General features: G+C 64.1%; 120 protein-coding genes and 1 tRNA gene (2 of these 121 running past the window's edge). 66 read left to right on the forward strand and 55 right to left on the reverse strand.

From position 1 onward, the window contains the following. The 6 genes from N5A92_RS13925 to mbfA all read left to right on the forward strand — a co-directional run. Nucleotides 1–335, forward strand: partial view of a CerR family C-terminal domain-containing protein gene (locus N5A92_RS13925; RefSeq protein ID WP_260903738.1) — the final stretch only. It extends 364 nt beyond the left edge of the window; the window shows 335 of its 699 coding nt (coding positions 365–699); its start codon lies off the left edge, out of view; the stop codon is at nt 333–335. Next, the gene (locus tag N5A92_RS13930) at nt 332–1,291 is read left to right on the forward strand and encodes an HlyD family secretion protein (protein ID WP_260903741.1); all 960 of its coding nucleotides are present in this window, start codon (nt 332–334) and stop codon (nt 1,289–1,291) included. The genes N5A92_RS13925 and N5A92_RS13930 overlap by 4 nt, the downstream gene beginning before the upstream one ends. 97 nt (nt 1,292–1,388) lie before the next feature. Then, on the forward strand, nt 1,389–2,306 hold the full coding sequence (locus N5A92_RS13935; protein ID WP_260903743.1) for an ABC transporter ATP-binding protein: 918 nt from the start codon (nt 1,389–1,391) through the stop codon (nt 2,304–2,306). Then, on the forward strand, nt 2,303–3,439 hold the full coding sequence (locus N5A92_RS13940; protein ID WP_260903744.1) for an ABC transporter permease: 1,137 nt from the start codon (nt 2,303–2,305) through the stop codon (nt 3,437–3,439). The genes N5A92_RS13935 and N5A92_RS13940 overlap by 4 nt, the downstream gene beginning before the upstream one ends. Beyond that, nucleotides 3,439–3,660, forward strand: coding sequence for a DUF2283 domain-containing protein (locus tag N5A92_RS13945; RefSeq protein WP_260903745.1), 222 nt, complete (start codon nt 3,439–3,441; stop codon nt 3,658–3,660). Before N5A92_RS13940 ends, N5A92_RS13945 begins: the two co-directional genes overlap by 1 nt. Nucleotides 3,661–3,721: 61 nt before the next feature. Then, complete coding sequence (gene mbfA / locus N5A92_RS13950; RefSeq protein ID WP_260903746.1) at nt 3,722–4,705, forward strand: iron exporter MbfA; 984 nt, start codon at nt 3,722–3,724, stop codon at nt 4,703–4,705. Nucleotides 4,706–4,736: 31 nt separating this feature from the next. On the opposite strand, the gene gyrB is transcribed toward mbfA, so the two are convergent. Then, nucleotides 4,737–7,184 carry a DNA topoisomerase (ATP-hydrolyzing) subunit B gene (gene gyrB / locus N5A92_RS13955; RefSeq protein WP_260903747.1) on the reverse strand — a complete coding sequence of 816 codons (2,448 nt, stop codon included), beginning with the start codon at nt 7,182–7,184 and terminating at the stop codon, nt 4,737–4,739. Between the two features lie 216 nt (nt 7,185–7,400). On the opposite strand from gyrB, the gene N5A92_RS13960 reads away from it, so the two are divergent. Then, complete coding sequence (locus N5A92_RS13960) at nt 7,401–8,372, forward strand: complex I NDUFA9 subunit family protein (protein WP_260903749.1); 972 nt, start codon at nt 7,401–7,403, stop codon at nt 8,370–8,372. Between the two features lie 120 nt (nt 8,373–8,492). Then, entirely contained in the window at nt 8,493–9,269 is a 777-nt protein-coding gene (locus N5A92_RS13965) for a sulfite exporter TauE/SafE family protein (protein WP_260903752.1), read from the forward strand. 11 nt (nt 9,270–9,280) lie between these two features. Here the strand turns inward: N5A92_RS13965 and N5A92_RS13970 are convergent, their stop codons facing one another. The 6 genes from N5A92_RS13970 to N5A92_RS13995 form a co-directional block, all read right to left on the reverse strand. Further along, nucleotides 9,281–10,495 carry a beta-ketoacyl-[acyl-carrier-protein] synthase family protein gene (locus N5A92_RS13970; RefSeq protein WP_260903754.1) on the reverse strand — a complete coding sequence of 405 codons (1,215 nt, stop codon included), beginning with the start codon at nt 10,493–10,495 and terminating at the stop codon, nt 9,281–9,283. Between the two features lie 2 nt (nt 10,496–10,497). Further along, entirely contained in the window at nt 10,498–10,773 is a 276-nt protein-coding gene (locus N5A92_RS13975; RefSeq protein ID WP_260903756.1) for an acyl carrier protein, read from the reverse strand. 125 nt (nt 10,774–10,898) lie between these two features. After that, nucleotides 10,899–11,399 (reverse strand): hypothetical protein, encoded by a 501-nt coding sequence (locus N5A92_RS13980; RefSeq protein WP_260903758.1) that lies wholly within the window; start codon nt 11,397–11,399, stop codon nt 10,899–10,901. Nucleotides 11,400–11,508: 109 nt separating this feature from the next. Then, nucleotides 11,509–12,120: a nucleoside triphosphate hydrolase gene (locus tag N5A92_RS13985; RefSeq protein WP_260903762.1), complete on the reverse strand. Its 612-nt coding sequence runs from the start codon at nt 12,118–12,120 to the stop codon at nt 11,509–11,511. Between the two features lie 13 nt (nt 12,121–12,133). Beyond that, the gene (locus N5A92_RS13990; protein WP_260903765.1) at nt 12,134–12,823 is read right to left on the reverse strand and encodes a D-lyxose/D-mannose family sugar isomerase; all 690 of its coding nucleotides are present in this window, start codon (nt 12,821–12,823) and stop codon (nt 12,134–12,136) included. 92 nt (nt 12,824–12,915) lie between these two features. Continuing rightward, on the reverse strand, nt 12,916–13,152 hold the full coding sequence (locus N5A92_RS13995) for an Lrp/AsnC ligand binding domain-containing protein (RefSeq protein ID WP_260903769.1): 237 nt from the start codon (nt 13,150–13,152) through the stop codon (nt 12,916–12,918). 140 nt (nt 13,153–13,292) lie between these two features. Here N5A92_RS13995 and N5A92_RS14000 point away from each other — a divergent pair, with 140 nt between their 5' ends. The 3 genes from N5A92_RS14000 to polA all read left to right on the forward strand — a co-directional run bounded on the left by N5A92_RS14000 (nt 13,293) and on the right by polA (nt 18,558). Further along, nucleotides 13,293–13,718 (forward strand): Fur family transcriptional regulator, encoded by a 426-nt coding sequence (locus N5A92_RS14000; RefSeq protein WP_260903770.1) that lies wholly within the window; start codon nt 13,293–13,295, stop codon nt 13,716–13,718. A 157-nt stretch (nt 13,719–13,875) separates the two neighbouring features. Continuing rightward, nucleotides 13,876–15,291 (forward strand): NADP-dependent phosphogluconate dehydrogenase, encoded by a 1,416-nt coding sequence (gene gndA, locus N5A92_RS14005; RefSeq protein WP_260903772.1) that lies wholly within the window; start codon nt 13,876–13,878, stop codon nt 15,289–15,291. 327 nt (nt 15,292–15,618) lie between these two features. Next, a complete protein-coding gene (gene polA / locus N5A92_RS14010; RefSeq protein ID WP_260903774.1) occupies nt 15,619–18,558 on the forward strand; it encodes a DNA polymerase I in 2,940 nt (979 codons plus the stop codon). Between the two features lie 140 nt (nt 18,559–18,698). On the opposite strand, the gene N5A92_RS14015 is transcribed toward polA, so the two are convergent. From N5A92_RS14015 to N5A92_RS14030, 4 genes are all read right to left on the reverse strand, one after another. After that, entirely contained in the window at nt 18,699–19,256 is a 558-nt protein-coding gene (locus N5A92_RS14015; RefSeq protein WP_260903779.1) for a thioredoxin family protein, read from the reverse strand. Nucleotides 19,257–19,316: 60 nt separating this feature from the next. Further along, nucleotides 19,317–19,988, reverse strand: a complete 672-nt coding sequence (gene rpe / locus N5A92_RS14020) for a ribulose-phosphate 3-epimerase (RefSeq protein ID WP_260903781.1) — start codon at nt 19,986–19,988, stop codon at nt 19,317–19,319. A gap of 232 nt (nt 19,989–20,220) precedes the next feature. Beyond that, nucleotides 20,221–20,919: a GntR family transcriptional regulator gene (locus tag N5A92_RS14025; protein ID WP_260903784.1), complete on the reverse strand. Its 699-nt coding sequence runs from the start codon at nt 20,917–20,919 to the stop codon at nt 20,221–20,223. Continuing rightward, a complete protein-coding gene (locus tag N5A92_RS14030) occupies nt 20,916–22,280 on the reverse strand; it encodes a formimidoylglutamate deiminase (protein ID WP_260903787.1) in 1,365 nt (454 codons plus the stop codon). The genes N5A92_RS14025 and N5A92_RS14030 overlap by 4 nt, the downstream gene beginning before the upstream one ends. 83 nt (nt 22,281–22,363) lie before the next feature. On the opposite strand from N5A92_RS14030, the gene hutI reads away from it, so the two are divergent. From hutI to hutU, 4 genes are read left to right on the forward strand one after another with little or no spacing between them, the layout of a single operon-like run. Further along, the gene (hutI, locus tag N5A92_RS14035) at nt 22,364–23,572 is read left to right on the forward strand and encodes an imidazolonepropionase (RefSeq protein WP_425248581.1); all 1,209 of its coding nucleotides are present in this window, start codon (nt 22,364–22,366) and stop codon (nt 23,570–23,572) included. Further along, nucleotides 23,569–25,110 (forward strand): histidine ammonia-lyase, encoded by a 1,542-nt coding sequence (gene hutH, locus N5A92_RS14040; protein WP_260903788.1) that lies wholly within the window; start codon nt 23,569–23,571, stop codon nt 25,108–25,110. The genes hutI and hutH overlap by 4 nt, the downstream gene beginning before the upstream one ends. Next, entirely contained in the window at nt 25,107–25,919 is an 813-nt protein-coding gene (hutG, locus tag N5A92_RS14045; protein ID WP_260903790.1) for an N-formylglutamate deformylase, read from the forward strand. The genes hutH and hutG overlap by 4 nt, the downstream gene beginning before the upstream one ends. After that, entirely contained in the window at nt 25,916–27,589 is a 1,674-nt protein-coding gene (gene hutU / locus N5A92_RS14050) for a urocanate hydratase (RefSeq protein WP_260903792.1), read from the forward strand. The genes hutG and hutU overlap by 4 nt, the downstream gene beginning before the upstream one ends. Before the next feature lie 77 nt (nt 27,590–27,666). Here the strand turns inward: hutU and N5A92_RS14055 are convergent, their stop codons facing one another. Further along, a complete protein-coding gene (locus N5A92_RS14055; RefSeq protein ID WP_260903799.1) occupies nt 27,667–28,221 on the reverse strand; it encodes a cytochrome P460 family protein in 555 nt (184 codons plus the stop codon). Between the two features lie 890 nt (nt 28,222–29,111). Between N5A92_RS14055 and N5A92_RS14060 the strand changes: the two genes are divergently transcribed. From N5A92_RS14060 to N5A92_RS14110, 11 genes are all read left to right on the forward strand, one after another. Beyond that, nucleotides 29,112–29,819, forward strand: a complete 708-nt coding sequence (locus N5A92_RS14060) for a DUF1045 domain-containing protein (protein WP_260903801.1) — start codon at nt 29,112–29,114, stop codon at nt 29,817–29,819. Beyond that, entirely contained in the window at nt 29,820–30,959 is a 1,140-nt protein-coding gene (locus tag N5A92_RS14065; protein ID WP_260903802.1) for an alpha-D-ribose 1-methylphosphonate 5-triphosphate diphosphatase, read from the forward strand. It abuts the gene before it with no gap. After that, entirely contained in the window at nt 30,956–31,588 is a 633-nt protein-coding gene (gene phnN, locus N5A92_RS14070) for a phosphonate metabolism protein/1,5-bisphosphokinase (PRPP-forming) PhnN (RefSeq protein ID WP_260903805.1), read from the forward strand. The genes N5A92_RS14065 and phnN overlap by 4 nt, the downstream gene beginning before the upstream one ends. Before the next feature lie 27 nt (nt 31,589–31,615). Then, complete coding sequence (locus N5A92_RS14075; RefSeq protein WP_260903807.1) at nt 31,616–32,608, forward strand: adenosine deaminase; 993 nt, start codon at nt 31,616–31,618, stop codon at nt 32,606–32,608. A 51-nt stretch (nt 32,609–32,659) separates the two neighbouring features. After that, complete coding sequence (locus N5A92_RS14080) at nt 32,660–33,016, forward strand: ArsR/SmtB family transcription factor (RefSeq protein ID WP_260903809.1); 357 nt, start codon at nt 32,660–32,662, stop codon at nt 33,014–33,016. Further along, a complete protein-coding gene (locus tag N5A92_RS14085) occupies nt 33,013–33,480 on the forward strand; it encodes an SRPBCC family protein (RefSeq protein ID WP_260903812.1) in 468 nt (155 codons plus the stop codon). The genes N5A92_RS14080 and N5A92_RS14085 overlap by 4 nt, the downstream gene beginning before the upstream one ends. Nucleotides 33,481–33,482: 2 nt before the next feature. Continuing rightward, a complete protein-coding gene (locus N5A92_RS14090) occupies nt 33,483–33,875 on the forward strand; it encodes an SRPBCC family protein (RefSeq protein ID WP_260903814.1) in 393 nt (130 codons plus the stop codon). Between the two features lie 73 nt (nt 33,876–33,948). Then, complete coding sequence (locus N5A92_RS14095; RefSeq protein ID WP_260903815.1) at nt 33,949–34,416, forward strand: SRPBCC family protein; 468 nt, start codon at nt 33,949–33,951, stop codon at nt 34,414–34,416. Nucleotides 34,417–34,451: 35 nt separating this feature from the next. After that, entirely contained in the window at nt 34,452–34,997 is a 546-nt protein-coding gene (locus tag N5A92_RS14100) for an SRPBCC family protein (protein WP_260903818.1), read from the forward strand. A 73-nt stretch (nt 34,998–35,070) separates the two neighbouring features. After that, on the forward strand, nt 35,071–35,457 hold the full coding sequence (locus N5A92_RS14105; protein ID WP_260903820.1) for a VOC family protein: 387 nt from the start codon (nt 35,071–35,073) through the stop codon (nt 35,455–35,457). A gap of 57 nt (nt 35,458–35,514) precedes the next feature. Further along, nucleotides 35,515–35,880, forward strand: coding sequence for a VOC family protein (locus tag N5A92_RS14110; RefSeq protein ID WP_260903821.1), 366 nt, complete (start codon nt 35,515–35,517; stop codon nt 35,878–35,880). Here N5A92_RS14110 and N5A92_RS14115 read toward each other — a convergent pair whose 3' ends face one another. The 3 genes from N5A92_RS14115 to N5A92_RS14125 form a co-directional block, all read right to left on the reverse strand. Then, nucleotides 35,881–36,408 carry a GNAT family N-acetyltransferase gene (locus N5A92_RS14115; RefSeq protein WP_260903822.1) on the reverse strand — a complete coding sequence of 176 codons (528 nt, stop codon included), beginning with the start codon at nt 36,406–36,408 and terminating at the stop codon, nt 35,881–35,883. It abuts the gene before it with no gap. Beyond that, nucleotides 36,405–37,640: a bifunctional phosphopantothenoylcysteine decarboxylase/phosphopantothenate--cysteine ligase CoaBC gene (gene coaBC / locus N5A92_RS14120; RefSeq protein ID WP_260903823.1), complete on the reverse strand. Its 1,236-nt coding sequence runs from the start codon at nt 37,638–37,640 to the stop codon at nt 36,405–36,407. Before coaBC ends, N5A92_RS14115 begins: the two co-directional genes overlap by 4 nt. A gap of 202 nt (nt 37,641–37,842) precedes the next feature. After that, nucleotides 37,843–37,932: transfer RNA gene (locus N5A92_RS14125), tRNA-Ser, on the reverse strand. A 204-nt stretch (nt 37,933–38,136) separates the two neighbouring features. Between N5A92_RS14125 and N5A92_RS14130 the strand changes: the two genes are divergently transcribed. The 6 genes from N5A92_RS14130 to N5A92_RS14155 all read left to right on the forward strand — a co-directional run bounded on the left by N5A92_RS14130 (nt 38,137) and on the right by N5A92_RS14155 (nt 44,773). Beyond that, nucleotides 38,137–38,457 carry a hypothetical protein gene (locus N5A92_RS14130; RefSeq protein ID WP_260903824.1) on the forward strand — a complete coding sequence of 107 codons (321 nt, stop codon included), beginning with the start codon at nt 38,137–38,139 and terminating at the stop codon, nt 38,455–38,457. A gap of 18 nt (nt 38,458–38,475) precedes the next feature. Beyond that, a complete protein-coding gene (msrA, locus tag N5A92_RS14135; RefSeq protein ID WP_260903826.1) occupies nt 38,476–39,135 on the forward strand; it encodes a peptide-methionine (S)-S-oxide reductase MsrA in 660 nt (219 codons plus the stop codon). Nucleotides 39,136–39,303: 168 nt separating this feature from the next. Next, nucleotides 39,304–40,302, forward strand: a complete 999-nt coding sequence (locus N5A92_RS14140) for a BMP family lipoprotein (protein WP_260903828.1) — start codon at nt 39,304–39,306, stop codon at nt 40,300–40,302. Nucleotides 40,303–40,416: 114 nt separating this feature from the next. Then, complete coding sequence (locus N5A92_RS14145) at nt 40,417–41,802, forward strand: M20/M25/M40 family metallo-hydrolase (protein WP_260903832.1); 1,386 nt, start codon at nt 40,417–40,419, stop codon at nt 41,800–41,802. Between the two features lie 2 nt (nt 41,803–41,804). Then, on the forward strand, nt 41,805–42,422 hold the full coding sequence (locus N5A92_RS14150; RefSeq protein ID WP_260903834.1) for a ribonuclease D: 618 nt from the start codon (nt 41,805–41,807) through the stop codon (nt 42,420–42,422). A 149-nt stretch (nt 42,423–42,571) separates the two neighbouring features. Continuing rightward, nucleotides 42,572–44,773 carry a putative bifunctional diguanylate cyclase/phosphodiesterase gene (locus N5A92_RS14155; RefSeq protein WP_260903835.1) on the forward strand — a complete coding sequence of 734 codons (2,202 nt, stop codon included), beginning with the start codon at nt 42,572–42,574 and terminating at the stop codon, nt 44,771–44,773. Between the two features lie 4 nt (nt 44,774–44,777). Here the strand turns inward: N5A92_RS14155 and N5A92_RS14160 are convergent, their stop codons facing one another. Further along, nucleotides 44,778–45,923, reverse strand: coding sequence for an acyltransferase family protein (locus N5A92_RS14160; RefSeq protein WP_425248582.1), 1,146 nt, complete (start codon nt 45,921–45,923; stop codon nt 44,778–44,780). 139 nt (nt 45,924–46,062) lie between these two features. Here N5A92_RS14160 and N5A92_RS14165 point away from each other — a divergent pair, with 139 nt between their 5' ends. Further along, the gene (locus tag N5A92_RS14165; RefSeq protein ID WP_260903838.1) at nt 46,063–48,186 is read left to right on the forward strand and encodes a transglycosylase domain-containing protein; all 2,124 of its coding nucleotides are present in this window, start codon (nt 46,063–46,065) and stop codon (nt 48,184–48,186) included. A gap of 61 nt (nt 48,187–48,247) precedes the next feature. Further along, the gene (locus N5A92_RS14170) at nt 48,248–49,009 is read left to right on the forward strand and encodes an SDR family NAD(P)-dependent oxidoreductase (RefSeq protein ID WP_425248583.1); all 762 of its coding nucleotides are present in this window, start codon (nt 48,248–48,250) and stop codon (nt 49,007–49,009) included. 41 nt (nt 49,010–49,050) lie between these two features. On the opposite strand, the gene N5A92_RS14175 is transcribed toward N5A92_RS14170, so the two are convergent. Next, the gene (locus tag N5A92_RS14175; protein ID WP_260903844.1) at nt 49,051–49,500 is read right to left on the reverse strand and encodes a host attachment family protein; all 450 of its coding nucleotides are present in this window, start codon (nt 49,498–49,500) and stop codon (nt 49,051–49,053) included. A gap of 220 nt (nt 49,501–49,720) precedes the next feature. On the opposite strand from N5A92_RS14175, the gene cysG reads away from it, so the two are divergent. The 6 genes from cysG (at nt 49,721) to rpsU (ending at nt 54,841) form a co-directional block, all read left to right on the forward strand. Further along, nucleotides 49,721–51,160 carry a siroheme synthase CysG gene (cysG, locus tag N5A92_RS14180; RefSeq protein WP_260903855.1) on the forward strand — a complete coding sequence of 480 codons (1,440 nt, stop codon included), beginning with the start codon at nt 49,721–49,723 and terminating at the stop codon, nt 51,158–51,160. Continuing rightward, nucleotides 51,157–51,465 (forward strand): DUF2849 domain-containing protein, encoded by a 309-nt coding sequence (locus tag N5A92_RS14185; RefSeq protein ID WP_260903857.1) that lies wholly within the window; start codon nt 51,157–51,159, stop codon nt 51,463–51,465. The genes cysG and N5A92_RS14185 overlap by 4 nt, the downstream gene beginning before the upstream one ends. Before the next feature lie 18 nt (nt 51,466–51,483). Beyond that, the gene (locus N5A92_RS14190) at nt 51,484–53,154 is read left to right on the forward strand and encodes a nitrite/sulfite reductase (RefSeq protein WP_260903858.1); all 1,671 of its coding nucleotides are present in this window, start codon (nt 51,484–51,486) and stop codon (nt 53,152–53,154) included. Continuing rightward, nucleotides 53,129–53,881, forward strand: a complete 753-nt coding sequence (locus N5A92_RS14195) for a phosphoadenylyl-sulfate reductase (protein WP_425248584.1) — start codon at nt 53,129–53,131, stop codon at nt 53,879–53,881. The genes N5A92_RS14190 and N5A92_RS14195 overlap by 26 nt, the downstream gene beginning before the upstream one ends. Nucleotides 53,882–53,891: 10 nt before the next feature. Beyond that, the gene (locus tag N5A92_RS14200) at nt 53,892–54,422 is read left to right on the forward strand and encodes a DUF934 domain-containing protein (protein ID WP_260903859.1); all 531 of its coding nucleotides are present in this window, start codon (nt 53,892–53,894) and stop codon (nt 54,420–54,422) included. Nucleotides 54,423–54,610: 188 nt separating this feature from the next. Beyond that, nucleotides 54,611–54,841 carry a 30S ribosomal protein S21 gene (gene rpsU, locus N5A92_RS14205; protein ID WP_260903862.1) on the forward strand — a complete coding sequence of 77 codons (231 nt, stop codon included), beginning with the start codon at nt 54,611–54,613 and terminating at the stop codon, nt 54,839–54,841. A 69-nt stretch (nt 54,842–54,910) separates the two neighbouring features. Here rpsU and N5A92_RS14210 read toward each other — a convergent pair whose 3' ends face one another. Continuing rightward, nucleotides 54,911–55,168: a hypothetical protein gene (locus tag N5A92_RS14210; protein WP_260903863.1), complete on the reverse strand. Its 258-nt coding sequence runs from the start codon at nt 55,166–55,168 to the stop codon at nt 54,911–54,913. Nucleotides 55,169–55,523: 355 nt separating this feature from the next. On the opposite strand from N5A92_RS14210, the gene cpaB reads away from it, so the two are divergent. Genes cpaB through N5A92_RS14245 form a run of 7 tightly spaced genes read left to right on the forward strand, consistent with a single transcriptional unit; the run spans nt 55,524 to nt 63,452 of the window. Next, nucleotides 55,524–56,333, forward strand: a complete 810-nt coding sequence (gene cpaB, locus N5A92_RS14215) for a Flp pilus assembly protein CpaB (RefSeq protein WP_260903864.1) — start codon at nt 55,524–55,526, stop codon at nt 56,331–56,333. Between the two features lie 14 nt (nt 56,334–56,347). Continuing rightward, a complete protein-coding gene (locus N5A92_RS14220; protein ID WP_425248585.1) occupies nt 56,348–57,907 on the forward strand; it encodes a type II and III secretion system protein family protein in 1,560 nt (519 codons plus the stop codon). Between the two features lie 16 nt (nt 57,908–57,923). Then, nucleotides 57,924–58,610: a CpaD family pilus assembly protein gene (locus N5A92_RS14225; protein WP_260903865.1), complete on the forward strand. Its 687-nt coding sequence runs from the start codon at nt 57,924–57,926 to the stop codon at nt 58,608–58,610. A 24-nt stretch (nt 58,611–58,634) separates the two neighbouring features. Beyond that, the gene (locus N5A92_RS14230; protein ID WP_260903867.1) at nt 58,635–59,912 is read left to right on the forward strand and encodes a CpaE/TadZ family protein; all 1,278 of its coding nucleotides are present in this window, start codon (nt 58,635–58,637) and stop codon (nt 59,910–59,912) included. A gap of 19 nt (nt 59,913–59,931) precedes the next feature. Next, the gene (locus tag N5A92_RS14235) at nt 59,932–61,440 is read left to right on the forward strand and encodes a TadA family conjugal transfer-associated ATPase (protein ID WP_260903868.1); all 1,509 of its coding nucleotides are present in this window, start codon (nt 59,932–59,934) and stop codon (nt 61,438–61,440) included. Continuing rightward, nucleotides 61,440–62,453 (forward strand): type II secretion system F family protein, encoded by a 1,014-nt coding sequence (locus tag N5A92_RS14240; protein ID WP_260903869.1) that lies wholly within the window; start codon nt 61,440–61,442, stop codon nt 62,451–62,453. Before N5A92_RS14235 ends, N5A92_RS14240 begins: the two co-directional genes overlap by 1 nt. Nucleotides 62,454–62,456: 3 nt before the next feature. Beyond that, on the forward strand, nt 62,457–63,452 hold the full coding sequence (locus tag N5A92_RS14245) for a type II secretion system F family protein (protein ID WP_260903871.1): 996 nt from the start codon (nt 62,457–62,459) through the stop codon (nt 63,450–63,452). A 42-nt stretch (nt 63,453–63,494) separates the two neighbouring features. Here N5A92_RS14245 and N5A92_RS14250 read toward each other — a convergent pair whose 3' ends face one another. Genes N5A92_RS14250 through N5A92_RS14260 form a run of 3 tightly spaced genes read right to left on the reverse strand, consistent with a single transcriptional unit; the run spans nt 63,495 to nt 65,555 of the window. Next, nucleotides 63,495–63,908: a Fur family transcriptional regulator gene (locus N5A92_RS14250; RefSeq protein ID WP_260903873.1), complete on the reverse strand. Its 414-nt coding sequence runs from the start codon at nt 63,906–63,908 to the stop codon at nt 63,495–63,497. Further along, a complete protein-coding gene (znuB, locus tag N5A92_RS14255; RefSeq protein ID WP_260903875.1) occupies nt 63,905–64,723 on the reverse strand; it encodes a zinc ABC transporter permease subunit ZnuB in 819 nt (272 codons plus the stop codon). Before znuB ends, N5A92_RS14250 begins: the two co-directional genes overlap by 4 nt. Further along, entirely contained in the window at nt 64,713–65,555 is an 843-nt protein-coding gene (locus N5A92_RS14260) for an ATP-binding cassette domain-containing protein (RefSeq protein WP_260903878.1), read from the reverse strand. Before N5A92_RS14260 ends, znuB begins: the two co-directional genes overlap by 11 nt. A gap of 119 nt (nt 65,556–65,674) precedes the next feature. Between N5A92_RS14260 and N5A92_RS14265 the strand changes: the two genes are divergently transcribed. Then, complete coding sequence (locus N5A92_RS14265) at nt 65,675–66,736, forward strand: zinc ABC transporter substrate-binding protein (RefSeq protein WP_260903885.1); 1,062 nt, start codon at nt 65,675–65,677, stop codon at nt 66,734–66,736. Nucleotides 66,737–66,809: 73 nt separating this feature from the next. On the opposite strand, the gene N5A92_RS14270 is transcribed toward N5A92_RS14265, so the two are convergent. After that, nucleotides 66,810–67,007: a CsbD family protein gene (locus N5A92_RS14270; protein ID WP_260903886.1), complete on the reverse strand. Its 198-nt coding sequence runs from the start codon at nt 67,005–67,007 to the stop codon at nt 66,810–66,812. A 134-nt stretch (nt 67,008–67,141) separates the two neighbouring features. Between N5A92_RS14270 and N5A92_RS14275 the strand changes: the two genes are divergently transcribed. Beyond that, on the forward strand, nt 67,142–68,518 hold the full coding sequence (locus N5A92_RS14275; protein ID WP_260903896.1) for a cytochrome P450: 1,377 nt from the start codon (nt 67,142–67,144) through the stop codon (nt 68,516–68,518). Nucleotides 68,519–68,538: 20 nt separating this feature from the next. On the opposite strand, the gene N5A92_RS14280 is transcribed toward N5A92_RS14275, so the two are convergent. From N5A92_RS14280 to N5A92_RS14300, 5 genes are all read right to left on the reverse strand, one after another. Further along, the gene (locus N5A92_RS14280) at nt 68,539–69,357 is read right to left on the reverse strand and encodes a cyclase family protein (protein WP_260904685.1); all 819 of its coding nucleotides are present in this window, start codon (nt 69,355–69,357) and stop codon (nt 68,539–68,541) included. Nucleotides 69,358–69,429: 72 nt separating this feature from the next. After that, nucleotides 69,430–69,807: a YraN family protein gene (locus N5A92_RS14285; protein WP_260903899.1), complete on the reverse strand. Its 378-nt coding sequence runs from the start codon at nt 69,805–69,807 to the stop codon at nt 69,430–69,432. After that, entirely contained in the window at nt 69,797–70,708 is a 912-nt protein-coding gene (gene rsmI, locus N5A92_RS14290) for a 16S rRNA (cytidine(1402)-2'-O)-methyltransferase (protein ID WP_260903907.1), read from the reverse strand. Before rsmI ends, N5A92_RS14285 begins: the two co-directional genes overlap by 11 nt. Before the next feature lie 144 nt (nt 70,709–70,852). Further along, a complete protein-coding gene (locus N5A92_RS14295) occupies nt 70,853–71,110 on the reverse strand; it encodes a BQ00720 family protein (protein ID WP_260903909.1) in 258 nt (85 codons plus the stop codon). Nucleotides 71,111–71,202: 92 nt separating this feature from the next. Continuing rightward, nucleotides 71,203–71,628 (reverse strand): Hsp20 family protein, encoded by a 426-nt coding sequence (locus N5A92_RS14300; protein ID WP_260903912.1) that lies wholly within the window; start codon nt 71,626–71,628, stop codon nt 71,203–71,205. Between the two features lie 113 nt (nt 71,629–71,741). Here N5A92_RS14300 and N5A92_RS14305 point away from each other — a divergent pair, with 113 nt between their 5' ends. Further along, complete coding sequence (locus N5A92_RS14305) at nt 71,742–72,683, forward strand: nucleoside hydrolase (RefSeq protein ID WP_260903915.1); 942 nt, start codon at nt 71,742–71,744, stop codon at nt 72,681–72,683. 4 nt (nt 72,684–72,687) lie between these two features. Here N5A92_RS14305 and N5A92_RS14310 read toward each other — a convergent pair whose 3' ends face one another. The 4 genes from N5A92_RS14310 to N5A92_RS14325 form a co-directional block, all read right to left on the reverse strand. Further along, nucleotides 72,688–73,302: a LysE family translocator gene (locus N5A92_RS14310; RefSeq protein WP_260903917.1), complete on the reverse strand. Its 615-nt coding sequence runs from the start codon at nt 73,300–73,302 to the stop codon at nt 72,688–72,690. Between the two features lie 53 nt (nt 73,303–73,355). Beyond that, nucleotides 73,356–74,255, reverse strand: coding sequence for a ribokinase (locus N5A92_RS14315; protein ID WP_260903919.1), 900 nt, complete (start codon nt 74,253–74,255; stop codon nt 73,356–73,358). A gap of 63 nt (nt 74,256–74,318) precedes the next feature. Then, nucleotides 74,319–75,203, reverse strand: a complete 885-nt coding sequence (locus N5A92_RS14320; protein WP_260903920.1) for a bifunctional helix-turn-helix domain-containing protein/methylated-DNA--[protein]-cysteine S-methyltransferase — start codon at nt 75,201–75,203, stop codon at nt 74,319–74,321. Nucleotides 75,204–75,269: 66 nt separating this feature from the next. Beyond that, on the reverse strand, nt 75,270–75,755 hold the full coding sequence (locus N5A92_RS14325) for a DUF2244 domain-containing protein (RefSeq protein ID WP_260903922.1): 486 nt from the start codon (nt 75,753–75,755) through the stop codon (nt 75,270–75,272). 21 nt (nt 75,756–75,776) lie between these two features. On the opposite strand from N5A92_RS14325, the gene nth reads away from it, so the two are divergent. After that, on the forward strand, nt 75,777–76,556 hold the full coding sequence (gene nth / locus N5A92_RS14330; protein ID WP_260903923.1) for an endonuclease III: 780 nt from the start codon (nt 75,777–75,779) through the stop codon (nt 76,554–76,556). Here nth and N5A92_RS14335 read toward each other — a convergent pair. Next, nucleotides 76,553–76,993, reverse strand: coding sequence for a DUF2214 family protein (locus tag N5A92_RS14335; RefSeq protein ID WP_260903924.1), 441 nt, complete (start codon nt 76,991–76,993; stop codon nt 76,553–76,555). The two genes, nth and N5A92_RS14335, sit on opposite strands and share 4 nt — an antisense overlap. A gap of 118 nt (nt 76,994–77,111) precedes the next feature. Between N5A92_RS14335 and N5A92_RS14340 the strand changes: the two genes are divergently transcribed. Beyond that, a complete protein-coding gene (locus tag N5A92_RS14340; protein WP_260903926.1) occupies nt 77,112–77,339 on the forward strand; it encodes a YdeI/OmpD-associated family protein in 228 nt (75 codons plus the stop codon). A gap of 98 nt (nt 77,340–77,437) precedes the next feature. Here the strand turns inward: N5A92_RS14340 and N5A92_RS14345 are convergent, their stop codons facing one another. Then, a complete protein-coding gene (locus N5A92_RS14345) occupies nt 77,438–78,145 on the reverse strand; it encodes a sulfate transporter family protein (RefSeq protein ID WP_260903927.1) in 708 nt (235 codons plus the stop codon). Nucleotides 78,146–78,305: 160 nt separating this feature from the next. Here N5A92_RS14345 and N5A92_RS14350 point away from each other — a divergent pair, with 160 nt between their 5' ends. The 4 genes from N5A92_RS14350 to N5A92_RS14365 all read left to right on the forward strand — a co-directional run bounded on the left by N5A92_RS14350 (nt 78,306) and on the right by N5A92_RS14365 (nt 81,036). Next, on the forward strand, nt 78,306–79,298 hold the full coding sequence (locus N5A92_RS14350; protein WP_260903929.1) for an adenosine kinase: 993 nt from the start codon (nt 78,306–78,308) through the stop codon (nt 79,296–79,298). Between the two features lie 37 nt (nt 79,299–79,335). Continuing rightward, complete coding sequence (arfB, locus tag N5A92_RS14355) at nt 79,336–79,770, forward strand: alternative ribosome rescue aminoacyl-tRNA hydrolase ArfB (RefSeq protein ID WP_260903931.1); 435 nt, start codon at nt 79,336–79,338, stop codon at nt 79,768–79,770. Nucleotides 79,771–79,875: 105 nt separating this feature from the next. Beyond that, entirely contained in the window at nt 79,876–80,322 is a 447-nt protein-coding gene (gene lysM / locus N5A92_RS14360; RefSeq protein WP_260903932.1) for a peptidoglycan-binding protein LysM, read from the forward strand. A gap of 90 nt (nt 80,323–80,412) precedes the next feature. Beyond that, nucleotides 80,413–81,036: an alpha-ketoglutarate-dependent dioxygenase AlkB family protein gene (locus N5A92_RS14365; RefSeq protein WP_260903934.1), complete on the forward strand. Its 624-nt coding sequence runs from the start codon at nt 80,413–80,415 to the stop codon at nt 81,034–81,036. Here N5A92_RS14365 and coaA read toward each other — a convergent pair. From coaA to hisB, 8 genes are read right to left on the reverse strand one after another with little or no spacing between them, the layout of a single operon-like run. Beyond that, nucleotides 81,023–81,982, reverse strand: coding sequence for a type I pantothenate kinase (gene coaA / locus N5A92_RS14370; RefSeq protein ID WP_260903936.1), 960 nt, complete (start codon nt 81,980–81,982; stop codon nt 81,023–81,025). The genes N5A92_RS14365 and coaA overlap by 14 nt on opposite strands. Nucleotides 81,983–82,010: 28 nt before the next feature. Next, nucleotides 82,011–82,352: a phosphoribosyl-ATP diphosphatase gene (locus N5A92_RS14375; RefSeq protein WP_260903938.1), complete on the reverse strand. Its 342-nt coding sequence runs from the start codon at nt 82,350–82,352 to the stop codon at nt 82,011–82,013. Beyond that, nucleotides 82,349–83,149, reverse strand: a complete 801-nt coding sequence (hisF, locus tag N5A92_RS14380) for an imidazole glycerol phosphate synthase subunit HisF (RefSeq protein ID WP_260903946.1) — start codon at nt 83,147–83,149, stop codon at nt 82,349–82,351. Before hisF ends, N5A92_RS14375 begins: the two co-directional genes overlap by 4 nt. Next, nucleotides 83,146–83,889: a 1-(5-phosphoribosyl)-5-[(5-phosphoribosylamino)methylideneamino]imidazole-4-carboxamide isomerase gene (gene hisA, locus N5A92_RS14385; RefSeq protein ID WP_260903948.1), complete on the reverse strand. Its 744-nt coding sequence runs from the start codon at nt 83,887–83,889 to the stop codon at nt 83,146–83,148. Before hisA ends, hisF begins: the two co-directional genes overlap by 4 nt. Nucleotides 83,890–83,891: 2 nt before the next feature. Further along, the gene (locus tag N5A92_RS14390) at nt 83,892–84,329 is read right to left on the reverse strand and encodes a bleomycin resistance protein (RefSeq protein WP_260903952.1); all 438 of its coding nucleotides are present in this window, start codon (nt 84,327–84,329) and stop codon (nt 83,892–83,894) included. Beyond that, nucleotides 84,326–84,976 (reverse strand): imidazole glycerol phosphate synthase subunit HisH, encoded by a 651-nt coding sequence (gene hisH / locus N5A92_RS14395; protein ID WP_260903953.1) that lies wholly within the window; start codon nt 84,974–84,976, stop codon nt 84,326–84,328. The genes N5A92_RS14390 and hisH overlap by 4 nt, the downstream gene beginning before the upstream one ends. Nucleotides 84,977–84,978: 2 nt before the next feature. Next, nucleotides 84,979–85,461, reverse strand: coding sequence for a DUF2628 domain-containing protein (locus N5A92_RS14400; protein WP_260903954.1), 483 nt, complete (start codon nt 85,459–85,461; stop codon nt 84,979–84,981). An 8-nt stretch (nt 85,462–85,469) separates the two neighbouring features. Next, a complete protein-coding gene (gene hisB / locus N5A92_RS14405) occupies nt 85,470–86,078 on the reverse strand; it encodes an imidazoleglycerol-phosphate dehydratase HisB (protein WP_260903955.1) in 609 nt (202 codons plus the stop codon). A gap of 1,306 nt (nt 86,079–87,384) precedes the next feature. Between hisB and hslV the strand changes: the two genes are divergently transcribed. The 4 genes from hslV to N5A92_RS14425 all read left to right on the forward strand — a co-directional run bounded on the left by hslV (nt 87,385) and on the right by N5A92_RS14425 (nt 90,853). Next, nucleotides 87,385–87,933 (forward strand): ATP-dependent protease subunit HslV, encoded by a 549-nt coding sequence (gene hslV / locus N5A92_RS14410; protein WP_313958419.1) that lies wholly within the window; start codon nt 87,385–87,387, stop codon nt 87,931–87,933. After that, nucleotides 87,923–88,483, forward strand: coding sequence for a GNAT family N-acetyltransferase (locus N5A92_RS14415; RefSeq protein WP_260903956.1), 561 nt, complete (start codon nt 87,923–87,925; stop codon nt 88,481–88,483). The genes hslV and N5A92_RS14415 overlap by 11 nt, the downstream gene beginning before the upstream one ends. Next, nucleotides 88,461–89,771, forward strand: a complete 1,311-nt coding sequence (gene hslU / locus N5A92_RS14420) for an ATP-dependent protease ATPase subunit HslU (protein ID WP_260903957.1) — start codon at nt 88,461–88,463, stop codon at nt 89,769–89,771. The genes N5A92_RS14415 and hslU overlap by 23 nt, the downstream gene beginning before the upstream one ends. A 113-nt stretch (nt 89,772–89,884) precedes the next feature. Then, nucleotides 89,885–90,853 carry a DUF1402 family protein gene (locus N5A92_RS14425; protein WP_260903959.1) on the forward strand — a complete coding sequence of 323 codons (969 nt, stop codon included), beginning with the start codon at nt 89,885–89,887 and terminating at the stop codon, nt 90,851–90,853. A gap of 27 nt (nt 90,854–90,880) precedes the next feature. Here the strand turns inward: N5A92_RS14425 and N5A92_RS14430 are convergent, their stop codons facing one another. From N5A92_RS14430 to N5A92_RS14445, 4 genes are read right to left on the reverse strand one after another with little or no spacing between them, the layout of a single operon-like run. Beyond that, nucleotides 90,881–91,261: a helix-turn-helix domain-containing protein gene (locus N5A92_RS14430; protein ID WP_260903961.1), complete on the reverse strand. Its 381-nt coding sequence runs from the start codon at nt 91,259–91,261 to the stop codon at nt 90,881–90,883. Beyond that, nucleotides 91,258–91,788 (reverse strand): Smr/MutS family protein, encoded by a 531-nt coding sequence (locus tag N5A92_RS14435; RefSeq protein WP_260903964.1) that lies wholly within the window; start codon nt 91,786–91,788, stop codon nt 91,258–91,260. Before N5A92_RS14435 ends, N5A92_RS14430 begins: the two co-directional genes overlap by 4 nt. After that, nucleotides 91,785–92,894: a murein transglycosylase A gene (gene mltA, locus N5A92_RS14440; RefSeq protein WP_260903967.1), complete on the reverse strand. Its 1,110-nt coding sequence runs from the start codon at nt 92,892–92,894 to the stop codon at nt 91,785–91,787. The genes N5A92_RS14435 and mltA overlap by 4 nt, the downstream gene beginning before the upstream one ends. Before the next feature lie 44 nt (nt 92,895–92,938). Further along, the gene (locus tag N5A92_RS14445) at nt 92,939–93,649 is read right to left on the reverse strand and encodes a Tim44/TimA family putative adaptor protein (RefSeq protein WP_260903971.1); all 711 of its coding nucleotides are present in this window, start codon (nt 93,647–93,649) and stop codon (nt 92,939–92,941) included. A gap of 194 nt (nt 93,650–93,843) precedes the next feature. On the opposite strand from N5A92_RS14445, the gene N5A92_RS14450 reads away from it, so the two are divergent. Together N5A92_RS14450 and secB are read left to right on the forward strand one after the other, a co-directional pair. Further along, nucleotides 93,844–94,341 (forward strand): FxsA family protein, encoded by a 498-nt coding sequence (locus tag N5A92_RS14450; protein WP_260903973.1) that lies wholly within the window; start codon nt 93,844–93,846, stop codon nt 94,339–94,341. 102 nt (nt 94,342–94,443) lie between these two features. Then, nucleotides 94,444–94,956, forward strand: coding sequence for a protein-export chaperone SecB (secB, locus tag N5A92_RS14455; RefSeq protein ID WP_260903975.1), 513 nt, complete (start codon nt 94,444–94,446; stop codon nt 94,954–94,956). 66 nt (nt 94,957–95,022) lie between these two features. On the opposite strand, the gene N5A92_RS14460 is transcribed toward secB, so the two are convergent. From N5A92_RS14460 to N5A92_RS14500, 9 genes are all read right to left on the reverse strand, one after another. Continuing rightward, entirely contained in the window at nt 95,023–95,874 is an 852-nt protein-coding gene (locus tag N5A92_RS14460; protein WP_260903976.1) for an ABC transporter permease, read from the reverse strand. A 9-nt stretch (nt 95,875–95,883) separates the two neighbouring features. Then, nucleotides 95,884–97,149 carry an ABC transporter permease gene (locus tag N5A92_RS14465; RefSeq protein ID WP_260903980.1) on the reverse strand — a complete coding sequence of 422 codons (1,266 nt, stop codon included), beginning with the start codon at nt 97,147–97,149 and terminating at the stop codon, nt 95,884–95,886. 73 nt (nt 97,150–97,222) lie between these two features. After that, nucleotides 97,223–98,314 (reverse strand): ABC transporter substrate-binding protein, encoded by a 1,092-nt coding sequence (locus N5A92_RS14470; protein WP_260903982.1) that lies wholly within the window; start codon nt 98,312–98,314, stop codon nt 97,223–97,225. A gap of 141 nt (nt 98,315–98,455) precedes the next feature. After that, nucleotides 98,456–99,532, reverse strand: a complete 1,077-nt coding sequence (locus N5A92_RS14475) for an ABC transporter ATP-binding protein (RefSeq protein WP_260904688.1) — start codon at nt 99,530–99,532, stop codon at nt 98,456–98,458. A gap of 234 nt (nt 99,533–99,766) precedes the next feature. Then, nucleotides 99,767–100,495: a DNA polymerase III subunit epsilon gene (gene dnaQ, locus N5A92_RS14480; protein ID WP_260903983.1), complete on the reverse strand. Its 729-nt coding sequence runs from the start codon at nt 100,493–100,495 to the stop codon at nt 99,767–99,769. A gap of 74 nt (nt 100,496–100,569) precedes the next feature. Next, entirely contained in the window at nt 100,570–101,148 is a 579-nt protein-coding gene (gene coaE / locus N5A92_RS14485) for a dephospho-CoA kinase (RefSeq protein WP_260903984.1), read from the reverse strand. After that, nucleotides 101,145–101,987 carry a shikimate dehydrogenase gene (locus tag N5A92_RS14490; protein WP_260903985.1) on the reverse strand — a complete coding sequence of 281 codons (843 nt, stop codon included), beginning with the start codon at nt 101,985–101,987 and terminating at the stop codon, nt 101,145–101,147. Before N5A92_RS14490 ends, coaE begins: the two co-directional genes overlap by 4 nt. Further along, entirely contained in the window at nt 101,980–102,588 is a 609-nt protein-coding gene (locus N5A92_RS14495; protein ID WP_260903988.1) for a Maf-like protein, read from the reverse strand. The genes N5A92_RS14490 and N5A92_RS14495 overlap by 8 nt, the downstream gene beginning before the upstream one ends. A gap of 18 nt (nt 102,589–102,606) precedes the next feature. After that, nucleotides 102,607–103,431, reverse strand: a complete 825-nt coding sequence (locus N5A92_RS14500) for a pyruvate, water dikinase regulatory protein (protein WP_260903991.1) — start codon at nt 103,429–103,431, stop codon at nt 102,607–102,609. Nucleotides 103,432–103,827: 396 nt separating this feature from the next. Between N5A92_RS14500 and hemE the strand changes: the two genes are divergently transcribed. The 3 genes from hemE to rho all read left to right on the forward strand — a co-directional run bounded on the left by hemE (nt 103,828) and on the right by rho (nt 106,874). Continuing rightward, the gene (gene hemE, locus N5A92_RS14505) at nt 103,828–104,856 is read left to right on the forward strand and encodes a uroporphyrinogen decarboxylase (RefSeq protein WP_260903994.1); all 1,029 of its coding nucleotides are present in this window, start codon (nt 103,828–103,830) and stop codon (nt 104,854–104,856) included. Further along, the gene (gene hemJ, locus N5A92_RS14510; RefSeq protein WP_260903997.1) at nt 104,853–105,386 is read left to right on the forward strand and encodes a protoporphyrinogen oxidase HemJ; all 534 of its coding nucleotides are present in this window, start codon (nt 104,853–104,855) and stop codon (nt 105,384–105,386) included. The genes hemE and hemJ overlap by 4 nt, the downstream gene beginning before the upstream one ends. A 222-nt stretch (nt 105,387–105,608) precedes the next feature. Further along, the gene (gene rho, locus N5A92_RS14515) at nt 105,609–106,874 is read left to right on the forward strand and encodes a transcription termination factor Rho (RefSeq protein WP_260903999.1); all 1,266 of its coding nucleotides are present in this window, start codon (nt 105,609–105,611) and stop codon (nt 106,872–106,874) included. Nucleotides 106,875–106,890: 16 nt separating this feature from the next. Here rho and N5A92_RS14520 read toward each other — a convergent pair whose 3' ends face one another. Continuing rightward, nucleotides 106,891–108,912, reverse strand: coding sequence for a thioredoxin domain-containing protein (locus N5A92_RS14520; RefSeq protein ID WP_260904002.1), 2,022 nt, complete (start codon nt 108,910–108,912; stop codon nt 106,891–106,893). A 46-nt stretch (nt 108,913–108,958) separates the two neighbouring features. Here N5A92_RS14520 and mnmE point away from each other — a divergent pair, with 46 nt between their 5' ends. Continuing rightward, nucleotides 108,959–110,060, forward strand: partial view of a tRNA uridine-5-carboxymethylaminomethyl(34) synthesis GTPase MnmE gene (mnmE, locus tag N5A92_RS14525; protein WP_260904003.1) — the 5' portion only. Its footprint extends 230 nt past the window's final position; the window shows 1,102 of its 1,332 coding nt (coding positions 1–1,102); its start codon is at nt 108,959–108,961; its stop codon lies off the right edge, out of view.

A 110,060-nucleotide genomic window follows, 5' to 3' on the forward strand; every position in this document is an offset into this window, starting at 1 on the left:
CGGAGGCCGGCGAGATCGTGCAGTTCATTCTGCGCGAGATGACGCACCCTACCACCGCCCTCGACACGATCTATGCCGGCGTGTTCGAGCCCGTGCACAAGCGGCTGTGCGGCCTCTGGGAAGCCGCCACCGGAGAGCCCGCCGAAAGCGAGCGCACCAAGATCACCGTTTTCACGCTGATCGGCCAGGTCGTCTACTTCCGCATCGGCCGCGAGGCCGTCAAACGCCGCATGGGCTGGCGCGAAATCGGCCAGCCCGAGGCTGCCGCCGTTGTGAGTGTGGCCAGCGGCAATCTTTCCGCCATTCTGGACGCGAGGGAGCGCGAAAAGTCATGAGCATGCTTTGCGCAATACCCTTTGCCGCTGCGCTGTTTTCCACTTGCGCCGCGCCCGAGCCGCTGGCCGTGGGCTACGTGGAGGGCGAATACGTGCTCCTGGCGCCGACCGAGGTGGGCCAGGTGCGCTCCATCGCCACGCGCCGGGGCGCACGGGTGGAGGAGGGCGAGACCGTAGCGCGGATGGAGCAGACAGATGCCAGAATCGCCGTCGCCCAGGCCGAAGCCGCGCTGGCCGAGGCGGAGGCACGGCTGGCCGATCTGAAGCAGGGAAAGCGTCCCGAGGAGATCGCCGTGCTGGAAGCCACACTTGCCTCCGCCAATGCGCAAGCTGCGGAGGCCGAGCGCGTTCTGACGCGCACCGAGGATCTCTTCAGGCGCGGCATCGCCACCCAGGCCGAGCTCGACAAGGCGCGCACGGAGGCCGAGCTTGCGCAGGCACGGGTCGGCGAGGCGGAGGCGAACCTGGCGGTCGCCCGCCTGCCCGCCCGCGCGCAGGAGATCGGCGCCGCCGAAAAGCGCCGCGAACAGGCGAAGGCTTCGCTGGAGGAGGCGCACTGGAAACTGTCCGAACGTGAGATCAAAGCGCCGGCCGACGGCCGCGTCGATGACATCATACGCAATCCCGGCGACGTGGCCGGCCCCTCCGCCCCCGTCATCTCCATGCTGCCGGACGGGGCTGTGAAGCTGAAACTTTACGTGCCGGAGCCGTCCTTTTCCGCCGTCGAGGTGGGCTCGCTGCTCGCGGTGAGTTGCGACGGCTGTCCGCGCGGTCTCGCGGCCCGCGTCTCCTACGTCTCGCCGGACCCGGAGTTCACGCCGCCGGTGATCTACTCGCTGGAAACGCGGCAGAAGCTCGTCTTCCTCATCGAGGCCAGGCCGGAAGGGGAAGGGACAAGGTGGCTGCAGCCGGGGCAGATCGTCGATGTAAGGTTGGAGGAAACGAATAACGAGTAGCGAGTAGTCAATAGGGGCGTCGATACCGCCCCTCGCGCATCCGACCTTCCCTACTTGCTATTCGCTACTCCCTATTCGCTCTCTCGGAGAGAGATACATGCACGCCATAGACGTCCACGACCTCGTCAAGAGCTTCGGCGACAAGACCGTTGTCGATCACGTGTCCATGACCGTGGACACGGGGGAGATCGTCGGTTTTCTCGGCCCCAACGGCTCCGGCAAGACCACCACGATCCGCCTGATGTGCGGCCTCCTGACGGCGGACGAGGGCCACGGCCAGGTGCTCGGCTACGACCTGATAACCGAGCAACTGAAGATCAAGCGCGAGGTCGGCTATATGACCCAGCGCTTCTCCTTTTACGAGGATCTGACGATCGCAGAGAACCTCGCCTTCGTCGCGCGGCTCTATCAGCTGAGGCCGGCCAAGGAACATGTCGACCGGACTCTCGAAGATCTCGGCCTGACGACGCGGCGCAACCAGCTTGCCGGCACTCTGTCGGGCGGCTGGAAGCAGCGCCTCGCGCTTGCCGCCTGCATCATGCACAAGCCGAGGCTGTTGCTGCTCGATGAGCCGACGGCGGGCGTCGACCCCAAGGCGCGGCGCGACTTTTGGGACGAGATCCATCGTCTCGCGGCGGACGGGCTGACCGTGCTCGTCTCCACCCACTACATGGACGAGGCCGAGCGCTGCCACCGCATCTCCTACATCTCCTACGGGAAGATGCTGGCGGGCGGCACCGTCGCCGAGGTCGTGCGCGACGCCGGGCTGACGACGTTTGTGATCGAAGGCCCGGATCTCGACCGCCTGGCGCGCGAAATCGAGAGGCTGCCCGGCGTCGAGCAGGTAGCGCCCTTCGGCGCCACGCTGCATGTGGTGGGGTCCGACGGGCAGGCGCTGGGTACCACACTTGAGGAAATTGGCCGGCGCCCCGGCGTGACGGTAGCGCACGGCGAGACCAGCCTCGAGGACGTATTCATCCAGTTCATGGGCGATGCGACGGACAACATGTCATGAAGCAGCGGTTCTTCTCCCTCGGCCGGCTCGCCGCGCTGCTCTTGAAGGAGTTCATCCAGATGCGGCGCGACCGCATCACCTTCGGCATGATGCTCGGCGTGCCGCTGATGCAGCTCGTGCTGTTCGGCTACGCCATCAACAGCGATCCGAAATACCTGCCCGCCGCCCTCGTCACCACCAGCCAGGACCACTACACACGCGCCATGGTCTCGGCCCTGGAGTTGACCGACTACTATCGCTTCAACCACGTGGTGGGGAGCGCGGCCGAGGCGGAAGCGCTGATGGCGAGCGGCGCCGTGGCCTTCATCGTCACCATTCCCGCCGATTTCTCGCGAAAGGTGGATCGCGGAGAGAAGGCGCAGATCCTTATCGAAGCGGACGCCACCGACCCGTCGGTCGCCAGCGGCGCGATCTCCACGCTCGGCACCGTGGCGAACCAGGCGCTGACGCGCGAACGTGGCATCACGCCGGCCGAGGCCGAAGCCGAAGGCGGGCTCGATGTGGTCGTCCACCGCCGCTACAACCCCGAGGGCCTCTCGCAATACAACATCGTGCCGGGCCTCCTCGGCGTCATCCTGCAGATGACCATGGTCATGATGACCTCCATCGCGCTGACCCGCGAGCGGGAGCGCGGCACCATGGAAAACCTGCTCGCCATGCCGGCAAGCCCGCTGGAGATCATGCTGGGCAAGATCCTGCCTTATTTCGTGATCGGCGCCGTGCAGGTGGCGGTAGTGCTCACCACTGCTGGCCTCCTCTTCGGCATTCCCTTCGTCGGCGACATGTCGCTGCTTTTGTTCGCTGTCTTCATCTTCGTGATGGCGCTAGTGCTCCTGGGCTACACCATCTCCACCATCGCCAAGACGCAGATGCAGGCCATGCAGCTCACCTTTTTCTTTTTCCTGCCGTCGATCCTGCTTTCGGGATTCATGTTCCCCTTCCGCGGCATGCCGCAATGGGCGCAATGGCTCGGCGAAATCTTTCCGCTCACCCATTTCCTGCGCGTCATCCGCGCCGTGATGCTCAAGGGCGCCGACCTGCCGGCCGTGGCGTTCGAGACCGGCATCCTGGCGCTCTTCATCCTCATCTATGCTGCGATCGCGCTGATGCGCTTCAGGAGGACGCTAGATTAATGCGGCTCAAGATAGAATACGACGCCGACACCGACGCTGCCTATATCCACTTCTCGGCAGCTGCCGTCGTCGAAAGCGAGGAGGTCTCGCGCGGAATCGTGCTCGATTATGATGAGGAAGGCCGCATCGCCGGCATGGAGCTGCCGGGCGCAAGCGGCCATCTGTCGCCGACGCTCCTGAGGCGGCGGCACCCGCGCCCGGCGCGCGTCTCACGTTCTTGACGGGCTCATCCTCCAGCACTAGTTTAGAATTATTCTAAACTAGTGCTGGATTTCTCTCCTCATGTTCAACCGCCTTTTCGGCTTCAACCGCCGCGCCTTCTCCTCGCTGTCGGAGCAAGAGGTTCTGGCGCTGGCGATTTCTTCGGAGGAGGACGACGCGCGCATCTATCGGGCCTATGCTGATGGGCTTTCAGACGATTATCCTCATTCCGCGGCGATGTTCGAGGATATGGCGGAAGAAGAGGATCGGCACCGCGCTTCCCTGATCGAGCTCCACCGCCAGCGCTTCGGCGAGCGCATTCCCCTCATCCGCCGCGAGCACGTGCGCGGCTATTACCAGCGCCGGCCGGACTGGCTGATGCGGCCACTGGGCCTTGAAACCGTGCGCGCCCAAGCCGCGCTCATGGAAGAAGAGGCACAGCGCTTCTACATCGAAGCCGCCAAGCGCACTGCGGACGCCGCCACACGCAAGCTCCTGGGCGACCTGGCCGCCGCCGAGCAAAAGCACGAATCGCTGGCCGAACACCTGTCGGAAAAGCATCTCGGCACCGATGCACGGGAGGAGGAAGCGCGCACCGAGCAGCGCCAGTTCATCCTCACCTATGTGCAACCGGGCCTGGCCGGGCTGATGGACGGCTCCGTCTCGACGCTCGCACCCATCTTTGCCGCCGCATTCGCCACCGGCGACACCTGGCAGACCTTCCTGGTCGGCCTTGCCGCCTCCATCGGCGCCGGCATCTCCATGGGCTTCACCGAAGTCGCCTCGGACGACGGCGTGATTTCGGGACGGGGCTCACCCATCAAGCGCGGCCTCACCACGGGCATCATGACCACGCTCGGCGGCCTCGGCCATGCACTCCCCTACCTCATCCCGGACTTCTGGACGGCAACGACCATCGCCATCATCGTCGTCTTCTTCGAACTATGGGCGATCGCCTTCATCCAGAACCGCTACATGGAAACGCCCTGGAGCCGCGCCACCTTCCAGGTGGTACTCGGCGGCGCGCTGGTGTTCGCGGCGGGCATGCTGATCGGGAATGCATAGGCCCCTCCCCTTGAGGGGAAGGGGAAAACGCCTAAACGTCCAGATTGGCCACCGACAGGGCGTTGTCCTGGATGAACTCGCGGCGCGGTTCCACCTCGTCGCCCATGAGGCGCGAGAACAGGGAATCGGCGTCCGTCGCGTCGGTCACCTTGACCTGCAGCAGCGAGCGGGCGTTGGGATCGAGCGTCGTCTCCCAGAGCTGCTCGGAGTTCATCTCGCCGAGGCCCTTGTAGCGCTGCATGGTGAGCCCCTTGCGCCCTGTGGCGAAGATGGCTTCGAGCAGCGCCATCGGCCCGGAGATGGTTTCGGACTTGTCGCTGCGCCTGAGGACCGGCGGCTTTCCATAAACCTCCTGCAGGCGCCCCGTATAGCGGTCGATGGCGCGCGCATCGGCAGAGCCGATCAAGGCCGCATCGAGGATAATGACATCGCGCACGCCGCGCACCGTGCGCTCGAAGAGATAGCCGCCGGCACCCTCGTTGGACGGGTTGAGCCGGCCCTGCCAGCCGCGCTCGGTCTCCTCCGAGATGATATCGAGGCGGCGCGCCACATAGCTTGCTGCCTCCGTTGCCCGCGCCGGATCGGCGAGCACCGCAGCGTTCATCGCGCCGGCGATTGCTGCCTGCTCGACCACGGCGCGGTCGTAGCGGGTATGCAGGCCGTTGATGAGGCCGCGCACAGTGCGTGCATCCTCCACCACCTGCTTCAAGTCTTGGCCGGAGCGCACCTCACCAGTGGAAAGCTCCAGAGAGGCCTCCTGCAGGCCAGTGTCGACCAGGAACTCCTCGAAGGCCGCCTCGTCCTTGACGTACTGTACGGACTTGCCGCGCGTGATTTTATAAAGCGGCGGCTGCGCAATATAGAGATGCCCGCGCTCGATCAGCTCCGGCATCTGCCGGAAGAAGAAGGTGAGAAGCAGCGTGCGGATGTGGGCGCCGTCGACGTCGGCGTCCGTCATGATGATGATCTTGTGGTAACGCAGCTTCTCGGCATTGAACTCGTCCTTGCCGATGCCGGTGCCGAGCGCGGTGATCAGCGTGCCGATCATATCCGACGACAACATGCGGTCAAAGCGCGCGCGCTCCACGTTGAGGATCTTGCCGCGCAGCGGCAGGATCGCCTGATTCTTGCGCGAGCGCCCGCTCTTGGCCGAGCCGCCGGCCGAATCACCCTCGACGATAAAGATTTCGGATTTGGCCGGGTCGCGCTCCTGGCAGTCGGCCAGCTTGCCGGGCAGTGAGGTGATGTCGAGAACGCCCTTGCGCCGGGTCAGCTCGCGGGCCTTGCGCGCCGCCTCACGGGCAGCGGCGGCTTCCACCACTTTGCCAACCAGCACCTTAGCTTCCGTCGGGTGTTCCTCGAGCCAAGTGCCGAGTGCCTCATTGACGAGGCTTTCCACGACCGGCCGCACCTCCGATGAGACCAACTTGTCCTTGGTCTGGGAGGAAAATTTCGGATCCGGAACCTTTACCGAAAGAACCGCCGTCAGTCCCTCGCGGCAGTCGTCGCCAGTCAGCGAGACCTTTTCCTTCTTCGTCAGGCCGGAGACCTCGGCATAGCTCGTGACCTGCCGCGTCAGCGCGCCACGGAAGCCTGCCATATGCGTGCCGCCGTCGCGCTGCGGGATGTTGTTGGTGAAGGCCAGCACGTTCTCGTGGTAGGAATCGTTCCACCACATAGCCACCTCGACGGTGATGCCGTCACGTTCGCCGGAGATGGCAATGGGATCGGCGATCAGCGGCTTCTTCGCCCGGTCGAGATATTTGACGAACTCCTCGATGCCTCCCTCATAGAGAAACACCTGTTCCTTCACGTCGGCATGGCGGCGATCGGTCAAAAGGATGCGCACCCCGGAGTTCAGGAAGGCCAGCTCGCGCAAGCGGTGCTCCAGCGTGCCGTAGTCGAACTCCACCATGGTGAAAGTCTCGGTAGAGGGCAGGAAGCTCACCTCCGTGCCCGTCTCTTCGCCGGCGTCGCCGGTGATGGCCAGCGGCGCATCGGCCACGCCGTTGGTGAAGCTCATCTCGTGGATCTGGCCCTTGCGGCGGATCTTCAGCTTGAGCCAGGTCGACAGCGCGTTGACCACCGAGACGCCGACGCCGTGCAGACCGCCGGAGACCTTGTAGGAGTTCTGGTCGAACTTACCGCCCGCGTGGAGCTGGGTCATGATGACCTCGGCCGCCGACACGCCCTCGCCCGTATGCACGTCGGTCGGAATGCCACGGCCGTTGTCGGTCACCGTGCAGGAGCCGTCGGGGTTGAGCGCAACGGTCACGAGCGTGGCATGGCCGGCCAGCGCCTCGTCGATGGCGTTGTCCACCACCTCGTAGACCATGTGATGCAGGCCGGAGCCGTCGTCCGTGTCGCCGATATACATGCCGGGGCGCTTGCGGACTGCATCCAAGCCTTTGAGAACCTTGATGGATTCGGCACCGTACTCTGCCGGTTCGCCGGGGAGGATTTCAGGCGTGTCGCTCATCAAATGCTTTCGTTAAGGGAGCGCCGTGGAAGGCGCCTGGAAATGCCGCGAATCAACGGCTGTTATCGCCTAAGATATAGGCGTTTCAATGGATTTTTCCAAGTTTAGCCGGCCTACGAGGCTGGGGATGAAAAGCCGCCTCACGGGCCTTTGCCTTTGGCGGAAAAGGCGATTATGAAGCCCGGTAACAGGGACAAAGCAAAAGACCGAGGCATCATGGCCACCATCAGCCAGAGACCCAAGCTCGTCACCGTGTTCGGCGGCTCCGGATTCGTCGGCCGCCACGTGGTGCAGGCGCTGACGCGGCGCGGCTACCGGGTGCGCGTCGCCTGCCGCAATCCGAACACGGCGGTGCACGTGCAGCCCCTCGGCAATATGGGCCAGGTGCACACGGTGCAGGCCAATCTGCGCTACCGCTGGTCGATCGACCGCGCGGTGGAGGGAGCCGACCACGTCATCAATCTCGTCGGCATCCTCTACGAATCCGGCCGCCAACGCTTCGACGCGGTGCAGAATTTCGGCGCCCGCGCGGTGGCGGAGGCCGCGCGCGCCGCCGGCGCCGGCCTCACCCAGGCCTCGGCCATCGGCGCCGACCTCAATTCGCCCGCGGCCTACGGCCGCACCAAGGCCGAGGGCGAACAGGCGGTTCTGGAGACGGTGAAGAACGCCAACATCATCCGCCCCTCCATCATCTTCGGGCCGGAAGACTCCTTCTTCAACCGCTTCGCCGGCATGGCGCGCTTCTCGCCTTTCCTGCCACTCATCGGCGGCGGGCATACGAAGTTTCAGCTCGTCTATGTGGGCGATGTGGCGGAAGCCTATGCGCGGGCCGTTGACGGCGCGCTCAAGCCGGGCGTAACCTATGAACTGGGCGGGCCGCAGGTGCTGACCTTCCGTGAATGCATGGAAGAGATGCTCGAGGTCATCAACCGCAAGCGGCTTCTCGTTTCCATCCCCTGGCCGATCGCCCGTCTGCAGGGCCGCATTCTGGGCATGCTGCCGAAGCCGCTGATCACGCTCGACCAGGTGCGCATGCTCGAAGTGGACAATGTGGTCTCGGAGGAAGCCAAGGAGCGCGGGCACACGCTGGAAGGGCTCGGCATCGCCCGGCATTCCATCCACGCCATCCTGCCCACCTATCTGTGGACCTACCGGCCGGCCGGACAATTCACGCTGCCGCAGGCCTGAAAGTCCTTGTGAAAATGGATCAGGCCGAGGCGAAGATGACGATTTTCGAGCACCGGAGAGCAGGAAATCGCCATTTGCAGGCCGGCCTCATTCAATTTTCAAAAGTGCTCTGAGGCGAGATTGGACGCGCTGGCCAACCTCCTGCCGGAGGGTCTCGGCGCCGCGGCAGGGCTCGTCCTCGTCGTTGCCAGCTTCTTCACCTCTGCGCTGACCGCCGTCTTCGGGATCGGCGGCGGGGTGGCGATGTTGGCGCTGCTCGGGCTCTTCATCCCCGTCGCAGCCCTCATCCCGGTGCATGGGCTCATCCAGCTCGGTTCCAACACCGGGCGGGCGTGGCACCAGCGGACGCATATCGTACGCGGCATCGCAGTGCCGTTTATCGCGGGAAGCGTGGCGGGTGCCGTCGTCGGCGCCTTTTTCGTCGTCCAGCTTCCCGATGCGGTGCTGAAGCTTGCGCTCGGCCTCTTCGTGATCGCCGTCACCTGGACGAAGATACCGGGGGTGGCCCAGATCGGCCATGCGGGGCTTGTGGCGGGCAGCGCGGTGCTCGCGCTCCTGAGCATGTTCTTCGGCGCCACCGGGCCGCTGTTTGCCGCCGCCTTCTCGCAGATCATCACCGATGACCGCAAGGCCCTGATCGCCACCCAGGCCGCCGGCATGACGATCCAGCACGCGCTCAAGGTGGTTGCCTTCTCAGTCGCCGGCTTCGCCTTTGCGCAGTGGCTGCCCTTCATCGTCGTGATGATCGCCTCGGGCTATCTCGGAACCCTTTACGGCACCCGGCTCCTGGAAAAATTCCCCGAGGAAAGCTTCCGCCGCTGGTTTCGCATCGGCCTCACGCTGCTGGCACTGGATCTGGTACGGCGCGGGATGGTGGGACTAATCCCTGCCCTTTGAGGGAAGCGCGTTCAGCCTATCTCGCGCACGGCGACGACAGCATTGGTGCCGCCGAAGGCAAAGCCGTTGCTGATGGCGGCGCGCACGGGGCGCCGGCGTGCCTCGTTGGGCGTCACGTCGAGATCGCAGTCGGGGTCCGGCGCGCTGTAGTTGGCCGTCGGCGGCACGAGGCCCTCGCGCACGGCATTGACACAGGCGATCAGCTCGATAGCGCCGGACGCGCCGAGGCAGTGGCCATGCATGGATTTGGTCGAGGAAACGGAGAGGGTCCGTGCGTGGGCGCCGAAGACGCGCTTGATGGCTTCGGTCTCCAGCCGATCGTTAGCCTTGGTTCCGGTGCCGTGGGCATTGACGTAAGCGACCTCCTCCGCCGCGAGCCCGGCCTCGGTGAGGCACGCCTGCATCGCCCGCACTGGCCCTTCGAGGGTGGGCGCGACGATATCGGCGGCATCCGCCGACATGCCGACGCCGGCCAGCTCCGCGAGGATCGGTGCGCCACGCGCCCGTGCGTGGTCGAGCGTCTCCAGAACGGCGATGCCGGCGCCTTCGCCCAGCACCAAACCCTTGCGGCCGTCCGCAAAGGGGCGGCAGGTGTCTGGCGCCAATACGCGCAGGGCCTCCCATCCTTTCATGACGCCATAGACCAGTGGCGCATCCGCACCGCCGGCCAGCATGACGTCGGCACGGCCGAGGCGGAGCTGATCTACCGCTGCGGCGATGGCATGGTTGGAGGACGCGCAGGCGGAAGTGACTCCGAAGACGGGGCCGGTTAGCCCGTGCACCATCGAAACCTGGCCCGCCGCCGCGCCCGGCATGACGCGCGGCACGGTGAAGATGTCGGTGCGGCTTCTTCCCTCCAGCAGGATGGCGCGGTAGCTCTCCTCGATGGAATGCCATCCGCACACACCGACGCCGACGACAGCGCCGACACGATGGGCGTTACCGCCGTCGACTGTCAGCGCCGACTGCGCCAGCGCTTCCTTCGCGGCGATGACCGCCAGCAGGCTGTACCGGTCCATGGTCACCAGGCGCTTGTGCTCGATGCCGTGCTCCGGCAGAGCCTTTATCTCGGCGCCGATCTTGATCTTCACTTCGTGCAGGTCGGCGTTCTCTATCGGGCCTATCGCCGCGCGACCCTCGCACATCGATTGCCAGATGGCGCCGGCATCGGTGCCCAGCGAGCAGATGCCGCCGAGCCCGGTTATGACGATGCGTGGCGCCGGCATGATCAGGATTTAGTAGCCACCAGCGCCCGCACGGCCGCCACGATATCGCTTACCGTGCTGAGGTTCTCCCAGGCATCGGCCGTGTTCATGTCGATCTCGATGCCGAACTCCTCCTCCAGATCGAAGATAATCTCGGTCAACTCCAGCGAATGGATACCGAGGTCATTGAGCGGCGTGGCGAGGGTGATGCCGGAGGTGTCGCCCTCGGCATGAGCCTTAATCTTGGCGAGAATGCTCTCTCCCAAGGCGTCCCGTTGCTGCTGGTCAGACGTGTCCATGGGTCTCCCCTCCAGGGTTAGACATCAGCCGCCCCGCCGGCCGCTCTCATTGCGAACCGGCTGGTGGGATTCGGTCTTCGCCCTTCTGCCGAATAAGACCCCAATCCAGGCGGAGCGACAAGCCCCTATCGCTCACTGCCATTAACGAAGATGGTTACGACGTTTTCCTCGCCGAACTCCACCGCCACTATGTCGCGCAGCATGATCGAGCGCGAATCGACGGCATGGTAGAACATGGCGCTGCCTTCGATCGATTCCCGCAGCGCCTCTATCTCTTCCCTGTGCTCGTCGATCGCCTCGCCTATCGGCCCGGTCTCCGTATCCTCTGGCAGGAACACGATCTCCAACGTGTCGAGGCTGAAGGTCTTGCGCACGCTCTCCGCGCTCGAAAGCGTGTTCTCGATCGCCGCCACGACGCGCTCGGCTTCCTCCTCGTTCGCCGCCTCCTCCGTCTTCACGTCGGAACCGATGATGGCGTCGATCGCCCCCTCGCTTTCGAGCCCCTGGGCAAGCAGCGGCGGATTGGCGAGCGGCGCGATCAGGAACATGAGCGCTACCAGGAATGGCAGTGCCCTTTCCAGGGGCGTCGCCGAAGCCGCGGGACCGGCTATTCCCATAACATGCATCAATTATCTCCTTGCTGTTGGCAATGGCTAACGGCCATACCCGCAACGACCGGCATATGGGCAGTGTTCCACCATATGCAAAGGGCAGACCTTGATCTCATCCTGCCGATCACAGGACCATGTCGGCCTTGCGGCGCCGGCTCATCACCCGGTCGGCGTTCGGAAGGTCGTTCGTCTCCACCCAGCGGCGTGCAGCCTCTGCGGCCCGGCCGTGGCCATGCCAGCGGGCGAGAAGACGGCGTTCGAGCTCAGCACGCGGAACGTCCAGATACGCTGTAAGGTCGAACAGCCCGCTAAGTTCCGCCCATGGCCGCTCGTCGAGCAGCAGATAGTTTCCCTCCACCAGAATTATGCCCGTATCCGCCTCTATAATCGCCGCGGCCGCGCGCGAAAGCTCCATGTTACGGTCGAACAGCGGAATGGCAACCTCCGGCTCGCGCGCCCGGAGGCGTTCCAGGAGGGTGCGGAAGCCGGCGAAATCGAACGTCTCCGGCGCACCCTTACGGCTGGCGAGACCACGCGCCTTCAAAACCGCGTCGTCATAATGGAAACCGTCCATCGGCACTACGGCCGCCGTCGCGCCGCGCCTGTGAAGCGTCTCGGCGACGGTGGCGGCCATAGTGGATTTGCCCGATCCCGGCGGTCCGGCGACGGCGACCATGAGGCGCGGCGCCGTTTCCGCGCGCTCCAGGATGGCATCTACGAGGCTGGTGTTGTCCATGCCGCCGGGCCGCTCAGGCGCCAAGCCACTTGGGATAGTCGGAGACGAGCAGGCGGTAGGGCTCCTCGTCCTCCTCGATCTCGGAAAAGCGATCAATGGGCTCGGCGAAGATATTGTCGGTGAGGTCGTCATTCACGGTCGAGACCTCGCCGATAAGGACATCCGAGCCTTCGCCCCAGAACTCATGCCACACGCCAGGCAGCAGCGTCACGCTCTCACCTGGGGAAAGCCGCAGGATCCCGCCGGCGTCGAATTGGCGGACGATACCGTCCGTAGGGATCGAAATCGGCGCTTTCCTGTCGATCGTGCCGTCCGCGTCGGATGCGTAGAGCTGGATGCACAGTGTGCCGCCTCCGCGGTTGATGATGTCCTCTGCCTTCACCACGTGGCGGTGCATGGGCGAGATCTGGTCGCGCCGGGAAATCATGATCTTTTCCGCGTAAAGCATGCCGCGCCCCTCCTCCAGGGCCGCTGCGTCGCCATTGCGCACGGTAAAGAGAAAGAGGCCTTTATTAGGAAAGTCGCCGACGCCATAGTCAGTGATGTCCCAGCCGAGCCTGGCATCGACGATGCCGCCGATCTCATCGCGGCGCGCCTTCATGTCGTCCGGCGTCCAATCGGCGAAGGGCGGCAGGGCGTAACCGAACGAGCGAATGAAGCCGGCGCCTTCGCGCAGGATGTCATTTACCCTGGACCGTTTCATCGCAAACTCCTCCTCGCACGGATATCGGCTATCGACGCGCGCGTGGTACAGGAAGCGGGCGCTGCCGCCAAGCCCGCCCGTACGGAGCGCCGTCAGAACGCCTTGAAGGTCAGCGTGGTGAGCGAGCGGACGATGCCGGGCGTATTGGCAATGTTTTCGTTGATAAATTTGCCGATGTCCACGCCGTCATCGACATAAACCTTGAGCAGAAGGTCGTACTCTCCACTGGTGGAATAGAGCTCTGAGGCGATCTCGCGCTTGTAGAGCTCGTCGGCCACCTGATAGGTCTTGCCTGGCTCGCAACGCAACTGAACAAAGACGGGTCTCATGATGTCCTTCCGACGGGCTTGGCTCCTCGACGGAAGCGAAAGTCGGCTTATCCCGCGGCTCTGTCAACCGGTCCAATCCGCTGTTGGCACGGCACGGTGCGGCCTTTGCAACGTGTGCTTTCTGAAGCATAGTCCCGGCCATGGGCGAAGCAGCACAAAACAAGGATTACGAGGAAAGGCTGCGCCGCGCCGGGGTGCGAATCACCCGGCCGCGGCAGGTCATCCTGCGCATCCTCTCGGAGACGGAGGACCACCCGGACGCGATGGAAATCTTCAATCGCGCCACGGAAGTTGACCCCAGCATTTCGCTGTCGACGGTCTACCGCACGATGAAGCTCCTGGAGGAGATGGGGGCGATCCACCGCCATGCCTTCGAGGGCGGGCGCTCGCGCTTCGAGCAGGCGGGCGGCCATCACGACCACCTCATCGACATCGACACCGGCGATGTCATCGAGTTCCATTCCCGCAAGATCGAGGCGCTGCAGGACGAGATTGCGCGTTCGCTGGGCTACGAGATCGTGCACCACAGGCTGGAGCTCTACGGCAGGAAGCGGCGCCGGCGCTAGCGCATCGGCCCGAAAACTGGAATCGGTTTTCGGAAAGCACGATGCGCAGATCCAACGACTTACAGCGCCGTGCGCCCTAAAAGGATGCATGGTGTTGTAAAGAGACACGAATCTAGGGAAAGCGCCTATCTGGCGCGCAAGAGACGGACAAGTATCCATGGGTAAAGCTGATATCGGCCTGGTCGGCCTTGGAGTGATGGGCGCGAATCTGGCGCTCAACATCGCGGAGAAGGGTTTCAAGGTCGCCGTGTTCAACCGCACGACGTCGCGCACCCATGCCTTCGTCGAGGAAGCCGGGCCACTGGCCGAAAACATCGTTCCGTGCGAGACGCTCGAAGCGCTGGCCGAGGCGATCGCCCTTCCGCGGCCGATCATCCTCATGGTCCAGGCCGGCGAGGCCGTTGACCAGCAGATCGCTGCGCTGAAGCCCCTGCTTGCCCGCGACGACATCATCATCGACGCCGGCAACGCCAACTTCCGCGACACGCGGCGGCGCATGGCGGCGCTGGCAGAGGCCGGGCCGCAATTTGTCGGCATGGGGGTTTCCGGCGGCGAGGAAGGCGCGCGCCACGGGCCGTCGATCATGGTCGGCGGCGAGGAGAGCTCCTATCGCCGCATCAAGCCGATCCTGGAGGCTATCGCTGCCCGCCACGAGGGCGAGGCCTGTCAGGCTTGGCTCGGACCGGACGGCGCGGGACATTTCGTCAAGACCATCCACAACGGCATCGAATACGCCGATATGCAGATGATTGCCGAAATCTACGGCATCCTGCGCGATGGACACGGCCTATCGGCGGGCGAGATCGCGCCGATCTTCGCCGAATGGAACCGCGGGCGGCTCAACTCCTATCTCATCGAGATCACGGCGGCGGTGCTTGCGGCCGATGATCCGGCCACCGGCCAGCCAATGGTGGACGTGATCCTCGACCGCGCCGGCCAGAAGGGCACGGGGCGCTGGTCGGCCATTGAGGCGCAGACGCTGGGAATACCGGCAACCGCCATTGAGGCCGCGGTCGCAGCGCGCAGCCTTTCGGCCATGAAGGAGGAGCGCGAGGCCGCAGAAAAGCGCTTCGGCGCGCCTGCCCCCGCTGCCGGACCCGTGAGCGCGGAAGCGCTGGCCATTCTCGAGCAGGCGCTTTTCGCCGGCAAGATTGTCGCCTATGCGCAAGGCTTCTCGGTGATGGCCGCGGCCTCGCGCGAATTCGGCTGGAACCTGCCGCTGGGCACGGTGGCGCGCATCTGGCGCGCCGGCTGCATCATCCGCTCGCAGTTCCTGGGCGAGATGGCGGCGGCCTTCGACGAGGCGCGGGAGATCGAGAACCTTCTGGCAACACCGGCCTTCGCGCCGCTGATCGAGGCCGCACATCCGCATCTGCGGCGTGTCGTCGCGCGCAGCGCTGAGGCCGGGCTTCCCGTGCCTGCGCTATCGGCGGCACTTGCCCATTTCGACACGTTCCGCCGCGCCCGCGGCACGGCAAATCTCATCCAGGCCCAGCGCGACTTTTTCGGCGCCCACGGCTTCGAGCGGGTGGACAGCGAAGGCAGCCACCACGGGAACTGGCAGGAATCATAGCCGCAGAGACAAAAGTGCCGCCGTGGCGGAGGGGAAGCCACGGCGGCCTTTTCAGTATTTGTGCGGCAGCCCGGAGAGGGGGGTTAGGCTGCCGCTTTTTATGTCCGGTTCAGGCGGGGGACGGGCCTTTCCCGGACTTTTTCGGCGGAATATTGCCGATACGGGAATATGTTGTGCGCCAAAATGGCTATTCAAGGGCGGGAAAGATTACACCTTTGTAATATTTTCGTTACCTGATGAAGCTGACGTCACCATTTGGCGGCAGGGAAGGCCGCCCGCGCGCCTTTGCCATGGACAGAAGAAACACGCCGCGCTACCCGTTCACGAATGAAAAAAGGCGATCATCTCTTCCTGGTCGACGGCTCGGGCTATATTTTCCGCGCCTATCACGCTCTTCCGCCGCTCAACCGCAAATCGGATGGTTTGCCGGTAAGTGCGGTGCTGGGCTTCTGCAATATGGTCTGGAAGCTCCTGCGCGATGCGCGGGACACGGCCGTGGGCGTCACGCCGACCCACTTTGCCGTCATCTTCGACTATTCGTCGAAGACCTTCCGCAACGAGATCTATCCCGAATACAAGGCCAACCGCTCCGAGCCGCCGGAGGATCTCGTCCCGCAATTCGGCCTCATCCGCGAGGCCACCCGCGCCTTCGACCTGCCCTGTATCGAGACGGAGGGTTTCGAGGCCGACGATCTGATCGCCACCTATGCGCGGCTTGCGGTCGAGGCGGGGGGCGATGCCACGATCGTTTCCTCAGACAAGGATCTGATGCAGCTCGTGGGGCCGTGCGTCTCCATGTACGACCCCATGAAGGACCGCGAGATCAGAGTGCCCGAGGTCGTCGAAAAATGGGGGGTGATGCCGGAGAAGATGATCGACCTGCAGGCGCTCACCGGCGATTCCATCGACAACGTGCCGGGCGTGCCGGGCATCGGGCCGAAGACCGCCGCACAGCTTCTGGAAGAATATGGTGATCTCGATACGCTTCTCACCCGTGCGCACGAGATCAAGCAGAACAAGCGGCGCGAAAACCTGATCGAATTCGCAGAAAAGGCGCGGATTTCGCGCGAGCTGGTGCGGCTGAAGACCGACGTTCCGGTGGAGATCGGCCTCGATGCCCTCGCGCTCGACTCGGCCGCAAACGGGCCGAAGCTGATCGGTTTTCTCAAGGCCATGGAGTTCTCGACGCTTACCCGCCGCGTGGGCGAGGCGACGGGCGTGGATCCCGCTTCCGTCGAGGCAGCCACTGTCGAGGTCCAGGCGAAGGCAGAGGCGCACGGGCCGGATCTCACCGTGCCCGCCACCGGCATCGAGGAGGAGGGCGCGGAAGGCGAAGTGGCACCCGACCGCATGGACGATGCCGACACGCCGCAGAAACTGGCGAAAAAGCTCGCCGATGCCGCGCCGGCCGACCCCTTCGACCATTCGCGCTATGTCTGCATCCGCGATCTCGAAACGCTCAACCACTGGGTGGATGAGGCGCGGGAAACGGGGCTCCTGGCGATCGACACTGAGACTACCTCGCTCGACCCCATGCAGGCGGAATTGTGCGGCTTTTCGCTCGCCACCGCCCCCAACAGGGCGGCCTATGTGCCGCTGAACCACAGGAACGGCAAGGACGACCTCCTCGGTGGCGGCCTAGTCGACGGGCAAGTCAAGCTGGAGGAGGCGCTTGCGGTGCTCAGGCCGCTCTTGCAGGACCCGTCGGTGCTCAAGATCGGCCAGAACCTCAAATATGATTGGCTGCTTCTCTACCGGCACGGCATCGAAATCGCACCCTATGACGACACGATGCTCATCTCATACGTGCTGGAAGCGGGCAGTCAGGCACACGGCATGGACGCTCTCACCGAGCGCTGGATCGGCCACACACCGCTGTCCTACAAGGAGGTGACGGGCTCCGGCCGCTCGAAGGTGACCTTCGACATGGTCGACCTCGAGCGCGCCACCACCTACGCCGCCGAGGATGCCGACGTCACGCTCAGGCTCTGGAAGGTGCTGAAACCCCACCTTGCCGCCCGAGGTCTCGCCTCCGTGTACGAGCGGCTGGAGAGGCCGATGGTTTCGGTTGTCGGGCGCATGGAGCATCGCGGCATTACCGTCGACCGGCAGATCCTCTCCCGCATGTCGGGCGACTTCGCGCAAACGGCCGCGGCGATGGAGGAGGAGATCTATCAGCTCGCCGGCGGGCGCTTCACGATCGGCTCGCCGAAGCAGCTCGGCGAGATTCTGTTCGGAAGAATGGGCCTGCCCGGTGGGGCAAAGACCAAATCCGGCCAATGGTCGACCTCGGCCCAGGTCTTGGAAGAGCTTGCCGCCGCCGGCCACGAACTGCCGCGCAAGATTGTCGACTGGCGCCAGGTCACCAAGCTGAAATCCACCTATACGGATGCACTGCCGGGCTACATCCACCCCGAGACGGGCCGCGTGCACACCTCCTATTCGCTTGCCTCCACGACCACGGGACGGCTCTCCTCCTCCGAGCCCAACCTGCAGAACATTCCCGTGCGCACGGTTGAGGGCCGCAAGATCCGCACCGCCTTCATAGCGCCGGAGGGCCGCAAGCTGATCTCGGCCGACTACAGCCAGATCGAGCTTCGCGTGCTCGCCCACGTGGCCGATATCCCGCAGCTAAAACAGGCCTTCGCGGACGGGCTGGACATCCATGCCATGACGGCCTCGGAGATGTTTGGCGTGCCGGTCGAAGGCATGCCGGGCGAGGTGCGCCGGCGCGCCAAGGCCATCAATTTCGGCATCATCTACGGCATCTCTGCCTTCGGGCTCGCCAACCAGCTCGCCATCCCGCGCGAGGAGGCCGGCGCCTATATCAAGCGCTATTTCGAGCGCTTCCCCGGCATCAAGGACTATATGGAGCGCACCAAAGCCTTCTGCCGCGAGTACGGCTATGTAGAGACCGTCTTCGGCCGCCGTGCGCACTATCCCGAAATCCGCTCCTCAAACCCCTCCATCCGCGCCTTCAACGAGCGCGCGGCCATCAACGCACCTATCCAGGGCTCGGCCGCCGACATCATCCGCCGCGCCATGATGCGCATGGACGCCGCCCTTGCCGACAACGGGCTCGGTGATGTCCAGATGCTCCTGCAGGTGCACGATGAATTGATCTTCGAGGCGCCGGAGGAAGCCGTGGAACGGGCGATCCCCGTCATCCGCACGGTGATGGAGGGCGCCGCCTGGCCGGCGAGGACGCTTTCAGTACCGCTGAAGGTGGATGCGCGGGCGGCGGACAACTGGGAAGAGGCGCATTGAGACGCGCCACCTCACCATGCGTCATCCCGGAAGCTGGAGCGAAGCGGAGGCTATCCGGGACCCATTCCGGGACGTGGAAGAGTCACGGAGTGGGTCCCGGCTCTCGCTTCGCTCGGCCGGGATGACGACGGCGAGGCGTCTCACGCCGCATCCTTCCATTTGATCGAGCAGCCCATTGAAGGAATCTGCTCTTCCGGCCCCTTCCCCGCCTCGGCCACCTGCACCATCGCCTCGTAAAGATCGCGCCTCATGTCCGGCGTCGCCGGCCCGGTACGGGCGGCGTCTAGGCGGCCGCGGTACTGCAGCTTCAGGTCCTTGTTGAAGCCGAAGAAATCCGGCGTGCAGACCGCGTCGTAGGCGCGCGCCACGCTCTGGTCCTCGTCGTGGAGATAGGGGAAGGTGAAGCCGTGCTCGCGCGCGAACTCCGCCATCTTGTCGAAGGAATCCTCCGGATAGGTGGCGGCATCGTTGGAACTGATCGCGACGAAGCCGATGCCGTGTGCCTTCAGGTCCCTGGCGTCGCGCACGATGCGGTCGATCGAGGCTTTTACGTAGGGGCAGTGGTTGCAGATGAAGACCACCACCAGTCCGTTCGGACCGGCCTGGTCGAAGATGCGGTGTTTTTGGCCGTCGGTGCCTGGTAACGTGGCATCGACCGCCGGCCAGCCGAAGTCGCAAACGGGTGGCACTGCTGCCATGGTTCTCTCCTTCGTTTTGCTTCGTTCTGCGTCTGCCGCCGGGCGGGCGAGGGCCGGACGTCAGCCGCTCGCCGCCTTGCGGATGGCGGCGATGTTTTCGCGATAGGCGGCTTCGCCGCCCCTGAAGATGGCGGAGCCCGCCACCAGCACATTGGCGCCGGCCTCGACCACCGCGCCCGCCGTCTCAGTGGAAATGCCGCCGTCCACCTCGATATCGATCGGCCGGTCGCCGACCATTGCGCGGACGCGGCGGATCTTTTCCACCACCGACGGAATGAAGGCTTGGCCGCTGAAACCCGGATTAACCGTCATCAGAAGGACGAGATCAACCTCGTCCAGCACATATTCAATCACACTTTCCGGCGTCGACGGGTTGAGCGAAACGCCGGCTCGTCTGCCGAGCTTGCGGATAGTCTGCAGCGAGCGGTGGAGATGCGGTCCGGCCTCGGCGTGCACCGTAATGACGTCGCAGCCGGCCTCTGCGAAGGCGGCGAGATAGGGGTCGGCCGGGGCGATCATCAGATGGCAGTCGAACACTTTGTCCGTCCGATCCCGGATCGCCTTCACCACCGGTGGGCCGAAGGTAATGTTGGGCACGAAGTGGCCGTCCATCACGTCGAGATGGACCCAGTCTGCCCCCGCGGCGGCCACCGCCTCTACCTCCTCGCCCAGGCGCGAGAAGTCCGACGAGAGGATCGAAGGGGCGATGGTGAGTGGGCGGTTGGCGGTCATGGGCGTTCCTCTGGTCGGAGGGATGGATGCATCACGCTATTGGACACGTTGCGTACCCTCCCGCCCCGTGGTTCGACAGGCTCACCATGAGGGCTGATGCTTGCGCTCACCCTTCTACGCTAAAATCCACGGTGAGCTAGCCTTGCCTTTGCCCTCATCCTGAGCCTGTCGAAGGGCGAGGGCAAAGGCACCCATCCGCTCTAGCTGCTGGGTAAAATCTTGTCGACCCGTCTCATAGTCGTGTGACCATGCGGTGCGAGGAGGGGTGCACCATGCGCACGAGCGTGATGGGGCGCTCGCCCAGCCAGGTGATGCGCTCGCCCACGAAAACCGGCTCGCCCTCGCGCAGCTGCATCACCGCCGCCTCCTCCGCGCTCGCGGCGGCGGCGCGGAAGGTGAATTCGGCGTCGGTGAAAGGCGCATGCTCCACCAGCCACTCATTGGGACTGACGTCCTCAAAGTCGGCCCTGCGCGCCGCCGGAACGACGTCGAGACTGATCCAGCGGTCCTCGAACTGGTAGGGTAGGCGGTCGGCCAGATGCAGACAGCGGACATGGAAGAACGGCGCCGTTACGTCAAGCCCGAGCCGCGCGCGCACGACTTCCGGCGGGGACGCCTCTTCACGGCTGAGCAAGCGATACTGGTACTCCGCCCCCCGGGCCTCGATCTCCTGGCGCACCAGCGGGATGACGAACCGCGCCTCGCGCACGGGATGCAGCGCCACCCGCGTGCCGGCGCGGCGGCGACGCTCCACCAGCCCGGCGCGGGCAAGCTCCTGGAGCGCACGGTTGACGGTGGCGCGTGCGGCGCCGAACTCGCGCGCCAGCACCTCCTCGCCGGGGATGAGGGCGCCAGGCAGCCACAGCCTCTCGGCGATGCGCCGCGCCATCTCATCACGGATCGCACGGAAGGACGAACGCGTGCCGCTCACAGGCCCGCCACCAGCTTCTCAAGTGTGGCGGCATAGCGCCCGCTGATCGCCTCACGTGCGACATGGCGGCCGCCGCGTACTACGTGGCGCCCGGCTGACCAGAGATCCGTCACCGCATCGTTGCCGCCGGCGAAGACCCAGCCGTCGAGAACGGCGTCGCCGCGCGCCACGCCTGCGAAGGCGGCGGGATCGAGCGCCACCAGGTCTGCCCATTTGCCGGCTTCCAAAGCGCCGTTCTCCCGGCCTAGCGCCTGTCTGCCGCCGGCAAGTGCGGCATCATAGAGCGCCCGCCCGCAGGAGCCGCCCGGCTCCGCCAGCACGGCGCGCGCCCGGTGCTTCAGCCGCTGCGAATATTCGAGCTGGCGCAGTTCCTCCGTCACCGAGATGCGGACGTTGGAATCGCTGCCGATACCGAGCCGCCCGCCCGCCTGCCGGAAGGGGGGAGCGTTGAAGATGCCGTCGCCCAGATTGGCCTCGGTGATGGGGCACAGCCCCGCCACCGCGCCCGAGCGGGCAAGGCGCTCCGTCTCCACCGCGTTCATGTGCGTTGCATGGACAAGGCACCAGCGCCCGTCAACCGCCACCTCGCCGAGCAGATATTCGACCGGCCGGGCGCCGTGTACGGCCAGCATCTCCTCGATCTCCGGTTCCTGCTCGGCAATGTGCATGTGGAAGGGCGTATCCGGCCGCAGGGCCATCGCCGCCCGTATGTCATCGATCCCGACGCCGCGCAGCGAGTGGGCGGCAGCGCCGAGCACCGAATCGGCGGGAAGCCGCGCCATATGCTCCCCTGCCCGCGCCAGAAGGCTCTCGAAACCCGCCGGATCGTTGCCGAAGCGCAGTTGCCCGCCTTGAAGCTGACGGCGGTCGGCGCCGCCGTGGCGATAGAGCACGGGCAGAAGCGTCAGGCCGATGCCCGTCTCAGTCGCCGCGGCGGAAATGCGGCCGGAAAGCTCCGCAATATCGGCATAAGCGCCGCCGCCGGCCCGGTGATGCAGATAATGAAACTCCGCAACGGCACAAAACCCCGCTTCGAGCATTTCCATGAAAGCGAAGGCAGCGATGGCCTCCAAACCGTCGGGCGAAAGCCGGTCGAGGAAGCGGTACATGACCTCGCGCCACGTCCAGAAGCTGTCGCGACCCTCCTGCCCGCGACGCTCTGCGAGGCCCGCCATGGCACGCTGGAAGGTGTGGCTGTGCAGGTTGGAAAGGGCGGGCAGGAGCACCGGCACCACGGTCGCCGCGCCCGGCTCGGCGCCCGATGCGACGGAGGCGATGCGGCCGTCGCCATCGATCGTCACGCGCACATTGTCCCGCCAGCCTTGAGACGTCAGAGCGGTTCGGGCGAAAATCTCTTGCATGCGGCTGCGATCCAGAGCTAGAAATCTATTTGTATAGACATAATCACATCAAGTCTAGACAAAGCGACAGGTGTCCTCCAGCAATGAAGCGCACGGTTTTCACCGAAACAAGGCTCGCCGGCATGGTGCTGGGCGGTGTGCCGTACGGTCTCGTGGAAGATGCCGCAATCGCCGTCGAGGGCGGCCACATCGCCTGGGTCGGACCGCACGCGGAGTTGCCGGGCGACTGGGCGAACGCCAAGCGGATGACGCTCGGCGGGCGCTTGACGACTCCCGCGCTCATTGACTGCCACACCCATATAGTCCACGGCGGCAACCGCGCCCGCGAATTCGAGATGCGGCTTCATGGCGCGACCTACGAGGAGATCGCACGCGCCGGCGGCGGCATCGTCTCCACGATAGCCGCCACCCGTGCAGTGGACGAGGATGCGCTGATCGCCGCCGCCCTGCCGCGGCTCAACGCATTGATGGCGGAGGGCGTGTCGACGGTGGAGATCAAGTCCGGCTACGGGCTCTCCATCGAGGACGAACTGAAGATGCTGCGCGCGGCGCGGCGGCTGGGCGAGATGCGTCAGGTGCGGGTGAAAACCAGCTACCTCGCCGCCCATGCCCTGCCGCCGGAATATAAGGGCCAGGCCGACGCCTATATCGAGGAGGTGGTGCTGCCCGGTATGGAGGCCGCGCACGCGGAAGGGCTGGCGGACGCCGTCGACGGCTTTTGCGAAGGCATCGCCTTCTCGCCCGAGGAGATCGCCCGCGTCTTCGACAAGGCGCGCACGCTGGGCCTGCCGGTAAAGCTCCACGCCGAGCAGCTTTCCAACCTCGGCGGCGCCAAGCTCGCCGCCCGCCGCCATGCACTTTCCGCCGACCATCTGGAATATCTGGACGAGGAAGGCATCGCCGCCATGGCGAAGAGCGGCACCGTGGCCGTTCTTCTACCCGGCGCCTTCTACACCCTGCGCGAAACCCAGTTGCCGCCCGTCGCCGGCCTGCGCGCGGCCGGCGTGCCGATGGCCGTCGCCACCGATTGCAACCCCGGCTCCTCGCCGCTCTCCTCCCTGCTTCTGGCCATCAACATGGCCTGCACCCTCTTCCGCCTCTCCCCGGAGGAAGCATTGGCCGGCGCCACCCGCGAAGCCGCCCGCGCGCTCGGCCTCGGTGCCGAGATCGGCACCATCGAAGCCGGCAAACGCGCCGAGATCGCCGTGTGGAACGTCGAGCACCCAGTCGAACTCGCCTATCGCGCCGGCTTCAATCCGCTGCATCGGCTCATTCACGGAGACGCCGCATGACACTCACCCTCACCCCCGGCGCCGTCTCCATCCACACGCTCGAGCGCATCTGGCGCGAGGGCTCGACTATGTACCTCGATCCCTCCTGCCATCCGGCCATAGAGGCCTCCGCGGCCCGCATCGCCGAGATCGCCGCTGGCGAGGGTGCCATCTACGGCGTCAACACCGGCTTCGGCAAACTCGCCAGCGTGCGCGTTCCGGCCGAGGACGTGGCAGCGCTCCAGCGCAACCTCATTCTCTCCCACTGCTGCGGTGTCGGCGCCCCGCTGAGCGAAGACATCGTGCGCCTCGTCATGGCGCTGAAGCTGATGTCGCTCGGCCGCGGCGCCTCGGGCGTGCGCATGGAGATCATCCGGCTCCTGGAGGAGATGCCGGCGCGCGGCGTTATCCCCGTCATTCCCGAAAAAGGCTCCGTCGGCGCCTCCGGCGATCTCGCACCGCTCGCGCACCTGGGAGCGGCTATGACAGGCGAGGGCGAAGCCTGGTACAAAGGCGAAAGATTGCCGGCCAATGAAGCATTGGAAAAGGCAGGCCTTTCCCCGGTGGTGCTTGCTGCCAAGGAGGGGCTGGCGCTCATCAACGGCACACAGGTCTCCACCGCGCTGGCGCTTGCCGGCCTCTTCCGCGCCCATCGCGCCGCCCGCTCGGCGCTGATCACCGGCGCGCTGTCGACCGACGCCGCCATGGGATCCTCCGCCCCCTTCCACCCGGAAATCCACGCCTTGCGCGGGCACGGCGGCCAGATCGACACGGCGGCCGCCCTTTGGAAGCTGCTCGACGGCTCGGAAATCCGCGAGAGCCACCGCGAGGGCGACGAGCGCGTGCAGGACCCCTACTGCATCCGCTGTCAGCCGCAGGTCGACGGCGCCTGCCTCGACATCCTGCGCCAGGCCGCACGCACGCTGACCATCGAGGCCAATGCCGTGACCGACAATCCGCTTGTGCTTTCGGACGGCCAGGTGGTGTCGGGCGGCAACTTCCATGCCGAGCCGGTGGCGCTCGCCGCCGACCAGATCGCGCTCGCCATTTGCGAGATCGGCGCCATCGCCCAGCGGCGCATCGCCCTCCTGGTCGATCCCGCGCTCTCCTTCGGCCTGCCGGCCTTCCTAGCCAAGCGACCCGGCCTCAATTCCGGCCTGATGATCGCCGAGGTCACCTCCGCCGCGCTGATGTCGGAAAACAAGCAGATGGCGCATCCGGCCTCGGTGGACTCAACCCCCACCTCCGCCAACCAGGAAGACCACGTCTCCATGGCCTGCCACGGTGCGCGGCGGCTTCTCGCCATGACCGAAAACCTCTTCGGCATCGTCGGCATCGAGGCGGTGACCGCAGCGCAAGGCGTAGACCTGCGCGCGCCACTCAAAACGAGTGCCGAGCTGCAAAAGGCGCACGCCGCGATCCGTGGCGCGGTGCCCACGCTGGAGGTGGACCGCTTCATGGCGGGCGATCTGGAAGCGGCCATCGCGCTGGTGCGTACGGGCGAACTCAACGGCAGCGTCGCGCCGGACATCCTGCCGGAGCTGAGGAGCGAGCCATGATACCGGTCGAGGCCGTTCAAGGTACATCACCCGTCATCCTCGGCCTACCGCATACCGGCACCTACGTGCCGGAGGAGATCCGGGCGCGGCTAAATGCCGAGGGACAAAAGCTCCGCGATACGGATTGGCACGTGCACGACCTCTACCGGGACCTGCTGCCGCAAGCCACCACCGTACGCGCCACCTTCCACCGCTACGTCATCGACGCCAACCGCGATCCATCGGGGCAGAGCCTCTACCCTGGGCAGAACACCACCGGCCTCGTACCCCTCATCGATTTCGACAACCAGCCCCTCTGGCGCGAAGGCGAGGAGCCCGATGAGGCCGACATCCAGGCGCGGCTCGCCGCCTTCCACCGCCCATACCACACGGCGCTGGAGGCCGAGATCGCCCGCGTCAAGGCGCTCCACGGCGTCATCGTTCTCTACGACTGCCACTCGATCCGCTCCCACTGCCCGTTCCTCTTCGACGGCACGCTGCCGGACTTCAACATTGGCACCGACAACGGTGCGACCTGTGCGGAGGAGATTGAAGCGGCGGTGGCGGAGATCTGTATCGGCGCACAAGGCTACACGAGCGTGCTCAACGGCCGCTTCCGCGGCGGCTGGACGACACGGCACTACGGACAGCCGCACGAAGGCGTCCATGCCATCCAAATGGAGCTTACCCAGTCGACCTACCTAGCGCGCGAGATCGAGCCCTTCGCCTATGACGAGACGAAGGCTCGCCGCCTGCGCCCGCATCTCCGGGCCATTCTGGAGCGGCTGGAGGCGATTGCGCATTCCCTGAAGGCGAACAGCGAGCGATGACCGACCCGCGCCACAACATCCGCGAGGTGCGCGCGCCACGCGGCCCGGAGCTGAACACAAAGTCCTGGCTCACCGAAGCGCCCCTTCGCATGCTGATGAACAATCTCGATCCCGACGTGGCGGAAAACCCCAACGAGCTCGTCGTCTATGGTGGCATCGGCCGCGCCGCCCGCACCTGGGACGATTTCGACCGCATCGTTTCCACGCTCAAGACGCTGGAAGAGGACGAAACCCTGCTCGTCCAGTCCGGCAAGCCGGTCGGCGTCTTCCGCACCCATGCCGACGCCCCGCGCGTGCTCATCGCCAATTCCAACCTCGTGCCGCACTGGGCCGACTGGGACCATTTTAATAAGCTCGATCGCGCCGGCCTCATGATGTACGGCCAGATGACCGCCGGCTCGTGGATCTATATCGGCACCCAAGGCATCGTGCAGGGCACCTACGAGACATTCGCGGAGGCCGGGCGCCAGCATTATGGCGGCAATCTCAAGGGCAAATGGATCCTCACCGCCGGGCTCGGCGGCATGGGCGGCGCACAGCCGCTCGCCGCCGTCATGGCCGGTGCATGCTGCCTCGCTATAGAGTGCGACGAGAGCCGCATCGATTTCCGCCTGCGCACACGCTACCTCGATGAAAAAACGACCAGCGTCGACGAAGCGTTGGCCATCGTCGAGCGCTGGACGAGCGCCGGCGAGGCGAAATCCGTCGGACTGCTGGGCAACGCGGCCGAGATCGTGCCCGAACTCGCACGCCGCGGGGTCAGGCCCGACATCGTTACCGACCAGACCTCGGCGCACGACCCCCTCAACGGCTACCTGCCCAGGGGCTGGTCGCTGGCTGAATGGCGCCAGAAGCGCGAGAGCGATCCCAAGACAGTGGAGAAAGCCGCCCGCGCTTCAATGCGCGAGCATGTGGAGGCGATGGTCGCCTTCTGGAACGAAGGGGTTCCCACGGTCGACTACGGCAATAACATCCGGCAGGTCGCGCAGGACGAGGGCTTCGAGAACGCCTTCGCCTTCCCCGGATTCGTGCCGGCCTATATCCGCCCACTCTTCTGCCGTGGCGTCGGCCCCTTCCGCTGGGCCGCCCTTTCCGGCGACCCCGAGGATATCTACCGCACCGATGAAAAGGTGAAGGAACTTTTGCCGGATAACGATCACCTGCACCGCTGGCTCAACATGGCGCGTGACCGCATCGCCTTCCAAGGCCTTCCCGCCCGCATCTGCTGGGTTGGTCTCGGCGACCGCCACCGCCTCGGCCTCGCCTTCAACGAGATGGTGGCCAACGGCGAATTGAAGGCGCCGGTGGTCATCGGCCGCGATCACCTGGACTCCGGTTCCGTCGCCTCGCCTAACCGCGAGACCGAAGCCATGAACGACGGCTCCGACGCTGTCTCCGACTGGCCACTGCTCAATGCACTGCTCAACTGCGCCTCCGGCGCCACCTGGGTGTCGCTGCACCACGGCGGTGGCGTCGGCATGGGCTTTTCGCAGCACGCCGGCATGGTCATCTGCGCCGACGGTACGGAAGCCGCGGCAAGGCGCGTCGAGCGCGTCCTTTGGAACGACCCCGCCACCGGCGTCATGCGCCACGCCGACGCCGGCTACGAAGAAGCACTCGACTGCGCCCGAGAGAAGAGCCTGCGCCTGCCGGGAATCCTGGGAAACTGAGCCGGCCGAGAAGGCCGCGGGCGGGAGGTCCGCTCGGGGCCCCGGTTGAACCTGGTACCGCCTGCGAGGCGGGTGCCCTACTGGAGATTGAACGTATAGAGGTAGTCACCCTCCGCGGCCTGAGCATGGCAAGGGATGCAGCCTTGATCGGCGCCCTTTCCGACACGACCGGCGAGCGACATACCTTGCGGGTTCTGGTCAAGCGAACCGTCGGCCAGATACTTCGCCCAGAACCAATCCTGGTTCTCCGGATCGTAACCCTGCTCGCGCTTGAACATCACCGTGATCGAATCCATGTGCTCGCCTCGGTCGCCCTGCACGTCTTCGACGGTCACCCCCTCCGGTCCGTAATTACGCTTCACCACAACAAGGCCGGTATGGCCCTCGACGTCGATATCGCGATAGAGCGTCTCGAGGATGACGCCGTGCGGGTCAGTGCCCTCGTAAGGCACCGTGTTGACGGCATTGTCGCCCGCCAAATTCTCCTCGTTCAGCCGCTCCCACAAGGTCTGGGAATAAGCGGTGTCCTCTTCGTTTCCGAACGGCTGATCCTGACTGACTGCGGTTGCCACCAGCCCGGTGGCGGCCAATCCAGTCGCAACAGCGGCAATGAGGATCCTGCTTCGTGGCATGATGCGCCTCCCTTAGGTATAGAGGAACCATCAACTGCAACGCAGGGCGGGAGGGAAAGTTTTCGCCGGTCAGACACAATTGCGTGAAGGCGCGCGACTATTTTCCAGCTGGATCAATGCTTCTCGACAAGACCGAGGAGTTGACGTGTCGCGCCAGAAGGCGATGAGGTCGGAACCGAAATGGTACCGCACGATGACCGCGCCAAGAGATTGTCGCCATCCACCTTCACGCGGGGATAAATTTCGACCCGGTTTCCCGCCAACCCATTGACCCCCCACAACATGCAAACTTTTCTCGCAGGAATTTTCGCCCCCACCTCACGCCGCCCTTATCATGGTCCCCATCGCTCTCGCGGGAACCGGGTCCGGACCGGGGATCAGGGAGAGCGGCGGCAGCCTCCCCCTTCAGGAACGGTACCTGGAGGCATGTGAGGGCCCGCGAACAGGCCGGAGTCCGGCAGGCCCATCGCAAGATGGGCGATGGCGGATGCGGAAAAGCCGCGGGGTTCGGCAAAGGCGCTTCACTGCGTGTGTCCGTCCGGAGCCAGAAAGAGCCCTTAGACCGGTCGAATGTCGGGACAGCGGCCGGCGGGGCGCGTTGCGCGCGCCTTAAAATGAATAGAGTGGCTCGGACAACGCGCCCCGCTTCCCACCCAATCACAAAGGCCAGACGGCGACAGCCGGGCGTGGCGACAATGAAACGCGCCTGCATTCACCGCTTGCCCATTGAATCAGCAAAGGAGGGCGTTGACGACCATGTGCCCGAAACCACCGCGCGCGCCATTGATTGCCCCGCCGGTTTGGGCGACTATCGCCTCCCTTTCGCCGGGGCTTCGTTATTCTGTCATGCAAATCGCCTATTGCGTCCCGATCTGCGAGGATTGATACCCATGCGCTATGCAATCTATTTCACACCGGACCAGGACGACCCGCTAGGCCGTGTTGCCGCGCGCTGGCTGGGGCGCAGCGTCTTCGGCCGTCAGGTGCCCGCGCCGGTGGCGGTCGACACTTTTTCCGCCGCCGAGATCGCCTTCCATACTGCTGCACCCCGCCGCTACGGCTTCCACGCGACGCTCAAGGCGCCGTTCCGCCTTGCTGAGGGCAGGAGCGAGGGGGAACTGACCGCCGCCCTTGCGCAATTCGCTGCAGAGCGCGAGCCGGTTGTCCTCGAGCGCATTAAGGCAACGCGGCTCGGCAGCTTCTTCGCCATCGTGCCGGAGACACCGTCTCCCGAGCTCGACCGGCTGGCGGGCGAGGTGGTGGAGGAATTCGAGCCTTTCCGTGCTCCGCTGACACCGGAGGAGATCGAGCGCCGCGGCCCCGAGAATCTGACCCCCGAGCAGCTAAAAAATCTCCACAAATGGGGATATCCCTATGTTTTCGACGCGTTCCGCTTCCATATGACATTGACGGGACGGGTGCCGGAGGCGGAAGCCAAGCGCATGGAGCGGGCGATCGACGCCTTCTTCGGCCCGCTGCTTCTGGAGCCCCTGGAGCTGTCGTCGCTTGCGCTCTTCGCCGAGCCGGAGCCGGGCGCGCCATTCCACATCAAGTCCTTCCACGCCATTGGCGGCGAGAGGGAGAGGAAGACCGCCTGAATGACGCATGAAACGATCCTGAGGAATGCCCGCATCGTGCTCGCCGACGAGGTTATCGACGGCAGCGTAGTGCTCCGCGATGGCCGCATCGCCGACATCGCGGCCGGCCCCGCGCAGGCGGGCGATGATCTCGAAGGCGATTTCCTCATTCCAGGCCTCGTGGAACTGCACACGGACCATCTGGAAGGGCACTACGCTCCGCGGCCCAAAGTGCGGTGGAATCCGCTCGCTGCTGTTCTCGCCCACGATGCGCAGGTCGCCTCCTCCGGCATCACCACGGTATTCGACGCGCTGCGCGTCGGCCTCGACGAAGAGGGCGACGTGGACGCGGAAGGGATGCGCAGCCTGGCCGATGCTATCGAGGAGAGCCTCGCCGCCGACCGGCTGCGCGCCGACCATTTCCTGCACCTGCGCTGCGAGGTCTCGGCGTCCGACTGCCTTTCCGCCTTTTCGCTCTTCGAGGGCGACCGTCACGTTAAGCTCGCCTCGCTGATGGACCACTCGCCGGGCCAGCGCCAGTTCATCAATCTCGACGCCTACGCGGCCTATTACAAGGTGAAGATGAAGCTGTCGGACGAGGCATTCCGCCGTTTCTGCGATAAGCGCATGGAGGAGTCGCGCCGCAACGCCGGGCCCAACCGGCGGGCCATCTCGGCCGCCTGTAAGGAGCGCGGCATCATCCTCGCCAGCCATGACGACGCCACGCCCGAACATGTGAGCGAGGCATCGATGGACGGCGTGCGTGTGGCGGAGTTTCCGACCACGGCGGCAGCGGCCAGGGCCTCGAAAGAGGCGGGGATGGCCGTGCTTATGGGCGCGCCCAATCTGGTGCGCGGCGGCTCCCATTCCGGCAACGTCTCGGCGCAGGAACTGGCCGAGGGCGGCGATCTCGACATCCTGTCCTCCGATTACATCCCATTCAGCCTGATCCAGGCCGCCTTCTCCTTGAGCGAGCTGGTCGACGGCATCGGCCTGCCGCAAACCGTCGCTAAGGTATCGAGGATCCCGGCCGAGGCTGTTGGGCTTGTTGACCGCGGTGTCATCGAGCCGGGACGGCGGGCCGACCTCGTGCGCGTGCGGCTCGACGGCGGCATTCCCGTGGTGCGCACCGTGTGGCGCGAGGGGCGGCGCGTGGCATGATGGTTTCGGCGAGCATAGAGCGTGCGCAGGCGCAGGAGCCCTTTCCCATCCGCCAGGGCGTGTTCGTCGCTGTGGCGGGACCGTCCGGCGCCGGCAAGGATTCAGTGATGGACTACGCCAGGCAAAGGCTTGGGGGCCTTGCTCGCGAGATCGTCTTCGCGCGACGCGTCATCACACGCCCGATGGACGCCGGCGGTGAGGAGCACGACACGCTGGACGAAGCTGCCTTCGAGCGCGGGCGGGCGGCAGGGTGTTTTGCCTTGAGCTGGCGCGCCAACGGCCTCAGCTATGCGCTGCCGGCGGAGATCGACGGGACGATGCGCAGCGGCGGCGTGGCGGTAGCCAATGTATCGCGCGCCGTCATCCCGGCGCTCAGGGAGCGTTATGCCCATGTCCTCCCCGTCATCGTGACCGCGCCACCTGAGGTGCTGGCCGACCGGCTTTCCCGGCGCGGGAGGGAGACACGCGAGGAGGTGCTGGCCCGGCTGGCACGCGGTGCGGATAGCGAGCTCAAGGTGGAGGACGCGACCCTCATCGACAATTCGGGGCCGCTGGAGGTCGCCGGAGAACGCTTCCTGGCGGTACTGCGCAAGGCGGCTGCCTGGAGCGACGTCTGTGATATGGTCTGATCCGTTTTTGCCGAGGATCGGACCCGGATGCTGCTCAAAGCGGAACTGCATTGCCACATCGAAGGCGCGGCTCTGCCCGCGCTCGTCACAAGCCAGGCGGAGAAATATGGCGCGGACGTCTCCGCCTTCATCCGCGACGGCGCCTATCACTGGCACGATTTTTCGAGCTTCCTCGCGGCCTACGACGCCGCCGCAAACCTCTTCCGCAGCGAAGAGGATTACGCCGCCCTGGCTGAGACCTATCTGACGGGTCTCGCGAACGAAGGCGCCATCTACTCCGAGTTCTTCACCTCGCCCGACCACGCCGAACGCGCCGGCCTTTCGCCTCAGGCCTATACGGCCGGACTCGGCGAAGGCATCGTCCGCGCCAGGGCGAAGACCGGCATCGAAGGGCGAATGATCGTCACCGGCGTGCGCCATTTCGGCCCGGCGGCGGTGGAGAAGGCGGCGCGCTTCGCCGCCACCTGCGGACACCCTCTGGTGACAGGCTTCGGCATGGCCGGCGACGAGCGCAGTGGCCACCCACGCGATTTCGTCCGCGCCTTCGACATCGCCCGCGAGGCGGGGCTGGGAATCACCGTGCACGCGGGCGAATTTGGCGGCGCCGACAGTGTCGAGGCGGCGCTCGACTACTTCGCTCCAACACGCATCGGCCACGGCGTGCGCACGGTCGAGGACCCCGATCTGGTGCGCCGTGTTGCGGAGGAAGGTGTGGTGCTGGAGGTCTGCCCGGTTTCGAACGTGGTGCTCGGTGTCTTCCCGGACTACACGCATCATCCCTTCCCGCAACTCCATGCCGCCGGCTGCCGCCTCACGCTCAATTCCGACGATCCGCCGCATTTCCACACCAGCATCGGCCACGAATATGCGGTTGCTTCACGGCATTTCGATCTTGATGAAGCTGCGCTGACAGCGGTGACATGCACCGCGCTCGAAGCCGCTTTCGTGGACGAGGAGACGCGACGCACGCTCCTCTCCCGCCTCGCCGAAGCAGAAGCAGCCCAAGTGGTGGCCGAATAAAAGATAAACCACCTGGTTGACTGTGGCGCAAAGCGCGCTATCCTAAACCATATGGTTGAACAAGAGCCCGCCACCCTCGACGCCGTTTTCCATGCGCTGTCCGATTCCACCCGTCGCGCCATGTTGCGGGAGCTGGCGGGCGGTGAGCAGAGCGTCAGCGCACTGGCCGCGCCATTCTCGATGTCGCTGGCCGGCGCGTCGAAGCACGTGAAGGTCCTGGAATCAGCCGGCCTCGTCCGCCGTCGCATCGCCGGCCGCACCCATTACTGCCGGCTCGACGCGGCCCGGCTCGCCGAGGCCGAGGCGTGGCTGCGCTATTACGAGCGCTTCTGGACCAGGCGGCTCGACACGCTGGAAGCGCTGCTCAAAGCGGAGGATGAGCGGCAAAGGGAAGGGGAGAACCCATGAGCCACGACACGTTTTCGCTCAGAATCACACGCAAATTCGACGCCGCGCCCGAGCGGGTCTTCGACGCCTGGCTCGATCCGGAAAAGGTGCGCGCCTGGATGGGGATGGCGCTTTCCGATTTCGGGCTTTCGGGCGATGTGCGGCGTGTCGAGATTGAACCCCGCATCGGCGGCCGCTTCACCTTCTCCGACATGCGCGAGGAGGGGGAGGCTGTGCATTGGGGTTCCTATCTTGCCATCGACCGCCCGCGAAAGTTGGTCTTCACTTGGTTCACCTCCGAGGAGGAAGAGAAGAAAGGCATCTCCACGGTGACGATCACCATCGAGCCGGACGGCCAAGGCGCGCTGCTGACCCTCCTGCACGAGATGGATTCGCAGTGGGCCGAGTATGAGGAGCAGATCACCACCGGCTGGACGCAGATGCTCGGGATGCAGGCGCGCCTGCTCGAACGGCAAGCGAGGTGAGCATGCGGGTTGAGGTCACCGGGGACAGGATCGAGATCACGCTTGCGCTTGCCATGCCACGCGAGGAGACGTGGCGGCTTCTCACCGAGGCGCGCCACATCCGCGCCTGGTGGGGTGGCCATGCGAGCCTGGACGCTCGGCTGGGCGGGCCGCTGCGAGAGGTATGGTCCAACGGCAACCGCGAAGTGGTAACCGCGGGCGTGGTGACCCGATTCGATCCCCAGAGAACACTTGCCATGAGTTGGGCCGATGACGACTGGCCGGGCGAGACACAGGTCACATTCACCGTCGCCGACCGGGACGGGGCGACGGAGATGACGCTCGTCCACTCCGGCTGGGCCATCCATCCCCCGGAAAGACGCTCAACGCTGATGGAGGCGCACGCCCAGGGTTAGGTTGGGCATCTGGAACGCTTGGCGCGTTACGCTGGAAAGTCGTGAACGACGATGCTCGATAGGAGATATTCCCGTGACTATTGATCCCCGCGCAAAGGCGGAAATGCTGATCCGCAAGCCCGTGGCGGAGGTCTTCGAGGCCTTCGTCGACCCCGAAATCACCTCCAAGTTCTGGTTCACGGGCGGCAGCGGCCGCATGGAGGCTGGCAAGACCGTGACCTGGGAATGGGCGATGTACAGCTTCTCAATCCCCGTTGAGGTGAAGGCTGTCGAGAAGAACAGGCGTATTCTCGTCGAGTGGCCGGGCGGAAGCGGATCCACCACGGTGGAATGGACCTTCACAGACCGCCCGGACGGCACGACCTATGTCAGCATCGTCAATCGGGGATTCACCGGCGAAGATAGTCAGCGCGTGACCGAAGCGCTTGATTCCACGGAAGGTTTCTCCTTCGTGCTTGCCGGGGCGAAGGCCTATCTAGAGCACGGCATCAGGCTGAACCTGGTGCAGGACAAGTTTCCCGACGGGCTTCCGGAAGGATGACCAGGCGATGGCCGGAGCGCGAAGAGGAGGTTGCGATGACCAGCCAGGATGTTGAGGTACATGGCGTCGTCACCGCGCCCGACACGGTGCGCATCGAGCGCCTGCTGCCAGGCCCTGTCGAGCGCATCTGGGAGTATATCACGCAGTCGGAAAAGCGCCGGCAATGGTTGGCAGCCGGTGAGATGGAGCTCTTCGTGGGCGGCCGCGTGGAGCATCTCTTCCGCCACCGGGAGCTTTCCTCCGAACCGACGCCGGAGCGCTACCGTCATTTCGAGGAGAGCCCGCCGATGCTAGGCGAGGTCACCGAATACGATCCGCCGCGTCTGTTGGCCTATCGCTGGCCGGGCGACAATGGGGAGAGCGAGATCATCTTTGAGCTTTTTTCCGAGGGCGCCAGAGTACGCCTCGTGCTGACCCACCGCCGCCTGCCCGACACCGAGACGATGGTCAGTGTGGCGAGCGGCTGGGAGGCGCATTTGGGAATCCTCGTCGACCGCCTGTCCGGTCAAAAACCGCGCGGCTTCTGGTCGGCTCACGCAGGTCTGGAGAAGGCATACGCGGAGAAATTCGCAGCACGGTAGGGCAACGGGCCGAGGAATGGCTCGACCCGCCGGAGACTGCGTTCAGCGGTAAAGCACAAGAGGGAGCAAGACGATGATCCGATGCAACCTTTCGTCCGTGCTGGTGCACGACCAGCAGAAGGCGGAGGACTTCTATGTCGGCAAGCTCGGTTTCGTGAAGAAGCAGGATTTTCCGGCCGGTGGGGCGCGGTGGCTGACGGTGATCGCGGCGGATGGCTCGGGCGTCGAACTCTTGTTGGAGCCATCAGGCTACGAATTCTCCCGTGCTTACCAGAAGACGCTCTATGACAAGGGCATTCCGTTCACTTCGCTCGGCTGTGACGATGTGCAGGCTGAATATGAACGCCTGACGAAACTCGGCGTGCAATTTCGGGGAGAGCCGCAGAAGCATGCAGATTTTCCGATCACTGCGGTATTCGAGGACGGCTGCGGCAACCTGATCATGCTGCATGAGGCCTAGGTGGGCAAAATATTGCGGCCTCGCGCAGTCTTCCCCGATGGCAAGAAGGATGAAACGATGAGACCGAAATTCGAAGGTGGACGCAACATTGCCATGAAGGTGCCGCCGCACCAGTACGAGGAAACGGTGCGGTTCTATCGGGATGTTCTGGGGTTCGAGCAGATCGAGGAGCTTTTGCCGTCGGTCGGCTTCCGATTCGGTGCCAATCAGTTGTGGATCGACCGCGTTCCGGGCCTGAGCCAGGCCGAATTGTGGCTGGAGGTGGTGACGGACGACACGCGGGCTGCGGCGGAGCACTTTGCGCAGGCGGGAACCGCGCGATGCGACGAGATCGAGGCGTTGGGGGAGAACTTCGACGGCTTCTGGATATCCAGTCCGGCCTCAATCATCCACCTCGTCGACGGCAAGGCCGGCTCCTGGTGATCAGCCGCGCTGGAGGAGGAGGTTGGGCGTGTCCCGGTAGCTGGTACGGGCGAGGATACGAAAACCGAGTTTCTCGGCAAGCTTGAGCGACCGTTCGTTGGCGGGATTGATGATGCAGGTGAATGGCTTGGCAGGAAATCGTTCGTCGCACCAGTCGATGACCGCTCCCATTGCTTCCCGTGCAAGACCGCGGCCGTGCCATTCGGGCGACAGGACCCAACCTGCCTCCAGCGTACCACGAATCTCTGGCTGGATGTTGCGGCAACGCTCCTGCATACCGACTTCCCCGATGAGCCGGCCGGTGCCCTTGTCCTCGATGACCCAGAAACCGAAGCCGAAGATCGCCCACATGCCGCGGTGGCGCAGGATCGCGTCCCACGCCTGTTCACGGCTGAGCGCGCCGCCGCCGCTGTTGACATAGCGGACGACCTCGGGGTCGCACCACATGGCGTGGTAGGCGTCCAGATCCTCAGGTCGATGCTCCCGCAAGAGGAGGCGCTCGGTTTCAAGCACCGGCGGGCCGCTCAATCCTTCCGCTCCCCACCGAGCATATTGGCGACCACTACCGCCAGCCGCTCCGCCACGTCTTCCTTGGTCATTTCCGGCCACTCCTCAACGTCCTCTCCACTGACGAGATGGACACGGTTGCGTTCGCCGCCCATGACACCGGAAGAGCCAATGCCGCTGTCGTGCGAGACGTCGTTGGCGACGATGATGTCGGCACCCTTCTTCGCCAGTTTGGCGCGCGCGTTCTCCACCACGTTCTCGGTCTCCGCCGCAAAGCCGATGACGAGGCGGGGGCGCTTTTCATGGTGACCGACGGCGGCCAGGATGTCGGGGTTTTCGGTGAGCGCCAGCGCTGGCGCATCCTTGCCCTTCTGCTTCTTAATCTTTTTCGCCGTCTCCGCCTGCGGGCGCCAGTCTGCCACGGCTGCGACGAAGATGCCGGCGTCGGCGGGCAGAAGCGCCTCCACCGCTTCGTGCATCTGCCGGGCACTTTCCACGTGAACGGTCTTCACTCCCTGCGGGTCGGCGATCGAGACGGGACCGGAGACCAGATGCACGGCCGCGCCGAGCTTGGCCAGGGCGGCGGCGATAGCATGCCCTTGCCGGCCGGAAGAGCGGTTGGCGATGTAGCGTACCGGGTCGATAGCCTCGTGCGTTGACCCCGAGGTGACGACGATCTTGCGCCCGGCGAGCGGCCTGGGCCCATCTGCCAGCATGCCCTCGATCGCAGCGACGATCTCCAGCGGCTCCGCCATTCGCCCCTCACCGGCCTCGCCGCCTTCGGCCATCTCCCCGCTGTTCGGCCCAATAAGCCGGATGCCGTCACGGGAAAGCGTTTCGCGGTTGCGTAGCGTCGCCGGATGAGCCCACATCTTCGGGTTCATCGCCGGCGCCATCAGCACCGGCTTGTCGGTGGCAAGAAGCACTGTAGAAGCAAGGTCGTTGGCAAGGCCCGTGGCGAGCTTCGCCATCAGGTCGGCCGTGGCCGGCGCCACCACCACCAGATCGGCCTCACGCGATAGACGGATGTGCCCGACATCGTGCTCGTCCTGGCGATCGAAGAGGTCGGTGAACACGTGGTCGGCCGACAGCGCACCGGCGGAGAGCGGCGTAATGAACTCCCGCGACGCCTGCGTCATCACGCAGCGCACAGCGGCCCCGCGCTCGCGCAGGCGACGGATGAGATCGAGGCATTTATAGGCAGCGATGCCGCCGCCGATGATCAGGAGAACACGTTTACCTAAAAGTGACATCAATCCTCCCCGCGTCCGCGAAGACGAAGCGGTTTGTTGTCGTAGAGGGGCGTCGGTGTCGCCACGGCGTTCTCCTTCCGCCCGGACTATAAGCTTGCCGCGAAACACCCGCAACGCACCCCGGTCCAGGCGGCACGAAATGCCCACCACGCCTCGGGTACGTTCTGTTGCCGATTTTTGCCGGGGTCGGACAGAAGCAGGATGGCGGAGAGAGAGGGATTCGAACCCTCGATACGGTTTCCCGTATACACGCGTTCCAGGCGTGCGCCTTCAACCACTCGGCCACCTCTCCGCGAACGGCATCTGTCGCGTGACGACGCGCCGCTCGGGCATTGCATGAATGCTCGGGGCTCATCTAGTCGAATTGATTGCGAATGCCAAGATGTGCGGCGGGCTTTTCTCCGGCCTTCGCGGCGCCTCGAATAGGCCCGGCGATTGCCAAGCGCGCTCCATGCCCCTATCTCACGGATAATCAGTGCCGTCGCCGGGTCTCGCCATGCGTTTCGTGCTCCGCCTGCTTTCGATGTTCGCCCTTGCGGTCGCCGTCATCATGGCCGTGGTCGATGCTACCCGCTCGATCGCCGCTGGCGCGTGGAAGCCGACGCCGCTTGGCCAGAGCTGGCAATCCACCTCACCCGATACCTATGCTCTCGTTCAGGACGCGGTGGAGCGCACGGTGCCGATGCTGTGGGAGCCGGTAGTGGTTTCCATTCTGGCATTGCCGGGATGGCTGATTTTCGCTCTGCTGGCGTTTCTCTTCTACGCGATCGGCCATCGCCGGCAGAGGCGGAGTGGGTTTCCCTCCGCTGCGCGGTGAGGTCGAGGAGGCTTTCTCATGATTTTCCACATCTCGGAAACGAAGCTGAAGATGCCGGCGCCGGAGCAGGCACTACCGGGACGGCCCGAGCCAATCCCCACTGCCAACAGACATTTCGTCAATGGCAAGCCGCTCAAAGGCCCATATCCGGAAGGCACGGAGAAGGTATTGTTCGGCATGGGCTGCTTCTGGGGTGCGGAGAGGCTTTTCTGGCAGGTGGAGGGCGTGTGGGTGACGGCGGCCGGCTATGCCGGCGGCCTCACGTCGAACCCGACCTATCGCGAGACGACGACGGGGCTGACCGGGCATGCCGAGGTGGTTCTTGTCGTCTACGATCCGGAAATCATCTCCTTCGCCGCCCTTTTAAAGCTGTTCTGGGAGGGTCACGATCCGACCCAGGGCATGCGCCAGGGCAACGATGTGGGCACCACCTATCGCTCGGCGATCTATACCAGCACGGAGGCGCAGATGGCGCAGGCGCGTGCCTCGCGCGATGCCTATGCCGCGGCGCTGGAGGCCTCCGACGCCGGCGCCATCACCACCGAGATCGCCGCCGCGCCCGAATTCTACTTCGCCGAGGCCGAGCATCAGCAATATCTGGCGAAAAATCCCGGTGGTTATTGCGGCCTCCAAGGCACGGGCGTCACCTGTCCGGTGGGGGGCGGCGAGGCCGCCTGAGAATGGCATTTGCCGGCGCTTGCCTGGCACCGCAGCCGATTTTCTAACTGCCAATTTTCCACGTGAAATTTCGCGTTACCCGTGCAAGAGTGCGCGCGAGCAGGAGAAAATTCTGCCGTGGGCGGCGCATCCGCCCAATGTTAGAGAAACCGACAGGGTGTGGATCACATGAAGCGTATCGTTCTCGGCCTTTTGGCCGCAACCGCCATGACCGCGACGGCTGTGGCCCAGGAGGAAGTCTCTCCGGCCCTCCTCTTCGATCTGGGCGGCAAGTTCGACAAATCGTTCAACGAAATGGCCTATATGGGCGCGGAGCAGTTCAAGGAGGAGACCGGCATCGACTATGCCGAGTTCGAGATCTCCAACGAAGCCCAGCGCGAGCAGGCGTTGCGCCGCTTTGCCGAGCGCGGCCACAATCCCATTGTCATGGCCGGTTTCAGCTGGGTCGAATCCCTGAACAGGGTGGCGCCCGAATATCCGGATGTGAGCTTCACCATTATCGATGACGCCGTGGATCAGCCCAATGTCCGCTCCCTCACCTTCAAGGAACAGGAAGGCTCCTACCTTGTCGGCATGCTCGCGGCCATGGCCTCCGAGACCGGCACCGTGGGCTTCGTGGGCGGCATGCAGATACCGCTTATTGGCAAGTTCGAGTGCGGCTACGTGGGCGGCGTGAAGGCGGCCGATCCGGACGCTGAGGTCATCCGCAACTACACCGGCGACACGCCGGCGGCCTGGAACGACCCGACCAAGGGCGGCGAGATCGCCCGCACGCAAATCGACCAGGGTGCGGATGTGATCTACCACGCGGCCGGCGGCACCGGCGTCGGCGTGCTGCAGGCGGCGGCGGACGCCAGCAAGCTCGGCATCGGCGTCGATGCTAACCAGAACTACCTGCATCCCGGCCATGTGCTCACTTCTATGCTGAAGCGGGTCGACGTGGCCGTCTACTCCTCGTTCATGGATGCCAAGAATGGCGATTTCACCTACGGCGTCCAGAACCTCGGCCTGGCCGAGGATGGGGTGGGATATGCGCTCGATGAACATAACGCCGAGCTGATCTCGGAAGAGATGCAGGCCGCGGTTGAAAAGGCCAAAGCCGACATCATCTCGGGCGAGATCGAGGTCCACAACTTCCTGGAAGACAATAGCTGCCCCTACTGGTAAGGCAGGTTTTCCGATAGCGGAAAGGGGCCGTCCGCGGCCCTTTTTCATGTCCGAAAGCTCCTCCTGATCCGGAGGAGCTGGAAACAGGATAAGACAACGAGGAGCCCTCTATCCATGCCCGACGTCGCGCCCGTGCTCGACCGCCTCGATGCCTCAATCGATGAAAGTCTGGAGCGGCTGTTCGCCCTGTTGGCGATCCAGTCCATTTCTACAGACCCCGCGTTCGCGCCCGAATGCCGCAAGGCGGCCGAATGGCTGGTGGAGGATCTGCGCTCGATCGGCTTTGCAGCGAGTGTGTGCGAGACGGCAGGCCACCCGATGGTGGTTGCCCATCATGAGGGTGAGGGTCCGCACGTGCTGTTCTACGGCCACTACGACGTGCAGCCGGTGGACCCGCTAGCGCTGTGGGAAAGCGAGCCCTTCGCCCCGGCGCTGAAAGAGGTGGAGCCGGGCCGTAAGGTTATCTCCGGGCGCGGGTCTTCGGACGACAAGGGCCAGCTCATGACGTTCGTCGAGGCGTGCCGCGCCTATAAGGCCGTGCACGGCAAACTGCCCTGCAGGATATCGATCCTGTTCGAGGGTGAGGAGGAATCGGGCTCGACGTCGCTGAAACCCTTCCTGAAAGCCAATGCCGAGGAACTGAAGGCAGATTTCGCGCTGGTCTGCGACACCGCCATGTGGGACCGCGAGACGCCGGCCATCTGCGTCGGCCTGCGCGGGCTCGTCGGCGAGGAAGTGACGGTGAAGGCGGCGAACCGGGATCTGCATTCGGGCTTCTTCGGCGGCATCGCGGCCAACCCCATCCGCATCCTGGCGAAGGCGCTGGCCGACCTGCATGATGAGAACGGCCGCGTCACCATCCCCGGTTTCTACGAAGGCGTGGAGGAGACGCCGGCCGATGTGCTGAAAAGCTGGGAGGAACTGGGCCGTACGGCCGAGAGCCTGCTTGGCCCTATCGGCCTTTTCGAACCTGCCGGCGAGAAGGGCCGCTCGGCGCTGGAACTTACCTGGGCGCGTCCGACTGCGGAATGCAACGGCATCATCGGCGGCTATACGGGTGAGGGATTCAAGACCGTCATCCCGGCCCAAGCTTCTGCCAAAATCTCCTTCCGTCTCGTACACAGGCAGGATCCGGACAAGATCCGCGACGCCTTCCGCGCTTTCGTGCGCGAGCGCATTCCTGCCGACTGCTCGGTCGAGTTCGCGCCTCACGGCGGCGGGCCGGCCCTCCAGCTTTCATACGATTCGCCGCTGGTGAAGACGGCCGAGGGTGCGCTTACCGAGGAATGGGGCAAGCCTGCCGTCTCTATCGCCATGGGCGGCTCCATCCCTATCGTTGGCGATTTCCAACGGCTTCTGGGCATGGACTCGCTGCTCGTGGGCTTCGGTCTGCCAGACGACCGCATCCATTCCCCCAACGAGAAGTACGAACTCTCCTCCTTCCATAAAGGGCAGCGGTCCTGGGCGCGGATTCTCACCGCGCTAGCGAACGGAAAGTAGCAATGACGATCAGATTTCATCAACACGACCTGCCGGACCTCGCCAGATACGATGTCGAGGCGGTGGCCATCGATACCGAGACGCTGGGCCTGAAGCCCCGTCGCGACCGGCTCTGCGTGGTCCAGCTTTCGCCGGGCGACGGCACGGCCGATGTTGTGCAGATCACCGCTGGGCAGAAGCGGGCGCCCAACCTCGTTGCGCTTCTGCGCAACCAGCGGATCACCAAACTCTTCCACTACGCCCGCTTCGACCTCGCGGTGCTCTACTACACCTTCGGCACCATGCCGCAGCCGGTCTTCTGCACCAAGATCGCCTCGCGGCTGACCCGCACCTATACGGACCGGCACGGGCTCAAGGATATCTGTTCGGAGCTGCTCGGGATCGGCCTGTCCAAGGCACAGCAGTCCTCGGACTGGGCGGCGGAAAAGCTCTCGCCCGAGCAGCTCGAATACGCGGCATCGGACGTGCTCTATCTTCATCGCCTGCGTGACGTTCTCGTCGAGCGCCTGAAGCGCGAGAATCGCACGCGCGAAGCCGAAGCCTGCTTCAAGTTCCTGCCGACACGAGCGAAGCTGGACCTGATGGGCTGGGACGAAGAGGACATCTTCGCTCATAGCTGAGGGCGAGAGGCGCCCTGTCTGCAAGGGGAAGGCAACGTTTCTCCCGCATATATACACATATATAACCGTTTACGGAAAAACTACCGCCGTTAAGGTATCGTTAAGTATTCGCCGCTTAGGGCTGCACAATTGCTCCCTGAGAGGTTTTCATGCGTCGCCTTTCCCCTGATACTTTAACCTCCCGTATCACCATTGCGATCTCTCTTCTGGCTGCGTTGGCGGCTGCACTCTTTATCGGCTTCGCCTTGCTCGCCGCGTTTAAGGCGGACGAAGCGGCCCTTGCAAAGCAGAAAATCCTTGTTCGGCAAGGCCTTTCGGCCCTTGCGACCTCGGTCTCGCGCGAGCAGGAAAGCGTCAGCGTTTGGGACGAAGCGGTGATGCGCACGGCTGCCAATGACCGGCTCTGGCTCGCGGAAAACCTTGCGCGCTGGATGCACCGCTTCTTCGACCATGACCGCAGCTACGTCGTCGATTCCCGCGACAATCTCATCTTCGCTGCACGCGCAGGCAGAGCCGTGGAGCCGCCGACTTTCCTGAAGGACGAGGCGGCCGCCGGGGAGGTGATTGCGCATGTGCGGGCGCAGCTCAAGAACCGGCGCGGCGAAGTTGGCGGCGAGGCCATGGTGCCGCGCTTTCAAATCAACGGCAGCGATGTTCGTGAGATCGACGGCAGGCCTGCCGTTGTGAGCGCCCGGCCCCTCCTCCCCCATTCCGAACAGGTCAGCGTGCCGGAAGGAGAGGAATATATCTTCGTCGCAGTGAAATTCCTGGACGGGCCGGCGAAGGAGGAGGTTGCGCATCACTCCCTGATCTCCGACCTTCGCTACATTTCCGCACAGAACGTCGTGCCGCCCCCGGCGAATGTGCCTATCACTTGGCGCAACGGGCACCGGATCGGCTATTTCGTCTGGGATCCGGACCGCCCGGGCAACACGCTTATCCGCCAGGTCGCGCCGTGGGGTGCTTTTGCGCTCGTCATCGCGTTTGCGGTGGGGGGCTGGCAGGCGCGCGGCCTGCGACGCGCCTCAAGCGAGTTGCACGCCAGCGAGGCGCGGGCCCGGCATCTGGCTTATCACGACGTGCTCACGGGCCTTCCCAACCGCGCACTCTTCGAGGAGCGCCTGGACGCGATCCTGCGCCGGGTTCGGCAGGGAGATGGCGAGGCAGCGCTCCTCTTCCTCGACCTCGATCGTTTCAAGAACGTCAACGATACGCTGGGCCATCGCGCCGGCGACCAACTCATGCGTGAAGCCGCCTCCAGATTGCGGGAGACGGTTGGTGAAGCGGGTACAGTCGCGCGCGTGGGGGGTGACGAGTTCGCCATCGTCATCGCATCCGACCGCCCACATGAGACCGCCGGCGCCGTGTCGGAGCGCCTGGTGACCGCGCTCACGGCCCCTTTCCATCTGGGAGAGGATATCGTGCATGTGGGCGTCAGCATCGGCGTCGCCACAGCGCCGGTCGCCGCCATCTGCCGCGAAGAGCTCCTGCGCAAGGCGGACATCGCCCTCTACGAAGCTAAGAAGCGCGGCCGGGGTCGCTATCAGCTCTTCTCCGACACGATGGACGACATCGTGAAGCAGCGCCAGTCGGTGGAGGCAGACCTGCGCAAGGCGTTGGCAAGCGGCGGCGAACTTGAGCTCGTCTACCAGCCTCTGCATTCGGCTGAAGGCGTGCTTACCGGCGTGGAGGCGCTGCTGCGCTGGAACCATCCGGTGCATAGGTCGATCTCGCCGTCTTTTCTAATCACCATCGCCGAGGAATGCGGGCTCATCGCTCAGATCGGGGACTGGGTGCTTGACGAAGCCTGTCGCACGGCCACCCGCATTCCCGTGCCATGGATCGCCGTCAACGTTTCGCCCGTCCAACTCCGCGACCGCAACTTCGCCAACCGCTGCCTCGGCATCATTGCGCAACACAATATCGATCCGCGGCGCATCCAGGTTGAGATCACGGAGGCGGTCGTCATCGACGATCCGGAAATCGCCGGCGCCACGCTGCGCCAGCTGCGTGCAGCGGGCGTTCGCGTGGCGCTCGATGATTTCGGCACCGGCTATTCATCGATGAGCTATCTGCGCGACTACCCGCTCGACCGGCTGAAGATCGACCGCTTTTTCGTGCAGGCGCTTTGCGAGGGAGAGGAGGGGCGGGCAATCGTCGCGGCGGTGATCGAAATGGCCCGCGCCCTGAAGCTGGAGGTCACGGCTGAGGGTGTCGAGACTGCCGAACAACACGCGATGCTCAGGGACATGGGCTGCAATGAAATGCAGGGCTATCTCTTCTCGCGACCGCTCACTGCAGCCGTCCTTGCCGAACGCTTCTTCCCAACCAACGCAGAGCAGCGCGCATAGGCGCCTACTCGGCCGCCATCCGCACCGGTGCACGGACTTCGCCCCGCCGCTCGATCCGCGCCCACGCCGGACGCTCGAACAGAAAACGGCCGTAGCCCGACCACTGCACGAGGCAGTAGAGCACTACCGGCCCAGTCACGCCCGCGAGAGTGACGAGAAGCGAGACCAGTCCAACATCGGCGACCAGCCCCGTCTTCAAGAGAAGGACGCGGGTTGCCGCCATGGGCAGGAAAAAGGCGAGATAGACGACGATCGAATGCGCCCCGAGCCACGTCAGCCAGTGCATCGGCCTGAGCAGCGAAAACAGCGCCGCCGAGCCGACGATGACGGCGGCGCCTGCCAGCCCCAGCAAGAGCGAGACGACCGGCAGTTCCGAATACCCTCCGGTAGCACCGGAATTGCCGAGATCGGGCTGCAGCCAAGCCGACAGCGCGGCGGGCGCCGGCGTGAAGACCAGAAGCCCGTGAAGCAGCGCCCAGGCGAGGCAAAACCCAAGGAAGACGCCGGGCCGCGTGCGAACCCAGGCGGCGAAGACGAAGACATGGGACGCGAAAGCATAGCCGACGAAGAGATATACATAGCGGCCGCAGAACTCGTCGATGAGAACCGAGCCTGTGTGGATGGGGAGCGCCTCCAACAGCGCAGCGCCGGCGAAAACGAGCCACACCGGAAGCGCCTTGACGAGCCGCGTGAAGACGAAGAAGACCGGCAGGAGATAGATGAACCAAAGGGTGCCGAACGGTTCGACATAGGCCGTGAGGTAGGTGCCGAACGCGCGGCCCCAGCCTTCTTCCATTGCGATCGCCGGGGCTTTGAAGGCGAACTGGATCGTCAGCCACAGGACGTAGAAATACGCGAAATGCACCACCCGGCGGTCAAGAAAGCGCCGCCAGGGGCGGTCGATGACGAGGCCCAGGAACAGGCCGGAGATGAGGAAGAAATCCGGCATGCGGAAGGGGCGGGCGAAAGCCACCACCCAGTGCATGAAGCCCTCGCGACCTGCTGCCAGTTCCACGCCCAGGGTCGAATGCATCATGACGACCATGATGATGCACAGGCCCTTGGCGGCATCGACCCAGTCGACACGCGACCGTTCAGGTGTATCGGTAGGTTCCTGCAACGCCGCCTCTCCCGCCACTCTTTCGCGCATGATAGCGCACGCGGCAGTCGAAACGGTTAAGCGCCGGGCGCGGCCCCAAAAGAGACTTAACGCCCCCTTAAATACCCGCAGCTAGCGTGCATCGCAGCATGAGTCGTACTGACAGCGGCGGACCGAGGATCAAGAACACGTGGCCAGGCGCAAGGGAAAGCGGCGGATAGAGCCGACATTTGGCGCCCCCGCCTCAAAGCGCGGGCGCGCGCCCTCGGTCAGCCGATCGGATCGCATGCGGCCGCCCACACGCCGAAAGACAAAGCAGAGGTCCTCGCGACGACGCACTGGGCGCGCCCGGCGGCGCGGTTTCTTCGGCTTTCTGCGCGGCTTCGTTTATTGGTCGCTGGTGCTGGTCCTGTGGGCAGGCATCGCGGGCGCGGCAGTCGCCGCCTACTACGGCGCCCAGATGCCGAGCGCCACCACCTGGACCATCCCGGACCGACCGCCCAACGTGAAGATCGTCTCGGCCGGGGGCAGGCTGATCGGAAATCGCGGCATGACCGGCGGGGAAGCTGTCGGACTGCATGAGATGTCGCCGTATATCCCGCAGGCCGTCATCGCTATCGAGGACAGGCGCTTCTACTCCCATTGGGGCGTCGACCCCATCGGGCTTGCCCGCGCCATGGTGGAAAACGTCGTGCAAGGCCGCCTCACCCAAGGCGGCTCCACCATCACCCAGCAATTGGCCAAGAACCTGTTCCTGGAGCCCGACCGCACCATAAAGCGCAAGGTGCAGGAGGTGCTGCTGGCCCTCTGGCTGGAGCAAAAGCACTCGAAGAACCAGATCCTGGAGATGTATCTCAACCGCGTCTATTTCGGCTCCGGTGCCTATGGCGTGGAGGCGGCCTCGCGGCGCTATTTCAACAAGCCTGCCCATGATGTCACACTTGCGGAGGCTGCTCTTCTGGCGGGCCTCCTGAAGGCGCCCTCGCGGCTGTCGCCGGCGCGCGACCCGCAGGCCGCCGAAGGACGTGCACAGGTAGTGCTTGCCGCCATGCGCGAACAGGGCATGATCGGCGACAGCCAACTTGCCGCGGCCATCAGCGCACCGGCCACCCGCGCCGCCGCCTACTGGACAGGCTCGCAGCATTACGTCGCCGATCGCGTGATGGAGGAACTGCCGGGTCTCATCGGCAATATCAAGGAAGACGTCGTCGTTCATACCACGGTCGATCTTGGCCTGCAGAAGCTGGCGGAAAACTCCATCCGGCAGCTGATAGATGAGAAGGGTAGGGAGCTTGCGGTGAGCCAGGGCGCGCTCGTCTCGATCGACGGCTCAGGCGCGGTGCGTGCCATGGTCGGCGGCTACGACTATGCGAACAGCCAGTTCGATCGTGCATCGGAAGCGCGCCGGCAGCCCGGCTCCGCATTCAAGCCCTTTGTCTATATGGCCGCTCTCGAACAGGGCCGTACGCCGCAAAGCGTACGCAATGATGCGCCCGTAAAAATCGGCAAGTGGGCGCCGTCCAACTACAAGGACAAGTACTACGGCCGCGTCACGCTGGCCGAGGCACTGGCCCGCTCGCTCAACTCGGTGGCTGCGCAGCTCGTCATGGAAGTAGGGCCCGAGGCGGCGGTCGAAGTCGCGCACCGCATGGGCATTGAATCGAAACTGACGGCCAACGCCTCCATCGCGCTGGGGACTTCGGAGGTGACACCTTTGGAGCTGACAGCGGCATACGTGCCCTTCGCCAATGGCGGCTATCGGCCCGAGGTGCACTTCATCAACCGGGTGATCACCACTTCTGGCGCATTGCTCCACGAGCACGAGACAGGACGTTTGCCCCGCGTGGCAAGCCCCGAAGTCGTCGGCATGATGAACGCCATGATGGCCGACACGATTGAATACGGTAGCGGGAAGGCTGCTGCTTTCGGCTGGCCCGCCGCCGGCAAGACAGGCACGACGCAAGGCTCGCGCGATGCCTGGTTCGTCGGTTACACCTCCAACCTGGTCACCGGCGTGTGGTTCGGCAACGACGACGCCCGTGCGACCAAGGCGACGGGCAGTTCCCTGCCCGTCCTCGCCTGGCGTGAGTTCATGACCGCCGCCCATAAGGGCGTGTCCGTTGCCGCCTTGCCGGGAAACTGGCGGCCAGGCCAGCCGGCCGAGCAGCCCGTGCCGCAGCGCGCCGTCGCCGACAACAATGCGCCTCCGACCGTCCCCTCTTCCGCCGGCGGCCGTCCGGTTCCGCCTGCCGACGTCGGGGGACCAAATCCGAAGCGCCAGCTCTCCATTCTCGATATCATCCTCGGCAACTGAGCGCGCTCGCAAGACGGCTATCGCATTCGCCGCCCACAGCCATTACATAGGCAGGACCTTCATGGAGAGCGCGGTGAGCGACATCGACGACAGAAAAACGCTGGTGCTGACGGGCGCAAGCCGCGGCATTGGCCATGCAACAGTCAAGCGCTTCTCGCGTGACGGCTGGCGTGTCATCACCTGCTCCAGGCAGCCCTTCGCGGAAGACTGCCCCTGGCCCGCCGGTCCCGAGGATCATATCCAGCTCGACCTGTCCGACCAGGAAGGCGTGGGCATCGCCATTGGCGAGATCCGTCACAGGCTTACTGCCAACGGCGGCCGGCTCGACGCGCTGGTCAACAACGCCGCCATCTCACCCAAACTGGATGGCGGCAAGCGCATGAACTCCATCGATACGCCCATGCATGTGTGGCGCGACGTCTTTCAGGTGAACTTCTTCGCCCCCATCATGCTGGCGCGCGGCCTTTTCAAGGAGCTTTCCACCGCACAAGGCTCCATCGTCAACGTCACATCCATCGTCGGCAGCCGCGTGCACCCGTTCGCCGGCACCGCCTACGCCACCTCCAAGGCCGCGCTCGCCGCGCTGACGCGCGAGATGGCGGCTGACTTCGGCCCGCACGACATCCGCGTCAACGCCATCGCCCCGGGCGAGATCGAGACCTCCATCCTTTCACCCGGCACCGACAAGCTGGTGGAGACCATCCCGCTGCGCCGTGTCGGCCAGACAGCGGAAGTGGCCGACACGATCTTCTTCCTGTGCTCCGGCAGCGCATCCTACGTGACGGGAGCGGAGATCCATATCAACGGCGGGCAGCACGTCTGAGGCGGCGGCGCCTTACGTAAGGGGAATTGAACCGCCGAACCCTATTCTTTCGTTAGGACCCGCTCGATCTCCCACACCGAATGCTTGGTCAGCGTCTTCGGTACCTCGCCCGCCACTCGGTCGCTCACCTCCTTGTGCAGCGCTTTGCGCAGGGCACCCAGCACTAGGGGCGGGGCGACCAGGATGATCTTCTCGAACCGCCGGCGATGGGCGAGGTGATAAAGCCTATCGGCGATCTCCTCGGCGAAGCGCTCCTTTTCGATGCGGTGCCAGTCGGTTTCGTCGAAGCCGCTCTTGTGCACGTTCGCCGCGTCCAGATAGCGGCCCGGCGTATCCGTGCCCTGCTCGCGGGTGGGCGGGTTCTCGTCGTGCATCTCGCGCACCACCTCCAGATTGGGATAGCGGGGATCTCCTTCGTTGCGCAGAAGCAGTGCCTTTTCTCCATCCGCCACCAAAAGCCAGATGTTGTGCTCAAGTCGGATTTGCGCCATTTCTCTCTCCTTCGGTGACGGCAGCTTGACCCCACGGAAAACGCGGGGCAAGACGCCATGTTCCCCACAACGCAACGGCGCGGGGTGGGATGAATTTTCCGCAGCAACGGCGTGAAGCGCAAAAGCGATTGCCCGGGCAATGTCTGGGCGCGAGTGCGTTTCTTCTGAAAAAAGCCGCACGCGGGCACAATCCGGTCCACTGTCAGGAGAACGCGCACCAATGTCTTTCGAGACGGCAAAGCTGAATGCATTCCCGGTTTTCATGCGCGTCGAGGGTCGCCGCGTCGTGATCGTCGGTGGCGGCGAGGAAGCGCTTGCCAAGGCGCGGCTGATGGCACAGTCGAGCGCGGCGATCGCTATCGTCGCCGAGGCACCCGAGCCTGCCCTTGCCGAATGGGCGGCTTCGGGCGGTGCAGAATTCCTGCGCGTGCCCTATGAGGCAGCCCTTCTTGACGGCGCCACCCTCGTTTTCGCAGCCACGGGCGACGAGGCGGCCGATCGCGCCGTCGTCACCGACGCTCGCGCCCGCTCCATCCCCGCCAATGCCGTGGACCGCCCGGAGCTATGCGATTTCTTCACGCCGGCTCTGGTCAACCGCGCCCCGGTGGCCGTCGCCATTGGCACGGAAGGCGCCGGCCCTGTTCTGGCGCAGATGATCCGCGCCCGTATCGACCGTATGCTTTCGCCCTCACTCGGCCGGCTCGCCACCCTTGCAGCCTCCTATCGCGAGGCAGTGGAGCGGCGTGTGGCCAAGGGCATTGCCCGCCGCCGCTTCTGGAAGGCGTTCTTCACCGGCAGCCCTGCCCGGGCCGTCGAGGCGGGAGACGTGCATTACGCGGCCTGGGCCACTGAGAGGCTTCTGCAGAACCAGGGCCTCGAGCCGGGTCATGTCGCGCTGGTGGGCGCCGGGCCGGGCGCAGAAGATCTTCTGACCCTGCGCGCCCAGCGCCTTCTGATGGAAGCCGACGTCATCGTGTACGATGCGCTGGTGCCGGAAGCCGTCATCGCCATGGGCCGGCGCGACGCCGAACGCATCGCTGCCGGCAAGCGCAAAGGCTGCCATTCCAAGACGCAGGAAGAGATCAACGACCTTTTGGTGCGGCTTGCCCGCCAAGGCAAGCGTGTCGTGCGCCTGAAATCGGGTGACCCGCTGGTGTTTGGTCGTGCCGGCGAGGAGATGGCGGCGCTTCGCGAAGCCGACGTCCTCTACGAAGTCGTGCCGGGCGTCACCGCCGCACTCGCCGCTGCGGCCGATTTCGAGCTGCCGCTGACCTTGCGGGGCGTCGCCTCTTCTCTCGTCTTCACCACCGGACATGACCTGAAGGGTGCGGCGCTGCCAGACTGGGCGAAGCTCGCCATCGATGGCGCCACCGTTGCCGTCTATATGGGCCGCTCGACCGCCGCCGAGGTGGCCGGCAGTCTGCAGGAGGCCGGGCTGTCGCCAGATACGGCCGTCGCCGTGGTGGAGAATGCCAGCCTCGGCGGTCGGCGCCTGTTCCACGGTACGCTGTCCGATCTGCCGGCGCTCGCCGATCGCACGGACCTGACCGGCCCCGTGCTCACCATCATCGGAGATGCCGTCGCCGGCGCCAATTTCGCGCGTTCCGAGCCGCTTGCCGCGCGCGCTCATGCCCGCGCTAACGAGGAGAACAGGGGATGAAGCTTCTGACGGCAAGCCGGCTGATCGACGGCGAGGTCGTCTGGCTGGCGGCGGATAACCACTGGGCCGAGGACATCGCCCATGCCGAGATCGCCCGCGACGAGGAGGCTGTCGAGCGCCTGGAACACGCTGGCCGCGAGGCCGCGGCGAGAAACGAAGTCGTCGACGTCAACCTCATCGATGTCGAGTTCGTCGACGGCGCCATCCGCCCTATCCGCCTGCGCGAGCGCATCCGCGCCGCGGGCCCCTCCATCCACCCCGATCTTGGCAAGCAGGCGCGCCGTGGCGTGCTTGCGCCGGTCTGAAGAACGTCAGGGAAGACCATGTACCGTTACGACGAGTTCGACCACGCCTTCGTCAAGGCCCGTGTCTCCGAGTTCCGCGACCAGGTGGAACGGCGGCTTTCCGGTGAGCTTACGGAAGACCAGTTCAAGCCGTTGCGGCTGATGAACGGCGTCTACCTTCAGCTCCACGCCTACATGCTGCGGATCGCCATCCCCTATGGCACGCTGTCGTCACGCCAGATGCGCATGCTGGCCCATATTGCCCGCACCTACGACAAGGGCTACGGCCACTTCACCACGCGGCAGAACCTGCAGTTCCACTGGCCGGCGCTCAAGGATATTCCGCAGATCCTGGAAGACCTCGCCACCGTCGAGATGCACGCCATCCAGACCAGCGGCAACTGCATCCGCAACGTCACGGCCGACCATTTCGCCGGCGCGGCCGCCGACGAGGTGGCCGACCCGCGCCCTTATGCCGAAATCCTGCGGCAGTGGTCGTCGTTGCATCCGGAGTTCTCCTACCTCCCGCGCAAGTTCAAGATCGCTGTGACGGGGGCAGAGCGTGACCGTGCGGCGGTTCAGGTGCATGACATCGGCCTGCACTTGCGGAAGGATGCTTCGGGCCGGCTTGGCTTCACGGTCTATGTCGGCGGCGGGCTCGGCCGCACGCCCATGATCGGCAAGAAAATCCGTGATTTCCTGCCGGAAGAGGATCTCCTGTCATACACGACGGCGATCCTGCGCGTGTACAACCTCCACGGTCGCCGCGACAACAAGTACAAGGCGCGCATCAAGATCCTGGTGCACGAGACGGGCACCGAGGAACTGGCCACCCAGGTGGAGAAGGAATTCGAGGCGCTGAAGGAAAGCGAGCTGAAGCTGCCAGCGGCAGACATCAAGGCCATCGACGCTTACTTCGCGCCGCCCGCCCTGCCCGCTCGCCCTGAGGGCGATGCGGCACTCAAGGCTGCGACGGCCGCCAACGGCGGCTTCGCCGACTGGCTGCGGCGCAACCTCAACACGCACAAGAACCCCGACTATGCTTCCGTCACCATTTCGCTGAAGGGCATTGGCGAGGTGCCTGGCGATGCTTCGGCCGACCAGATGGACGCCGTGGCCGACCTCGCCGAGCGCTACGGCTTCGACGAGATCCGCGTCAGCCACGAGCAGAACCTCATTCTGCCGCACGTTGCACGCGCCGACCTGAAGGCTGTCTTCGACCGGCTGGTGGAGATCGGTCTTGCCACCTCGAACGCCGGCCTCGTCACCGACATCATCGCCTGCCCCGGCCTCGACTACTGCGCGCTGGCAAACGCTCGATCGATTCCAGTGGCCCAGGAGATTTCCATCCGCTTCGCGCAGCAGGCGCGGCAGGAGGAGGTCGGCGATCTCAAGATCAAGATATCCGGCTGCATCAATGCCTGCGGCCACCACCATGTTGGCCATATCGGCATTCTCGGCGTCGAGAAGAAGGGCGCGGAGCTTTATCAGGTCACGCTCGGTGGCTCCGGCGACGAGAACACCTCCATCGGTGAGATCGTCGGCCGCGGCTTCGGACCGGATGAGATCGTCGACGCGGTGGAAACCATCGTCGAGACCTATCTGGCGCATCGCCAGGACAAGAATGAACCGTTCCTCGCTGCCTATCGCCGGCTTGGTTCCGCACCTTTCAAGGAGGCTCTTTATGGGCGCGAAGCCAAGGCAGCTTGAGCGCGAGATGGACGCGCTGGAGGTTGCGGCGTCGCTTGAGGAGCGCTTCGGCCACCTCGATGCCGAGGCGATCATCAAGGTCGCCGTCGATCGCTTCCGCAGCGCTGGCGGGATTGCCACCGTCTCCTCATTCGGAGCGGATTCGGCGGTTCTGCTGCACATGGTTGCACGTCTCGACAACAGCCTTCCGGTGCTGTTCCTCGACACGGGTCAGCATTTCGGAGAAACGCTGGAATACCGCGATCAGCTGGCTGACGATCTGGGCCTGAAGAACCTGCGTATCCTGCACCCTCGGTCCGAGGCGCTTGCAGCAACGGACCCGGACGGCATCTTGCACAAGTCGAACACGGACCTGTGCTGCGAGATCCGCAAGGTGGAGCCCATGGCGCGTGCGGTCGAACCCTATGCCGGCTGGTTCACCGGCCGCAAGCGCCACCAGGCCGACACGCGCGCCGCGATGCCGGTGTTCGAGGCTGTTGGTCCACGCATCCGTATCAACCCGCTCGCGCGCTGGACCACCGCCGACCAGGCCGCCTATATGCGCGCCCATGACCTTCGGGAGAATCCGCTGGTCGCCTATGGCTACCTGTCCATCGGCTGCTTCCCCTGCACAGAGCCCGTGAAGCCCGGCGAAGACGACCGCAGTGGCCGCTGGGCCGGCACGAGCAAGACCGAGTGCGGCATACACCTGCCGGGGTTCGAGGCCCTCACCTCCTCCGCTGCTTAGGAATGTGACGATGAGTGCAAGTGAAACGATAGCGACCGCCAGGCTGTGGACCGCGGAGGGCTTCCGCGACAACGATTGGAAGCGCATCGAGGACGTTGAGGCACTACCGGGCGAAGGCAAGCTGATCCTGCCGCTGGAGGCTTTCCTGGCACTCGATCCGGCGGCGAGGGAAGCTGCGCTCCCGCGTCTCGGCGTCGAGGTGCTGCCGGGCGAGACGGTCGATCCGCTCTTGCCCTTCCTCGACCGGCTGCCGCTGGTGGCGCTGGCCTTTCCGGCCTTCAACGACGGGCGCAGCTATTCCAAGGCAGAGCTCCTGCGCTCACGTCACGGCTATCGCGGCGAACTGCGAGCCACGGGCGATGTATTGATCGACCAGATCCCGCATATGCTGCGCTGCGGCTTCTCGAGCTTCGAGGTGACGAACCAGACCGCGCTTGCGCGTCTCGAAGCCGGCCGGCGTGGCGGTATTCCGCTTTACTACCAGCCCACCGCCACCGCTTCTCGGCCTGGCAAATATGCCTGGCGCCGGCTGGCTGGCTGAGCTCAGCCCTGCAATTCGCTCCCTTTCGCACTATATTTTGCCGCAAGGGGTGCATCTGGCGTGAATATGGGTATAATTCGCGCCTCTCCGAGTCGTCCGTACTGGCGGCTTTAGATGCCGCCATCGCGCCCGCTTGCGGCGCCGATCAGGTTCGGCCCTCGAAACGCCAACTGAAAGAAGGAAGAACATTGCAGGTTATTGTTCGCGACAACAATGTCGACCAAGCCCTCAAAGTGCTGAAGAAGAAGATGCAGCGCGAGGGCGTTTTCCGCGAGATGAAGTCTCGCCGCTCTTATGAGAAGCCCTCGGAAAAGCGAGCGCGTCAGCGCGCCGAGGCCATCCGCCGCGCCCGTAAGCTGGCGCGCAAGCAGGCCCAGCGCGAAGGTCTTCTGCCCGCCAAGAAGAGGCGCGCCGCGTAAGCACCGTGCGCTGCAGCGGCAGCCTGCTCGGGTCTATCTGCTGCTGCCGAAATTTCCTTGTTTGACAGGTTAGCGCGTGCCGGGCTTCCGCCCGGTACCATGGTGCTTGCCTCGGCGCTTTGGCGCCTTCGCGCCCTCCTCTGCTCGATGCAGCCTGCCGAGAGATTGCAGAAGCAGCGTCGGCAGCTCCCGGTCCAGTTCGAATCCCGGCAGATGGCGGAGAAACCGCAGATTCTCGGCAGTGTGAATTTGCTGGAGGATCAGCCTTGCTGCCTCCGATGCATCTGCCTTCTTGTGGTTGCTCGGAGGCATCACGTCCTCGTGCAATTCTATTCTTCTGGATCGGATCACTTTCATGGAATCGACGATTCGACCCAACCCTGTGCTTTGTCGCAATTCCGGAGCTGTTTTCCGCTTTTCCTGGAATTGCTCTAGCCTAATAGTAACACCAGGCGGCGAAAATCGTTCCGAAACAAAGGGGTAAGCTGAGGCAGTCGACGTATAAGGTTAAAAATTAGCTAAAATTCGAATGGCTGACGGCGCTTGCACCGCTTGAGGCCAGCCCCTCCTTCTTTGTCAACTTTTAGTTAATTACGCTTATAACCGGTCTGTTAACCGTAATTTGACGTTTCCAAGACCATTGTTCCCCGGGGTAGCGGTTTCCGCGTGAATGGGGCAAGCAATGAACAAATCCCGCATCGTCATATTGGGCGTGGCCGTCGTCGCGGCTATTGGCGCGGGTTACATGGCCAAGAACCTGACAGCCCCGACCCAACAGGTGGTTGTCAATACGGCGCCCGAGCCGCAAATCGACCTCGTCGACGTTATGGTGACTGCGCAAGACGTAACGATGGGCGAGATGCTGGGCAATGCCGTGCGCTGGCAGGCTTGGCCGACCGACGCCTTGAATGACAATTTCATCACCCGAATCAAAGAACCGGACGCCGTGGAGAACCTGCGCAACTCGGTCGCGCGGCTGAACCTCTATGCCGGCGAGCCCATCAGGCGCAGCAGGCTCATCGGCGAAGGCCAGAGCTTTATGGCGGCGATCCTGCCGCCGGGGAAGCGGGCCGTGGCCACCCAAATTGCCGCCGACACCTCGGCTGGCGGCTTCATCCTGCCTAACGACCGGGTCGACGTCATCATGACGCGGCGCTCCCAGGATGCCTCGGCCGCTGGCGGTTTCGTCACCGAAACGATCCTTGAGAATATTCGCGTTCTGGCAATCGATCAGACCATTCAGGAGGACGAGGAGGGGCGTCGCGTCAAGGTCGGCGAGACGGCCACGCTCGAGCTCTCGCCCGAGCAGGCGGAGGTCATCACTGTCGCCCAGCAGATGGCTGACCGCCTTACGCTCGCACTGCGCTCTGTCGCCGATGCCGATGAGAACATCGGCGATAACGGGCTTTACCTCGTCAACGGGCTGGGCCGAGGCAACACCGTGCGCCTGATAAGGTCGGGTGAAGTGTCCGTCGTAGGTACGCGCAAATGAGCAGGAGCGAGACCATGCCTATCAGCATCGACCGGCGGGCCGCGAAAGGCAGCATTCGGCTGTCCGCCGTCCTTGCAACACTCGCCTGGGCGCTGTTGCCCGCCACGATGCCCACTTTCGTTTCTACCGCAGCCGCGCAAACCACGATAGGCGTCGACGGCACGCGCGCTACACAGCGTGTCAAGCTCGGCCTCAACAAATCTCTGGTCGTCGACCTGCCGCACGACGCTTACGACATTCTTGTCGCCAACCCCGCCGTCGCCGACGCCATCACCCGCACGGCACGGCGCATCTATCTGTTCGGCAAGCAAGTGGGAGAGACGAACATCTTCGTTTTCGGTCCGAATGGTGAGCAAATTGCCAGCCTCGACGTCGCTGTCGAGCGCGATGTCGCCGGCCTCGAAGACTATCTGAAGCGTTACATTCCCAATTCCGACATCACCGTCGAACTCATCAATGACAACGTGGTGCTCACCGGAACGGTGGAGACACCGCTCGATGCCTCGCGCGCCGCGCAGCTTGCGCAGATCTTCGTCACCGGCGGCGAGGCGACCACGGGTCAGTACTCGCAGACGGCCGCCGCGCCGACGGATGGCGGCGGCGTGACTATTAACAACCCGGACCGCCAGCGTCAGCAGAGCCAGATCGTCAATATGCTGCAGATCGTCGGCGAGGATCAGGTGACGCTGAAGGTCACCGTTGCCGAGGTCAGCCGCTCGGTAATGAAGCAGCTCGGCGTGAACATGATTGGCTCCGGCAATGTCGATGGGATAAGCTGGGGTGCCATCAGCGAAAACTCCTACGGCCTTGGAAAACCCCTTTCTTCGTCTGGCTTGTCGCTCGCCGGATCGACGCTCGCCGGATATCTTAATGCCATGGAACAGTCGGGCGTCATGAAGACGCTTGCGGAACCGACACTTACGGCGGTTTCCGGCGAAAAGGCCACATTCAAGGTAGGTGGGGAATTCAATCTCGTGACGGGACGGTCCAGCGCTGTCTCCGAAGACAACCGGGAAGGCCAATTAACCTACGACATAGAGCGTTTGGAATATGGCATCGGACTTGAATTCCAGCCGACCGTCCTTTCGCCGGGCCGCATCAGCCTGAAAATGAGAACCTCCGTCTCCGAGCCGACCACGCAGGGATCGGCTACGCTTGAAGGCTCGGTGTCCCAGAGGCTTCCGGGAATGGCGATGCTTTCCATCCGCAGGCGTCTCGCCGACACCACGGTCGAGCTTCCCTCCGGCGGCTCGATGATGATCGCCGGCCTCGTGCAAGACGACGTGCGCCAGGCCATAAACGGCCTGCCCGGCCTGTCGAAGATCCCAGTTCTCGGTACCCTCTTCCGCAGCCGCGATTTCGTGCGCAACGAGACTGAGCTGGTCATCATCGTGACGCCCTATCTGGCGCGGCCGACGGCGCGCACGGCGCTTGCGAAGCCCGACGACAATTTCAACCCGCCCAGCGACGGCGCGGGCATCTTCCTCGGCCGCGTCAACCGCGTTTACGGAATGAAGAAGACCAATCTGCCCGACGGCCGCTACCACGGCGTCGTCGGCTACATCTACAAGTAATCGGAGGCCGGCTGCCATGTTCGATTTGCGGGTCAAGAGGGGACTTTTGCCGCTGGTAGCCATTGCCGTTGCCGGCGTGCTTTCGGGCTGCACCAACCGCGATTCCGTCGTTGTGGGCGCGGTGCCGGATGACTATCGCACCAGGCACCCCATCGTGATCGAAGAAAAAAACGAGGTGCTGGATCTTCCCGTCGGCGCTTCCTCCCACCGCATGACCTGGCACCAGAAAGCGGCGCTCGGCGGGTTCCTCGACCGCTACGAGGACAGCGGCGGCGCCGTGGTGACAATGCAGATTCCTGAAGGCGCGGCCAATTCCGCCGCTGCACACAGCGTCTCCAACGACTTTGCAGCCCTTCTGCACAGATACGGCGTACCGAAGGGGTATGTTCACATCCTGGCTTACCAGGCCAGGCCGGAAGATACTCCGCCGATACGACTTTCCTATCCGGTGGTGAAAGCCGCTGTCGGCCCGTGCGGACGCTGGCCGGAAGACCTGATGGACACCACGGAGAACCGAAACTACGCCAACTTCGGCTGCTCCTACCAGAACAACCTGGCCGCGCAGGTGGCCAATCCGGCCGATATCCTCGGCCCCCGCAAGATGACGCCGATCGATGCGGAAAACAGAGATTCGGCCATCGGCGACTATAAGGCACGCGAAGTGGACGACGATTTCCGAGCGCGATCGGAAGTCGACTACTAATCGCCTAATCGAGGGCCCACGAATATGAGCAGCCTAGCCTACGAGACGAGCCATCCGGAGACGACGACGGCCGAAGCCGATACGGCACTGCAGTCGTTGCGCCCGGTGCCGCGCATCTCCATCCAGGCCTTCTGCGAAACGGAGGCCGTGGCGAGCCCCATCGAGCGCGCCGGCGAGGACCGGCGCATGGCCAAGGCCCATCTCAAGGTGCATATGGGCGGCCTTTCCACTGCGGTCGAATTCTACCAGACAGCGGCCACGCCAAACCTGATCATCCTGGAATCGCGCGGTGAGCCCAAGGACCTCCTGGCCTCGCTCACTGAACTCGCCGAGCTTTGCGACCCGAGCACCAAGGTGGTGATCGTCGGCCACTATAACGACGTATGGCTCTACCGCGAACTCACCCGCGCCGGCGTTTCCGAATATGTCGTGGCGCCCATCTCCATGGCCGACATCGTCAGCGTCATCGCCGGCATCTTCGTTGATCCGGAGGCAGAGCCGGTGGGCCGTTCGATCGCATTCGTCGGCGCCAAGGGTGGCGTCGGCTCCTCCACGCTGGCGCATAATCTGGCCTGGACCATGTCGGCGCTGTTCGAGAGTGAAGTTGTTGTCGCCGACCTAGACCTGCCCTTCGGCACGGCCAACATCAATTTCGACCAGGATCCGGCGCAGGGGATAGCCGAGGCCGTCTTCTCGCCCGAGAGGATCGACGAAGTCTATCTCGACCGTCTTCTGGCACAGTGTGCCGAGCGCCTGTCGCTGCTGGCGGCTCCCTCGACGCTTGACCGTACCTACGACTTCGACGCCGAAGCCTTCGCGCAGATCATCGACACTGCGCAGCGCTCTGCTCCGCTGGTGGTGCTCGACGTGCCGCATCTGTGGACGAGTTGGTCACAAACCACGTTGGCGCGCGCCGACGAGGTGGTCATCACTGCGACGCCGGAGCTGGCGAACCTGCGTAACACAAAGAACCTGGTCGACACTTTGGCCAAGCTGCGTCCCAATGACGGGCCGCCAAAGCTCGTCATCAATCAGGCAAACGTCCCGAAGCGGCCGGAAATCAGCGCCGACGATTTCGCAGAGCCGCTCGGCATTATGCCGTTGGCCGTCATTCCGTTCGAGCCGCAGCTCTTCGGCAGCGCCGCCAACAACGGGCGCATGCTGGGCGAAATGGATCACAATCATCCCGTCGTGCAGACGATGAACGACATCGCCTACATCCTCACCGGCCGACGCGAGATCAAGGTGAAGAAGAAGTCCGGCCTTGCCGGGTTATTCGAGCGCCTGCACCTGAAGACATAGAGCAAACGGCAAAAGGCACATGTTCGGCAAGAGAAGCTCCAATAGCACGGCCGGCGGATCGAGAGGGCCGGCGAAGCCGGTTCCGCCCTCCAGCCCCGCCGAGGATGGCGATGCGCTGCTTGCACCGGAGCGCCCGGAGCCATCGGCCGCCGTGCTTGCCTCCGGCGCCGATGGGCGTGCGAAACCGGCGCTGGAGCCGGTTTACCCTCCTGCAGCGCCGCCGCCGCGCTCGCCGATGACGCGCAGCGAAAGCTACTACGACACGAAAAGCCAGGTCTTCTCCGCATTGATCGACACCATCGATCTGTCGCAGCTTGCCAAGCTCGATGCCGACAGCGCGCGCGAAGAGATCCGCGATATCGTCAATGATATCATTGCCATAAAGAACTTCGCAATGTCGATCTCCGAGCAGGAAGAGCTGCTCGAGGATATCTGCAACGACGTACTCGGCTTCGGTCCGCTGGAACCGCTTCTGGCGCGCGACGAGATCGCCGATATCATGGTGAATGGCGCCAGGAAGGTCTATATCGAGGTGGACGGCAAGGTCGAGCAGACCAATGTCCGCTTCCGAGACAACCAACAGCTCTTGAACATCTGCCAGCGCATCGTCAGCCAGGTGGGCCGGCGCGTGGACGAATCGAGCCCCATTTGCGATGCACGGTTACCCGACGGCTCGCGTGTCAACGTCATCGCTCCGCCGCTGGCAATTGACGGTGCTTCGCTTACCATTCGCAAGTTCAAAAAGGACAAGTTGACGCTCGATCAGCTCGTCCGTTACGGCGCCATCTCTCCGGAGGGAGCCGAGGTCTTGAAGATCATCGGCCGGGTGCGCTGCAACGTCGTCATCTCCGGCGGCACGGGCTCTGGCAAGACGACGCTGCTCAACTGTCTCACCAATTACATCGACCGCGATGAGCGCATCATCACTTGCGAGGATTCGGCCGAGCTGCAATTGCAGCAGCCACACGTGGTGCGGCTGGAGACGCGCCCGCCCAACCTGGAGGGCGAGGGCGAGGTGACCATGCGCGACCTTGTCAGGAACTGCCTGCGCATGCGGCCCGAGCGCATCATCGTCGGCGAGGTGCGCGGACCGGAGGTGTTCGACCTCTTGCAGGCGATGAACACCGGCCATGACGGCTCCATGGGCACCATCCACTCCAACAGCCCGCGCGAATGCTTGAACCGCATGGAATCCATGGTGGCGATGGGCGGCTTTTCCCTGCCGCAGAAGACGGTGCGTGAGATCATCGTCGGCTCCGTCGATGTCATCATCCAGGCGGCCCGCCTGCGCGATGGCTCGCGCCGGATCACCCACATCACGGAAGTGGTTGGGATGGAGGGCGATGTCATCATCACCCAGGACCTCGTCCTCTACGACATGAAGGGCGAGGATTCGGCTGGCCGCATCCACGGCCAGCATACATCCACCGGCATCGGGCGCCCCGCTTTTTGGGATCGCGCCCGCTACTACGGCGAAGAGGCACGTCTTGCCGCCGCTCTGGAAGCGATGGAAAAGGTGGCGAGCTGATGTTCGGCCTCGACATCGCCGCCCTGGCCTTCATCGCACTTGCCACCTGTAGCGCCGGCGCGATCGCCTACGCGCTGACGTTCACCACCATTTCCAACGAGAAAAAAGCCGGCCGCAGACTGGAATCGGTGAAGAGGGCGGAGGCTGATCGCAGCGCGGTCAAGATTTCGCGCGACCGCACGGCTGAGGCCGCGAAACGGCGCAAGTCTGTCCAGGAGTCGCTCAAGGATCTGGAGGACAAGCAGAAGAATCGTGAGCGCTACACAACCCGGCCGCCGATGAAGACCCGGCTGCGTCAGGCCGGCCTGGAGATGAGCATCGAGCGGTTCTACTTTCTGTCCGCCGTCAGTGGGCTTGTTCTCACATTCGTGGTGTTTCTGCTCGGTGCACCGATGTTGGCGCTACCAGGCGCTCTTCTGGTCGGCGTCTTCGGGCTGCCCCGGTGGATCGTCGCATTCATACGCAAGCGCCGGGTCAAGGCGTTCCTGGCAGAGTTTCCCAATGCGCTCGATGTCATCGTGCGTGCGGTCAAGTCGGGCCTGCCGCTCAACGACGCCGTACGCATGATCGCCGCCGAGGCCCAGGAGCCGGTGCGTACCGAGTTCCGCCGCATCATCGAATCCCAGCAGCTCGGTCTGCCCATGTCGGAAGCCACCATGCGCATGACCGAGACCATGCCCTGTCCCGAGGCGGGTTTCTTCGGCATCGTCATCCAGATACAGAGCCAGGCTGGCGGCAATCTGTCGGAGGCGCTGGGCAACCTCTCGCGCGTCCTGCGCGACCGCAAGAAGATGAAGGCCAAGGTGCAGGCGCTTTCTATGGAGGCCAAGGCTTCTGCCGTCATCATCGGCGCCTTGCCCATCGTCGTTGCCTTTCTCGTCTACCTAACGAGCCCCGGCTACATCATGCCGCTGTTCACCACCAGCACCGGTAATCTGATCCTCGGCGTCTCAGCGCTGTGGATGAGCATCGGCATCTTCGTGATGCGCCAGATGATGAATCTCGAGGTGTAAGCGATGGCGGACAATGTCGTCGGCACGATCACCGACCCGAGCTTCCTGATCGCTCTTCTGGTCTCCATCGCCGTGTTCGCCACTGTATTCACGCTGCTGCCGGTGACGGGCGGAGACAATCTGCGTTCACGTATGAAGTCCGTGGCGCTGGAGCGCGACGAACTGAGGGCCAGGCAGCGCGCGCGTCTGGCCGCCGAGGCCGAGACCAAGCGGCGGGGTGGCTTGCGTCAGACCGACACATCTTCCATGCGCAGCATAGTCGACCGCCTGGACCTGCGCCGCGCCCTTGCTGACGAGGCGACGCTCGCCAAGCTCCGGGCGGCCGGCTTTCGCGGCCAAAACCCGCTGACGAAGTTCCTTTTCTTCCGTCTCGTGCTGCCCTTCGTCGGCGTCACGCTTGCCGTTTTCTATGTCTTCGTGCTGGGGGCGCTTCCCGAGCAGCCGCTTTTCATCAAGGTCTTCGTTTGCATCCTGGCGGCCTATGCCGGCTTCTACCTGCCAGTGCTTTACGTTTCTAATAAAGCAACCAAACGAAAGCAGTCCATTCAGATGGCTTGGCCGGACGCGCTGGACCTCCTCCTGATATGCGTGGAGTCCGGCATGTCGGTGGAGGCTGCCTTCCACCGCGTATCCCAGGAAATCGGCTCGCAGTCAGTGGCGCTGGCCGAGGAATTCGTGCTCACCAATGCCGAGCTCTCCTTCCTGCAGGAGCGCCGACAGGCCTATGAGAACCTCGCCGCCCGCACGGGGCTGGAATCGGTAAAAAGCGTCAGCCAGGCGCTCATCCAGGCCGAGCGCTACGGAACGCCCGTGGGTCACGCGCTGCGTGTGCTCGCCGAGGAAAGCCGAGAGGCGCGCATGAATGCGGCGGAAAAGAAGGCGGCCGCCCTGCCGCCGAAGCTGACCGTGCCCATGATCCTGTTCTTCCTGCCGGTCCTCTTCGCCATCATTCTCGGTCCCGCCGGCATTCAGCTTTCCCAGAACGGACTCGTCAACTAACGCTGTGCCTCGGGTCGGGCGGCCATGCCAGGTGGTTGGTGCTCAGGCGTGCTCATGCGTAGCGCAGTCGGCGCAGTCGCCGCTGATCTCGATTGTCGTCTTGGCCGGCTTGAAGCGGTGGGCGCGCACCCATTCACCCAGCCGCTCCTCTACTGCCATGTCCGAGAACTCGTCCACCTTTCCGCATGTCCGGCAGATGGCGAAGGCGGTCATCTCGTGCCTGTGTCCGTGGGGCTGGCAGCAGGCGACGAAGGCGTTGATGCTTTCCAGCCGGTGAACGAGGCCGAATTCCTGCAACTTTCCAAGCGCACGATAGACCTGCAGCGGCGCGCGAAAGCCGTCGTCGCGCAGCCTGTCCAAGATGGTGTAGGCGCTGAGCGGCCCCTCCGCCTTATCTAGGGCTTTGAGTACCAGTGTCTGGTTCTTGGTCAGTTCGGGATGGGAAGGGGACGTCATGAAGTCTCACCCGTTTCGCCGGTGCCGCGTCCTTCCGGCAGCCGCACGAGGCTCAAGAGAAAGAGGACCAGCGCCACAACCACGATGGAAGGCCCCGACGGCGTATCGAAACTGAGCGAAGCCGAAAGCCCGCCGACTACCGCTAGAACGCCGGCCAGCGAGGCAGCAATCGCCATGCCCTCGGGTGTGGCGGCGAAGCGGCGTCCGGCGGCCGCCGGTATGATGAGAAGCGAGGTGATCAGAAGGATACCGACGATCTTCATGGCAATGGCGATGACGGCGGCCATCAGCAGCATGAAGACGAAGCGCGCCCGCTCCGGCCGCAGGCCCTCGGCCTCGGCGATCTCAGTGTTCACGGTGGCTGCCAGAAGCGGCCGCCACAGCCAGGCGAGCACGCCGAGCACCAGCGCCCCGCCGCCATAGATCATGGCAATGTCGAAGCGCGACACAGCCAGGATATCGCCGAAGAGAAAGCCCATGAGGTCGATCCTGATCCAGCTCATGAAGGCAACCATGACCAGCCCCAGCGCCAGCGTGGAGTGCGAAAGGATGCCCAGCAGCGCGTCGGTCGACAGCGCGCCTCGCCGTTGCAGGAAGAGGAGGGCTACCGAGGCCAGCGTGGCGACAATGAAGACGCCAGCCATCAGGTTGATCTGGAACAAGAAGGCGAGCGCGACCCCGAGCAGCGCCGAATGGGCCATCGTATCACCGAAATAGGCCATACGCCGCCACACAACGAAGCAGCCGAGCGGCCCTGCCGTCAGCGCCAGGCCGACACCGGCCACCATCGCGCGCGTGAAGAAATCATCCAGCATCACGTTCTTCCTTCGCGCCCCCCGCGTGATCGTGCGCGTGATGCTCCTCGCAATGCTCTGCGACCGTGCCATCGGTCAGGCGCACGCGTCCGTCAGGCAGGTGCGTGTGATCGTGATGGTGGTGGTAAATCGCCAAGGTATCGCCCGCGCGCGCGCCGAACAGCCGAACATATTCGGGGCTTTTCAAGACGTTCTCCGGCGTGCCGCGGCAGCACACGTGGCCGTTGAGACAGATGACCGTATCCGTTTCGGCCATGACGACATGCAGATCGTGAGAGATCAGAAGGATGCCGCATCCCGTACGGTCGCGGATTTCGCGGATGAGCTGGTAAAGCGCGATCTCACCGGAGAAATCGACCCCTTGTACCGGCTCGTCGAGCACCAGAAGATCCGGCTCGCGCACGAGCGCGCGGGCGAGCAGCGCGCGCTGGAACTCGCCGCCTGACAGCGTCTGCACCTCGGCACCCGCCAGATGCGCGATGCCCGCCGCCTGCAACGCCTCATCCATCTTACCGCGCGTAAGCGGCCCGGTAAGCCGCATTAGCCGCTCGACGCTGAGCGGCAGCGTCCAGTCGACCGACACCTTCTGCGGCACATAACCGACCTTGAGCGCCGGCTCGCGCCGCACCGTGCCTTCGTCCGGCGCGATGACGCCGATGGCGGTTTTCACGGTCGTGCTCTTGCCGGAGCCATTCGGGCCTATGAGGGTGACGATCTCGCCGCGGCGCACGGTGAGGTCCACCCCGCGCACAAGCCAGCGCCCGCTGCGGCGAACGCCGGCATTTTTCATCTCGACCAGCGGCCCGGCGCTTCCTGCCGTAGATTGCAGCATTTCTTTTCCTGCACCTTCTTGCCAATGCATATGGCACACGTTATAGCGTTACGCAATCGGAATGTAATACCATAACACTCCCGAATATCTTCAAGGACTGCAAAACGAGGGAAACCCGGATGTTGAATCGCTCCCGCTCGCTCCTTCTCGCCTCGGCGCTCGCCACTGTGTTCTCCGCTGCTCATGCCAATGCCACGGAGGGCGTCGTCGCTTCCGTTAAACCCATCCATTCGCTGGTCGCTGCGGTGATGCAAGGCGTCGGTGAGCCGCAGCTCCTGGTCAAAGGCGCCGACTCCCCCCATACCTACACAATGCGCCCCTCGGAGGCCGGCATGCTGCAGGAGGCAAAGGTCGTCTTCTGGGTCGGTCCCGGATTGGAGACCTTCCTGGAAGGCCCGCTGGAATCGCTGGCAGGCGATGCCATGACGGTCGAACTATCGGAAACGCCCGGCCTCACCCTACTGGAGCCGCGCGAGGGCGGCGCCTTCGAGGCGCATGCCCACGAAAAGGACGACGACCATCACGAGGAGGAGGCGGAAGCCGGTCATGATCATGACGAGGGCGGTCATGAGGACGCGCACGAGGAAGCGCACGCCCACGAGGGCGATCATGAGGAAGCACACGGCCATGACGAGGAAGAGCATGAGGCGCACAGCCACGACGAGGCGGATATGCACCTGTGGCTCGACCCTGAGAACGCGCGCAAGATGGTAAGGCGCATCGCCGACACCCTTTCGGAGGTCGATCCAGACAACAAGTCGGCCTATCAGGAGAACGCCGCCGCCCTCGACGCCCGCTTCGATACGCTGCTTGCCGAGACGAACGAAAAGCTCGCGGCCGTCCGCGGAAGACCCTTCGTCGTCTTCCATGACGCCTATCACTATTTCGAGCGGCGGTTCGACATACCCGCCGCCGGTTCCATCACCGTGAGCCCCGATGCACAGCCGGGGGCGCGTCGTCTCAGCGAAATTCACGACAAGATCGCCGAGCTGGACGCCGCCTGCGTCTTCAGCGAGCCGCAGTTCGAGCCGAAGGTCGTCCAAGTGGTGATCGAGGGCACCAATGCCCGTTCCGGCGCACTCGACCCCCTCGGCGCCGATATCGAGGATGGCCCCGAGCTCTACTCTACACTCATCGGCAATATGGCAACGGCGCTCGCGGATTGCCTCTCCGGGAAGTGATGATTCCGGAATTCCGGCCGGCCAGCCGGCCTAGAATGATCCTGCGGCGGGCTTCCGCCGCAGGATCGAATGGTCAGTGGCGCGCAAGCCAAGCGTCGATTTCGCGCTGTGCCTCTTCTTCGGCCTTGCCGTAGCGCTCCTGAATGCGGCCAGCGAGCTCGCGGCGATTGCCCTTGATGACGTCAAGATCGTCATCGGTGAGCTTGCCCCATTGCTGCTGTGCCTTGCCCTTGAATTGCTCCCAATTTCCTTCGACTTGGTTCCAGTTCATGGCTGTGCTCCTCTACAGTGACTTTCCGACGCTCAACGCCGTGGCGCGCTCTGGGTTCCGGCTGAGAAGGAAGTGCTTGCTTGATTGCACAGCCGCCCGCCAGCGCTTAGCTATATCGGCAGATGGGAACGCCGATGAACACCGCAACCGCCTCCTTCCGGCCGCCGGCGCCGAGCCCGCGGCAAAAGCCGCCTTCCACGCTACAGATGATGCGTATCGTCTACCGCAATCCGCTGGAGCTGTGGGGGGAGCCATCCTACAACGAACCGTGGATTTCGATCAGCGGCGGCATCGGCGGACCGCTCCTCATCGCTAATGACCCAGGCCTGATCCGCCATGTGCTGGTGGACAACGCGAAGAACTACAAGATGGCGCGCGTGCGCCAGAGGATTCTCCGCCCCATCCTGCGTGATGGCTTACTGACCGCCGAGGGCGACGTCTGGCGACGTTCGCGCAAGGCCATGGCCCCAGTCTTCACCCCGCGCCACATCGCCGGTTTCGCAGGACCCATGCTAAAAGAGGCTGAAGCCTTCGCCGCGCGCTACGAGGAGAGAATCGGCGGCACCACCGACGTTTCGCGTGACATGACGATGCTCACCTTCGACATCCTCGCCGAGACACTGTTCTCCGGCGAGATCGCCGGTGAGCCGGACGGCTTTGCCCAGCAGGTCGACCGCCTGTTCGAGACCATGGGCCGCGTCGACCCGCTCGACCTTCTCGGCGCTCCTGACTGGCTGCCGCGTGTCACCCGGATTCTCGGCCGCAACTCGCTCGCCTTCTTCCGCGACATCGTCGCCCGTACCATGGAAATGCGAAAGGAGAAGCTGGCGCGGAAGGACGAAGCGCCGGAGGATTTCCTGACCCTCCTGCTCCGCGCCGAGGGGCCCGATGGCCTTACCCGCCAGGAGATCGAGGACAACATCATCACCTTCATCGGCGCCGGTCACGAAACGACGGCGCGGGCGCTTGGCTGGACCTTCTATTGCCTCGCGAACCTGCCGGAGGAGCGGGCCCGCATCGAGGCTGAGATAGACGCGGTGCTCGCCGCTGAGCCGGATCCGGTGAAGTGGCTCGACCTGATGCCGCTCACGCGCGCCGCCTTCGAGGAGGCGATGCGGCTTTACCCACCGGCCCCTTCACTCAACCGCGAGGCCATCGATGAAGACACCTACGCAGACCTGGAGATCCCCAGGGGCATGCAGGTGCTCGTCATGCCCTGGACGGTGCACCGCCATCGCAAGCTTTGGGACGATCCGGAGGCATATCGCCCTTCGCGCTTCCACCCCGAGAACCGAGATGAGATCGACCGCTTCCAGTATCTCCCCTTCGGCGCCGGTCCTCGCGTATGCATCGGTGCTACCTTCGCCATGCAGGAAGCGGTCATCGCAATGGCCGTCCTGATGTCGCGATACCGCTTCGACCTTCTGCCCGAGACCAAACCCTGGCCGGTGCAAAAGCTCACCACACAACCGCAAGGCGGCCTGCCTATGCGGGTGAGCCGGCGCGGCTGAGGCACTGCCGGAAACCACCATCAAGCCAGCGCGAAAACGCGTGCCGGCCCGCCCGACCCACCTCTTACCTTCGGTGCACCGACCACCAGCGTCGCTCCACTTGCCGGCAGGGATTCCAGATTGGCGATGCATTCCAGACCCCAGCGCCCGGACGGCAGCCAGCTGTAGTGCACCGCAAAATCCTGCGAGGGTCCATGGTCGAGCGACAACGTGTCGACTGCAATGCCCTTGGTGCCCGTCTCCTCCATCAGCATCTCCGTCGCTTCGATATGGAAGCCGGGGAAATGCATCGTCTTGCCGTCGTCTCCGACATTGCGGAACATGTCGCTCGAAACATGAGCACCCCAACCCGACAGCATGGCCACGCAGGCTCCGTCGGGAATCTCGCCGTTGGCAGAAATCCACGCCTCGATATCGCCCGGCGTCACCTGCGCATCCGGGTCCGCCGACGCCTTCTCGCGGATGTCGATGATGGCGAGTGGGCAGACGAGATCGCCCACCGGGATTTCCGCCACCGACAGGCCATCCTCCGAGAAATGCAGCGGCGCATCCACGTGGGTGCCCGTATGTTCGTTGAGGCGCCACTCGTTGATGTTGAACTTGTGATCCGCGTAGTTGAACTTCTGGTCGATGAAGAGCTGCTGTTCCCCGAAGTAGGTGGGAAAGCCTTCGTGCAACTCATGAGTCATGTCTTCCACCCTGCCCGCGTCCTGCGCAAGCAAAGGCTTCGGCATGGACACCGCTGCAGCGGCGGCTCCTGCGGCGGCGGACGTGCGGAAGAAATCACGACGGCTGAGCATGCGCGATTTAACGCTCTCGGTGACGCAATGATGACACATGGCGCTCATTCCCCTGCTGGCTGTTTGAAGGGAACAGAATGCGCCTGCGCCCAATTCGGTGCAAGGGCTGGGTTAGCCGCCGGCGGTGTAGATGTTTTCCACGTGCACCGGCCAGCGCCGCGGAAGCACGGCCACCAGATCATAGCGCAGGCTGAGGCGGGCATGGTGTTGCTGGCGGGCGAGCCACAGGCTTGCGGCAGCGTCGATCCGCCGCTGCGCCATATATCCCACCGCCTCCATCGCCTGTTCCAACGTCGGCCGCGCCTTCACCTCGACGATGGCGATGAGATTGCCGCGCCGAGCTATGAGATCTATCTCGCCAAGAGGCGTGCGAAAACGCCGGGCGATTATGCGGTAACCCTTCAGCGTCAGGGCAAGGGCTGCCAGCCACTCCCCGCGGTGGCCCTTGCGGTAGGCATGCTGCCGTTTCTTCAGCCCGTCAATCCCCACCCCGCCCCTCTTTCAAGTCCAGAAGCCGCTGGTAGAGCTCCGACTTCCTCCCCCCCGTCATGCGCGCGACCTCCCCCGCCGCCTTTGCCGCCGGCATCTCGGCAGCGAGCGCCAGAAGCAGCCGATCCGTCTCCTGCGAATCCGCCGGTCCCGCCTCTCCGGGTGGCGCCACGCAGATTACCACTTCGCCCTTCGGCGCACCGGCTTCCGCATAGTGCGCGGCAAGGGCGTCCAGCGTCCCCCTCCGTACCTCCTCGAAAGCCTTTGTCAGCTCCCGCGCCACCACCGCTTGACGCTGGCCAAGGACGCTTTCCATAGCTCCCAGGCTCGCTGCCAGCCGCCGCGGTGACTCGAAAAACACGAGTGTCGCCGGCACCGCTATGAGGGCTTCAAGCCGGTTTTCACGTTGTTTTGACTTGGTAGGAAGAAAGCCGGCGAATAAGAAGGAATCCGTCGGCAGGCCGGAGGCCGTGAGCGCTGTTAGCACAGCCGAAGGACCCGGCACCGGCACCACCCGCAGCCCCTTTTCCTGCGCCGCTTGCACCAAACGAAAACCGGGATCGGAGACGAGTGGCGTGCCGGCATCGCTGGCGAGCGCCACGCTCTTTCCCTCCTCGATCGCCGCGATCAAACGCGGAGTGGCCTCGGCCTCATTGTGCTCATGATAGGCTGTCATGCGCCGGCGGATGCCGTAGCGCTGCAACAGGATCCGCGTCACCCGCGTGTCCTCGCAGGCAAGCACATCGGCGCCGGAAAGTGTCTCCAGCGCGCGCAGTGTGATGTCGGAGAGATTGCCGATGGGCGTAGCGACGAGGTAGAGCGCGGGTTGAAGCGGCGGAGCGGCAATATCCGCTCCGCCGACGATAAAGCTCTTCGGCTTTTCCGCTTCTCTCGGATTCACGCCCGCCCTTCCGTGGCAGCTTTCCCCATACCAAGTTCTTTGGCATGGCTGCCCAGTGGTTGCAAACGTGCCCCTACGGAATGATAGCCGTCAGATTGGCCTCAACGGCGCGGAAATAGACGGGAGAGCCGTCACAATGGCAATTCAGTGCAGGCTAACCGGCTGCAGGTCATTCTCGAACGCTCCGGCGAGCGCGGCGTCGCGGGCGTCTGCCAGGAGAATAGGTTTGCCGTCAGCGGCGAACAGGGCCCACAGCTTGGTGCCCGGCGCCATATCCGGTACGCCCGGGAACTTGCCCTTCAGGTCCTCGGCGTCCATCTCGCGCATGTAGGCGATTGCGCCTTCGCCGATATGGGCCAATTGCTGCTGGGTCACGGTAATCTTGTGTTCGTTCTCAGTCATGTCAGCCTCCTATTTTGCGGGCCGTCCATAGTGGCCCAACCCGCCAAGAGCCTCTTTGGTTGCGGCGAAAGCGCCGCTTCGCGCAGACGCGGTCAATCCTTCACCGAAATGTTGATTTTCTGCACCAGCCTTTCTGGCTGGGGCCTGTCGAGATCGATGGCCAGAAGCCCGTTTTTTAGCTCTGCGTTCAGGACTCGCATGCCATCGGCCAACACGAAGACGCGCTGGAACTGGCGCGCAGCGATGCCGCGGTGCAGATATTCGCGCTCGGCATCGTCGTTCTGACGACCGCGCACGACGAGCTGGTTTTCCTCGGTCGTGACCTCCAGGTCCTGTTCGGCGAAGCCAGCTACCGCCAGTGTTATGCGTAGGCGCTCGCTCCGCCCTTCCGAATTGCGGATGCGCTCAATATTGTACGGAGGATAGCTGTCGCCCGACTTGGCGATCCGCTCGAGCGTCTTTTCCATACTGTCGAACCCCAAAAGAAGCGGGTTCGAGAAAGGCGTCATGCGCGTCATCTGTTCCTGTCCTCAAAGAGCGACGTGGACAAGCAAAAACCCGAATGGCGTTTTTGCCCTTGGCCTTGATATGGTTGATTACTTTTGCGGATTCAAGAAGGATTGGAGGACCTGTGGGGCAGGCACGAAAGATCATTGTCGATACCGATCCCGGCCAGGACGACGCCGTGGCGATCCTGCTGGCGCTGGCGAGCCCGGAACTCGACGTACTGGGAGTAACGGCGGTGGCCGGCAACGTGCCGTTGGCGCTGACGGAGAAGAACGCACGCAAGATTTGCGAGCTGGCCGGACGACCGGAAATAAAAGTCTATGCCGGCGCCATCCGCCCCATGGTGCGCAAACTGGTGACGGCCGAGGAGGTGCACGGCAAGACCGGACTGGACGGACCGGATCTGCCGGAGCCTCAAATGCCGCTGATGGAGGCGCACGCGGTCGACTTTCTCGTCGATACGCTGATGGCGCACGAGGCGGGCGAAATCACGCTCTGCACGCTGGGGCCGCTCACCAACGTCGCGCTGGCGCTGGTGCGCGAGCCGAAGATCGCGCCGCGCATCAAGGAGATCGTCATGATGGGCGGCGGCTTCTTCGAGGGCGGCAATGTCACGCCGACGGCCGAGTTCAACATTTATGTTGATCCGCACGCGGCCGATGTCGTGTTCCGCTCAGGCATTCCCATCGTCATGATGCCGCTCGACGTCACCCACAAGGCTTTGACCACGGAAAAGCGCGTCGCCGCCATCCGCAATCTCGGCACGCGGGCGGGCATTGCCACGGCCGAAATGCTCGAATTCTTCGAACGCTTCGACGAGGTGAAGTACGGTGTCGACGGTGGCCCGCTGCACGACCCCTGCGTGATCGCCTATCTGCTTGAGCCGAATCTCTTCCAGGGACGCACATGCAATGTGAGTGTGGAGACGGGCTCGGAACTTACCATGGGCATGACGGTGATTGATTGGTGGGGCGTGACGGACCGGCCGAAAAACGCCCTTGTCATGCGCGACGTTAATCATGACGGCTTCTTCGCGCTGCTGACGGAGCGGCTGGGGCGGCTTTAGCGGTCTAACGCGCCCGCGCGAAGGCGAGCCACAGACCGCCCCCGATAAGGAAGGTGCCACCGATGCGCCCGATGCGGCTCATGGCGCTTGCACCGAGCCTGCGGCCGATGCTGCCGGAGGCAATGGCGTAGCTGCCGTCGGAAACCAGGGAGAACAGCAATGCAGTGCCGCCGAGGACGGCGATCTGCAGCACATGATTGCCGGCCGGATCGATGAATTGCGGCAACAGCGCGCCGAAGAAGAGGAGTTGCTTGGGATTGCCCAGGGAAACGAGGAGGCCCTGCAGGAAAAAGCCGCGACGCGGCTTTGCCACCGCGGTGTTACTTGTCGGCTCGCCACTCGTGCGGATCATCTTCCAGCCGATCCAGCACAGATAGCCTGCACCAGCCAGCTTAACCCAGGTGAACCAGTGACCGGCCAGCTCGATGAGCGACGTCAGCCCAATGCCGGCTACGGTGATCATGACCGTAAGGCCGGCCAATGTGCCGCCGACATTCAGGAGGCCTGCGCCGACGCCGTGGCGCATGCCGTTGGCGACGATCAGCATGTTCGTTGGACCGGGGATGACGGTGGCAACGAGGCAGACGATGACGTAGGCGGTGTAGGTTTCGAGCGACATCCGAGGCGCCTCCCTTTCCGCACAGGATGCATAGCGGCGGCAAGTTGTCCAGCTTACCGCGCCGCTGCCGCATCTACATCAGCGCGGATGGGAATGGCCGGTTGGGCACCGGGCTGCAGGCAGGCAAGCGCACCGGCCACGGCGGCCCGGCGCAATGCCTCCTTGAGCGTCAGACCCTCGGCAAGGCCTGCCGCCAGATAGCCACAAAAGGTATCGCCCGCGCCCACCGTATCGACAGGGGTGATGGAAAGGGTGGGAACGCGAAGAAAGTCTTCCGGGGTGGCCGCCACGACGCCATCCTTGCCAAGGGTGACGACGATTGTGCGGCCGGTATCCTTGGCGAAGGCATGCATCCGCGCCTCCCGGTTCTCACCGTCGAGCGCCAGGGCTTCCGCGTAGAGCTCGAACTCCGTCTCGTTGGCGACGACATAGTCGGCAAGTGCGAGAAAACCAGCCGCCTCGGCATGAAAAGGGGCCGTGTTGAGGAGCGAGACGGCACCCACCGCACGCGCGGCCTCAAGGGTGGCTTTCACCGTTTCAAGGGGCACTTCATGCTGTAGGAGCACGAATTCGCTCGGCCGGAAGGTTGCCTGCTCCACGTCCTTGGGCAGAACCTGCCCATTGGCGCCCGGGATGACGGCGATCATGTTCTCGCCATCGCCGCCAACGAGGATGACGGCCGTACCCGTGGCGGTGTCGCGTTCCTTCACCGTAGAGAGGTCGACGCCAGCCTCCTTAAGGAGTGCTGTGGCCTCGCCGGCAAAGGCATCGCTGCCGACCGCGCCAACCATGCGCACGGACGCCCCGGCGCGGCGGGCGGCGAGCGCTTGGTTGGCGCCCTTGCCGCCGGGAGCGGTGGAGAACTCGTCTCCCGGCACCGTCTCGCCGGGTCCGGGCAGCCTTTTTACGCGGGCGATGAGATCGAGATTGATGGAACCGACGATGGTGATCACGCTTGAGCCTCCGGCGAATGTGCGCCGGAAGCTAACCGCTTTGCGGTGAAGGTCAATCTCCGTTCACGCAACCGCCTGAAGCTGGCAGGCTTCCCAGCCGAGGATAGCGCGCTTGCGCGTTAGGCCCCAGTGATAGCCGGTCAGCGCACCGGACTTGCCGAGCGCGCGATGGCAGGGCACGACGAAAGACAGGGGGTTGGCGCCAACGGCAGCGCCCACGGCGCGGGAAGCGCTGGGCTTGCCGATCTCGGCGGCAATCTCCGAATAGGCGCGGGCGCGACCCAAGGGGATCTTCAAGAGCGCCTCCCACACGCGCACCTGGAAGTCGGTGCCGATCAGGACGACGCGCAACGGCTCCTCCGCGCGCCAGCGCGCCGGGTCGAAGACGCGGGCGGCATAGGGAGCGGTGGCGGAGATATCCTCAACATAAGCGGCGTTCGGCCAGCGGGAACTCATGTCCTTGAAGGCCGCCTGCTCTTCGCCGGGATCGGCGAAAGCGAGGCCTGCCAGGCCGCGGTCCGTCGCCATCACGAGGGCCAGACCGAAGGGGGAGAGGTGATAGCCGTAGCGGATGACCAACCCCTCGCCGCGCGCCTTGTATTCGCCCGGCGAGATGGCCTCGTGGGTAACGAACAGGTCGTGCAGGCGGCCCGGGCCGGACATGCCGAGCTCCAGCGACGCCTCCAGAAGCGGCATGCCGTCGTCGAGCAGGCGACGGGCATGGTCGAGGGTGACGGCCTGTAGGAATGTTTTCGGGGAAAGCCCCGCCCATCGGGTGAAGAGCTTCTGCAGGCCCGTCGGTGTCTCACCGACATCGGCGGCAAGCGCTTCCAGCGAGGGTTGGTCGCGGTAATCGAGGCTAATCTTCTCGATCACGCGGCGGACGATCTCATAGTCGTTGCCGACCGGCGTGACATCGCGTTCAAGAATGGCAAGTTCTGCGTTCATGGCATCTACTCCTTGAACGCCAATGTGCGAGGAAGGCATGCGCGGCTCCACCCGATTCTTGCCTGTTTAACGGCCCTTTGCAGTGGCGAGGGCGTGGCTGAAGGCCTGGGCGAAGCTCTCGCGCTCTTCCGGATTCAGGAAACTGCCCAGTAGCACCCGCTTTTCCCGCGCCTCGACGGCCATGCCGGTGATGCCGATCTCGGTATGCCTCTGCACATTGAAGCGGGCCCAGAAGGGGTTGAATCTGTGCTCTTCGGAGCGGCCGGACGGCAGCACCTTGCGGATATCGAGGCTCACCCGCGACAAGGACACCTCCTCGCGCGCACGTGCTGCGCGGTAATTGATACGGAAGGCGATGTAGAGAGCCAGGATATCGAGGCCGAAGAAACCGAAGACGGGCCAGGCACCGATGCTCAGGAAAAGTGCGCCGACGGTGACCCAGATAAGGACCAGAGCGGCCATCAGGACGGTAAATCCCGTATGACCCAGCGAACGATGGGGAACGAGCAGTGCCTTGAAGAAAGGCTGATCGGCGGCATTCTTTTCGTCCATCATTCGAATTATAGAGGCAGGATGCAAAAGCCCAAGCTCGAAAATTCCGCGCCCGCGAAGCCGAAGGCATCCCGAAAAGCCGCAAGCAAGAAGGCGCTCACCGCCTACAGCCGCCAGCAGATCGAAGAGATATTCCGTCGCTTTCGTGTGCAGCGCCCGGAGCCGAAGGGGGAACTGGAGCATGTGAACCCGTTTACGCTGCTCGTGGCGGTCGTTCTGTCGGCGCAGGCGACCGATGCGGGGGTGAACAAGGCGACCCGACCGCTCTTCAAGATCGCCGACACGCCTGAAAAGATGCTTGCCTTGGGCGAAGAGAAGCTGAGCGGCTATATCCGCACCATCGGGCTATGGCGCAATAAGGCGAAGAACGTGATCGCGCTTTGCGAAGCGCTGATCCACGACCACGGCGGCGAAGTGCCGGGCGACCGCGAGGCGCTGACGAAGCTGCCCGGCGTTGGGCGTAAAACGGCCAACGTGGTGCTCAACATGGCCTTCGGCCAGCCGACGATGGCGGTTGACACGCACATCTTCCGCATCGCCAACCGCATTGAGCTGGCGCCGGGAAAGACACCGGACGCAGTAGAGCGGAACCTGCTCACTGTCGTCCCGGGCGAGTTCCTGCGCCACGCTCATCACTGGCTCATCCTGCACGGGCGCTACGTCTGCAAGGCGCGCAAACCGGACTGTCCGGCCTGTGTGATCGCCGACATCTGCAAGGCGCCCGAAAAGACGACCGCCGTGCCGGCGCCGCTGCAGCCCTGGGCGCCGATTGAGGCGAAGCATGCGGCAGAAGAGGCTTAGCCACGCGCCATCATGGCCGCGAAGATGGGGATGAGGGCAAAGACAGCCACCTCTGCCTTGAGAAATCGGCGCATGGCAACGATTTCCACATCGGGCACTGTGTGGTCGCCACCGGCGTTTGCGCGGCTCCATTTCAAGATGCGCATGGTGGGCCTGATGGAAAGGATGCCGACGCCTGCGAAGGCTGCCATCTTGGCCCAGAATGCGCCGTTGGTGACGTAGTACTCCCAACCCTTCAACCCGAAGATGACGCGGCCGACGCCGATCGCGATAATCGCGAGTGCCAGCAAACCATACATGCGGTCGATATGAGCGAGCACCTTCAGATTGCGGCCTGAAAGGCCATTGCGCATCAGCACGAATTCCCCAGCGAGCACACCGGCAAGCTGAAAAACGAGCAGATGGTGCAGGATGGCCAGCAGAAGATCCGTCAGCATGCTTTTTCCCTTTGCCAGCAGGAGTTCGACGTCATCGATGAGGAACGGGCGAACGCCCGGCGCGCAGTCATGCACCCTTTCGATTGCACCACAAGACCGGATTTGCCAATCTCCCGCCATGGCGCTGCAACGTCCACTCAACCCCATGCCTGACGACGTGCGGGCTTCCCTCGAAGCCAGAGGCCTGACAACGGCTTATGAGGCGCGGCCAGCTTACCAGCGCAACGACTATCTGGACTGGATCGCCCGCGCCAAGCGGCTGGAGACGCGGCAGAAGCGGCTCGACCAGATGCTGGACGAGCTGGAGCGCGGCGGCGTCTATATGCGGATGCGGTGGTCGGGCTAAAGCATCGGCCCGAAAATCGGAATCGATTTTCGGAAAGCACGATGCGTAGATTCAAAGACTTAGAGCGTCCTTTGTGCGCCCGAACGGCGCTCTAAGCGTCAGGCTGTGCTCTGCCGCGCCGAGATCATCTTGTGGAGATGCACCATCATCGCCGCCGCAAAAAGCGGCGTCAGCAGGTTCAGGAGCGGTACTGCCAGGAAGGCGGCAATCAGAAAGCCGGCGAGGAATATCGTGCCGGCATGGTGGCGGCGGAGCGCCTTCGCTTCGGCTTCACTGCGGAAGCGCATGGCAGCGAACTCGAAGAACTCGCGGCCCAGCAAGTAGGCGTTGACGACGAAGAAGATGACGAGGTTCACTCCCGGCACAAGTAAGAGCAGAAGGGCGGCGAGATTGGCCAGCACGACAACGCCGAAGAATTTAAGCGACATCCAGATGGCGGGCACCAGGGGCACCGCCTCACCCGGCGGGTCCTGAGGGTAGCTCACCGTCTCCACCGCCTCGGCGACATCATCGAGGAAGAGGCCGGCAACAACGGCGGTGATGGGGGCAATGAGGAGCGCCAGGGCAAGCGCGAGGCCTATGCCCGCCGTTACCGCCGCCAGCACGCCGAGCCAGCCTGCCCAGGCCGGCAGCCCCGGCAGCAGCGCGTCGAGCCAGGGCATGGCGAAGACCTCGAACAATTCCTTGAAGGCAATCCACAGGCCAGCAAGGAGGAGGAGCGTGAGGCCGAGCGACTTGAAAAACGCGCCGCGGAAGGCAGGGGTGAAAAGCTGGCTGGCGGCAGCACGCGCGGCATCGAAAATCATGAAGAAGCCTTCATCGAAACGCGAGGTGAGCCCGCGAGATAGGCGGCAACGGCGGCTGGCGCAAGCGGCACATGCATATATGCCGGTCTTGCAAATCTCAGTCGAGACGATAAACCCGCCGAAACCTCCCGCCGTTCAGGCTTGAATCTTGGAGATCTAGATGAGTTCGTTTGACGTTTTGTGCATCGGCAATGCCATCGTGGACATCATTGCCCGGTGCGACGAGCGGTTTCTGATTGAGAACGACATCATCAGGGGCGCCATGAACCTGATCGACGTCGAACGCTCGGCGCTGCTTTACGAGCGCATGGGGCCGGCCATCGAGACGTCGGGGGGAAGTGCGGGCAATACGGCGGCGGCCGTAGCCGGACTAGGAGGCCAGGCCGCCTTTTTCGGCAAGGTTTCGAGCGACCAGCTTGGCGAGATCTACACGCACGACATCCGCGCCCAGGGCGTGTCCTTCGATACGCGGCCGCTTCCGGGCCATCCGCCGACGGCCCGCTCCATGATTTTCGTCACGCCGGACGGCGAGCGCTCCATGAATACCTATCTCGGTGCTTGCCTCGAACTGGGGCCGGACGACGTGGAGGAAGATAAGGCGAAGGGCGCCAAGGTCAGCTATTTCGAAGGCTACCTGTGGGATCCTCCACGCGCCAAGGAGGCGATCCGCATGACGGCGGAGATCGCTCACGCGGCCGGCCGCGAAGTGGCCATGTCGCTCTCTGATCCCTTCTGCGTCGACCGCTACCGGGGAGAGTTCCTGGAGTTGATGCGCTCGGGCAGCGTCGATATCGTCTTTGCCAACGAGCATGAGCTGATGTCGCTCTACCAGACGGCATCCTTCGAGGCAGCGCTGGACGCCATCCGCGCCGATTGCCGGCTGGCTATCGTCACGCGTTCGGAGCGCGGCTCGATCGCCATGACGCGGGAAGAGAACGTGGCGGTGGACGCGGTCCCCGTGGAAAATGTGGTGGACACGACCGGCGCGGGGGATCTTTACGCCGCCGGTTTTCTGTTCGGCTATACGCGCGGCCGCAACCTCACCGACTGCGCCCGGCTCGGCTCGCTGGCGGCGGCTATGGTGATCCAGCAAATCGGACCACGCCTGCAGGTGAACCTGAAGGAGAAGGCGCAGGAGGCGGGGCTGCTCTAGAAGTGCCGCCGTTGGGGAGGAACGAGGACCCAGGACAATGGCCGAAGGCGGTCTTACCATTCAGCCGGGTGTCTATGTCGCTGAGGACGAGCTGGAAGAGCAATTCATCCGCTCCTCCGGGCCTGGCGGGCAGAACGTCAACAAGGTAGCGACGGCGGTACAACTGCGCTTCGACGCCGCTCATGCACGCCACCTGCCGGAGCGCGTGCGGGTGCGGGCGCTGAAGCTTGCGGGTAGCCGGGCGACCAAGGAAGGCCAAATCGTCATTGAGGCGGGGCGCTACCGCACGCAGGAGCAGAACCGCGCCGATGCGCGAGCGCGCCTCACCGAACTCCTGAAAAAGGCAGCCGAGCCGCCGCCGAAGCCGCGTAAGAAGACAAAGCCCTCGAAAGGGGCGGTCGAGCGACGGCTAAAGGCGAAGGCGGGACGGGCGCAGGTGAAGAAGATGCGCGGCAAGATTCCGCCGGAGTGAATACCACGCCGCCAACCCGGCATTTTTTTCTTCCGAGAGTTTTGCGATTGAAATATTGGTCGGTTAAATATCTCTCGGGGGCGCAGTTTCAACCGGAGAATTTCAATGGGCATTTTCGATTTCGTGAAATCGGTCGGCACCAAGCTGGGTGTCGTGGAGGAGGAACCGCCGGCAGCGAACGCCGTGAAAAAGGAACTCGACTCCCATAAGCTCGGCACCGACAAGGTGGACGTCGAACTACAGGGCGACAAGGTCGTGCTGAAGGGCGAGGTGAAAGATCAGTCGGCGTTCGAGAAGGCGGTGATTGCCGTCGGCAACACGCTGGGCATCTCCAAGGTGGAAGCCACCGAGTTGAAGGTGGGCGGCGCGGCGGCAAAGGATCCGGTCTTCCATACGGTGAAGAAAGGCGACAACCTTTGGAAGATCGCCGAGGCGCATTACGGCAAGGGCAACGGCGCCAAGCACACGGTCATCTTCGAAGCCAACACGCCGATGCTCAAGCACCCCGACAAGATCTATCCTGGCCAGGTTCTTCGCATTCCCGAGCTTTAAGAAAGCGCGCGCAGGCGCCATATTGGCATCGCGATGAAACGTCCTGGCGTGGCCTTTTTCGTCTGCGCCGGGCACGCTTAGAGAGAGGCCATGCTCGTTCTTCCAAACGGCGTGCGGCATTTCCCGGGGTTCCTCGACAGTGACGAACAGGAAGCGCTGCTTGCCGACATCCGCGCCGTCGTGACCGCGGCACCCCTTTATGTGCCGACTATGCCGAAGACCGGCAAGCCGATGAGCGTGCGCATGACCAATTGCGGGCCGCTCGGCTGGGTGACGGACAAGGAGCGCGGCTACCGCTATCAGGACACCCACCCCGAGATCGGCAATCCGTGGCCGCCAATGCCCGAGCGTTTGCTCGCCCTGTGGGAGGCGGTGGCGGAGTATCCGCATCCGCCGGAAGCCTGCCTGGTCAACTACTACACGGATACGGCGAAGATGGGTCTGCACCAGGACCGTGATGAGAAGGATTTCGCGGCCCCCGTCGTGTCAGTCTCGCTGGGGAATGCCTGCCTGTTCCGCGTCGGCGGCACCAGCCGTTCGGCCAAGACGGTCTCCTTCCGGCTGGAAAGCGGCGATGTGGTCGTGCTCGGCGGTGAGGAACGGCTTTGCTACCACGGGGTGGACCGGATCTATCCCGACACCTCGCCGCTTCTGAGAAACAGTGGGCGCATTAACCTGACGCTGAGGCGCGTAAATCCGCCTACAGCTTCCTGAGCGCCACCTCCTCGACCAGGTGGTTCGTCCCCTTGCGCAGGATCAAGTCTGCGCGTGGGCGGGTGGGCAGGATGTTCTCCCGCAGGTTCTTCAGGTTGATGTTCGCCCACAGCTGCTCGGCTATCGCCCGGGCCGAATTTTCCGTCAGCTTGGAATAGCGGTGAAAGAAGGACTGCGGGTCCCGGAACGCCGTCTCGCGCAGACGCATGAAACGGTCGACATACCACTGGTGGATCAGCTCTTCCGGAGCGTCGATATAGATCGAGAAATCGAAGAAGTCGGACACGAAAGGCACCGCCTTGCCGTCTTCCGGCAGGTCGCGCGTCTGCAGGACGTTGATGCCCTCGAAGATAAGGATGTCCGGGCGGTCGATGGTGACAAACTCGCCGGGCAGGACATCGTAGGTAAAGTGCGAATAAAGCGGTGCCCGCACATTGGGCAGGCCCGCCTTGATGGCCGACAGAAACCGCAGGATGGCGCGGATGTCGTAGCTTTCGGGGAAGCCCTTGCGGTCCATCAGGTTCTCACGCCGCAGGGTCTCGTTGGGATAGAGGAAGCCGTCGGTGGTCACCAGGTCGACCTTGGGGCTCGACGGCCAGCGGGCGAGGAGCTCCTTCAATACGCGCGCGGTCGTCGATTTTCCGACGGCGACCGACCCGGCGATGCCGATGACGAAAGGCGCCTTCACCGCGTCGTCGGCGTCAAAGAAGATCTGGCGTTGGCGAAACAGAAGCTGGTTGGCCTCCACATGCGCCGAAAGCAGCCGCGACATGGAGAGGTAGACGCGCCGCACCTCCTCCAGATCCACCGGATCGTTGAGGGAGCGCAGGCGACGCACCTCGTCTTCCGTCAAGGTCAACGGCGTGTCGTCGCGGAAAGCCGCCCATTCCTCTGCGGTGAAGATGCGATAGGGAGAGTAGCGTTCGCCCGATACAAGCTGATCCATCAGAGCCTTTTCCGTTCCACGGGCAAGGTCAGCCACGCCGCTTGTCCGGCGATTTTCCGCGGGCGGTCTTTTCGGCAACGCCGGAGCGCCCGGTGCGGCTTTCAAGCTCCGCGGTCACCTCTTCCAGCGGGATGCCGGCGAGGGCAAGTACGACGAGCCAATGATACAAAAGATCGGCGCTTTCCGAAACGATCGCCTTGCGGTCGCCGGAGACGGCGGCGATGACCGTTTCCACCGCCTCTTCGCCCAGCTTCTGCGCCGCCTTCTCCATGCCGCTTGAGAAAAGACGCGCCGTCCAGGAATCCGGATCGTCCGAGCGCGCCCGCTCGGCGATGATGGCCTCGAGAGTGGAAATATCGAACCGGCTCATGTGCGCGCCTCCCGGCCTGCAGGGTCAAGCCGCATGGGAATTCCCGCACTGGCCATATGCTGCTTTGCCTGGCCGATCGTATAGGTTCCGAAGTGGAAGATCGAGGCGGCGAGCACGGCCGTCGCGTGGCCGTCGCGAATACCTTCGACCAGGTGATCCAGCGTGCCGACGCCGCCCGAGGCGATCACCGGCGCGCGCACGGCGTCGGCGACCGCGCGCGTCAGCGCGACGTCGTAGCCGGCTTTGGTGCCGTCGCGGTCCATCGAGGTGAGCAGGATTTCGCCTGCTCCCAGCGCCACCACACGCTCGGCGAAGGCGACGGCGTCGATGCCGGTGGCGTTGCGCCCGCCATGGGTGAAGATCTCCCAGCGGTCTGCCTCGTCCTCGCCCGATACCTTCTTGGCGTCGATGGCCACGACGATACATTGATTGCCGAACTTGTCGGCTGCGCGGGCAACGAACTCGGGATCGTTTACCGCAGCGGTGTTGATCGACACCTTGTCGGCGCCAGCCAAGAGCAGTTTGCGGATGTCGGCAACCTGCCGCACGCCACCGCCCACCGTCAGCGGCATGAAGCACTGCTCCGCAGTACGCGCCACCACATCGAAGATAGTCTCGCGGTTCTCGTGGCTCGCCGTGATGTCGAGGAAGCAGAGTTCGTCGGCACCGGCCGCATCATAGGCCTTCGCCGCCTCCACCGGATCGCCGGCATCGATGAGGTCGACGAAGTTGACGCCCTTGACGACGCGGCCATCCTTGACGTCGAGGCAGGGGATGACGCGGGCTTTGAGGGTCATGTGCGCACCTCCCGCAACACCTTCAGCGCTTCCCTCGGATCGATGCGCCCGTCATAAAGCGCTCGGCCGGAGATTGCGCCTTCCAATTTGGCCGCATCAGGCCGCGTAATGCGCTCGATATCGGCCATGGAGGCCAGCCCGCCGGAGGCGATAACGGGGATGGAAACGGCGTCGGCCAGCGCGATGGTCGCATCCCAGTTGATGCCAGTCAGCACGCCATCGCGGTCGATGTCCGTATAGATGATGGCGGCCACGCCGGCGCCCTCGAAACGCCTTGCAAGCTCGACCGCCGACAGATCCGACGTCTCGGCCCACCCTTCCACCGCCACCTTGCCCCCCCGGGCATCGATGCCGACGGCGATCTTGTCGGAAAATTTTTGGCATGCCTCGCGCACCAGAGCCGGGTCGCGCACGGCCACCGTGCCGAGGATGACGCGAGCGAGGCCTTTTTCGAGCCAGGCTTCGATCTGCTCCAGCGAGCGGATGCCGCCACCGAGTTGCACCGGGTTCTTCGTTGCCCCGAGGATGGCTTCGACGGCAGTGCCGTTGATGCTCGTTCCGGCGAAGGCGCCATTGAGATCGACCACGTGCAGCCATTCGAAGCCTTCGTCTTCGAAGGCCTTCGCCTGGGCGGCCGGGTCGGCATTGTAGACCGTCGCCTCGCTCATCTCGCCGAGCTTCAGGCGCACACACTGGCCGTCCTTCAAATCAACGGCGGGGAAAAGGATTTTCTTTCTCATCGCTATACGGACTGCCTCTGGCCCAACGGTGCGGCCAGCCTCAGCAGGTAGCCATCCGGATCCTGCACGAGAAACTGCCGCACACCTATTTCAACGTCGCCCGTCTGATACCAATTTTCCTCCGCCTCCATGAAAAGCGGCCATCCGGCCTGCTTTAAGCTCTGCAGCGGTTGGCCTAGATGAGGAACGTCGATCTGAAAGTTCACGCCGCGGCCCAATGGTGGTGTGAGATCTCCCGTAATCCAATGCCGCTCGTCGGTGCCATACTCTTCGAGCGTGACCTGTGCACCGTCGAGAGCGAGATACGTGAAACGCTCGGCACTTCGCTCATAGGCAACCGTGAAGCCGATCAACCCGCACCAAAAGGACAGACTGGCATCGAGGTTCGAAACGAGAAGTTCCGGCACCAAGGATGCCTGACGGAAATCCTCGCGGATCATGGCCTCCACCTCAGGAAATTCGCGATCAGCGCAAGCCCCAGCGTCTGGCTCTTTTCCGGGTGGAACTGGGTGCCGGCAAGGTTGTCGCGCGCGACGGCCGCGGTGACCGCGCCGCCGTAATCCGCCACCGCCAAAATGTCCTCGGCGCGCGTGGCGTCGAGATGGTAGGAGTGCACGAAATAGGCGTGCAGGCCGTCCGGGCCCGTGCGGATGTCCTCGAAGAGCGGGTGGGGTCGGTTCAGGCGGATCGTGTTCCAGCCGATCTGCGGGATCTTCAGTGCGGAGTCGGCGGGCGCCATCTCCTTCACGTCGCCGGAGATCCAGCCGAAGCCTTTGGTCGCGGTCTTTTCCAGGCCGCGGTCGGACATGAGCTGCATGCCGACGCAGATGCCGAGGAAGGGGCGTGCCTTGGCGATAGCAACTTCCTCGACGGCCTCGGTCATGCCAGGCACCGCGTCGAGGCCGGCGCGGCAGTCGGCATAGGCGCCAACGCCGGGCAGCACGATGTGGTCGGCCGTGCGCACGCGCTCGGCGTCGGCGGTGAGATCGATCTCGGCGGCGATGCCCGCCTCACGGGCGGCGCGCTCGAAGGCCTTAGTGGCCGAGCGCAGGTTGCCGGAGCCGTAGTCGATGATGGCGACGCGCATGCTCAACCTCCGCGCGGATAGTCGAGAAGGTCGAAGGAGGAGCCCCGTGCCAGGCCGGTGCCGGCGCTCAGTGCCGCCGGCACGGTGGGCGGCGCGGCGGGCGGTCTGTCGGCGAGCGGAGCAACGTCGGCCGCGTAGCGCATCTCCGCCTCGTTGTGGTTCCCCGCCTCCACGACGCCCCACACGGACCAGCCGCGCCTGCGCAGGGCGGCGACGCGCAAGTTCTGCGCCTCCAGCCCGATGAGGACGGACAGGAGCAGCCCGATGAGCGGCGCCACGAGGGAGAACCCCAGCAGGGTGCCCAACGCACCCAGCATCAGGCCGAGCACCAGCGCAGCCAACGCCTCCAGCCACATGCGGTGCCACAGGAACCAGAAGAACGGCACGAGGAAGGCCAGGGCGGCGAAGCCGTCGCGCACGAAGACGGCCTTCTCCGCCTTTTCCTGCGCCGCGCCGCCAGGCTCCAGAACGAGATAACTTGCCATCGCCGACCTCAGCCCTTGAGCGTGCCCTTGGTGGAGGGTACGGCCTCCGGCTGGCGCGGATCGGGCTCGCACGCCGCGCGCAGAACCCGCGCCACCGCCTTGAAGCAGGTCTCGGCGATGTGGTGGCTGTTGGCGCCGTAATGGTTCGTCACATGCAGGGTGATGCCGGCGTTCTGGGCAAGCGCCTGGAAGAATTCGCGCACTAGTTCGGTGTCGAAGGTGCCGATCTTGGGCGAAGGGAAAGCCGCCTGCCAGACGAGGAAGGGCCTGCCGGAAACGTCGATCGCAGCGCGCGTCACCGTCTCGTCCATCGCGAGATCCAACGAGGCGTAGCGTGTGATGCCGCGCCGCTCGCCAAGGGCGGCGGCGATGGCCTGGCCGATGGCGATGCCGCAATCCTCCACTGTGTGGTGATCGTCGATGTGCAGGTCGCCCTTCGCCTTCACCGTTAGGTCGATGAGGGAATGACGCGAAAGCTGCTCCAGCATGTGGTCGAAGAAACCAACGCCGGTGGCGACGTCGAAACGGCCTTCGCCGTCGAGGTCGACGGTCACGGCGATCTCGGTCTCGTTCGTCTTGCGGCCGATCTCCGCGCGGCGCGGTTTGCTGGCAGCCATGGGATTTTCCTTCGCGAGGTCAGAAGGCCAGCCTTCTAGCAGCATGTCCGGGGGAACGCCAGACGGCGGCTGGCTGTCGGGTGGCTGGCATGGGACTGATGGTCATCGGTGCGGATCTGTGCTTCTTCTTTGATCTTTCGGCAAGCTCACCGACCCTTCGACAGGCCCACCCTTCGACAGGCTCAGGGTGAGGGCGGACGCGCGTCCTCGTCGCCACGCCCGGCTGCACCGTCTGGCCTTTGTGATTGGGTGGGAAGCGGGGCGCGTTGTCCGAGCCACTCAATTCATTTTAAGGCGCGAGCAACGCGCCCCGCCGGCCGCTGTCCCGACATTCGACCGGTCTAAGGGCTCTTTCTGGCTCCGGACGGTCACACGCAGTAAAGCGCCTTTGCCGAAGCCCGCGGCTTTTCCGCATCCGGTATCGCCCATCTTGCGATGGGCCTGCCGGACTCCGGCCTGTTCGCGGGCCCTCACATGCCTCCAGGTACCGTTCCTGAAGGGGGAGGCTGCCGCCGCTCTCCCTGATCTCCGGTCCGGACCCGATTCCCGCGAGAGCGATGGGGCTATGATAGGGGCGGCTTGGGCAGGGGGCGAATTTTCCTGCGAGAGAAGTTGCAGGTTGTGGGGGATCAATGGGTTAGTGGGAAAGAGCGGTAAAATCTATCCCCGCTTTGGATCACATCATTGGGCCAGCTGGTATCCATGGTCAGTGTTCTGGCATGGATCCTCGGGTCAAGCCCGAGGATGATGAATAGAGGACAAGTGGCGGCAAGACGCCAACGTTGGTGATTAGCGCAGCATCTCCCCCTTCGTCATCGTCGGGCTTGACCCGAGGAACCATGCCGTGACTCGTCCACATTCCGGAATGGGGGCCGGACAGCCGCAGCTCACGCTCCGGCGTCCAGGATGACGCGCGTGTTGGGGTGGAGGAACCGCGGCGGAGTGAGGGAGCAGCGCTCGCCGGGATGGCTGACGAAAGGGGCGCGCTAGTTTGCGGGCCGCACTTGGGCAGGCGGCGGTGGAGAATTATGGCGGGCTCGTCCGGTCTCCCTCCCCTACGCTGTTGGAAGTAGGAGTTGGCGAAGCAGGCAGCAGCTCATCCCGTGTCGGCGGTCTTGGGCCCATTTGCATTCTCGCCCCCGGGTCTTACATATGCGCTCTGAACGGCACCCCTAGATCGATCGTCGTTTCACGGAATCGATGATCCGATCTAACCCCCTGCTTGGTCGCAATTCAGGACGGAAAAGCGGTTCCCACTTTTCCTGGAAATTGCTCTAGGGGCGGGGTGCGCCAAAGGAGTGCACCGATGAGCGAAATGGAATCCATGCACGCCACGACCATCGTGACCGTGCGCAAGGGCGGGAAGGTGGTGGTCGCCGGCGACGGCCAGGTGAGCTTTGGCCAGACCGTCATGAAGGGTAACGCCCGGAAGGTGCGCCGCCTCGGCAAGGGTAACGTGATTGCCGGCTTCGCGGGTGCGACAGCCGATGCCTTCACGCTGCTCGAACGCCTGGAGGCCAAGCTGGAGCAATATCCGGACCAACTCATGCGCGCATGCGTGGAGTTGGCCAAGGACTGGCGCACGGACCGCTATCTGCGCCGGCTGGAGGCCATGATGCTGGTGGCCGACCAGCGCATCACTCTGGCCTTGACCGGCAATGGCGACGTGCTGGAGCCGGAACAGGGTGTGATGGCTATCGGCTCCGGCGGCAACTATGCGCTGGCCGCCGCGCGCGCCCTTCTCGACACGGACAAAAGTGCAGAAGAGATCGCCCGGCGCTCCATGGAGATCGCTGCCAGCATCTGCATCTACACGAACGACAACGTCATTCTGGAATCCCTGGATGAAGGCTGAGAGCGCAACGCTGCGTTTCGAGCCGGTCGCGGAGAGGCATTTTCCACTGCTGCGCCGCTGGCTGGAAATGCCGCATATGCGCGAATGGTGGGGAGAGCCGGAGAAGGAGCTGGGCCATATTCGCGAAATGGTGGCAGGGCGGGATACGACGCTGCCATTTCTCATCGTGCTCGACGAGGAGCCGGTGGGCTATATCCAATGCTGGTTCATCGGCCATCACCAGAACACGGAATGGGTGGATGATAACCCGTGGCTCACGGAGCTGCCGGCCGAAACCGTCGGCGTAGACCTGTCCATAGGTGATCCCGAAAAGCTGTCGAAGGGGATTGGCACCGCCGCACTCGGCGCTTTTGTACGAAAGCTACTGGATGAAGGGCATACCACCATCATCATCGATCCCGACCCGCGGAACACGCGCGCTGTGCGTGCCTATATGAAGGCCGGATTCCGCCCCATCCCGCATCTGGAAGGGCGGACGGGCGATTCACTGATCATGCAATACCAGACACCCGCACACGAGATACAATATGACCAATTTTTCGCCGCGTGAGATCGTTTCCGAGCTCGACCGCTACATCATCGGCCAGAAGGACGCCAAGCGTGCCGTGGCCATCGCCCTCCGCAACCGCTGGCGGCGCCAGCAACTCGAGCCTGAGCTGCGCGAGGAAGTGATGCCGAAGAACATCCTGATGATCGGACCCACCGGCGTCGGCAAGACCGAGATCTCGCGCCGCCTCGCCAAGCTGGCGGGCGCGCCCTTCATGAAGGTGGAGGCGACGAAGTTCACCGAGGTGGGCTATGTCGGCCGCGATGTGGAGCAGATCATCCGTGATCTTGTGGAAGTGTCGATCGGGCTTACGCGCGAAAAGATGCGCGAGGACGTGAAGGCGCGCGCGCATATGAACGCGGAGGAGCGTGTGCTGGAGGCGCTGGTGGGCAAGACGGCGAGCCCCGCCACGCGTGACAGCTTCCGGCAGAAGCTTCGAGCCGGCGATCTCGATGACAAGGAGATCGAGATCGAGGTTGCCGACACGGGCGGCGGCATGCCCGGCTTCGAGATTCCCGGCATGCCGGGCGCCAATATCGGGGTGCTCAACATCAACGACATGCTGCAGAAGGCCATGGGCGGCGGGCGCACCAAGATGCGCAAGACCACGGTCAAGGAGTCCTACAAGCACCTGATCAACGACGAGTCGGACAAGCTGCTCGATCAGGAAGAGGTGGTGCAGCGGGCGATGGCGGCGGCGGAGAACGACGGCATCGTCTTCCTCGACGAGGTGGACAAGATCGCCACGCGCGAGGGTGGCATGGGCGCCGGCGTTTCCCGCGAGGGCGTGCAGCGCGACCTCCTGCCGCTGGTTGAGGGCACGACGGTGGCCACCAAATACGGGCCTATGAAGACGGACCACATTCTGTTCATCGCTTCCGGCGCGTTCCATGTATCGAAGCCGTCGGACCTCCTGCCGGAGCTGCAGGGTCGCCTGCCGATCCGCGTCGAGCTCAGAGCGCTGGAGAAGGAGGACTTCCGCCGCATCCTGACGGAGACGGAGGCGAGCCTCATCAAGCAGTATGTGGCGCTGATGCAGACGGAGGGTGTGGATCTGGAGTTCACCGACGACGCCATCGACCGCCTTGCGGCGATCGCCGTCGATCTGAACGCCAGCGTCGAAAATATCGGTGCCCGGCGGCTGCAGACAGTGATGGAGCGCGTCTTGGACGATATCTCGTACAATGCGCCGGACCGCTCGGGCTCGAAGATGACCATCGATGCGGCCTATGTGGACGAGAATGTCGGCGATATGGCAAAGAACACGGACCTGTCGCGCTTCATCCTGTGAGGTTACGGCCACACCCGGCGGACAACCGCTCCAGCGCCCCGAGGATTTCCCTCGACTTGAACGGGGGCTCCCCATAGGTTGCCGCCAATCAGAAAAAACGTTCGGGTTGGCGGATGGCGCTGAGGCACAGCATCCTCTTGGGCATATTCATGGGCATGACGGCGGCTTCTTCGGGAGCCGCCGAACTTGTGCCGCCGGGCAATCGCAGCGCCGAGCAGCCGCCGGTTCCTGGCGCCTCCACGCGACGCACAGGTGCCGGCAGAACGACCTTCGAAGCCAAATACGCGAAGGTCTACCAGCTTCTGAAGAACGATGCGGCGCTACGCGTGAAGATTCGCGAAGCGGCGGCGGCCTACGGCATCGCACCGATCCATATCCTCGGCGCCATCGTCGGCGAGCACACCTACAACGTGGATGCCTATGACCACCTGCAGACTTATTACGTGAAGGCGGTGTCGTACCTGAAAAGCTCCTTCTCCTTCTCCCATGCGGGGGAAAGCCTGGAGGCGTTTCTCGAGCGGCCGCAATTCGCCGGGTGCGAAGAAGAGAAGGGCAGCTACGAGGTGTGGAGCTGCCGCGAGAAGGTGTGGGACACGGTATTCCGCGGGCGCCGCATTGACGGCCAGCGCTTTCCTGACGACCGCTTCAGCGCCGTCTTCTTCCAGCCGTTCTATGCCGGACAGACCTTCGGCATCGGCCAGCTTAACCCGCTGACGGCGCTGCAGATGACGGATTTTGTGAATGAGGTCTCGGGGCTGGAGAAGCTCGATTACCGCGACCCGCAGAGGGTCTACCGGACCATCATGAACCCGGACATCACGCTTGCCTATGTAGCGGCGACGCTGAGGAAATCCATCGACGCTTATGCGGATATCGCCGGCTTCGACATCAGCAGGAATCCGGGGATCACGGCCACCCTCTACAATCTCGGGAACGCCGAGACCCGCGCCGCCAAGCTCGCCGCTGAGAACCACCTGCGCCGCAAGCAGGGCCGTGCGCCCAGGTTGCCGACGGAGAACTACTACGGTTGGCTGGTGAACGAGAAGCTGGAGGAGCTGGAGGCGTTAATCGCGGAATCGTGATCCGGCTCGCCCGGCGCCTTCGGCCGTTCAGCTCTTTCTCCCCTTCCTTCCCTCCAAGATGTCGCGCAGGGCGCATTCGAGACGCGCCAGCTCTTCGTCATTGAATTCGCCGATATGACGGGCAATCAGATTGGCGAGGGCGGTGGCCTTGTCGGACAGGCCAGCGGTGTCGACCACTACACGGGGATGCGAGAGCGTGGCCAGGTGCTGCAGCTCGTCCGCCTCGTCCCATATGACGTTGAAATAGCCGATGATCTTCTGAACCATGGCCCAGTTAGGCGGGCTGCGCCGGCCGTGCTCGAGAGCGGATAGGTAGGCCGGGCTCACGCCGAGAGCGGTCGCCATCTCCTTCTGGGTGAGGCCGCGCTCGCGGCGCATCTGACGTATTCTTGCAGCGAAAGGCGTCATCGGCCGCCTCCCCGGCGGCGCAGGCGGACATAAAGCGCGCCGCCGCCGCCATGATGCCTCGCCGCTTCTTCGTAGCCGCCGACGATGGCGCGGAAGGGCGGCGTGGCGAGCCATTGCGGCACGGCACGGCGCAGCACACCCTCGCCGGACGTGCCCTTTCCGGTGATGACCAGCACGTAGCGGCGGTCGGCCTCATAGGCGCGGCGCAGGAAGGACAGGAGAAGGATATGCGCCTCCTCCTGTGTCATGCCGTGCAGGTCGACGCGGCCGCCGATGTCGAGGCGGCCCTTGGCCAGCTTTTCGCGCGTCGGCTCATCCAGCTTGCGCGGATGTCGTGCCGGGCGCGCGGAAACGTCCGCACCCGGCACAGCCGCCGGTGCGAGAAGGCGTTTGCGCTTGCCGGCCGGCGTCGTGGGGGGTGGCTCAAGCCCCGCGTCGGGAAAGGACTTCCCTTTCATAGGGACCGCCGTGCGGGCGACGCGGCTCCACAGGATGCGGTCTTCGGGGGTCAAAAACTTGCGCTTCATGGCGTCCGCCCCCGCGCAAGGGCGCGCGGCAGAAGGGCGTAGAAATCGGCGGGGTGGCGGATCTTCCCGGCGATTGCGCCGGCGGCCTCGCCAGTGCCGATGAAAAGGTCTCCACGTGCCGCACCGGTGATGGCTGACCCTGTGTCCTGGGCAATCATCAGCCGGCGGAAAGGCTTGTCGAAACCTTCGTGCAGGCTCGGGGCATCGATGAAGAAGGGGGTGCCGAAAGTATGCAAAAGACGGTCGACGGCGATAGAACGCCCCGGCTCCAGCTGCACCTTGGCTGCGGCGACGGGCCCGAGGGCGGCGTCTCCCAGCGGGGTCTCGCGGAAGAAGATGTAGGACCTGTTGTGCCAGAGAATCTCGTCCATGCGATGCGGATTGCCGGCGAGCCAAGCGCGGATCGACTGCATCGTCACCTCTTCGAGCGGAATTTCGCCGAGATTCGCCAGCACACGGCCGATACCGGTGAAGGGGTGGCCGGTCTTTGCCGCGTAGGTGATGCGTATCCGGCTGCCGTCGGTCATTTTCAGGCGGGCGGCGCCCTGGACGTGGATGAAGAAAGCTTCCACCCGGTCGGCTAGCCAGCACAGCTCCAGGCCGCGGCCGGCAAGGGCGCCGCGGTCGATCGACTGGCGGTCGTGATAGGCGATGAGCCTCTCTCCGTCGCGTCGGGCGAAGGCGAAGGACGGGTCGAGGCCTTCAGGCCGGTTTTGGTCATCGATGTCGACGAGATCGTCCGGCCGGCGATATAGCGGCACGTGGAAACGCTGGGTCCGCACCGGCGAGGCCTCGGTTTCGGGCTCATAATAGCCGGTGACGAAGCCGCTTTCTGCTTTCTCCGGGCGGATGCGGAAAGGAAGGAAATGCTGCTCGAAGAACGCCCTCGCCGAGGCGTTCGCCGGCGGCGTTCCGGTGTTGCGGGCCTGGGCATAGGCGTCTGCGAAGGCGTGCGTGCCAACGCCGAGGCTGCCCGTGCGGTAGGGCCGGGTTTCGGCGTGGCGGGCGCAACGCGCGAAGGCCGCGAATGCGGCCGAGATGTCGTCGTCGCCCCATCCGGGAAGATCGCTATAGGAGACGGGAGAGAATATGGCGGAAAGGCCCAAGAAAACCTCTCCTCACATCCGCCGCCCGCGCGCTTGCACCCGGCTCATTCCTCGGCTTCGGTGGCCACCAGCTTCCAGTTGGGATCGCGCGAGCGGGTGTCGCGGGCAAAGGTCCACACATCCTTCACCTCGGCCACGGTCTCCGGATCGCCGTCGATGATGGTGCCGGCGCTGTCGCGCGTCGCCGAGATGAGCTCGCTGACGATGCGCAGCGTGACATGCGCCTCGCTGCCTTTCATCTCGGCGCCGACGAGGGCCGCCTTGTCGATACCGACGAAGGAGGATTCGATCTTTTCCGAGCGCTTCTCCCGCTCGTCGATGGCCGAGACGAAGCCCTCGTAAACCTCGCGCGACAGAAGGTTCTTCAGCGTGCGCCGGTCGCCGTCGGCATAGGCCATGACGATCATCTCGTAGGCCATCTTGGCGCCTTCCACGAAGCCGGCCGGATCGAAAGAAGGATCGGCGTCCTTGATGGCGCGCAAACCCTTGTTGAGCGGCGTACCGGGATCGGCGACGGCATCGACCGCTGCATAGCCGTCCTCGGCCTCCACGCCACCTTTGCGCCGCGGCAGGGAGACCACGTTGTCGGATTTGTCCGCCTTGCTCTCACCCGTACGGCGGGCGCGGCCAGCCGTGTAGGGGTCGAAGGGCTGCCGTTCGTTGCCCGTGCGGCGCCCGAGGACGTTGCGCAACTGGAAGAAGATCACGACCGCCGCGACCAGGAAGAAAATCGTGCCGAAATCGAAGAATTCCATGTTGTATAGCCAAGCCGCTCTGTCGTCTCGCACCCGCCGCGAGGCGCCGTGCCGGGAACGGCGGCACATTGCCGCCGCGTTACCGATGCATATAGAACGCGCATGCCGATCATTCAAATCATCGGCGCGCGTTCCTATCTCCGGGGTCGGCGGACTTCGCCGCCGACGCCACCTAGAGAGGTTAGACCAAAAACGTGCCCTTCTCCATTGTTCCATTTCTCCTACTTGGCATTCCGCTTCTCGAAATCGCCGTTTTTGTGGTGATTGGCGGACAAATCGGTGTTTTGCCCACTCTTGGGCTGGTGCTGGCCACGGCGGTGGCCGGCTCCATCCTCCTGCGCATCCAAGGTTTCGGCGTGCTTTCCCGCGTCCAAAAAACGCTGAACGAAGGCCGTGTGCCTGGCCGGGAGCTGGTGCATGGCGTGATGATCCTCATCGCCGGCATCCTTCTCCTAACGCCAGGGTTCGTGACTGATACGCTGGGATTCCTGCTTTTCATCCCCGCCGTGCGCGACCTCGGCTGGGTCTTCCTGCGCGACCGCATCGTCGTCGTGGGCGCCGGGGCACCGCCGGGAGGCCGTCAGGAGCGCAGACAGCCGCGGGACAAGGTCATCGATCTCGACATGGACGATTATTCCAGTTCCGAACCCGGAAAGTCGCCCTGGCGCGAACCCGACCGCCCGCAAGACTGACGGTTACGGCCACGCAGCCTTGTTTTGCCGCCATGCCCATGCTAGCAGCGCCGCAATCGATGGGAACGCGCATGCAGCGCATTTGACAAGGACTTGAAGCGGATGGCCAACAAACCGCAGGAAAAAGAACAAGCCAAGGGAACCGACGCCAAGACGGAAGGCAACGGCGCACAGCCCAGCCTGAACGTGCTGACGCAGTATATCAAGGACCTTTCCTTCGAGAGCCCTGGCGCTCCGCGCTCGCTGACCCAGCGTGAGAAGGCGCCGGCCATCAACATCAACGTCAACGTGAACGCCAATCCGCTGGGTGGCGCCGACTACGACGTCCTTCTGACGCTGACGGCGCGTGCGGAGGCCGACAAGAACGTGCTGTTCAACGTCGAACTCATCTATGGCGGCGTGTTCCGCATCCAGAACTTCCCGCAGGAGCATATGCTGCCGCTTCTGTTCGTCGAGTGCCCGCGCCTGCTCTTCCCCTTTGCGCGGCAGGTCATCGCCGACGCCACGCGCGGCGGCGGCTTCCCGCCGCTGATGATCGACCCGATCGACTTCGCGCGCATGTTCCAGCAGCGCATCGCCGAGGAACAGGCGAAGAGCAAGGTGCAGGTTTCGTAAACCCTTCTGCTCTTACGGCTGGAAAGAAGATCGAGCCAGGCGGGCCCCGCCTGGCTCTTTTCGTTACTACCCCGGAGACATACCGCGCAGGCGCTCGTTGCGCCGGCGGATCAGTTCCAGCGTGGTCAGAAGGATGATCGAGAGCGCGACCAGAAGGCTCGCGAGGGCCAGGATCGTGGGACTGATCTCCTCGCGCAGCCCAGAGAACATGCGGACCGTCATCGGGGTCTGGGCCGGGCCTGCCATGAAATTGACGATCACCACTTCATCGAGCGAGGTGACGAAGGCGAACAGTGCGCCCGCGATGACACCAGGCAGCAGCAGCGGCAGGATGACCTTGAAGAAGGTGCGCGACTGATTGGCGCCGAGGCTCTGCGAGGCGCGGATCAGCGTTTCGTCGAAGCCGGCGAGCGAGGCGGTCACCGTGAGGACGACGAACGGTGTGCCGAGCACCACGTGGCTGAGAATGATCCCCGGAAAGGTGTTTGCCAGCCCGGCGCGCGCAAAAAACGAGAAAAGCGCGGCGGCGGTGATGATGAGCGGGACGATCATCGGCGAAATCAGGATCGCCGTGATGATCCCGCGCGCCGGCATGTTGCGCCGGTTGAGGCCGAGGGCGGCCAGCGTGCCGAGGGCGGTGGCGATGATGGTGGTCGAGACCGAGATGATGAAGGAATTTCGGATCGAGCCCATCCATTCCGAGGAGCCGAGCAGAGCCCTATACCAGCGAAGCGAGTAACCCTCCGGATCGAGCGCCAACATCTCGCGCGTGAAGGTGAAATAGGGTTGCGCGTTGAATGCGAGCGGCACGATGACGATGATCGGCGCGATCAGGAAGAAGAAGATGAGCCCGCAGATGACGCGGAACGCATAGTACCAGATGCGTTCGGCCGGCGTTGCGTATGATGGCACTGCCATTGCCGCCCCCTATCCGAATTTCAGCTTGTCGACGCCGACGAGCTTGTTGAAGACCCAGTATATGATCAGCACGGCGGCCAGGAGGATCGTCGCCAGCGCAGCGGCCAGCTTGAGCTGGGCGCTCGATCCCTGCATGTTCTGGGCGATCAGATTTGAGATGAATATGCCGCTGTCGCCACCCACCAGCGCCGGCGTGATATAGTAGCCAATGGCCAGGATGAAGACGAGAATGCAGCCGGCCGCCAGCCCCGGGATTGTCAGCGGGAAATAGACCCGCCACCAGGCGCGGAAGGGATGGGCACCGAGCGATTTGGCGGCGCGCAGGTAGCTCGGCGGGATTGTCTTCATCACCGAATAGAGCGGCAGCACCATGAAAGGCAAAAGAATGTGCGTCATGGCGATGATGGTGCCCGTGCGGTTGTAAATCATCCGCAGCCTGCCCCTCTCATCGATGATGTCGAGGGCGACGAGAAGCTCGTTGACCACCCCTTGCTGCTGCAGGAGGACAATCCAGGCGGAGGTTCTGACCAGGAGCGAGGTCCAGAACGGCAGCAGCACGAGGATGAGCAGCAAGTTGGCGATGCGGGTCGGCTGCGTAGCCATCAGGTAGGAGATCGGATAGGCGAGCAGGATGCAGATGCCGGTGATCAGCATACTCATCCAGGCGGTGCGCCAGAACAGGGACTTGTAGATCTGGTATACCTCGGGGCGCGGTCTGATCTCGCCCTCGGCGGTGTATTCGTAATCGAGTGCCAGCAGGTAGTAGGCCGGAGTTATGAGGCGGGTCTCGCGCTTCAGGAGGCGCCAGAATTCGAGATCGGCCCAGCGCTCGTCGGCCTCGAGAAACTTCTCGCTGTAGGGGGCCGACCATTCGTCGACCGCCCGCGCCGTGCGCATCATGCGGCTGCGCGCGCCGGGAATCTCGCGGTTGATGCGGGCTGCGGCGCGGCCGATCGTCCTATTTTCCACTCCGACGATCATGTCGGCGGCCATGGCCTGGAACACCGGTTCCGGCGGCACGTCCTCGCCGTCCCACTGCTGCAGGGCGGAGGCCGTCTGCGGCAGGAAGTTCCGGACCTCGGGGTTGTACACGGAGCGCCAGATCATGCTGGCGATCGGCACGGCAAAGACGATCAGGATGAACAGGAGAAGCGGCGCGACCAGAAAAAAAGCGGCTCTGCGCTCGCGCGCCTGCGAGCGCCGCAGGGCCTGCTTGAGCGGAGTGCCGTCCGCCGCAAGGATTGGTTCCTTTATCACCCCTTCAGTCGATGCCATCGCTGCTATCCGTCTCCCCTCGGTTCGCCGGGAAACGGGCGGAGTGCATCAGCGCCCCGCCCGATCCTTGTTGTCAGCCCGCGACCCAGGCGTTGAAACGCTCTTCGAGCGCGTCGCCATAGTCGGTCCAGAACTGGACATCGAAGTTGACGGCCGTCTCCAGGTTCTCCGGATTGGTCGGCATGTGCGGCTTCATGTCGATATCCGTATCTTCGAACGTGCCGACGAGCGGCGCCGAGGACGTACGTGCCGGGCCGTAGGAGATGTACTTGGCCTGGTCGGCGAGGCGCTGCGTGTCGGTGGCGAAGTAGAGATAGTCCCTGATGAGCTCCATCTTGTCTTCATTGCCGACAGGCACCACCCAGCCGTCGGATTCGAGCATCTGGCGATCCCAGATGATCTCGAACGGCTGATCCTCGTTGACCTGTGCGTTGAAGATACGGCCGTTGTACGCGGTGGCGATCACCGCCTCCTTGTCGGCCAGCATCTGTGGCGGCTGCGCACCTTCCGACCACCAGATCACATGATCCTTGATCTCGTCGAGCTTGGCGAAGGCGCGGTCCTGGCCCTCGGGCGTGGCGAGAACCTCGTAGACCTCGTCATCCGGTACGCCGTCGGCGATCAGCGCCCATTCGAGGTTCTTCTGCGGGATCTGCTGCAGTGCACGCGTGCCGGGGAACTTCTCGACGTCCCAGATGTCCTCGATCGTCTGCGGCTCGCCGTCAGGGAACGCCTCGGTGTTGTAGGCAAACATGGTCGCGTAGAGGATCTGCGGGACATAGCAGTCGCCGAGCTGGCCTTCGACGAAGTCCTCCGAGGCCGGCGTGCCGTCTGGCGCGGGGGCAAGCCACTCGTCGTGATCGATGATCTCTAGCAGGCCCTCGTCACAGGCGCGCTGGGCGTCAGCCTGCAACATGTCGACGACGTCCCAGGTCACATTGTCGGCCTCGACCTGCGCGCGGATGCCCGCGAGCGCGTTGGCGGACTTGTCCTCGTTGACGATCTTGACGCCGGTCTTCTCGGTATAAGGCTCGTGGTAGGCCTTGATCTGGGAGTTGCTATAGGCACCGCCCCAGGAGACGATCGTCAGCTGCTGGTCCTGCGCCACCGCGCCACCAAGCGCGATTGCGGCGACAGAGCCGGTCAAGATAAGAACGCGTTTCATACTGGCACCTTCCTTTTGCAGTTTTTGGTTTTTCCCCGAGGTTCGGAAACACACAGGAAACGTGACCGGCGTTGTTGTTCTTTCGTTAAGACCCGCCGGCTGGCCCATTTTGCGCAGTGCGCCGTGGCGCACCGCTGGCCGTCACTCGTGGTCGAGCGCGCGGCAGTCTTCTGTCGCCCATCCGACCCGGACACTCTCGCCGGGCTCGAGGCGGCGGGCGCCCAGCCGGTTGCGGGTCTTGACGACGAAATCGCTGTTGCCGGCCACCGTCATGCGCGTGCGGATGTGGTCGCCGAGGTAGATCACCTCTTCGACACGCGCCGTCACGGTGTGATCGGAGACGCTTTCGTCCGGGTCGATCTCCACCCGTTCCGGGCGGATCGAAAGCCGCGTGCGCTCGCCGGGGCCGGTGTTGACGGCCAGGGCCTCGACGGTCTCGCCTTCGGTCAGTTCGACCCGGGCGATGCCCTCATTGATCGCCTTGACCTTGCCCAGCAGCGTGTTGTTCTCGCCGATGAACTGGGCGACGAAGCTGTTCTCCGGCTTTTCGTAGAGCACCTCGGGGGCGGCAAGTTGCTGGACCACGCCGTCATTAAAGACGGCGATGCGGTCCGACATGGTCAGCGCTTCGCCCTGGTCATGCGTGACGTAGATGACCGTGACGCCGAGCGATTCGTGGATGTGCTTGATCTCCAGCTGCATATGCTCGCGCAGCTGCTTGTCGAGCGCGCCCAGCGGCTCGTCCATCAGCACCAGCTTCGGCTCGAACACCAGCGCGCGGGCAAGGGCCACGCGCTGCTGCTGGCCACCCGAAAGCTGTGCCGGCCGGCGGCCGTGAAAGCTACCGTCGCCCATCTGCACCATGTCGAGAGCGCGCTGGACCTTCTTTTCCGCCTCCGCCTTGCCGATGCCGCGGACATCGAGCGGGAACGCCAGGTTCTCGGCGATGGTCATATGCGGGAACAGGGCGTAGTTCTGAAAGACCATGCCGATGCCGCGCTTATGCGGCGGCACGCTGTTGATAGGCTGGCCGTCTAGGTAGATCTCGCCGTGCGTCGCCGGCTCGAATCCCGCCACCATCATCAGGCAGGTCGTTTTGCCGGAGCCGGAAGGGCCGAGCATGGTAAGGAACTCGCCCTTTTGGATCTCCAGGTTGAAGTTCTTCACGACGAGCGTCTCGCCGTCGTAGGACTTCTGTACCTTGTCGAAGTGAACCATCGGACGATTAAAATGATTGGAACGCTCGCCGTCCGAAGCTGTGCGCGGCGCGCCCCCCGGCTCCGCGTCTATTACATCACTCAATAGACAACTCTCCCGTGTTCTCCCCTAGTCTTTGTTCATGCGAACTTAGACGCAGTGAGAGCATGGGGCAATGCCAAAGGGTACACCGTCCCGGCATAGAAGACACAATCGGGATGGCCGTATCGCTCCGCTGTCTCGAAAGCAGGAGGATCAGGCGGATTCGGCCTCAGCGGCAGGCCGTTTTGCCCCCTTCAGCCACAGTGCCTTCTCGCCCAACTCTGCCACCAGCGCCTCGTGCGCTTCGCGCTCGGCCGCGGTCAGCCGGGGAGCGAGGGGGCGCTCGCGCTTCAGGGGAAGGACGGATGTGCCGGTTACAAGCGAGCGAGTGGCACCTTCCCGAGCGGCGACTTCCAGGCCGAACGTCGCCTGCTTGCCGCCGACGAGCTCGATATAGACCTCAGCCAATAGTTCGGCATCGAGCAGAGCGCCGTGCTTCGTGCGGCGCGAATTGTCGATACCGTAGCGGCGGCACAGGGCGTCGAGCGAGTTCGGCCCCATCGGGTGCTTACGGCGGGCGATCGCCAGCGTGTCGACGACGCGCCCGGGGTCGACCACGGAGTGGCCCAGACGACCGAATTCGGCGTTGATGAAGCCAATGTCGAAATTGGCGTTGTGGGCGACCAGCTTGGCGCCGTCCGCGAACTCCAGGAACGAATCCGCGATTGCGGCGAAGAGGGGCTTATCGGCAAGATCGGCATCGGAGATGCCGTGCACGGCCTGCGCCTCCGGGTGCACGGAACGCCCATCGGGATTGATGAAGCAATGCAGCGTGCGGCCCGTCGGGAAGCGGTTTACCAACTCAACGCAGCCGAGCTCGATGATGCGGTCGTCGCGCGGGTCGAGGCCGGTGGTTTCCGTATCAAAAATGATTTCACGCATAGAATCACTCCCCGCCCAAGCATGAACAATGGCGGCGGCGGCCGCAAGCATGTGGAGCGGGAAAGCTGTCAACGTTACGTCGGTTGAGTGATAATGTCGCGCACGGCCTGCCGCGCGGCCTCGATGCCATGGCTGGTGTCGACGATGAAATCCGCCCGCCGCCGCTTTTCTGCGTCCGGCACCTGGCGGGCGAGGATGGCGGCGAATTTTTCCTCTGTCATGCCAGGGCGAGCAAGCACGCGCTGACGCTGCACCTCGTGGGGGGCGGTGACGACGACGATCCGGTCCACGCGATCCGTGCCGCCGGTCTCGAACAGCAGGGGAATGTCGAGGAGCACCAGTGGTGCACTCTTTTTCCGGTGCTCCTCCACGAAACGGTCGGCATCGCGGCGGACCATGGGGTGGATGAGTGCTTCCAGCTTCCTGAGCGCCTCTGGCTTGCCGACCACAGCCTCGGCAAGGCGGTCGCGGTCGACCACGCCGCCTACGACCGTGCCGGGGAACTGTGCTTCCACGGCGGGGGCAGCCTCGCCGGCGTAAAGTCTGTGCACGGCGGCGTCGGAATCGTGAACGGGCACGCCTTCTTCCGCAAACATGCGCGCCGTCGTCGTCTTGCCCATGCCGATGGAACCCGTGAGGCCGAGGACGATCACGCCTTCGCCTCCAGGTCGGCGACCACTATGTCGCGCAGGGCGGGCGTCACCTGCGGGCGCACGCCGAACCAGCGCTCGAAGCCGGGCACGGCCTGGTGCAGGAGCATGCCGAGACCATCCGCCGTGCGCAGACCGCGCTGCGACGCGGCGGCCAAAAGCGGCGTTTCAAGCGGCACGTAGACGATATCGGTGACGACCGCCGGTGCGGGCAACGGCGCCAGGTCGAGCGCCAGCGGTGCCGCGCCCGCCATGCCGAGCGATGTCGTGTTGACGAGAAGTGTCGTATCGGCAAGCAGGTCGGGAAGTGCTTCCCAACCGTGGGCGCTGGTGGGGCCAGCGAAGCGGTGGGCGAGTTCCTCGGCGCGGGCGACAGTGCGGTTGACGATGCGAATGTCCCGCATGCTGCGCTCCCTGAGGGCGTGCACCACGGCCCGGCCCGCACCACCGGCGCCGAGCACGGTGGCGACACCGCCTTCCGCCCAGCCGGGGGCGGTGGCGTCGAGATTGGCGGCGAAGCCGTAGGCGTCCGTATTGCCGCCGCACAGGCGGCCGTTCTCGAACCACAGCGTGTTCACCGCGCCGATGATCTCCGCCGCTTCGTCGCGCCGGTCGACCAGCCGGTGAGCGGTTTGCTTGTGCGGGATAGTGACATTGCCGCCGACATAGGGACCATCGGCGAGGTTGCGCAGGAAAGTTTCGAACGCCTCCGGTGCTACGTCCTGGCGCTCATAGATGCCGGCAATGCCGTGCTCCTGCAGCCAATAGCCGTGGATGAGCGGGGAGCGGGAGTGGGCGACGGGATGGCCGCAGACGAAGGCGCGTGCGGTATCCTCAGCCATCGATCGCTCCGATTTCGCGCAGCTTTGCAAGGAGCGGCAGGAGGGGCACGCCGACGATGGTGAAATAGTCGCCTTCGATCTTTTCGAAGAGCTGGATTCCCTCACCCTCGACCTGATAGGCGCCGACGCTAGAGAGCGCTTTGTCGCCGACGCGCGAAAGATACCGACCGATGAAGCCGGGGTCGAGCGGGCGCATGGTCATGCGCGCTACGGCGACATGACGCCACACCACCCCGCCTCCACGCGACAGGACGACGGCGCTGTTGAGCTGATGCGTCCTGCCCGAAAGCGCCAGCAGATGGCGGCGGGCGCCTCCCATGTCCTGCGGCTTGTGGAACATGCGGTCCTCGAGCGATAGCGTCTGGTCGCCGCCGACCACCCATTCTTCAGGATAACGCTCCGAAACGTCGACCGCTTTCGCTTCGGCAAGGATGAGGGCGACGTCCTCTGCGCTGGCCCCGGAACCTTCCAGCGGCGCCTCCAACGCGCGCTCGTCCACCTCTGGCGCAACAGGATTTACCGCCAGCCCGGCATTCTCCAGAAGCTGTCGGCGAAAGGGGCTGGTCGATGCGAGGACGATTGTCGGGTTTTGGTTGGGCATATCTTTGGCTTTCCATGTTCACCACGGCTTTCCACGCAACGCCAGGATGGCGGCGGCGGTTTCCTCTATCGAGCGGCGCGTGACGTCGATCAGCGGCCAGTTGTGCCGGCTGCAGAGCCGTCGCGCATAGGCGAGCTCGCGGGCGATGGTGGAGCGGTCCGCATAGGTGTCGAAATCACCGGCCGCGGCAGCACTCGACAAGAGGCGGTTCTGCCGTACCTGGGCGATACGCTCGGCGGAAGCCACGAGGCCGACGATGAGCGGACGCTTGGCCCGCGCCAGGCTCTCCGGCAAAGGCACGTCGAGGACGATCGGGACGTTCGCGGTCTTGATGCCGCGGTTTGCCAGATAGATGCTGGTTGGCGTTTTCGAGGTGCGCGAGACGCCGACCAGCACGATATCCGCTTCATCTACGTCGTGCGGAAGCTGCCCGTCATCATGCTCCATCGTAAAGTTCAGCGCGTCGATGCGGCGGAAATAGTCTGCATCCAGGACGTGCTGTGCACCCACCCGCCGGCCGGCCGGCGTGCCGAGATAGGACTGGAAGACCGTAAGCACCGGCTCCAGCACGGAGACGCTGGGTAGGCCCATGGCCGCGCAGCGCTCCTCGATCTGACGCGCCACCTTCTGGTCGACGATGGTATAGAGGACGATGCCCGGCTCCTCATCGATCTCCGCGAACACCTTCTCGAGCTGTTTTTCGGTGCGGATCAAGGGATAGATGTGCTCGATGGCGCTCGCATCCTTGTACTGCGCGGCCGCGGCGCGGCCCGCCGCGAGCAGCGTCTCGCCTGTGGCGTCAGAGATCAGGTGCAGGTGAAAGAAGCTCTGGGTTTTTTGCACACGACGGTCCCGCATCTGTGGAGATGTGTTGATAGCGCGGAAGATTTTCGAAGGCGAGGAGCGAGGGCGGTAAAAACCCGCCGATCATCCACAATTCGCATGGCTGCGGATTTCATTTTGCGCCTGTAGAAAACTGCGTGAAGAGAAAATACTGTCCACACGAGGGCGGTATCGGCCAGATTCCTCCCTCCGATGCATCCTTTTGATTCCATTACTAAAATTAAAAATCCTCCTGAAGATATCCCCATGGTATCATCCTCCGGCGCGGCAAAATGCGCACCCTTTCGGGCGCTGGAAACGTGGACAGGTTTTAATCCACACTCCAAACAGACTCATAGAATTAGAAGAATCTAAATCTTGGATTCTTTATTTTTTGAATCTTTGGAGGCCTCTCACGTGACGGAGCGGAAATTCCTTGAAGCGCTGAGCGGGCAAACCGCCTTCCCGCCCCCAATCTGGATGATGCGCCAGGCCGGGCGCTATCTGCCGGAGTACCGGGATATCCGGAAGAAGGCCGGAAGCTTCCTCGACCTTTGCTACAATCCCGATTTCGCCGTTGAGGTGACGTTGCAGCCCATCCGGCGTTTCGGCTTCGATGCGGCGATCCTCTTTTCCGACATACTCGTCGTGCCGCATGCGCTCGGCCGCGATCTGCGCTTCGAAGAGGGCGTAGGCCCTTTGATGACGCCGCTTGGCAAGGAAGATATCAGTGCCTTGGAAATAACCGGCGTTCACGAAAGGCTGGCGCCGGTCTACGAGACGGTGAGGCGGCTGCGCAGAGAATTGCCCCGCGAGACGGCGCTTATCGGCTTTTGCGGTGCGCCGTGGACCGTCGCAACCTATATGATCGCCGGGCGCGGCACGCCGGACCAGGCGCCGGCGCGGCTGTTCGGGCATTCTTCGCCGGAAGCTTTCGCTCACCTTCTCGACCGGCTTGCTGCCTGCTCGGCCGAGTATCTCATCCGCCAGATCGATGCTGGCGCCGACGCGGTGCAGATATTCGATTCCTGGGCCGGCGTCCTGGACGAGGCAAGTTTTCATGCGTGGTGCGAGCGACCGGTGGCGGAAATCGTGCGCCGGGTGCGTGAACGGCGTCCGACGGTGCCGATCATCGGCTTTCCCAAGGGCGCCGGCATGCTTTATGCGGGGTACCGCCAAACCACCGGCGTGACGGCGCTCGGGCTCGATTGGACCCTGCCGCTGGCGGAAGCGCGGCGTCTGCAGGCGGAAGGCCCGATTCAGGGTAATCTCGATCCGATGCGCCTTCTTGCTGGCGGACGGGCGCTCGAGGAAGGTGTCGACGCGATTCTTGCCACGCTCGGGGGCGGGCCGCTGATCTTCAATCTCGGGCATGGTGTGACGCCGGAGACGCCTGTGGAGCACGTAGAAGCCATGGTAAGGCGGGTGCGGGAGGCCGTGCGATGACGGTGGAGGCACAAATGGACGGAAAGGGTGCTGCACGGCGCGCTGTCGTCTCGCTGGCGATCTTGGCCGTGCTGACGGCATTGCTTTTCCTGGCGGTGCCGGATGCCTTCTATCCGTGGATAAAGGCGTTCCACGTAATCGCCGTCATCTCCTGGATGGCGGGCATGCTCTATCTGCCGAGGCTTTTCGTCTATCATTCGCAGGCGAGCGCGGGTTCGGCCGAGAACGAGACCTTCAAGGTGATGGAGCGACGTCTTCTCCGCCTCATTATCAATCCGGCCATGCTCGCCACTTGGATGTTCGGTCTATGGCTTGCGTGGAGGGGTTTCGGGTTTTCCGGCGGATGGCTGCACGCGAAGATTGCGGCGGTTATCGTGTTGTCCGGCGTCCATGGTTATTTTTCCAGGGCTGTGCGGCTGTTCGCGGCAGACAGCAACGTGAAGCCGGCGCGGCACTGGCGTATGGTTAACGAAGTGCCAACGGTGCTGATGATCGCCATTGTCATCCTGGTGATTGTGAAGCCGTTCTGAGGGCGCGCGCCCGACGGCGCGGCGTTCACTTTTTCGCCACGAAAGAGAAGAATCGCGGGAACGAAAAAGGCGCCTTGCTCTTTGTCCAACAGGGCGATAAAAGGGCATTCCTTCCCTCCACACGTCCGGTCCGTTCTCTTCCGATGTTCCGGACGCTGCCGGTGCCCCAGGCGCCCCAGCCATTCCTCAGGCTTCCCCATGATCTATCCAGAGTCCGCCACTATGCAGGAAATGAAACTACAGGAGCTGAAGAGCAAGTCGCCGACCGACCTGATCGCGTTCGCCGAATCGCTCGAGGTCGAGAACGCCAGCATCATGCGCAAGCAGGAGCTGATGTTCGCGATCCTCAAGAAGCTCTCGACCCAGGACATCGAGATCATCGGCGATGGCGTGGTCGAGGTTCTCCAGGACGGTTTCGGCTTCCTGCGCTCGGCGACGGCAAATTACCTGCCGGGCCCGGACGACATCTACATTTCGCCATCGCAGATCCGCCGCTTTTCGCTGAAAACGGGCGACACGGTGGAAGGGCCGATCCGCAGCCCCAAGGAGGGCGAGCGCTATTTCGCGCTGCTCAAGGTCAATACGATCAATTTCGAGGATCCCGAGAAGATCCGCCACAAGATCCACTTCGATAACCTGACGCCACTCTACCCCGACGAACGGCTCAACATGGAAATCGAAAACCCGACCACGAAGGATCTGTCTGCGCGGGTGATCGATCTCGTGGCGCCGCTCGGCAAGGGCCAGCGTGGGCTGATCGTGGCGCCGCCGCGTACCGGCAAGACCGTGATCCTGCAGAACATCGCTCACTCCGTGACCACAAACCACCCCGAGTGCTACCTGATCGTGCTCCTCATCGATGAGCGGCCGGAGGAAGTGACGGACATGCAGCGCTCAGTGAAAGGCGAGGTGGTCTCCTCGACCTTCGACGAGCCAGCCTCGCGCCACGTGCAGGTGGCCGAGATGGTGATCGAGAAGGCCAAGCGCTTGGTCGAGCACGGCCGGGACGTGGTCATCCTGCTCGATTCGATCACCCGGCTCGGGCGCGCCTACAACACCGTGGTGCCTTCCTCGGGCAAGGTTCTGACGGGTGGCGTTGATGCCAATGCGCTGCAGCGGCCGAAGCGCTTCTTCGGTGCGGCGCGCAATATCGAGGAAGGCGGCTCGCTGACGATCATCGCCACGGCGTTGATCGATACCGGTAGCCGTATGGACGAGGTGATCTTCGAGGAGTTCAAGGGTACGGGCAACTCGGAAATCGTGCTCGACCGCAAGGTGGCCGACAAGCGCATCTATCCCGCCATGGACATTCTCAAATCCGGCACGCGCAAGGAGGACCTCCTGGTGCCGCGCCAGGATCTTCAGAAGATCTTCGTCCTGCGCCGCATCCTGGCGCCCATGGGCACGACGGATGCCATCGAGTTCCTCAACGACAAGCTGCGGCAGACCAAGAGCAACGCCGAGTTCTTCGATTCCATGAACACCTGAGCTGGGATTGGGGCGCCTATTCCTTCCGCGAGGAGCGCAGGGTCGCCTCCAGGATCACCGGGTCGTGGATGGGCGGAAGGCAGCTTTGCCCGACGCACAACCATGCGCCGGGAGTCGCCTGGTCGATGACGACCCCGGCCGTTTGCTCGGCCGGCGCCCTCTCCTTTTTCAGCACGACATCAACACGCCGGGGATCGCTGATGCGATTCGCTACCGGAACGAATCGATCACGCCGTTTTGTATCGTTGATGAGCAGCTTCATGGGGCGCTGTGCTAGGGCAGCGGCGTAGACGATGCCGGCCTGTCCGTAGGCCTGGTGTTGGGCGCGGGCGAGCGCCGCTTCTGCGGTGCGGGCGGCCTTCTCGTAGAGGGCATGATCGCCACTCAGCGAGGAAAGCTGCGTCAGGGCGACGATGATCTGTGCCGTGGCCGACGGCACGGCCTCGTCCACGTCGCCGCGGATGCGTATCGGCACATCGGCGTTGTCGGATGCGGTGAGGAAATAGCCGCTTCCCGCCTCGTCGGCGTGCCATGCGTCGAGCATCTCCGCCCAACGGAGCGCCTGGCATACGAACGCATCCTCCTGTAGCGCCCCGTGCAGCGCTACGGCGGCGGAGATCATCGCGGCGTAGTCGCTGGCCAGGGCCGGGAACAGGCGTTTCTCGCCCCTGATGCTGTGCGGCAGGCGCTCGTCCTGTATTGATTCGCAGACGAAACGATATGCCGTCTGCGCGGCCTCAATCCAGTCCGGCCGAGCCAGTTGGCGGCCGGCGACTGTGAGCGCGGCGATCGTCAGCCCGTTCCAGTCCACCAGAACCTTATCGTCTCGCCCCGGCCGGGTGCGACTTTCGCGCGCGGCAAGCAGCCGGTCGAGCAACTCGCGCTGGCGGCGCTCTTCCGCCGCCGGCTGCACATCGGGGTGGTGCAATCGGTGCAGGATTGGGTCGCCTTCCCATCCCTCAGGGCTGGAAAGGCTGTAGAAGCCGAGAAGCGTTTCTGCATCCTCGCCGAGAATCTTTTCGATCTCGGCACGCTTCCAGAGGTAGAACTTGCCTTCCTCGCCTTCCGTATCCGCGTCGAGGCTGGAAGCGAAGGCGCCGCCCTCCACCCGCATCTCGCGCAGCATCCAGCCGACCGCCTCTTCGATTCGCGTCCGGAACAATTCGTCGCCTGTTTCAGCATGGGCGAAGCAGGCGAGGCGGATGAGCTGGGCATTGTCGTAGAGCATCTTCTCGAAATGCGGGACAAGCCAACGTGCGTCGGTCGAATAGCGTGCGAGGCCGCCGCCTACATGATCGTAGATACCGCCGGCGAGCATGGAACTCAGTGTGCCAAGAACGGCATCGCGGTGTGCGGTGGTGCGGTTCTCCAGCCAGTCCAGCCAAAGGACATCGAGGAACGGCGTGTTGGGGAACTTCGGCGCACCGCGTAGCCCGCCGAGGTCGGGGTCCATAATGGAGGCGATTTTCCCGGCGAGCGGCTGCAAGAGGGGCGCGGTCGCTGCCGCTCCTTCGGTCGCCGGGGCAAGGCGGCTCGCCACATGCGCGGACAGGGCTTCGGCGCTGCGGGCCAGCTCCGCCTGCTTCTCTCGCCAGGCGGTGTGGATGGCGTTCAGGACATCAAGGAAGCCGGGGCGGCCGAAGCGCGCCTTTTTCGGGAAGTAGGTGCCGCCCCAGAAGGGTTTGGCATCGGGTGTCAGGAACATGGTGAGCGGCCAGCCCCCCTGCTCTCCCGTGGCCTGAAGAGCCGCCATGTAGATCTGGTCGATGTCGGGGCGCTCCTCGCGATCCACCTTGATATTGACGAAGAGACGGTTCATGACGTCGGCGACTTCGTCGTCCTCGAAGGACTCATGGGCCATGACATGGCACCAGTGGCAGGCGGCATAACCGACCGAAAGAAGGATGGGCTTGTCCAGGGCCTTCGCCTCCGCCAACGACTCGGCCGTCCACGGCCGCCAGTGGACGGGATTGGCCTTGTGCTGCTGGAGATAGGGGCTGGTCTCATCGCCGAGCAGGTTTCTTGCGGGAAGGGCCACGATCTCGTCTCCATGTTCGGACTGAAAGAAAGGTAGAGCGCCGGCCATGGCGGATCAAACGCTAGTTCGTGACACCATCTTCGCCCTGTCGAGCGGTGCCTTGCCCTCCGGCGTCGCCATCGTGCGCCTTTCGGGGCCGGCAACGGGCGCCGTGATCGAAGCGATGACCGGAAGACTCCCCGCACCACGCAATGCCAGGCTGGCGGCGATCCGGGACCGCCAAGGCACCCTTCTGGACCGTGGGCTGTGTCTTTTCTTTCCCGGTCCGGAGAGCTTTACGGGTGAGGATTGCGGTGAACTGCACCTGCATGGTGGACGCGCGGTGGTGAGTGCGGTGTTGGAGGCGCTGGCGTCCATTCCCACTTTGCGCGGGGCGGAGGCCGGTGAGTTTACCAAGCGGGCCTTTCTCAACGGCAAGATCGACCTCACCGGCGCCGAGGCCCTGTCCGACCTGATCACCGCAGAGACCGAAGCGCAGCGGCGCTTCGCACTTGCCAACAGCGACGAGCGGCATCGCCGGCTTTACGAGAAGTGGCGGCGGCAACTCATCCACGCTCGGGCGATGATCGAGGCGGCGCTGGATTTCGCCGATGAATCGGATGTGCCTGGTTCGGTGGCGGATACGACCTGGAGAGAGATTGCCGCGCTACGCAGCGCGATCGCCACCCATGCCGCCGCGTATCGCGATGCCGAGATTATCCGCGACGGCCTCCGGGTGGTGATACTGGGTGCGCCCAATGCCGGCAAATCGAGCCTGCTCAATGTGCTTGCGCGCCGCGACGTCGCCATCGTGACGGAGGAACCGGGCACGACACGCGACGTGCTCGAGGTGAATATGGATATCGGGGGGATGAAGGTGGTGCTCACGGACACCGCCGGCATTCGCGAGGCCGAAGGGCGTGTCGAAGCAATCGGCATCGAACGATCTCTACAACGGGCGCGCGAGGCCGACTTGGTGATCCTCCTGGAAGATGCTGCCGCGCCCGTGCCGTTCGAAGGCGTCTCGGACAAACGGCTGATTCGGGTCGGCAGCAAAAGCGACCTCGTTGAAGGCGAGATGCCGGAGGGGCGGTACGCGTGTCTTCTTTCTACGAAGATCGGCGAGGGAATCGATCACCTGCTGCAGCTTTTGCGCGACGCCTGTGCGG

Origin of the sequence: Chelativorans salis (genome assembly GCF_025336525.1) — a bacterium.
Classification (GTDB): Bacteria; Pseudomonadota; Alphaproteobacteria; order Rhizobiales; family Rhizobiaceae; genus Chelativorans; species Chelativorans salis.

Coding starts and splice junctions, on each gene's coding strand:
- hutI (WP_425248581.1), top strand. CDS start 22,364: ATGAAGCGCACGGTTTTCACCGAAACAAGGCTCGCCGGCATGGTGCTG.
- N5A92_RS13980 (WP_260903758.1), bottom strand. CDS start 11,399: ATGCATGTTATGGGAATAGCCGGTCCCGCGGCTTCGGCGACGCCCCTG.
- cysG (WP_260903855.1), top strand. CDS start 49,721: ATGTCTTTCGAGACGGCAAAGCTGAATGCATTCCCGGTTTTCATGCGC.
- N5A92_RS14225 (WP_260903865.1), top strand. CDS start 57,924: ATGTTCGATTTGCGGGTCAAGAGGGGACTTTTGCCGCTGGTAGCCATT.
- N5A92_RS14190 (WP_260903858.1), top strand. CDS start 51,484: ATGTACCGTTACGACGAGTTCGACCACGCCTTCGTCAAGGCCCGTGTC.
- N5A92_RS14240 (WP_260903869.1), top strand. CDS start 61,440: ATGTTCGGCCTCGACATCGCCGCCCTGGCCTTCATCGCACTTGCCACC.
- N5A92_RS14495 (WP_260903988.1), bottom strand. CDS start 102,588: ATGCCCAACCAAAACCCGACAATCGTCCTCGCATCGACCAGCCCCTTT.
- gyrB (WP_260903747.1), bottom strand. CDS start 7,184: ATGAGCGACACGCCTGAAATCCTCCCCGGCGAACCGGCAGAGTACGGT.
- N5A92_RS14230 (WP_260903867.1), top strand. CDS start 58,635: ATGAGCAGCCTAGCCTACGAGACGAGCCATCCGGAGACGACGACGGCC.
- msrA (WP_260903826.1), top strand. CDS start 38,476: ATGATTTTCCACATCTCGGAAACGAAGCTGAAGATGCCGGCGCCGGAG.
- coaA (WP_260903936.1), bottom strand. CDS start 81,982: ATGGATCAGCTTGTATCGGGCGAACGCTACTCTCCCTATCGCATCTTC.
- hutH (WP_260903788.1), top strand. CDS start 23,569: ATGACACTCACCCTCACCCCCGGCGCCGTCTCCATCCACACGCTCGAG.
- N5A92_RS14160 (WP_425248582.1), bottom strand. CDS start 45,923: ATGCGCGAAAGAGTGGCGGGAGAGGCGGCGTTGCAGGAACCTACCGAT.
- cpaB (WP_260903864.1), top strand. CDS start 55,524: ATGAACAAATCCCGCATCGTCATATTGGGCGTGGCCGTCGTCGCGGCT.
- N5A92_RS14130 (WP_260903824.1), top strand. CDS start 38,137: ATGCGTTTCGTGCTCCGCCTGCTTTCGATGTTCGCCCTTGCGGTCGCC.
- N5A92_RS13960 (WP_260903749.1), top strand. CDS start 7,401: ATGGCCACCATCAGCCAGAGACCCAAGCTCGTCACCGTGTTCGGCGGC.
- N5A92_RS14345 (WP_260903927.1), bottom strand. CDS start 78,145: ATGATTTTCGATGCCGCGCGTGCTGCCGCCAGCCAGCTTTTCACCCCT.
- N5A92_RS13935 (WP_260903743.1), top strand. CDS start 1,389: ATGCACGCCATAGACGTCCACGACCTCGTCAAGAGCTTCGGCGACAAG.
- N5A92_RS13945 (WP_260903745.1), top strand. CDS start 3,439: ATGCGGCTCAAGATAGAATACGACGCCGACACCGACGCTGCCTATATC.
- N5A92_RS14090 (WP_260903814.1), top strand. CDS start 33,483: ATGCGGGTTGAGGTCACCGGGGACAGGATCGAGATCACGCTTGCGCTT.
- coaBC (WP_260903823.1), bottom strand. CDS start 37,640: ATGTCACTTTTAGGTAAACGTGTTCTCCTGATCATCGGCGGCGGCATC.
- polA (WP_260903774.1), top strand. CDS start 15,619: ATGAAAAAAGGCGATCATCTCTTCCTGGTCGACGGCTCGGGCTATATT.
- N5A92_RS14185 (WP_260903857.1), top strand. CDS start 51,157: ATGAAGCTTCTGACGGCAAGCCGGCTGATCGACGGCGAGGTCGTCTGG.
- N5A92_RS14015 (WP_260903779.1), bottom strand. CDS start 19,256: ATGGCAGCAGTGCCACCCGTTTGCGACTTCGGCTGGCCGGCGGTCGAT.
- N5A92_RS14425 (WP_260903959.1), top strand. CDS start 89,885: ATGGCGCTGAGGCACAGCATCCTCTTGGGCATATTCATGGGCATGACG.
- nth (WP_260903923.1), top strand. CDS start 75,777: ATGCAAAAGCCCAAGCTCGAAAATTCCGCGCCCGCGAAGCCGAAGGCA.
- N5A92_RS13970 (WP_260903754.1), bottom strand. CDS start 10,495: ATGCCGGCGCCACGCATCGTCATAACCGGGCTCGGCGGCATCTGCTCG.
- hisB (WP_260903955.1), bottom strand. CDS start 86,078: ATGGCTGCCAGCAAACCGCGCCGCGCGGAGATCGGCCGCAAGACGAAC.
- N5A92_RS14080 (WP_260903809.1), top strand. CDS start 32,660: ATGGTTGAACAAGAGCCCGCCACCCTCGACGCCGTTTTCCATGCGCTG.
- N5A92_RS13995 (WP_260903769.1), bottom strand. CDS start 13,152: ATGAGACCCGTCTTTGTTCAGTTGCGTTGCGAGCCAGGCAAGACCTAT.
- N5A92_RS14085 (WP_260903812.1), top strand. CDS start 33,013: ATGAGCCACGACACGTTTTCGCTCAGAATCACACGCAAATTCGACGCC.
- N5A92_RS14145 (WP_260903832.1), top strand. CDS start 40,417: ATGCCCGACGTCGCGCCCGTGCTCGACCGCCTCGATGCCTCAATCGAT.
- N5A92_RS14435 (WP_260903964.1), bottom strand. CDS start 91,788: ATGAAGCGCAAGTTTTTGACCCCCGAAGACCGCATCCTGTGGAGCCGC.
- N5A92_RS14280 (WP_260904685.1), bottom strand. CDS start 69,357: ATGTGTCATCATTGCGTCACCGAGAGCGTTAAATCGCGCATGCTCAGC.
- N5A92_RS14295 (WP_260903909.1), bottom strand. CDS start 71,110: ATGACTGAGAACGAACACAAGATTACCGTGACCCAGCAGCAATTGGCC.
- hutG (WP_260903790.1), top strand. CDS start 25,107: ATGATACCGGTCGAGGCCGTTCAAGGTACATCACCCGTCATCCTCGGC.
- N5A92_RS13985 (WP_260903762.1), bottom strand. CDS start 12,120: ATGGACAACACCAGCCTCGTAGATGCCATCCTGGAGCGCGCGGAAACG.
- hisA (WP_260903948.1), bottom strand. CDS start 83,889: ATGAGAAAGAAAATCCTTTTCCCCGCCGTTGATTTGAAGGACGGCCAG.
- N5A92_RS14350 (WP_260903929.1), top strand. CDS start 78,306: ATGAGTTCGTTTGACGTTTTGTGCATCGGCAATGCCATCGTGGACATC.
- N5A92_RS14260 (WP_260903878.1), bottom strand. CDS start 65,555: ATGCTGCAATCTACGGCAGGAAGCGCCGGGCCGCTGGTCGAGATGAAA.
- phnN (WP_260903805.1), top strand. CDS start 30,956: ATGATGGTTTCGGCGAGCATAGAGCGTGCGCAGGCGCAGGAGCCCTTT.
- N5A92_RS14310 (WP_260903917.1), bottom strand. CDS start 73,302: ATGTCGCTCGAAACCTACACCGCCTACGTCATCGTCTGCCTCGTTGCC.
- N5A92_RS14265 (WP_260903885.1), top strand. CDS start 65,675: ATGTTGAATCGCTCCCGCTCGCTCCTTCTCGCCTCGGCGCTCGCCACT.
- gndA (WP_260903772.1), top strand. CDS start 13,876: ATGGGTAAAGCTGATATCGGCCTGGTCGGCCTTGGAGTGATGGGCGCG.
- N5A92_RS14490 (WP_260903985.1), bottom strand. CDS start 101,987: ATGGCTGAGGATACCGCACGCGCCTTCGTCTGCGGCCATCCCGTCGCC.
- mbfA (WP_260903746.1), top strand. CDS start 3,722: ATGTTCAACCGCCTTTTCGGCTTCAACCGCCGCGCCTTCTCCTCGCTG.
- N5A92_RS14460 (WP_260903976.1), bottom strand. CDS start 95,874: ATGGCAGTGCCATCATACGCAACGCCGGCCGAACGCATCTGGTACTAT.
- N5A92_RS14470 (WP_260903982.1), bottom strand. CDS start 98,314: ATGAAACGCGTTCTTATCTTGACCGGCTCTGTCGCCGCAATCGCGCTT.
- N5A92_RS14275 (WP_260903896.1), top strand. CDS start 67,142: ATGAACACCGCAACCGCCTCCTTCCGGCCGCCGGCGCCGAGCCCGCGG.
- hisH (WP_260903953.1), bottom strand. CDS start 84,976: ATGCGCGTCGCCATCATCGACTACGGCTCCGGCAACCTGCGCTCGGCC.
- N5A92_RS14140 (WP_260903828.1), top strand. CDS start 39,304: ATGAAGCGTATCGTTCTCGGCCTTTTGGCCGCAACCGCCATGACCGCG.
- N5A92_RS14030 (WP_260903787.1), bottom strand. CDS start 22,280: ATGCAAGAGATTTTCGCCCGAACCGCTCTGACGTCTCAAGGCTGGCGG.
- arfB (WP_260903931.1), top strand. CDS start 79,336: ATGGCCGAAGGCGGTCTTACCATTCAGCCGGGTGTCTATGTCGCTGAG.
- N5A92_RS14170 (WP_425248583.1), top strand. CDS start 48,248: ATGGAGAGCGCGGTGAGCGACATCGACGACAGAAAAACGCTGGTGCTG.
- N5A92_RS14250 (WP_260903873.1), bottom strand. CDS start 63,908: ATGACGTCCCCTTCCCATCCCGAACTGACCAAGAACCAGACACTGGTA.
- dnaQ (WP_260903983.1), bottom strand. CDS start 100,495: ATGCGTGAAATCATTTTTGATACGGAAACCACCGGCCTCGACCCGCGC.
- N5A92_RS14320 (WP_260903920.1), bottom strand. CDS start 75,203: ATGAACGCAGAACTTGCCATTCTTGAACGCGATGTCACGCCGGTCGGC.
- N5A92_RS14465 (WP_260903980.1), bottom strand. CDS start 97,149: ATGGCATCGACTGAAGGGGTGATAAAGGAACCAATCCTTGCGGCGGAC.
- N5A92_RS14400 (WP_260903954.1), bottom strand. CDS start 85,461: ATGGCAAGTTATCTCGTTCTGGAGCCTGGCGGCGCGGCGCAGGAAAAG.
- N5A92_RS14200 (WP_260903859.1), top strand. CDS start 53,892: ATGAGTGCAAGTGAAACGATAGCGACCGCCAGGCTGTGGACCGCGGAG.
- rpe (WP_260903781.1), bottom strand. CDS start 19,988: ATGACCGCCAACCGCCCACTCACCATCGCCCCTTCGATCCTCTCGTCG.
- N5A92_RS14415 (WP_260903956.1), top strand. CDS start 87,923: ATGAAGGCTGAGAGCGCAACGCTGCGTTTCGAGCCGGTCGCGGAGAGG.
- N5A92_RS14430 (WP_260903961.1), bottom strand. CDS start 91,261: ATGACGCCTTTCGCTGCAAGAATACGTCAGATGCGCCGCGAGCGCGGC.
- secB (WP_260903975.1), top strand. CDS start 94,444: ATGGCCAACAAACCGCAGGAAAAAGAACAAGCCAAGGGAACCGACGCC.
- N5A92_RS13975 (WP_260903756.1), bottom strand. CDS start 10,773: ATGGACACGTCTGACCAGCAGCAACGGGACGCCTTGGGAGAGAGCATT.
- N5A92_RS14235 (WP_260903868.1), top strand. CDS start 59,932: ATGTTCGGCAAGAGAAGCTCCAATAGCACGGCCGGCGGATCGAGAGGG.
- N5A92_RS14270 (WP_260903886.1), bottom strand. CDS start 67,007: ATGAACTGGAACCAAGTCGAAGGAAATTGGGAGCAATTCAAGGGCAAG.
- hisF (WP_260903946.1), bottom strand. CDS start 83,149: ATGACCCTCAAAGCCCGCGTCATCCCCTGCCTCGACGTCAAGGATGGC.
- N5A92_RS14075 (WP_260903807.1), top strand. CDS start 31,616: ATGCTGCTCAAAGCGGAACTGCATTGCCACATCGAAGGCGCGGCTCTG.
- N5A92_RS14110 (WP_260903821.1), top strand. CDS start 35,515: ATGAGACCGAAATTCGAAGGTGGACGCAACATTGCCATGAAGGTGCCG.
- hemJ (WP_260903997.1), top strand. CDS start 104,853: ATGACGGTGGAGGCACAAATGGACGGAAAGGGTGCTGCACGGCGCGCT.
- N5A92_RS14150 (WP_260903834.1), top strand. CDS start 41,805: ATGACGATCAGATTTCATCAACACGACCTGCCGGACCTCGCCAGATAC.
- N5A92_RS13940 (WP_260903744.1), top strand. CDS start 2,303: ATGAAGCAGCGGTTCTTCTCCCTCGGCCGGCTCGCCGCGCTGCTCTTG.
- N5A92_RS14340 (WP_260903926.1), top strand. CDS start 77,112: ATGGCGCTGCAACGTCCACTCAACCCCATGCCTGACGACGTGCGGGCT.
- N5A92_RS14195 (WP_425248584.1), top strand. CDS start 53,129: ATGGGCGCGAAGCCAAGGCAGCTTGAGCGCGAGATGGACGCGCTGGAG.
- N5A92_RS14060 (WP_260903801.1), top strand. CDS start 29,112: ATGCGCTATGCAATCTATTTCACACCGGACCAGGACGACCCGCTAGGC.
- N5A92_RS14155 (WP_260903835.1), top strand. CDS start 42,572: ATGCGTCGCCTTTCCCCTGATACTTTAACCTCCCGTATCACCATTGCG.
- N5A92_RS14390 (WP_260903952.1), bottom strand. CDS start 84,329: ATGATCCGCGAGGATTTCCGTCAGGCATCCTTGGTGCCGGAACTTCTC.
- N5A92_RS13990 (WP_260903765.1), bottom strand. CDS start 12,823: ATGAAACGGTCCAGGGTAAATGACATCCTGCGCGAAGGCGCCGGCTTC.
- N5A92_RS14105 (WP_260903820.1), top strand. CDS start 35,071: ATGATCCGATGCAACCTTTCGTCCGTGCTGGTGCACGACCAGCAGAAG.
- N5A92_RS14055 (WP_260903799.1), bottom strand. CDS start 28,221: ATGCCACGAAGCAGGATCCTCATTGCCGCTGTTGCGACTGGATTGGCC.
- N5A92_RS14375 (WP_260903938.1), bottom strand. CDS start 82,352: ATGAGCCGGTTCGATATTTCCACTCTCGAGGCCATCATCGCCGAGCGG.
- N5A92_RS14065 (WP_260903802.1), top strand. CDS start 29,820: ATGACGCATGAAACGATCCTGAGGAATGCCCGCATCGTGCTCGCCGAC.
- N5A92_RS13930 (WP_260903741.1), top strand. CDS start 332: ATGAGCATGCTTTGCGCAATACCCTTTGCCGCTGCGCTGTTTTCCACT.
- znuB (WP_260903875.1), bottom strand. CDS start 64,723: ATGCTGGATGATTTCTTCACGCGCGCGATGGTGGCCGGTGTCGGCCTG.
- N5A92_RS14475 (WP_260904688.1), bottom strand. CDS start 99,532: ATGGTTCACTTCGACAAGGTACAGAAGTCCTACGACGGCGAGACGCTC.
- N5A92_RS14000 (WP_260903770.1), top strand. CDS start 13,293: ATGGGCGAAGCAGCACAAAACAAGGATTACGAGGAAAGGCTGCGCCGC.
- hslU (WP_260903957.1), top strand. CDS start 88,461: ATGACCAATTTTTCGCCGCGTGAGATCGTTTCCGAGCTCGACCGCTAC.
- N5A92_RS14220 (WP_425248585.1), top strand. CDS start 56,348: ATGCCTATCAGCATCGACCGGCGGGCCGCGAAAGGCAGCATTCGGCTG.
- N5A92_RS14325 (WP_260903922.1), bottom strand. CDS start 75,755: ATGGACGAAAAGAATGCCGCCGATCAGCCTTTCTTCAAGGCACTGCTC.
- N5A92_RS14445 (WP_260903971.1), bottom strand. CDS start 93,649: ATGGAATTCTTCGATTTCGGCACGATTTTCTTCCTGGTCGCGGCGGTC.
- hutU (WP_260903792.1), top strand. CDS start 25,916: ATGACCGACCCGCGCCACAACATCCGCGAGGTGCGCGCGCCACGCGGC.
- N5A92_RS14335 (WP_260903924.1), bottom strand. CDS start 76,993: ATGCTGACGGATCTTCTGCTGGCCATCCTGCACCATCTGCTCGTTTTT.
- hslV (WP_313958419.1), top strand. CDS start 87,385: ATGAGCGAAATGGAATCCATGCACGCCACGACCATCGTGACCGTGCGC.
- N5A92_RS14245 (WP_260903871.1), top strand. CDS start 62,457: ATGGCGGACAATGTCGTCGGCACGATCACCGACCCGAGCTTCCTGATC.
- lysM (WP_260903932.1), top strand. CDS start 79,876: ATGGGCATTTTCGATTTCGTGAAATCGGTCGGCACCAAGCTGGGTGTC.
- N5A92_RS14175 (WP_260903844.1), bottom strand. CDS start 49,500: ATGGCGCAAATCCGACTTGAGCACAACATCTGGCTTTTGGTGGCGGAT.
- N5A92_RS14300 (WP_260903912.1), bottom strand. CDS start 71,628: ATGACGCGCATGACGCCTTTCTCGAACCCGCTTCTTTTGGGGTTCGAC.
- rho (WP_260903999.1), top strand. CDS start 105,609: ATGCAGGAAATGAAACTACAGGAGCTGAAGAGCAAGTCGCCGACCGAC.
- N5A92_RS14100 (WP_260903818.1), top strand. CDS start 34,452: ATGACCAGCCAGGATGTTGAGGTACATGGCGTCGTCACCGCGCCCGAC.
- N5A92_RS14365 (WP_260903934.1), top strand. CDS start 80,413: ATGCTCGTTCTTCCAAACGGCGTGCGGCATTTCCCGGGGTTCCTCGAC.